At 32.4% G+C, this 115343-nt stretch carries 98 protein-coding genes, 1 tRNA gene and 1 pseudogene (1 of these 100 cut by a window edge); 65 read left to right on the top strand and 35 right to left on the bottom strand.

Features of this window, described 5'->3' with window-relative positions:
- Positions 1–22: 22 nt before the first annotated feature.
- From ACXGQW_RS11700 to ACXGQW_RS11690, 3 genes are all read right to left on the bottom strand, one after another.
- Positions 23–280, bottom strand: a complete 258-nt coding sequence (locus ACXGQW_RS11700) for a DUF6952 family protein (protein WP_457823002.1) — start codon at positions 278–280, stop codon at positions 23–25.
- On the bottom strand, positions 261–572 hold the full coding sequence (locus ACXGQW_RS11695) for a thioredoxin family protein (protein WP_457823001.1): 312 nt from the start codon (positions 570–572) through the stop codon (positions 261–263). Before ACXGQW_RS11695 ends, ACXGQW_RS11700 begins: the two co-directional genes overlap by 20 nt.
- A 119-nt stretch (positions 573–691) precedes the next feature.
- Complete coding sequence (locus ACXGQW_RS11690) at positions 692–1330, bottom strand: redoxin domain-containing protein (RefSeq protein ID WP_457823000.1); 639 nt, start codon at positions 1328–1330, stop codon at positions 692–694.
- 228 nt (positions 1331–1558) lie between these two features.
- On the opposite strand from ACXGQW_RS11690, the gene msrA reads away from it, so the two are divergent.
- The 3 genes from msrA (at position 1559) to ACXGQW_RS11675 (ending at position 4903) form a co-directional block, all read left to right on the top strand.
- Positions 1559–2146: a peptide-methionine (S)-S-oxide reductase MsrA gene (gene msrA, locus ACXGQW_RS11685; protein WP_457822999.1), complete on the top strand. Its 588-nt coding sequence runs from the start codon at positions 1559–1561 to the stop codon at positions 2144–2146.
- 297 nt (positions 2147–2443) lie between these two features.
- Positions 2444–4213, top strand: a complete 1770-nt coding sequence (locus ACXGQW_RS11680; RefSeq protein ID WP_457822998.1) for a TrkH family potassium uptake protein — start codon at positions 2444–2446, stop codon at positions 4211–4213.
- Positions 4214–4219: 6 nt separating this feature from the next.
- The gene (locus ACXGQW_RS11675) at positions 4220–4903 is read left to right on the top strand and encodes a potassium channel family protein (protein WP_457822997.1); all 684 of its coding nucleotides are present in this window, start codon (positions 4220–4222) and stop codon (positions 4901–4903) included.
- 144 nt (positions 4904–5047) lie between these two features.
- On the opposite strand, the gene ligA is transcribed toward ACXGQW_RS11675, so the two are convergent.
- On the bottom strand, positions 5048–7519 hold the full coding sequence (gene ligA / locus ACXGQW_RS11670; RefSeq protein ID WP_457822996.1) for an NAD-dependent DNA ligase LigA: 2472 nt from the start codon (positions 7517–7519) through the stop codon (positions 5048–5050).
- A 271-nt stretch (positions 7520–7790) separates the two neighbouring features.
- Between ligA and ACXGQW_RS11665 the strand changes: the two genes are divergently transcribed.
- The 5 genes from ACXGQW_RS11665 (at position 7791) to ACXGQW_RS11645 (ending at position 16568) form a co-directional block, all read left to right on the top strand.
- Complete coding sequence (locus ACXGQW_RS11665; protein ID WP_457822995.1) at positions 7791–8321, top strand: hypothetical protein; 531 nt, start codon at positions 7791–7793, stop codon at positions 8319–8321.
- A gap of 487 nt (positions 8322–8808) precedes the next feature.
- Positions 8809–10395 (top strand): peptide chain release factor 3, encoded by a 1587-nt coding sequence (locus tag ACXGQW_RS11660; protein ID WP_457822994.1) that lies wholly within the window; start codon positions 8809–8811, stop codon positions 10393–10395.
- 1596 nt (positions 10396–11991) lie between these two features.
- Positions 11992–12927: a peptidylprolyl isomerase gene (locus ACXGQW_RS11655; RefSeq protein ID WP_457824200.1), complete on the top strand. Its 936-nt coding sequence runs from the start codon at positions 11992–11994 to the stop codon at positions 12925–12927.
- 1542 nt (positions 12928–14469) lie between these two features.
- Entirely contained in the window at positions 14470–15243 is a 774-nt protein-coding gene (locus ACXGQW_RS11650) for an XRE family transcriptional regulator (RefSeq protein WP_457822993.1), read from the top strand.
- A complete protein-coding gene (locus tag ACXGQW_RS11645) occupies positions 15240–16568 on the top strand; it encodes an exonuclease domain-containing protein (RefSeq protein WP_457822992.1) in 1329 nt (442 codons plus the stop codon). The genes ACXGQW_RS11650 and ACXGQW_RS11645 overlap by 4 nt, the downstream gene beginning before the upstream one ends.
- Positions 16569–16607: 39 nt before the next feature.
- Here ACXGQW_RS11645 and ACXGQW_RS11640 read toward each other — a convergent pair whose 3' ends face one another.
- Together ACXGQW_RS11640 and ACXGQW_RS11635 are read right to left on the bottom strand one after the other, a co-directional pair.
- Positions 16608–20264: an AAA family ATPase gene (locus ACXGQW_RS11640; RefSeq protein WP_457822991.1), complete on the bottom strand. Its 3657-nt coding sequence runs from the start codon at positions 20262–20264 to the stop codon at positions 16608–16610.
- A gap of 18 nt (positions 20265–20282) precedes the next feature.
- Complete coding sequence (locus ACXGQW_RS11635; protein WP_457822990.1) at positions 20283–21488, bottom strand: exonuclease SbcCD subunit D C-terminal domain-containing protein; 1206 nt, start codon at positions 21486–21488, stop codon at positions 20283–20285.
- A gap of 250 nt (positions 21489–21738) precedes the next feature.
- Here ACXGQW_RS11635 and ACXGQW_RS11630 point away from each other — a divergent pair, with 250 nt between their 5' ends.
- From ACXGQW_RS11630 to ACXGQW_RS11615, 4 genes are all read left to right on the top strand, one after another.
- Positions 21739–22563, top strand: coding sequence for a GIN domain-containing protein (locus ACXGQW_RS11630; RefSeq protein ID WP_457822989.1), 825 nt, complete (start codon positions 21739–21741; stop codon positions 22561–22563).
- A gap of 1 nt (position 22564) precedes the next feature.
- On the top strand, positions 22565–22768 hold the full coding sequence (locus ACXGQW_RS11625; RefSeq protein WP_457822988.1) for a lipopolysaccharide assembly protein LapA domain-containing protein: 204 nt from the start codon (positions 22565–22567) through the stop codon (positions 22766–22768).
- Between the two features lie 36 nt (positions 22769–22804).
- A complete protein-coding gene (locus ACXGQW_RS11620) occupies positions 22805–23221 on the top strand; it encodes a hypothetical protein (RefSeq protein ID WP_457822987.1) in 417 nt (138 codons plus the stop codon).
- A gap of 157 nt (positions 23222–23378) precedes the next feature.
- On the top strand, positions 23379–24200 hold the full coding sequence (locus ACXGQW_RS11615) for a carcinine hydrolase/isopenicillin-N N-acyltransferase family protein (protein ID WP_457822986.1): 822 nt from the start codon (positions 23379–23381) through the stop codon (positions 24198–24200).
- Positions 24201–24339: 139 nt separating this feature from the next.
- Here ACXGQW_RS11615 and ACXGQW_RS11610 read toward each other — a convergent pair whose 3' ends face one another.
- The 4 genes from ACXGQW_RS11610 to ACXGQW_RS11595 all read right to left on the bottom strand — a co-directional run bounded on the left by ACXGQW_RS11610 (position 24340) and on the right by ACXGQW_RS11595 (position 29038).
- Positions 24340–24906, bottom strand: coding sequence for a biliverdin-producing heme oxygenase (locus ACXGQW_RS11610; protein ID WP_457822985.1), 567 nt, complete (start codon positions 24904–24906; stop codon positions 24340–24342).
- 4 nt (positions 24907–24910) lie between these two features.
- A complete protein-coding gene (locus ACXGQW_RS11605; protein WP_457822984.1) occupies positions 24911–25312 on the bottom strand; it encodes a response regulator in 402 nt (133 codons plus the stop codon).
- 11 nt (positions 25313–25323) lie between these two features.
- Positions 25324–27684: an ATP-binding protein gene (locus ACXGQW_RS11600; protein WP_457822983.1), complete on the bottom strand. Its 2361-nt coding sequence runs from the start codon at positions 27682–27684 to the stop codon at positions 25324–25326.
- A 202-nt stretch (positions 27685–27886) separates the two neighbouring features.
- Positions 27887–29038: a class I SAM-dependent methyltransferase gene (locus tag ACXGQW_RS11595; RefSeq protein ID WP_457822982.1), complete on the bottom strand. Its 1152-nt coding sequence runs from the start codon at positions 29036–29038 to the stop codon at positions 27887–27889.
- A 575-nt stretch (positions 29039–29613) separates the two neighbouring features.
- Here ACXGQW_RS11595 and ACXGQW_RS11590 point away from each other — a divergent pair.
- The 7 genes from ACXGQW_RS11590 to ACXGQW_RS11560 all read left to right on the top strand — a co-directional run bounded on the left by ACXGQW_RS11590 (position 29614) and on the right by ACXGQW_RS11560 (position 40700).
- Positions 29614–30864, top strand: coding sequence for an ammonium transporter (locus ACXGQW_RS11590; protein ID WP_457822981.1), 1251 nt, complete (start codon positions 29614–29616; stop codon positions 30862–30864).
- Positions 30865–30882: 18 nt separating this feature from the next.
- Positions 30883–31722 carry a hypothetical protein gene (locus tag ACXGQW_RS11585; protein WP_457822980.1) on the top strand — a complete coding sequence of 280 codons (840 nt, stop codon included), beginning with the start codon at positions 30883–30885 and terminating at the stop codon, positions 31720–31722.
- Between the two features lie 14 nt (positions 31723–31736).
- A complete protein-coding gene (locus ACXGQW_RS11580) occupies positions 31737–32657 on the top strand; it encodes a hypothetical protein (protein WP_457822979.1) in 921 nt (306 codons plus the stop codon).
- Between the two features lie 868 nt (positions 32658–33525).
- A complete protein-coding gene (locus ACXGQW_RS11575) occupies positions 33526–34491 on the top strand; it encodes a hypothetical protein (protein ID WP_457822978.1) in 966 nt (321 codons plus the stop codon).
- 355 nt (positions 34492–34846) lie between these two features.
- The gene (locus tag ACXGQW_RS11570) at positions 34847–36028 is read left to right on the top strand and encodes a heparan-alpha-glucosaminide N-acetyltransferase domain-containing protein (protein WP_457822977.1); all 1182 of its coding nucleotides are present in this window, start codon (positions 34847–34849) and stop codon (positions 36026–36028) included.
- Between the two features lie 97 nt (positions 36029–36125).
- Positions 36126–39797: a phosphoribosylformylglycinamidine synthase gene (purL, locus tag ACXGQW_RS11565; protein WP_457822976.1), complete on the top strand. Its 3672-nt coding sequence runs from the start codon at positions 36126–36128 to the stop codon at positions 39795–39797.
- Positions 39798–40013: 216 nt separating this feature from the next.
- Positions 40014–40700 (top strand): hypothetical protein, encoded by a 687-nt coding sequence (locus ACXGQW_RS11560; protein ID WP_457822975.1) that lies wholly within the window; start codon positions 40014–40016, stop codon positions 40698–40700.
- On the opposite strand, the gene arfB is transcribed toward ACXGQW_RS11560, so the two are convergent.
- Together arfB and ACXGQW_RS11550 are read right to left on the bottom strand one after the other, a co-directional pair.
- Positions 40701–41105 carry an alternative ribosome rescue aminoacyl-tRNA hydrolase ArfB gene (gene arfB, locus ACXGQW_RS11555; protein ID WP_457822974.1) on the bottom strand — a complete coding sequence of 135 codons (405 nt, stop codon included), beginning with the start codon at positions 41103–41105 and terminating at the stop codon, positions 40701–40703.
- Positions 41106–41125: 20 nt separating this feature from the next.
- Complete coding sequence (locus ACXGQW_RS11550; protein ID WP_457822973.1) at positions 41126–42898, bottom strand: ABC transporter ATP-binding protein; 1773 nt, start codon at positions 42896–42898, stop codon at positions 41126–41128.
- Positions 42899–42984: 86 nt separating this feature from the next.
- On the opposite strand from ACXGQW_RS11550, the gene ACXGQW_RS11545 reads away from it, so the two are divergent.
- The 4 genes from ACXGQW_RS11545 (at position 42985) to yiaA (ending at position 46403) form a co-directional block, all read left to right on the top strand.
- Positions 42985–44481 (top strand): phospholipase D-like domain-containing protein, encoded by a 1497-nt coding sequence (locus ACXGQW_RS11545; RefSeq protein WP_457822972.1) that lies wholly within the window; start codon positions 42985–42987, stop codon positions 44479–44481.
- A gap of 316 nt (positions 44482–44797) precedes the next feature.
- A complete protein-coding gene (locus ACXGQW_RS11540; RefSeq protein WP_457822971.1) occupies positions 44798–45313 on the top strand; it encodes a TetR/AcrR family transcriptional regulator in 516 nt (171 codons plus the stop codon).
- Positions 45314–45350: 37 nt separating this feature from the next.
- Positions 45351–46016, top strand: coding sequence for a TIGR02117 family protein (locus tag ACXGQW_RS11535; RefSeq protein ID WP_457822970.1), 666 nt, complete (start codon positions 45351–45353; stop codon positions 46014–46016).
- A gap of 3 nt (positions 46017–46019) precedes the next feature.
- The gene (gene yiaA / locus ACXGQW_RS11530; RefSeq protein ID WP_457822969.1) at positions 46020–46403 is read left to right on the top strand and encodes an inner membrane protein YiaA; all 384 of its coding nucleotides are present in this window, start codon (positions 46020–46022) and stop codon (positions 46401–46403) included.
- Between the two features lie 108 nt (positions 46404–46511).
- Here yiaA and ACXGQW_RS11525 read toward each other — a convergent pair whose 3' ends face one another.
- Both ACXGQW_RS11525 and ACXGQW_RS11520 read right to left on the bottom strand, forming a co-directional pair.
- Positions 46512–47453, bottom strand: coding sequence for an alpha-E domain-containing protein (locus ACXGQW_RS11525; RefSeq protein ID WP_457822968.1), 942 nt, complete (start codon positions 47451–47453; stop codon positions 46512–46514).
- A 6-nt stretch (positions 47454–47459) separates the two neighbouring features.
- Positions 47460–48926, bottom strand: coding sequence for a circularly permuted type 2 ATP-grasp protein (locus ACXGQW_RS11520; protein ID WP_457822967.1), 1467 nt, complete (start codon positions 48924–48926; stop codon positions 47460–47462).
- Between the two features lie 238 nt (positions 48927–49164).
- Between ACXGQW_RS11520 and ACXGQW_RS11515 the strand changes: the two genes are divergently transcribed.
- From ACXGQW_RS11515 to ACXGQW_RS11500, 4 genes are read left to right on the top strand one after another with little or no spacing between them, the layout of a single operon-like run.
- Entirely contained in the window at positions 49165–52509 is a 3345-nt protein-coding gene (locus tag ACXGQW_RS11515) for a transglutaminase family protein (protein ID WP_457822966.1), read from the top strand.
- A 7-nt stretch (positions 52510–52516) separates the two neighbouring features.
- Positions 52517–55072: a circularly permuted type 2 ATP-grasp protein gene (locus tag ACXGQW_RS11510; protein ID WP_457822965.1), complete on the top strand. Its 2556-nt coding sequence runs from the start codon at positions 52517–52519 to the stop codon at positions 55070–55072.
- A complete protein-coding gene (locus ACXGQW_RS11505) occupies positions 55072–56013 on the top strand; it encodes a transglutaminase family protein (protein ID WP_457822964.1) in 942 nt (313 codons plus the stop codon). Before ACXGQW_RS11510 ends, ACXGQW_RS11505 begins: the two co-directional genes overlap by 1 nt.
- Before the next feature lie 18 nt (positions 56014–56031).
- On the top strand, positions 56032–56796 hold the full coding sequence (locus ACXGQW_RS11500) for a TIGR02757 family protein (protein WP_457822963.1): 765 nt from the start codon (positions 56032–56034) through the stop codon (positions 56794–56796).
- Between the two features lie 78 nt (positions 56797–56874).
- Here ACXGQW_RS11500 and ACXGQW_RS11495 read toward each other — a convergent pair whose 3' ends face one another.
- Positions 56875–57918, bottom strand: coding sequence for a helix-turn-helix domain-containing protein (locus ACXGQW_RS11495; protein ID WP_457822962.1), 1044 nt, complete (start codon positions 57916–57918; stop codon positions 56875–56877).
- 66 nt (positions 57919–57984) lie between these two features.
- Positions 57985–59076: a DUF748 domain-containing protein gene (locus ACXGQW_RS11490; RefSeq protein WP_457822961.1), complete on the bottom strand. Its 1092-nt coding sequence runs from the start codon at positions 59074–59076 to the stop codon at positions 57985–57987.
- Between the two features lie 212 nt (positions 59077–59288).
- Between ACXGQW_RS11490 and ACXGQW_RS11485 the strand changes: the two genes are divergently transcribed.
- The 3 genes from ACXGQW_RS11485 to ACXGQW_RS11475 all read left to right on the top strand — a co-directional run bounded on the left by ACXGQW_RS11485 (position 59289) and on the right by ACXGQW_RS11475 (position 60599).
- Positions 59289–59450: a DUF1328 domain-containing protein gene (locus ACXGQW_RS11485; RefSeq protein WP_457822960.1), complete on the top strand. Its 162-nt coding sequence runs from the start codon at positions 59289–59291 to the stop codon at positions 59448–59450.
- Between the two features lie 11 nt (positions 59451–59461).
- Positions 59462–59656 carry a hypothetical protein gene (locus tag ACXGQW_RS11480; protein WP_457822959.1) on the top strand — a complete coding sequence of 65 codons (195 nt, stop codon included), beginning with the start codon at positions 59462–59464 and terminating at the stop codon, positions 59654–59656.
- Between the two features lie 67 nt (positions 59657–59723).
- Positions 59724–60599 (top strand): YihY/virulence factor BrkB family protein, encoded by an 876-nt coding sequence (locus tag ACXGQW_RS11475; protein ID WP_457822958.1) that lies wholly within the window; start codon positions 59724–59726, stop codon positions 60597–60599.
- A 144-nt stretch (positions 60600–60743) separates the two neighbouring features.
- Here ACXGQW_RS11475 and ACXGQW_RS11470 read toward each other — a convergent pair whose 3' ends face one another.
- The 6 genes from ACXGQW_RS11470 to ACXGQW_RS11445 all read right to left on the bottom strand — a co-directional run bounded on the left by ACXGQW_RS11470 (position 60744) and on the right by ACXGQW_RS11445 (position 66398).
- Positions 60744–62063: a TolC family protein gene (locus ACXGQW_RS11470; RefSeq protein WP_457822957.1), complete on the bottom strand. Its 1320-nt coding sequence runs from the start codon at positions 62061–62063 to the stop codon at positions 60744–60746.
- A 77-nt stretch (positions 62064–62140) separates the two neighbouring features.
- Positions 62141–63517: a serine hydrolase domain-containing protein gene (locus ACXGQW_RS11465; protein WP_457822956.1), complete on the bottom strand. Its 1377-nt coding sequence runs from the start codon at positions 63515–63517 to the stop codon at positions 62141–62143.
- Positions 63518–63702: 185 nt separating this feature from the next.
- On the bottom strand, positions 63703–64362 hold the full coding sequence (locus ACXGQW_RS11460) for a hypothetical protein (protein ID WP_457822955.1): 660 nt from the start codon (positions 64360–64362) through the stop codon (positions 63703–63705).
- Entirely contained in the window at positions 64346–64735 is a 390-nt protein-coding gene (locus ACXGQW_RS11455) for a GntR family transcriptional regulator (protein ID WP_457822954.1), read from the bottom strand. Before ACXGQW_RS11455 ends, ACXGQW_RS11460 begins: the two co-directional genes overlap by 17 nt.
- Entirely contained in the window at positions 64732–65550 is an 819-nt protein-coding gene (locus ACXGQW_RS11450) for a hypothetical protein (protein ID WP_457822953.1), read from the bottom strand. The genes ACXGQW_RS11455 and ACXGQW_RS11450 overlap by 4 nt, the downstream gene beginning before the upstream one ends.
- A complete protein-coding gene (locus tag ACXGQW_RS11445; RefSeq protein WP_457822952.1) occupies positions 65547–66398 on the bottom strand; it encodes an ABC transporter ATP-binding protein in 852 nt (283 codons plus the stop codon). The genes ACXGQW_RS11450 and ACXGQW_RS11445 overlap by 4 nt, the downstream gene beginning before the upstream one ends.
- 171 nt (positions 66399–66569) lie before the next feature.
- Here ACXGQW_RS11445 and ACXGQW_RS11440 point away from each other — a divergent pair, with 171 nt between their 5' ends.
- From ACXGQW_RS11440 to ACXGQW_RS11415, 6 genes are all read left to right on the top strand, one after another.
- Positions 66570–67640, top strand: a complete 1071-nt coding sequence (locus tag ACXGQW_RS11440; RefSeq protein ID WP_457822951.1) for an ABC transporter permease — start codon at positions 66570–66572, stop codon at positions 67638–67640.
- Positions 67641–67645: 5 nt separating this feature from the next.
- A complete protein-coding gene (locus ACXGQW_RS11435; protein ID WP_457822950.1) occupies positions 67646–68143 on the top strand; it encodes a TlpA family protein disulfide reductase in 498 nt (165 codons plus the stop codon).
- 6 nt (positions 68144–68149) lie between these two features.
- Positions 68150–68908, top strand: a complete 759-nt coding sequence (tpiA, locus tag ACXGQW_RS11430) for a triose-phosphate isomerase (protein ID WP_457822949.1) — start codon at positions 68150–68152, stop codon at positions 68906–68908.
- Between the two features lie 79 nt (positions 68909–68987).
- Positions 68988–69815: a 50S ribosomal protein L11 methyltransferase gene (gene prmA, locus ACXGQW_RS11425; RefSeq protein ID WP_457822948.1), complete on the top strand. Its 828-nt coding sequence runs from the start codon at positions 68988–68990 to the stop codon at positions 69813–69815.
- 20 nt (positions 69816–69835) lie between these two features.
- Entirely contained in the window at positions 69836–70111 is a 276-nt protein-coding gene (locus ACXGQW_RS11420) for an ATP-dependent Clp protease adaptor ClpS (protein WP_457822947.1), read from the top strand.
- A 1-nt stretch (position 70112) separates the two neighbouring features.
- Entirely contained in the window at positions 70113–70385 is a 273-nt protein-coding gene (locus tag ACXGQW_RS11415; protein ID WP_457822946.1) for a hypothetical protein, read from the top strand.
- A gap of 256 nt (positions 70386–70641) precedes the next feature.
- On the opposite strand, the gene ACXGQW_RS11410 is transcribed toward ACXGQW_RS11415, so the two are convergent.
- Positions 70642–70715 (bottom strand) — tRNA-Arg (locus ACXGQW_RS11410).
- A 222-nt stretch (positions 70716–70937) separates the two neighbouring features.
- Between ACXGQW_RS11410 and ACXGQW_RS11405 the strand changes: the two genes are divergently transcribed.
- Positions 70938–71882 carry a calcium/sodium antiporter gene (locus ACXGQW_RS11405; protein WP_457822945.1) on the top strand — a complete coding sequence of 315 codons (945 nt, stop codon included), beginning with the start codon at positions 70938–70940 and terminating at the stop codon, positions 71880–71882.
- Between the two features lie 216 nt (positions 71883–72098).
- Here ACXGQW_RS11405 and ACXGQW_RS11400 read toward each other — a convergent pair whose 3' ends face one another.
- Positions 72099–74612: an outer membrane beta-barrel protein gene (locus ACXGQW_RS11400; RefSeq protein WP_457822944.1), complete on the bottom strand. Its 2514-nt coding sequence runs from the start codon at positions 74610–74612 to the stop codon at positions 72099–72101.
- 231 nt (positions 74613–74843) lie between these two features.
- Here ACXGQW_RS11400 and ACXGQW_RS11395 point away from each other — a divergent pair, with 231 nt between their 5' ends.
- On the top strand, positions 74844–75257 hold the full coding sequence (locus ACXGQW_RS11395) for a group III truncated hemoglobin (protein WP_457822943.1): 414 nt from the start codon (positions 74844–74846) through the stop codon (positions 75255–75257).
- Between the two features lie 40 nt (positions 75258–75297).
- Here ACXGQW_RS11395 and ACXGQW_RS11390 read toward each other — a convergent pair whose 3' ends face one another.
- A complete protein-coding gene (locus ACXGQW_RS11390) occupies positions 75298–76845 on the bottom strand; it encodes an SDR family NAD(P)-dependent oxidoreductase (RefSeq protein ID WP_457822942.1) in 1548 nt (515 codons plus the stop codon).
- A 170-nt stretch (positions 76846–77015) separates the two neighbouring features.
- Here ACXGQW_RS11390 and ACXGQW_RS11385 point away from each other — a divergent pair, with 170 nt between their 5' ends.
- The 11 genes from ACXGQW_RS11385 to murB all read left to right on the top strand — a co-directional run bounded on the left by ACXGQW_RS11385 (position 77016) and on the right by murB (position 86740).
- Positions 77016–77942 carry an aldo/keto reductase gene (locus ACXGQW_RS11385; RefSeq protein WP_457822941.1) on the top strand — a complete coding sequence of 309 codons (927 nt, stop codon included), beginning with the start codon at positions 77016–77018 and terminating at the stop codon, positions 77940–77942.
- A gap of 59 nt (positions 77943–78001) precedes the next feature.
- On the top strand, positions 78002–79444 hold the full coding sequence (locus ACXGQW_RS11380; protein WP_457822940.1) for an FAD-dependent oxidoreductase: 1443 nt from the start codon (positions 78002–78004) through the stop codon (positions 79442–79444).
- Positions 79445–79550: 106 nt separating this feature from the next.
- A complete protein-coding gene (gene uvrB, locus ACXGQW_RS11375) occupies positions 79551–81536 on the top strand; it encodes an excinuclease ABC subunit UvrB (RefSeq protein WP_457822939.1) in 1986 nt (661 codons plus the stop codon).
- Positions 81537–81585: 49 nt separating this feature from the next.
- Positions 81586–82437, top strand: coding sequence for a DUF4412 domain-containing protein (locus tag ACXGQW_RS11370; protein ID WP_457822938.1), 852 nt, complete (start codon positions 81586–81588; stop codon positions 82435–82437).
- Positions 82438–82552: 115 nt separating this feature from the next.
- On the top strand, positions 82553–83143 hold the full coding sequence (locus ACXGQW_RS11365) for a DUF4494 domain-containing protein (protein ID WP_457822937.1): 591 nt from the start codon (positions 82553–82555) through the stop codon (positions 83141–83143).
- A gap of 4 nt (positions 83144–83147) precedes the next feature.
- Positions 83148–83519, top strand: coding sequence for a DUF423 domain-containing protein (locus ACXGQW_RS11360; RefSeq protein ID WP_457822936.1), 372 nt, complete (start codon positions 83148–83150; stop codon positions 83517–83519).
- Between the two features lie 4 nt (positions 83520–83523).
- Entirely contained in the window at positions 83524–83904 is a 381-nt protein-coding gene (locus tag ACXGQW_RS11355) for a hypothetical protein (RefSeq protein ID WP_457822935.1), read from the top strand.
- Positions 83905–84074: 170 nt separating this feature from the next.
- Positions 84075–84521, top strand: coding sequence for a hypothetical protein (locus tag ACXGQW_RS11350; RefSeq protein ID WP_457822934.1), 447 nt, complete (start codon positions 84075–84077; stop codon positions 84519–84521).
- 77 nt (positions 84522–84598) lie between these two features.
- A complete protein-coding gene (locus tag ACXGQW_RS11345; RefSeq protein WP_457822933.1) occupies positions 84599–84883 on the top strand; it encodes a DUF3817 domain-containing protein in 285 nt (94 codons plus the stop codon).
- Positions 84884–84894: 11 nt separating this feature from the next.
- Positions 84895–85659, top strand: a complete 765-nt coding sequence (locus ACXGQW_RS11340) for a carbohydrate-binding family 9-like protein (protein WP_457822932.1) — start codon at positions 84895–84897, stop codon at positions 85657–85659.
- 79 nt (positions 85660–85738) lie between these two features.
- A complete protein-coding gene (murB, locus tag ACXGQW_RS11335; protein WP_457822931.1) occupies positions 85739–86740 on the top strand; it encodes a UDP-N-acetylmuramate dehydrogenase in 1002 nt (333 codons plus the stop codon).
- Between the two features lies 1 nt (position 86741).
- On the opposite strand, the gene proB is transcribed toward murB, so the two are convergent.
- On the bottom strand, positions 86742–87521 hold the full coding sequence (proB, locus tag ACXGQW_RS11330; RefSeq protein WP_457822930.1) for a glutamate 5-kinase: 780 nt from the start codon (positions 87519–87521) through the stop codon (positions 86742–86744).
- A 305-nt stretch (positions 87522–87826) separates the two neighbouring features.
- Here proB and ACXGQW_RS11325 point away from each other — a divergent pair, with 305 nt between their 5' ends.
- The 4 genes from ACXGQW_RS11325 (at position 87827) to lipA (ending at position 90738) form a co-directional block, all read left to right on the top strand.
- Positions 87827–88012, top strand: coding sequence for a membrane or secreted protein (locus ACXGQW_RS11325; RefSeq protein ID WP_457822929.1), 186 nt, complete (start codon positions 87827–87829; stop codon positions 88010–88012).
- Between the two features lie 28 nt (positions 88013–88040).
- A complete protein-coding gene (locus ACXGQW_RS11320) occupies positions 88041–89156 on the top strand; it encodes a glycosyltransferase (protein ID WP_457822928.1) in 1116 nt (371 codons plus the stop codon).
- Positions 89153–89722: an RNA polymerase sigma factor gene (locus ACXGQW_RS11315; protein WP_457822927.1), complete on the top strand. Its 570-nt coding sequence runs from the start codon at positions 89153–89155 to the stop codon at positions 89720–89722. Before ACXGQW_RS11320 ends, ACXGQW_RS11315 begins: the two co-directional genes overlap by 4 nt.
- Positions 89723–89814: 92 nt before the next feature.
- Positions 89815–90738, top strand: a complete 924-nt coding sequence (lipA, locus tag ACXGQW_RS11310; protein WP_457822926.1) for a lipoyl synthase — start codon at positions 89815–89817, stop codon at positions 90736–90738.
- Positions 90739–90856: 118 nt separating this feature from the next.
- Here the strand turns inward: lipA and ACXGQW_RS11305 are convergent, their stop codons facing one another.
- Positions 90857–92092, bottom strand: coding sequence for an ABC transporter permease (locus tag ACXGQW_RS11305; protein ID WP_457822925.1), 1236 nt, complete (start codon positions 92090–92092; stop codon positions 90857–90859).
- Between ACXGQW_RS11305 and ACXGQW_RS11300 the strand changes: the two genes are divergently transcribed.
- A complete protein-coding gene (locus tag ACXGQW_RS11300; protein WP_457822924.1) occupies positions 92093–93283 on the top strand; it encodes an exo-beta-N-acetylmuramidase NamZ family protein in 1191 nt (396 codons plus the stop codon).
- On the opposite strand, the gene ACXGQW_RS11295 is transcribed toward ACXGQW_RS11300, so the two are convergent.
- Both ACXGQW_RS11295 and ACXGQW_RS11290 read right to left on the bottom strand, forming a co-directional pair.
- Positions 93280–93618, bottom strand: a complete 339-nt coding sequence (locus ACXGQW_RS11295) for a hypothetical protein (RefSeq protein WP_457822923.1) — start codon at positions 93616–93618, stop codon at positions 93280–93282. The two genes, ACXGQW_RS11300 and ACXGQW_RS11295, sit on opposite strands and share 4 nt — an antisense overlap.
- A 4-nt stretch (positions 93619–93622) precedes the next feature.
- Positions 93623–94159, bottom strand: coding sequence for a YkgJ family cysteine cluster protein (locus ACXGQW_RS11290; RefSeq protein ID WP_457822922.1), 537 nt, complete (start codon positions 94157–94159; stop codon positions 93623–93625).
- 269 nt (positions 94160–94428) lie between these two features.
- Here ACXGQW_RS11290 and ACXGQW_RS11285 point away from each other — a divergent pair, with 269 nt between their 5' ends.
- The 9 genes and pseudogenes from ACXGQW_RS11285 (at position 94429) to ACXGQW_RS11245 (ending at position 106071) form a co-directional block, all read left to right on the top strand.
- Positions 94429–96210, top strand: a complete 1782-nt coding sequence (locus ACXGQW_RS11285; protein WP_457822921.1) for a hypothetical protein — start codon at positions 94429–94431, stop codon at positions 96208–96210.
- A gap of 6 nt (positions 96211–96216) precedes the next feature.
- Positions 96217–97575: pseudogene (gene hemN, locus ACXGQW_RS11280) on the top strand (oxygen-independent coproporphyrinogen III oxidase).
- Positions 97576–98764: 1189 nt separating this feature from the next.
- The gene (locus tag ACXGQW_RS11275) at positions 98765–99025 is read left to right on the top strand and encodes a hypothetical protein (RefSeq protein ID WP_457822920.1); all 261 of its coding nucleotides are present in this window, start codon (positions 98765–98767) and stop codon (positions 99023–99025) included.
- A gap of 46 nt (positions 99026–99071) precedes the next feature.
- Positions 99072–99221 carry a hypothetical protein gene (locus ACXGQW_RS11270; protein WP_457822919.1) on the top strand — a complete coding sequence of 50 codons (150 nt, stop codon included), beginning with the start codon at positions 99072–99074 and terminating at the stop codon, positions 99219–99221.
- A 258-nt stretch (positions 99222–99479) separates the two neighbouring features.
- Positions 99480–101006 (top strand): ATP-binding protein, encoded by a 1527-nt coding sequence (locus tag ACXGQW_RS11265; RefSeq protein WP_457822918.1) that lies wholly within the window; start codon positions 99480–99482, stop codon positions 101004–101006.
- A 125-nt stretch (positions 101007–101131) separates the two neighbouring features.
- Entirely contained in the window at positions 101132–103342 is a 2211-nt protein-coding gene (locus tag ACXGQW_RS11260) for a peptidase domain-containing ABC transporter (RefSeq protein ID WP_457822917.1), read from the top strand.
- A 9-nt stretch (positions 103343–103351) separates the two neighbouring features.
- Positions 103352–104650, top strand: a complete 1299-nt coding sequence (locus ACXGQW_RS11255) for an HlyD family efflux transporter periplasmic adaptor subunit (RefSeq protein ID WP_457822916.1) — start codon at positions 103352–103354, stop codon at positions 104648–104650.
- Positions 104651–104702: 52 nt separating this feature from the next.
- A complete protein-coding gene (locus ACXGQW_RS11250; RefSeq protein WP_457822915.1) occupies positions 104703–105449 on the top strand; it encodes a LytR/AlgR family response regulator transcription factor in 747 nt (248 codons plus the stop codon).
- 175 nt (positions 105450–105624) lie between these two features.
- The gene (locus tag ACXGQW_RS11245) at positions 105625–106071 is read left to right on the top strand and encodes a hypothetical protein (protein WP_457822914.1); all 447 of its coding nucleotides are present in this window, start codon (positions 105625–105627) and stop codon (positions 106069–106071) included.
- Positions 106072–106155: 84 nt separating this feature from the next.
- Here the strand turns inward: ACXGQW_RS11245 and ACXGQW_RS11240 are convergent, their stop codons facing one another.
- Together ACXGQW_RS11240 and ACXGQW_RS11235 are read right to left on the bottom strand one after the other, a co-directional pair.
- On the bottom strand, positions 106156–107610 hold the full coding sequence (locus tag ACXGQW_RS11240) for a SusD/RagB family nutrient-binding outer membrane lipoprotein (RefSeq protein WP_457822913.1): 1455 nt from the start codon (positions 107608–107610) through the stop codon (positions 106156–106158).
- 15 nt (positions 107611–107625) lie between these two features.
- Positions 107626–110823 carry a SusC/RagA family TonB-linked outer membrane protein gene (locus ACXGQW_RS11235; protein ID WP_457822912.1) on the bottom strand — a complete coding sequence of 1066 codons (3198 nt, stop codon included), beginning with the start codon at positions 110821–110823 and terminating at the stop codon, positions 107626–107628.
- Between the two features lie 201 nt (positions 110824–111024).
- Here ACXGQW_RS11235 and ACXGQW_RS11230 point away from each other — a divergent pair, with 201 nt between their 5' ends.
- On the top strand, positions 111025–111438 hold the full coding sequence (locus tag ACXGQW_RS11230) for a DUF2452 domain-containing protein (protein ID WP_457822911.1): 414 nt from the start codon (positions 111025–111027) through the stop codon (positions 111436–111438).
- On the opposite strand, the gene ACXGQW_RS11225 is transcribed toward ACXGQW_RS11230, so the two are convergent.
- The 4 genes from ACXGQW_RS11225 to ACXGQW_RS11210 form a co-directional block, all read right to left on the bottom strand.
- On the bottom strand, positions 111422–111643 hold the full coding sequence (locus ACXGQW_RS11225) for a hypothetical protein (RefSeq protein ID WP_457822910.1): 222 nt from the start codon (positions 111641–111643) through the stop codon (positions 111422–111424). The genes ACXGQW_RS11230 and ACXGQW_RS11225 overlap by 17 nt on opposite strands.
- A gap of 62 nt (positions 111644–111705) precedes the next feature.
- Positions 111706–112491 (bottom strand): SHOCT domain-containing protein, encoded by a 786-nt coding sequence (locus ACXGQW_RS11220; RefSeq protein WP_457822909.1) that lies wholly within the window; start codon positions 112489–112491, stop codon positions 111706–111708.
- Positions 112492–112661: 170 nt separating this feature from the next.
- Positions 112662–114086 (bottom strand): heavy metal translocating P-type ATPase, encoded by a 1425-nt coding sequence (locus tag ACXGQW_RS11215; RefSeq protein WP_457822908.1) that lies wholly within the window; start codon positions 114084–114086, stop codon positions 112662–112664.
- 103 nt (positions 114087–114189) lie between these two features.
- Positions 114190–115017: a heavy metal translocating P-type ATPase metal-binding domain-containing protein gene (locus tag ACXGQW_RS11210; protein ID WP_457822907.1), complete on the bottom strand. Its 828-nt coding sequence runs from the start codon at positions 115015–115017 to the stop codon at positions 114190–114192.
- Between the two features lie 149 nt (positions 115018–115166).
- On the opposite strand from ACXGQW_RS11210, the gene ACXGQW_RS11205 reads away from it, so the two are divergent.
- Positions 115167–115343 carry the start of a Crp/Fnr family transcriptional regulator gene (locus tag ACXGQW_RS11205; RefSeq protein ID WP_457822906.1) on the top strand. Its footprint extends 510 nt past the window's final position, so only the first 177 of its 687 coding nucleotides appear in the window; it begins with the start codon at positions 115167–115169; the stop codon falls past the right edge of the window.

Below are 115343 nucleotides of genomic sequence, written 5' to 3'. Positions count from 1 at the left end.
ACTCCATTAGATTATCTATTTTTTACTGATCGATAGAACCTAAAACACGCTTCATAAAATTATTCAGTGCTTCCTTTTGAGGCACACCGTTTTTAATTTCTTTATCTACCTCAATGGCTCCGTATAAATTGGAAATAATCTCCCCAATTACATCCAGTTCTTCATCTTTTAATGAGCTAACTTCTGTTAGAGCTTCTAAAGTTTCTAGGGTTTCGTGTATATAGTCTACATCGTTCTCAGCAATAAACTGAGTCATGTGTTTAATTACTGGCAGCTTCATCAATAAAAGATTTTAAAACGTCTGTTTTATTTGTTTGTACTTGGTTTACCAATTCTCCATTTTTAAAGACAGCAAAAGTCGGTAAATTGTTTACGTTTGCTAATTTTCTAGATTCAGGATTTTTTTCTGCATCCACAACTAAAAATTCTGCTCCTTCTACTTCAGTAGAAAACTTTTTAAATTTCGGTTTCATAATTCTACAATTCCCACACCATCCTGCAGAAAATTGTACGAAAACAGTTTTATTATTACTTACTTCTTCTTGAAGTGTATCTGTAGTTAATTCTCTCATAATCAAATAGAATTTTATAGATTAAACTTTTAGATATTAGGTACTAAAAAACCGGATGATTGATTTCATCAACTTTAAACACCCGGTTATTTTATGTAAACTAGTTTTTAAACTAATAATTAGTTTTTAGCCAAATAAGCTGCTGTAGACTTAGCATCTGCATTCATAGCCTCTTTTCCTTCTTCCCAGTTTGCAGGACAAACTTCTCCATGAGATTGTACGTGTGCGTAAGCATCAATTAATCTCAAGAATTCGTTTACGTTACGTCCAACTGGCATGTGGTTAACACCCTCGTGGAATACTGTTCCTTCTTCGTCAATTAAGTAAGTAGCTCTATAAGTTACATCGTCACCTTCTTTAGAAAAAGATTGAGAATCTTCATCAAATATTTCTGTTGAATCTAAAATTCCTAGAGCAGAAGATAAGTTACGGTTGGTATCCGCTAATAAAGGATAAGTCACCCCTTCGATACCTCCGTTGTCTTTTGCAGTGTTTAACCATGCAAAGTGAACCTCAGCAGAATCTACAGATGCTCCAATTACAATGGTATTTCTTTTATCAAATTCAGGTAAAGCTGCTTGAAAAGCGTGTAATTCTGTAGGACACACAAATGTAAAGTCTTTAGGATACCAAAATAACAATACCTTTTTCTTGTTATTAATTGCCTCTTCTAATACGTTTACTTGGAAAGTATCTCCCATGTCGTTCATTGCATTTACTGCTACGTTTGGAAATTTTTTCCCTACTGCTGTTGCCATAATTTTTGTTTTATATTTTGATTAATTACTTTTAATTTTAACAACAAATTTATACTCATTATTGAATTTTTCAATAGATTTTCTATTTAATGTTTTTATTAGTGTATTGATTTTATTGATACAATTTGCGTTGCATCGTGAATCACTTAGAGATTGGATTGAATATTAGAGTTTTAGAACGCTGTAATCATTTATACTAATTTCGACTTAATGCTAAAACCTCATATTATGAAACTTTTATATACTTTAATCTTATCAATATCTTTTTTTTTATTCGCTCAGACTACTAAATTGCCTAATGATCCTAATTTAGAGGTTGCTTATTTTGCAAGTGGATGTTTTTGGTGTGTAGAAGCTATTTACGAGAGCGTTCCTGGGGTTTCAGAGGCTGTTTCTGGTTATGCGGGTAGTCCTTTGAAAAACCCTACCTATAGAACCATTAAAAATACGGGCCATGCAGAGACCGTGGCTGTGTATTACAATCCTAAAAAAATTACCTATAGCGATTTGGTCGACGTTTATTACGCGTCCCAAGACCCTACTACTTACGGACAACGACCTGATTTTGGTAAAAATTATAGATCTATCATATTCTATAGCAATCTCGAAGAACAAAAAATAGCTGAGGCAAAATTTGCTGCTATTGACAAAATTTACAATGGTAAAGCAGTTACAGCTATTCAGAAAATAGATCAGTTTTATCCTGCGGAAGACTATCATCAAGATTTTGAAAAAAATAATCCTAACAACTCTTACATACAAGCGGTTTCTATCCCTAGATTAAATAGATTTAAATCTATTTATTTTAAAAAGTAATTTGACACCAATCAACTTTTATAGCTTTATATTTTTCTACTTTTCGTGTGAGAAATAAGAAAAAATATGAGATGATTAAAATTAGATACAATTGCTTTTATTGATATAGGCTATATTATATACCTAAGAGAACCGATAGATGTCACACAAAGAGCAAAATTATCGATTGATTTTACCTCCGTAGCGCATCAAAGCATATTAAATACTCATTATTCTAGAAGCATTTAAATTCGAGATTAAAAATCTTTGTTATGAATGTGATAGCCCATATATCGCTAAACTATTTAACCTCCGTATTTGAAAAACAAGTTCCTAAATAAAATTAACGACACGTTATTATATAGAATCACTTTTCTATTAAGTATTGCAGGTGTCTTTATTTTGGTATTAGATTTGGGTTTTAACCAAACTTTAAGAACGCAGCAATGCATCAATCTTTTTTACTTTGCTATCTTAATTCTGGGAATTTTAACCACGTTACTCAGGTATTTGAAGCGAAGTAAAACGCTTTCTAAGCGTGTTATATTGTTTGATATTATTAGTATTACCACAATTCTTTTTGTGATATCTGTTCACTTTTTTACTGATAAATTTCAAAACGATTTCACTGCTTTTTACGATGATTTATGGATTAAACTCGCCACCATACTAACTTTTATCAGAGAATTTTCCGAAAAGAGACTTAACTATAAGAGAAGTGTTTTAAACCCAGCTCAGCTCTTTATCGTCAGTTTTTTGTTACTTATTGCTGTGGGAACTCTTTTGTTAATGCTGCCTAACGCTACCTCTACTTCCATTACTTTTATAGATGCTTTATTTACTGCTACGAGCGCTGTTTGCGTTACAGGACTGATTGTTGTAGATACTGGAAGTTTTTTTACAGAATTTGGACAAGTGATTATTCTTGTTCTTATTCAAATTGGGGGACTCGGGATGTTAACTTTTGCTAGTTACTTTAGTTATTTTTTTAAAGGAGGCTCTACTTACGAGAATCAATTGGTATTAAGCGACATGACCAACTCAAGAAAGATGAGTGAAGTTTACACAACCATTGTAAGAATTTTATCTACTACTTTTGTTATTGAATTACTGGGAGCCATTGCGATTTATACAAGTATAGATAGTATGCTGTTTAAATCGTTTATCGAAAAAATATACTTTTCAGTATTCCACTCCATATCTTCTTTTTGTAACGCAGGTTTTTCAACTCTCTCTAATAGTTTGCACCAAGAGGGCTATCAATACAATTATTCATTACATCTTATTATTCTTATTATTTATGTTTTAGGTGGGTTGGGATTTCCTATCGTAGCCAATATTGTTAAGTATCTTAAAATCAACTTTTTTAATGGCTTAATTCGCAATAAGAAAAGAATTTTATATAAACCTTGGATTTTAAATATAAATAGTAGAATTACATTAGTTACTACTACTGTTTTAATTGTACTAGGAACTTTTTTATTTTATGTATTTGAAAACGATAATGTACTAACTCAACAAAAAGATTTTTTTGGAAAGTTTATTACAGCCCTATTTGGTGCTACCACACCAAGAACAGCTGGTTTTAATACTATTGACATGAGTCTATTACAAACTCCCACTGTATTACTTGTTATTCTATTGATGTGGATTGGTGCCTCGCCAGCATCCACGGGAGGAGGGATAAAAACCAGTACATTTACCATTGCGATACTTAACTTTTTTAGTTTGGCGAGAGGAAAGAATAAAATTGAGATTTATAGACGAGAAATTGCAGAAATTTCAATTCACAGAGCTTTTGCCGTGATTACGCTTTCCTTAGTCGTTATCGGTACGGGTATCATCATCATTTCTTTTGCCCAACCAAACATTCCGTTGTTAAATATAGCCTTTGAATGTTTTTCGGCTTACAGCACGGTTGGTTTAAGTTTGGGAATTACAGATTCATTAAATAGCCTATCCAAACTTACTATTATTGTAATCATGTTTATTGGCCGAGTTAGTATGTTATCCTTGCTCATCGCTATTATAAAAAAATCAAGACACAAAAACTATCGTTATCCTGCAGAGGAGATTAGTATAAATTAAAATTATATGAAATATATTATTATCGGTTTAGGAAATTTTGGAGCTTCTCTTGCAGAAAAATTAACTGTGCAAGGCAATGAAGTGATTGGTATTGATATGGATATGTCCAAGGTGGATATGTTAAAGAAAAAAATTACGCATACCATCTGTATGGATGCTACAGACGAATACACGGTATCTGGACTGCCTTTAAAAGAAACTGACGTAGTCATTATTGCAATTGGAGAAGATCAGGGAGCTAACGTTATGGCTACAGCATTGTTCAAGAGCTTTAAAGTAAAACGCTTGATAAGTAAAGCCATTGATAAATTACATAAAAGAGTATTAGAAGCTATTGGGGTAGATGAAATTGTACTTCCAGAAGAAGAGTCTGCTGAACGCTGGGCAAAAAAACTTTGTTTGTCTGGTATTGTAGATTCCTTTGAACTAGATGATCATTACAGTATTGTAGAAATACAAATGCCAGAAAGATACGATGGCAAAACTGTTTTAGAAATTAAGATTAGACAAAAATATAATTTGATTGCCCTAACCACCATAAGCAAAAACGAAATTAACTCTAGTGTTGGAAAAACAAAAGAAGTTAGCAGGGTTCAGGGTATCATCAGCTCTAATGACATTTTGAGCAAAGACGATATTTTGGTTGTTTATGGAGCCAATAGAGATATTAGACGATTTTTAGGTAAATAGATTCGATAGCAATTTTAATTACTTTATTAACGATGTATTTATGCGATTGTTAGCTAAAAACTACAAGAGAACTTAGGCATGCGAGAGTTCACACATTTTTGTTTATCGATTATTTTTATCTAACAGCATCAAAGTAGTAACTCTCTAAATCATCGCTAAAAACTCATCTTCGGAGATAATCGAAAGTCCCAAATCAGTCGCTTTTTTAAGTTTGGCTGGTCCCATACTCTCTCCAGCCACTACGTAATTTGTTTTTTTAGAAATAGAGCTGCTTACTTTTCCTCCGTTATCTTCTATCAACTTTTTAAGCTCGTTTCTAGATACTTTGTGGAATACTCCAGAAATTACAAAAGCCTGTCCTTTTAAAGCATCCGACTGAGTTTTTAAAACCTCTTCTGACAAAGAAAACTGCAAGCCAACACTCTTCAGTTTGTTAATTATTTTAATATTCAGTTCAACTTCTCTAAAAGCTATGATACTTTCTGCAATCTTATCCCCAATTTCGTCAACAGCGATTAAAGTGTCAAAATCTGCAGCTAACAAAGCATCTATATTTTTAAAATGCTTAGCCAATTTTTTTGCGACTGTTTCTCCTACAAAACGAATTCCTAGAGCATACAACACTTTTTCAAAAGGTATCTGTTTGGAGGCTTCAATTCCTTTTATCATATTTCTAGCTCCCGTTTCTCGAATTCCAACCACTCTCCTATCAGAAATTTTGCTAATCGTTTCGTTAAACTTCTCGTACTTGGTTTCAAACGAATCATACTGCTTTAACTCATCAATGTATTTGATGGTTTTTGAGGCTATTAATAACTCACTAAAACTATTATCAAACAAACTCTCACCTATTTCTTTACCATTAAACTTTAATAGTAAGAAATCTTGCAAAGACACATATCCTTCCAAAGAACTAAAATCACTCAGCTTTTGTTTGGTGATAATCGCATATCTATGCCTAAAAATTCGGATAAATTTCTCGGTAACATCAGTATCTTTTCTATCTAAATCATAACTAATATTGATAATATCTTGTAAAAATGTGAGTTTTTCTGATAGTTTTTTTGCTAACCTTTTGGAGATATTAGCGTATCCCAATCCAAAAATGGCATTTTCTATGGTCACCTGTAGCTGATTCTGATAAACAATTCCAGAATCATCACTTTCATAGGCTTTTTCTACCCCTAGAACAGCATCGTAGGTTAAATCGTACAAATCTGCATAATTTTCTATCAACCCCACATCGCAAAGTAAATCCACCGTTTCCGATCCTAAACCTTCAATATCCATGGCTTTTCTGCTAATAAAATGCTGTATTTTACCAGAAACCTGGGGTTTGCAACCGTATTCGTTAGGACAATAGTGCTTTGCATCTCCTTCTTTTCTGACCAAAACCGTACTGCATTCGGGACAATGCGTAGCGTAAGTAGTTTCTTTAGAATCGACAGGCCTTTTTGACAAGTCTACTCCCACTATTTTAGGAATAATTTCTCCTCCTTTTTCAACAAAAACCTCATCATTCAACCTAATGTCATGCAAAGCTATTTGATCTGCATTGTGTAAAGAAGCTCTTTTTACCGTTGTTCCTGCCAATTGCACAGGCTCTAAATTAGCAACGGGCGTAATAGCTCCCGTACGGCCCACTTGGTAAGTAATTGTGTTTAATTTGGTAGATACCTGCGCTGCTTTAAATTTATAAGCCATAGCCCAGCGCGGAGATTTTGCCGTATACCCCAATTCTTCTTGTTGGCGAATATTATTGACTTTGATTACAATACCATCAGTTTCGTAAGGCAAATCGAAACGTGCTTTGTTCCAATAGTCTACAAAGGCTACCACCTCCTCTATAGACTTAGCTATTTTAAGCGTATCTGGAACTTTAAATCCAACTTCTTTTGCTTTTGATAACGCTGCTGCGTGGCTTTCAAATTCGTTGTTATAGGCTAATACTTGATATAACAAACAATCTAACGGTCGCTTGGCTACCTCTGTGCTGTCTTGCAATTTTAAACTTCCACTTGCCGTATTTCTAGGGTTTTTGTAAATCTCTTCTCCCAAAGCTTCCTTAGCCCGATTCATTTTATTAAACCCGTCTATTGGTAGAATAATCTCTCCACGAATTTCAAAATTGTCCACAAAATTACCCTGTAATTTTAAAGGTAGAGATTTAATTGTTTTAACGTTGGCAGTAACATCATCTCCTTGAATTCCATCTCCTCTTGTCACGGCTTTTACTAGTTCTCCATTTCTATAAGTCAAATTTATGGAAGCTCCATCGTATTTGAGCTCGCAGGTATAAGTAATTTCTCCTTCAATTATCTTAGCAATTCTAGTTTCCCAATCTTGTAAATCTTCTTTGCTATAAGAGTTATCTAGAGAATACATTCTACTCTTATGAACTACTGTTTCAAAATTCTTAGTAATAGCTCCTCCAACTTTTTGAGTAGGAGAATTGGCATCGAAATACTCGGGATGTTGTTCTTCTAAATCTTTCAATTGATTTAAAAGCATGTCAAACTCATAATCAGAAACGGATGCATTGTCTAATGCATAATATTCGTGATTTAGTTTGTGTAGTTGTGTTCTTAAAGTTTCTATTTTTTGATGGACTGTCATGAATTCTCTAAAAATAATTAGCAATGTAAATTTAATATTGTTTCTTAAGTTTTAGTTGTTTTAAGGAAACAATCATTGCAAATTTTAAAATTCTATTCGTTCAAACTCATTTATTTTTATATACATTTTACTATTTATTACTAATTAGGTAATTAATTTTTAAAAGTATAGTGGGTTTAAACTAAGATAAAGACACTATTTGTTTTCTAATTAAAAACACTTAGTTTAGCTACTGAGCGTAATTCTTTCATTTTATAATTACTCATACACTATGTCTAAAAAAGATTTTTTTATTATCATTATCAAGCTATTAGCACTTTACGCTCTTATTAATATGCTCTTTACTCATATCCCTACGAGCTTAAGTTATATTAATTTTACTTCGGCTAACTTTGTTGTGATCATGAGTAGTGTTGCTACTTTACTATTGATAATTTTACTTTTTTGGTACGTTTTAAGTAGAGCAAGCTGGATTGTTACCAAACTAAATTTAGCTAAAGGTTTTGATGATGATAGCATTGATTTTGGGGATTTAAGCAGTAAATCTATCATCAAAATCGCTATTATATTTATAGGTGGATGGTTGTTAATTAAAAATTTGCCAATTTTTATAAATCACAGTTATTTGTATTTTTTAGCATCTGCAACAAAAAAGGGAGTGATTCAAAGCAAAGCAATGAATATGTTTCCTTATGGTAGATATCCAGATTACTTTAACTGGAGTATCTCAATTATTAATTTAGTTGTTGGATATATTTTAATAACTAATTACAAAAGAATTGCTGATAAGTTCAGCAAGTAAAATGGTATAGTCTTCTATTTGCAGAGTGAAATAAAGTTTAGTTTGCTTTTAAAACAAGTAGTTCTCGACTAGGATTTGACACTGGGTATGAAAAAAATATTCACGCTAATGCTAGGTCATCGAGCTGAGTCGAGATGCAAAAACTATGATGAAAGGGATCTGTAATAAACAGCTCTTAATTCCACTCAAATACTTATAAACTGTAGCGCTTAAATATATCTGAAATTTCATTTTTATTGATGTTCCATTGCGTAAAGGATTGAAGTGGCATCCTTTTGTTTGAGGTAACTGAGCTTGTCGAAGTCCCGAAAACAAAAGATATAACGGAAAGCCTGACCCGTCAGGGGTATGCCCAAACAAAACTTATTGTCAGTTTTTTTCACCAATTCGATAATAAATAACTCTTTTAATGCGAATGATTAATTGCCCAATGTTGATTGGCAATTGCCTATTGAAAATGTATATTTGCAACCCTTAAAGAAACAGAATGGCATTTATAGACGAAATAAAGCGTAGAAGAACCTTTGGTATTATCTCTCACCCCGATGCAGGTAAAACTACTTTGACTGAGAAACTATTACTTTTTGGTGGTGCGATTAGTGAAGCTGGTGCGGTGAAAAATAACAAAGTAAAAAAAGGAGCTACTTCGGATTTTATGGAAATTGAACGTCAACGTGGAATTTCTGTAGCTACATCTGTATTGGCATTTAATTACAAGGAGCGTAAAATTAATATTTTAGATACTCCTGGTCATAAAGATTTTGCCGAGGATACGTTTAGAACCCTAACGGCTGTAGATAGTGTGATTGTGGTGATTGATGTTGCTAAAGGAGTTGAGCCACAAACTGAAAAACTGGTTGAAGTTTGTAGAATGCGTAAAATTCCTATGATTGTTTTTATTAACAAATTGGACCGTGAGGGTAAAGATGCTTTTGATTTGCTAGATGAAGTTGAGCAAAAGTTAGGACTTACCACTACTCCATTGTCTTTTCCTATTGGAATGGGATATGATTTTCAGGGGATTTACAATATTTGGGAAAAGAAAATTAATATTTTTTCTGCTGAAAATAAACAAACAGTAACGAGTGGTGTAGAATTTACAGACATTAGCGTCCCGGAATTGGACGAAATGATTGGTAACAAAGCTGCGGAAACTTTGCGCGAAGAGATTGAAATGGTTGAAGAGGTTTATCCAGAATTTAATCAAGAAGATTACATTAAGGGAGACTTGCAACCTGTATTCTTTGGTTCTGCCTTGAACAATTTTGGAGTGAAGGAGTTGTTAGATTGTTTTATAGAGATTGCTCCGGATCCTCAACCTAAACAAGCCGAAGAGAGATTGGTCAACTCTAAAGAAGATAAATTAACTGGATTTGTGTTTAAAATACACGCCAATATGGATCCCAAACACAGAGATCGTTTGGCTTTTGTAAAAATAGTATCGGGTACCTTTAAACGTAATGTTCCTTATTTGCACGTTCGCAACGGAAAGAAAATGAAATTTTCTAGCCCCAATGCCTTTTTTGCTGAAAAAAAGGAAATTGTTGACGAATCTTTTCCTGGAGATATTGTTGGTTTACATGATACGGGAAACTTTAAAATTGGAGATACGTTAACTGAAGGTGAAACGATTAACTTTAAAGGAATTCCGAGTTTTTCTCCTGAACATTTCCGCTACGTAAATAATGCAGATCCTTTAAAATCAAAACAATTATACAAAGGTTTGGATCAGTTGATGGACGAAGGGGTTGCGCAGTTGTTTACCTTAGAATTAAACGGACGTAGAGTTATTGGTACTGTAGGAGCACTGCAATACGAAGTAATTCAATATCGTTTAGAGCATGAATACGGTGCTAAGTGTAGTTATGAAAATTTAAACATGCACAAGGTTTGTTGGGTTGAACAAGGAGATAATAAACAAGAGTTCGAGGAATTTAAGCGCGTTAAGCAACGTTACTTGGCAAAGGATAAACAAGGACAATTGGTGTTTTTAGCAGATTCTGCTTTTACCATTCAAATGACTCAAGATAAGTATCCATCAGTTAAACTACACTTTACTAGTGAGTTTAAGTAAATTGATACGATGAAAAAATTCCTCTCTTGTTTTTTAATAGTGATTAGTTTTTTGACCTATGCTCAGAAGAATAAGAATGATGATTTTATCCAAACTACAAAACTCAAGAACCACGTAAGATTTAATTACATTCCTGTAGATATGTCTTCCATTGAAAATGTAGATGAAACGATGTATTTAGGAGGAATACATTATCAAATTCCAATTCATCAAAATTTTTACACTGGATTTCATAGTTATGCAGCTCTGTTTGGCGATCAAGGAGGGTTATTTACTATAGGGGTAGAATTAGGTTATACACAACGTTTATTTTCTGATTTTTTTGTGGATGCAAACTTTAATTTTGGTGGTGGTGGTGGCTACAGAAACCTGATTAATAAAGGAGCTTACATCAACCCAAACATCGGTTTTTCTTATCATTTTCCTAAGTTTAACATAGGGGTTCAGTACAGTCATTTTGATTTTTACACGGGAAGCGTTAAAAGTAACAGTATCTCTGCTTTTGCAGAAATTCCCGTTGATATGACCCTTGGAAAATATAATGATAAAAATAAACTGATTTATGCTGACAAAAATTGGAATACTCCGTTAAAACGAAGTGCTTTTGCTATTAAGCTAGATCAGTACTTTCCTATTGGAAAGTCTAGAAAAGATGCTATTAATAATAACGAGCCTCTTACCAATACATTATACTTAGTAGGTTTTGAGTATCAGAAATACTTATCCGACAAAAGCTACGTGTTTATTCATACAGATGCTATTTATAAAGGTTTAACTGCTGGTTTTATGGATATCTTTGGTGGTTTTGGTTACGAACCTTACCAAAACAAACATTTTAGCCTGTTCACAAAACTTGGGATTGGTGCTGCTGGAGGTAGAATTAGAGCCGAAGGAGGTGCAACTATCTATCCGTCATTAGGAATTGATTATCATATTACGGAGAATGCTTCTCTATTTTTACATGGTGGGTATACCAAAGCCTTAGATGGTTATTTTGAAGCTTATACTTTTGGAGGTGGAATCAAATTCAATACTTATTCTGGATACCGAAATATCAACAATATTAGTGAGAAAGTCGTAAAAGCCATAAAAACCAAAGGAATTAGATTGAGCCTGCAGCATCAGACTTATTTTAATTTGGGAAGAATGGTAAGAGAACCTTTAGATTTACACCTTCTCGCTTTACAATTTAATGTTGATATAAATAAATATATATACTTAACAGGTCAAGCAGCTTTTGCCTATGAGTCTACTTACAAAGGTAATGACCCAAAAAGTGAACTAGGTGCAGGAGGTTATGCTGATGGAATGGTTGGATTAGGATTCTATTCTCCTATATTTGTAAAGAAAAAAATACAGTTTTTTACTGAATTTTTGGTGGGTGCTGGAGGAGGTGCCGGGATTGATACAGGAGAAGGTATTATCGGAAAAGCAAAGCTCGGAGGGTATTATCATTTAAACGATAGATTTTCTATACTAGCCTCTGCTGGAAAAATACTGTCACCCTCTGGAAGTATCAACTCAAACAACGTAAACATCGGATTAAGTTTTAATTTTTCATCACTTAAATCCATTTTTAAAATAAATAAGAAAGACATGAACGACGGATTGTATGCAAAATTTAACACCTCTAAAGGTGAAATTTTAGTAAACTTAGAATTTGAAAAAACTCCTGGAACTGTAGGTAACTTTGTTGCTTTGGCAGAAGGAAACATGGAAAACTCTGCAAAACCGCAAGGAACTCCCTACTACGATGGATTAAAGTTTCACCGTGTAATTGCAGATTTTATGATTCAAGGGGGATGCCCTCAAGGTACTGGAACAGGAAATCCTGGTTATAGTTTTGACGACGAAATTGTTGCGGAACTTAAACACGATACTCCTGGTGTACTATCTATGGCAAACGCTGGACCTGGAACTAATGGTTCTCAGTTTTTTATTACTCACACGGCTACTCCTTGGTTAGATGGTAAACATACTGTTTTTGGAAAAGTAATTTCTGGACAAGATATTGTTGATGCTATTGAGCAGGAGGATGAAATTGAATCTTTAGAAATTGTACGCGTAGGAGAAGCAGCAGAAAAATTTAATGCGATAGAAGCTTTTAGAACTTTTGAAGGATCTAGAGAAGCTAGAATTAAAGAGGAGGCAGCAGCTAGAGAAGCAGAATTGGAGAAATTAGCGGCTGGTTTTCAAAAAACAGAAAGCGGTTTAAGATATCAAATTATCCAAAAAGGAAACACTGGTGTAAAAGCTACTAAAGGGCAGCAGGTATCCGTACACTACAAAGGTCAATTACCTGATGGAACTGTATTTGATTCTTCTTACAAGAGAAATGAACCTATTGAGTTTGCTATTGGTGTAGGACAAGTAATTTCTGGATGGGACGAAGGTATCCAATTATTAGAAGTTGGAGATAAGGCTCGTTTAGTCATTCCATCTGATTTGGCTTATGGATCTAGAGGTGCAGGAGGAGTAATTCCACCAGATGCTACATTGGTGTTTGATGTGGAGTTAGTAAAGGTTAAGTAATTAGTAAGAATCCGTGAATTAACGGTTTGAATACACACTCCTTAAGTTGGAGTGTTAATAAGAAGTAAAACCCCAATCTAATTATAGAGTGCCCCCAAAATGTTAGACGCAATTTGGGGGTATTTTTATGTCTAGAAAAGTAAAGTACACATTTGAATTTAAACAAGAATGTGTAAGATTGATTTCTAAAAATGTACACTCTATTGATAGTTTGAACTTAATGTTTTATAACAGACAGAAAAAAGTAATCTTTATTAGATTAAATCTGTATTTTATCGGGTATTGGAAGTGGTGCTAGTATTATTTATTCGCAAAGAAAATATGAATTTTAACGTTTGGAGGGGTTTAAAACGAACCAAAAGAAAAATCCATGAATTTAAAATTTCAAGCGTAATAAGAAGAAATCCAAATCTTTAACTAAAGAAATTACCTTTAGAAAACAAAACTTTGAAAACAGAATTCTATTGTAAAAAAAAGTTATATGCTTTGGCTCAAGCTAGAGAGAAAAAGCGATAGCCACCAATGAGTTAAGGAATAAGCACCATTTATTGTTAAATTATACAAATATGGTTTATTAAGTAGTTTTCGTCATCACTCACAAAAAATTGAAGAGCTTGAGAAATACGACTTCTGTGAAAACTTACTCATATTTAGTTACTCATGAAAAGTAAACAAAAACAGCCCTACCAAAAAAAACGTAGACTAGAGCAGTTTTTGAACTCAAATTATTCATCTTTGATCAAACTCGAAATAGTCATATTTATACTAACTTTACTGCTAAAAAGTATAATATTGCTAGATTGATTATTGAACTAAAAATATAGTACTATAAAATCGAACGAAAAAATTGAAGAACATATTCCTCTTTCCTTAAATGTTTAAAAACGCTACAAGAATCAAATTGTAATTGAAGCAAAGTACAATACCTACGAAAAAGCAACTCATTAATTGTGAGATCTAAAATTTTGTGCTTTTTATTGCTTTATTTTTAAAATTGATAATATAACTAATCAATACATCACTTTTAGTATACCAATCCGTTGTCTGTAACTAATTGAATTTGGGCAGTATGCATTTTGATTTAATCTTACATCAGATTTAATTATTTCACGACAAAGTATATCTTTTGCTCGAACGAATGATAAATGATTTAAATATCAAGTAGATAGTCAAGGATATTTTAGTAGTAATAAATTAGTAAATGAATGAATTGGATAGACTCGTAAGCAAAAAAAATAGATTGAATAAGTTCTAAACTCGAGAGCTCATAAAAAAGCGAATTTACCTATTTAACAAAAGGATATTTTGACTAAATATACATCTATGTTTAGTAACCAAATACAAGCTGAATAATTCTGCTGAAATAGGATTTGATGAAAATTCATCAACTTAGAGTCGGAGGATTTGGAATGACTCAATTAAACATAAATTTATTCTAATTAGTGGAAGCTAAAACTCCATACTCTGCCATTATAAAGCTCTAATTTCAAAACCCCATAATAAAGCTACAAATAATAGCAATAATTACCTATATTTGTAGCAATGGAAGTTTTATCAAAAAATATTAGTCACTTACGCAAGCAAAAAAAGCTATCGCAACAGTTGTTTGCAGAAAAAATGGAGGTGCCACGTTCGCGCATTTCCTCATACGAAGAAGGAAGATCTATTCCTAGCTTAGAATTCTTAATCAAATTATCTGACTATTTTAAAATCCCTGTTGATATCATCATACGAAATGATATCACCAAAGAGGACAAACTATCATTTATAGAATTGAGAAATAAACGAATCCTCTTTCCTATCACCATAGATACCGACGATGAAGATTTGATAGAAATTGTTCCTGCCAAAGCTCAAGCCGGCTATTTGTCTAGTTACGATGATCCTGAATATATAGAGCAACTGAAAAAAATTAAGCTCCCCTTTTTGCCTGTTGGTTTGCATAGAGCTTTTCCTATTCAAGGAGATTCCATGTTGCCCATGAAAGACGGTTCTTTTGTGGTAGGTAAAATGGTGGAAGATGTGAAAGATATTAAAACAGGGAGAACTTACGTGCTGGTAACCTTAAATCAAGGAATGGTGTACAAAAGAGTAGAAAATAACATCGACACAAATGAAACGTTAAAATTAATTTCTGATAATAAATTATATGATCCTTACGACATTCATATATCAGAAGTTATAGAACTTTGGGAGTTTGCCTGTGCAATTAACACACAAGAGTATAGCGAGAGTGAATTAAAATTAAGTAGTATTCTTGGCATGTTTAATGAACTAGGAATTGAGTTAGAAGAACTTAAAAAATTAATCGCATGATATATACCATCATTGATATTGAAACTACGGGTAAAAGCAATCGAATTACCGAAATTTCTATTTTTAAGTACGAGGATGGGAAAGTCATTGATGAGTTTACCTCTTTAGTTAATCCATTAACGCTCATCCCTCTGCACATAACCGCTTTAACGGGTATAGATGATGAAATGGTTGCAAATGCTCCTTTGTTTGAAGAAATTGCACAATCAATTCTAGACATTACCGAAAATGCTGTTTTTGTAGCACATAACGTTAATTTTGATTTTAATGTTATTCAAAAAGAATTTAAACGTATTGATTTAGATTTTAACAGAAAAAAACTATGTACTGTTCGATTATCTAGAAAAATAATTCCAGGACACAAATCCTATAGCTTAGGTAAACTTTGTAGAGAATTAGAGATAGATTTGGTAAACAGGCATCGTGCTCGTGGAGATGCAGAAGCTACTGTAAAATTATTTGAACTACTCTTAAACAAACCCCATGGAGAAAACACCATTTTAGATTTTTTAAAAGCCAACTCTAAGGAAGCTACTTTGCCTCCCCATCTTCCCAAAGAGGTGTTTAATGCGATTCCTCATAAAGCGGGAATTTACTTTTTTAAAAACAAAAAAAACGAGGTTATTTATGTAGGAAAGGCCAAGGATTTAAAGCAGAGAGTAATTAGCCACTTTTACGATAAAAAACAGAAAGAATTAGACCTATGTAGGGAGACAGCGCATATAGACTTTGAGTTATCTGGAGACGAATTAATTGCTTTGTTAATGGAAGACGATGCCATCAAAAAAAATTATCCAAAATACAACTACGCTTCCAAACGTTTTTTAAATCAATATGCCGTATTCAATTATACCGATAGAAAAGGAATCATTCACTTTGCCATTCAAAAACTAAAATTAACGCCCCATCCACTGATGGTTTTTAATAACATTCGCGAAGCTACTTCTTACTTAGAAAAACTTTGTATGCAATTTACATTGTGCCCTAAGTATTGCCACTTACAAGAAAATATCAAAGAATGTGATCACTACAAAATTAAGACCTGCGGAGGGATTTGTAAAGAGCAAGAATCCATTGCCATTTATAACATTCGAGTAAAGCAAGCAACAGAATATATAACACAGCAGAACACAACCAAAGTAATAAAGCAACGTGGAAGAACTTCCGAGGAAGCTGCTTTTGTCATGATTAAAAATGGAGTTTACAGAGGTTACGGATTTGTAGATTCTGATATTCAAATAAGTGATGAAAGTGTTTTAGACTTTTATTTGACTCCAAAAAAAGACAATTTAGATGTACAGAAAATACTAAGGAGATATATTTAATCTGCTAGTTTACTTTCGATGAACTCTATTATTTCTTCATTAGTTTACCATATTTAACAAACTAACACCCTGCCCTTTTTTGTGCAATTGTATTTGAGTTGGAATCCTTTCTTTCAAACTTTCCACATGAGATATCACACCAATCATTTTACCATCGGACTGAAAATTTTCTAGAGTAGACATCACTGTTTCTAGACTGTCACTATCTAAAGTTCCGAATCCTTCATCAATAAAAAGAGATTCTATTTTAACAGAATTACTCGCCAAATCCGATAAGCCTAAAGCTAAAGCCAAACTGATTAAAAAACGTTCTCCCCCACTACAAGTATCTACCGCTCTCATCTGCTCTGCTTGGTAGTAATCTAGCAATTTAAAACTTAACTCTTCCCCGTTTTTATATGTGGGATTTAATACCAAAGAATATCTCTTATTCAGCTTGTAAAGATGAATATTTGCCAAATCAATCAAATTTTTTAAAGTTAACCTTTGTACATAAATATTAAAGGCATCTTTGGATCCGCCTATTAATGTCAACAAACTTGTCCATTTGTTTAGCTGTTTTTCTTGTAACTTAATACTCTTAGCTACCTCCTTGTTGTTATCGATAAATCGTTGATGATATTCAAAATCTTTATCCAAAGCCCCTTTTAAAGAGGATAATTGCTGAATTTCATCAGTGATGAGTGCTAGTCTGCTTTCAACTTCTTCCCTACTATCGGTAGGCTTATTTTTAATATGAAGTTCTTTTAATTGTGTTTCATTTTTTAACCACAAAGCGTTCAAACTGCTTTCTTTGTCTTCTAACTCTTTTTTAAGTGTGGCTAATTCTTCTTTTGCCGAAGCTGACAAAATCGCTTTTTTTATTTCTTGTATATTGGCAAACGTGCAGTCTTTTAGTAATTGTTCAACCTCGTGTTCGTTCTTTTTTATAGATTCCTTTAATTTCAATACTCTTTCGCTCAACTCTTTGTATTGAGTTGTTAACGTCGTTACCATTTCTTTTTCTTGATCTAAAAATTTTTTTGCAGTTTCCAATTCCTTCTTTGCAGATGCTATTAAAGAATCTAATCTAGTCTTAGCGCTCTCTAAAGAATGATTTTTAGGTAAAATTCCGTTTCGTGTGTGTTGTTGTTCTTTAATCAAATCTTTTAAAACCAAAATTTCCTTTTCTCGGACTTTAATATCTACCATAAATTGATTGGCAGTTCTCTCAGTATGATTAATTTGCAACAACAAATTACTTTCTATTTGCTGTAACTCTTTTTCCTTGTGTTCAGTCGCGTGATAATCATTTATTTTTTTCTCTAATCCTTTAATCGTATCAATCAAGTCCTGTTGGGCAATCTTAAAATCAAACTGATGCAACTCATTGAATAGTTTTTTCTCAATCTCTGTTTTCTTTTTGTTAATGTCTTCTAATTGCAAAACTATCTCAGCAGCTCTTTTTTGATAATTCTTTGTTTCCGTGTTTAGTTTAGAAAGTTCGTTATGAATCAAGTGAATACTTGCTACCAACTGTGTTTGTTTTACTTCTAAGGTTTCTTTTTCTTTCTGCTTCTGTTGAATTTCGTGTATAGTGCGTTTAACCTCTTTTAATAAAGCATCTACCCGCTTTGATTCTTCGAGAACTTTATCTGTTTGACCTATACCAATCTCTACGTTTAAAGACTCTTTTTGCTGTAACACCTCTTTTACTTCCAGGGTCGTTTGCTTAATGTTTTCTCCTATCTGTTCTTGCTGAGTAATAATGGAAACCTGTTCTATTTTAAATTTTTCTAGCTGCGTGTTCAGTTCCTCAACCGAAGCTTTTCTTTGATTAAATTTTTCTTCTAAAACAGAAACTTCATCTGCTTGGTAATGATTCACGAAAGGATGATTGATAGAGCCACAAACAAAACATGGCTCGCCATCTTTTAATTTTTTTCTTTCCTCCTCATAACTTAAAATCACCTGTTGTTGTTTAAAAATAGTTTCAGCATCTTTCAATTGCTCGAGTGCCAAAACTTTACGCTTCTCAAAATCTATTAATTGATTATTTACGGTAAGTAATTGTTTTTCTAACACCTCCGACTGACTTGCGAACAATTTAAGACTTTTTTGGTGTTTTAAATAAAGTTCGGACAAACGGTACAACTGCAATAATTCCTGATGTTGAGCTTCTAAATGAGTTTGCTTTTTTAAACTTTTATCAAAATCATTTTTATCAAAGAAATCTTTTAATACAGCCAAAGACTCTTTTTTTTCTCGATGTTCTTTTTCTAAAGTTGCCAGCTTAGCCTCCAGGTTGTTTTTTTGAGGTTCTAAAATTTTGATATCCTCTAGTAACTTTTGATTTTCTTTAATCGAATTTTGTTGATTATCCGTTAAGCTTTCTAAATGAGTAATATGAGTATTCCAATAAATATACTTCCTTTCTATATTAGGTATTTGAGCATGCTCTTTTAATAACTTTTTTAACGGAGCTTGTTGCTTTTTGTTGCTCTCTAAATCGTTGTTATACTGCTTGCGTAAAACCAACAACTCTTGATGTTTATCTACAGACAACCGATGTTCTTTTAATGACTTTACTAACAGTTCATTATCTGATTTTATTTTGGATTCTAAAACGGCCAAATCTTCCAATTTTGGAGCCCATTCTTTAAACTTATCTTCTGCAACGGTAAAAGCAGTCATCTTTTCTTGATGTACTTTTTCAGCGTTAACTTTAATATTTTTACTCTTAACCAATTGATTTTCAACAGTACTTAGTTTTTTTTCAACATCTGTTAATTCTAAAGTATGCTTGTTCTCTAAAATTAAAAACTCTTTAAAAGGTTCTGCCAACCTATCATTCTCTAACGAGGCTAGCTTAGGTTGATGCTTTATTTTAAGTTGCTCTAACTCCTCTTTGGCTTTTAATAAATGTTGTTTCTCTGCGGTTGTTTTTTGCAAATCTACATACCATGTTTTAACATCTTTTAATTTTTTTTCATCAACCAACAAAGTTCTAATTTGCTCCGTAGCTTTGCTATATGCTTCCTTTTTAGTAGTAAGCTCCTCTTCTGATAGAATATTTTTGCGATCTATCGTGAGCTTTAAATCTTCTAAAGTTCTTTTCTCCGTAGCTTTTTTTTGTTGAATCGTCTCTCCTATCTTTTTGTAGATGTCCTCTCCCGTAATTTGCTCTAATAATTTCGCTTTTTCAGGTCCTTTAGCTGATAAAAAAGCTGCAAATTCTCCTTGAGCAAGCAGCACAGATCTTAGAAACTGTTCGTAATTTAAACTAGTTATTTTTTCTACCTCTAATTTAACTTCTCTCTTTTTTTCCGCTATAATTTTCTCTTGCGAAAGATTTTTAAGCCTAACCTCTTCTTTAGGAATGCTTCTCTTTTTTCCATTAGCTGTTGCCAAACTTATTCCCCAATAGGCTTCATAAATACAATCATTATTTTTAAAAATCACACTAGAAAAAGCATCTTTACAGCCATAACTTATCACACTATCTAAACCTTTGGATAATACGTGATTGAATCTAGGTACTTGATGATACAAGGCAATGGTAATGGCATCTAACAAAGTGGTTTTTCCTGCTCCCGTAGGACCCGTGATGGCAAACAGTCCCACATCCTTAAATAAATCGCTCTCAAAGTCAATAACAATAGGAGTTTGAGACTTTAAAGAGTTGATATTCTGAAGGGTGATTTTTAAAATTTTCATCTTTTAAATTTGATCAATTTAAGACTGTTCTTGTGCAATTAACAAAGCTTCATTAAAAGCATCTAACAACTCTTTGTTTTCTTCCAAACTAATATTTTCTTCCTCACATTTTTGTTTAAAAACCTCAATGGGTTTCAGTGTTTTTATTTGCTTTACATTTTCTAGTAATGCCTCTATACCTAGGTGTTCTCTTTTATTTTTTAAAGTAATCTTTAAAATTTTAAGAGATAAACTTTCTGCCGTTTGCTTAATTTCCGAAATATCTACTGCATTACTATCCTCATTTAAAATAACTTCTACCCAGGTTTCTAATTCTTTATCTTGTTGGATATTTTTTAGCTGACTGATACAATCTTCTGTATCTCCTTTGACTTGAATAATATCTCTAAATTGAGGTACCAAAATTTCAGAAATATTTCTGATTCTATTAGTCGAAATTTCAATTCCTGTCACCTTTTTATCATAACCAATTTCAGAAAAACTCAAAACTACAGGAGATCCGGAATATCTTATATGGTTTTTGTTTCCTACCTGTTGGGGTTTGTGTAAGTGTCCCAAGGCTACATAATCAAAAGTGTTAGGAAAATCGTTAGCTCCTATATGACCTAAATTTCCTACAGAAATATCTTTTTCGCTATCAGAAATACTTCCTCCAATGGCAAATAAATGCCCCATGGCTATTACAGGATTTACGTGCGTGTTTTGCTGTTCAATTTCATCAGCAATCGTATTATAATGGTTGATTAGAGCCGACTTGTATCGTTCATTAATATCATCAAAACGTTCTCCTGCTACAGCCTTTCTAACATCCTGATCTCTCAAATAAGGGACGGCAGCTATATAGATTTGCTCGTCTGAGGTTTCTATTTTAAAAACTTCTTCTTTTATGTTCTCCATGGCTTTACCAACCACCTTAATTGAAAGTGCACTTAACAAAGCTTTGGGAGCATTTAACGTTCCTGGAGAATCGTGATTTCCTCCAGTGATAATCACGTGCTTGCAACACGTTTTATGAATATCTATTAAAAAGTTATAATACATGCTTAGACTTTGATTTGAAGGCATACCTGTATCAAAAACGTCTCCAGAAATCAGCAACACCTCATAACTCTCCTCTACAATTAGCTGAGCCAACCAATTTAAAAAAAGTTGTTGTTCTTGATGTTGGGATTGCTCGTGTAACCGATGACCCAAATGCCAATCTGCAGTGTGTAAAACTTTCATAAATACGCTTAAAATTTCTAATTAGTAAATATACAAAGTGAAAGTAACATTTGACCTTATCAATAGTTTCATAATATTTTTTTATCCCTGTGAATTGGTTCGAGTAAACCCAAATTACTGCAAGTTTTTGGTTAGGGAAAAGATTTAAAAATAATAACTTTTGCTGAAAATATATCACGTTTTTAAAAACTTAACAAATAAATATACTATATTTAAAATTTTATAACTAAAAATAAACCAAAACACAATTATGAAAAAAATAACCGTATTATTATTATGCTTTTACAGTGTTCTTGCTTTATCTCAACAGAAACCAAAAATTAAGGGAGACAAGAATGTTATTACCGTAACAAAAGAAATAACTGGGGGTTTTAACGCTGTTGAGATTGACGATGCTTTAGAAATTGATATTAAGCAAGGCACTCAAAACCGTTATACACTAACAACTGATACTAATTTGCATGATATTATTAAATTTACCGTAAAAGACAGTATCCTAAAAGTTTACACTACTAATAAAATTACGAGTAGTAAAAAACTTGAAATTGGTTTGACTTGCATTGGTTTAGAACATATTACGATTAAAAATGATGCTAGTTTGAAAAGTGAAGGAAGTTTAGAGAGTAAAGTAATATACTTAAACGCTTATAATTCAAGTAAATTTGACCTTGACCTTAGATCTGAAGAAGTAATAATTACTTTGCAAAGAAATGCTGGAGGTACACTAAAAGTTCGTTCGAAAAACACCACTATTGTAATGAATGATAGAACGGACCTAAACGCAAATATCACAGCAGAGAAAACAACAGTTAGTTTAACTAAAACATCCCAACTTGAATTAGCTGGTGATAGTGATTTAGTCGCTTTTAATTTAAAAGATAGCGCAGAATTAGATGCTAGAAAAATGAAAGTTTCTTCTGCCGACTTATACACGTCTAATAGCACTGATGTATACATACATGCAAGTAAAAACTTAGAATTGTATGCTAAAGGTAAGAGCAATATTTACGTTTATGGAAACCCAAAAATTGAGATAAGAGGATTAACAGATAAATCAAAAATAATAAAAAAGTAAGATGAGGATTAAAACATTTATTGCTTTATTCTTTATTGCAATCATCGTAATATTTTCAATTCAAAACGCAGAAGTTACGGATGTCAAATTTTTGACTTTCAAGCTTTCAATGTCCAGAGTACTTGTTATTCTTGGAAGTTTTGTTGTGGGACTACTTGTTGGTATACTGAGTACTATTTCATCAAAGTTTACATCCCCAAAGTAAAACATGGCTAAGATAATTTCTGTAGAACTACAACATGTGCCGAAGGAAATAGTTGTTGGAGATAATAATACGGATGTTGTAGTTGTTACTAGCTTTAAGATGCATGACATAGATATAAATCTAAATATGGAGTATTGTCTTCATCTATTCATTTATGATGTGCGTGGAAAAATTGATCCATCTATTATAGTTTCTAATTGGGACGAAAGCTATAGTGTCTCAATTGAAACTGCTATGGATGCAAAAGACGATTACTTAGGAACTGCCTCTGTAATTTTTAAAGCTGATAGAAAAGAGATCACAATTAAAACTCCAATTGCTTTGAAATTGGGCTCATTAGGTAAAGGTACTACTTATTTTACCCGAAAATTGGATGTTTTTGCGATGGCAACTCCAGCGATAGGTCGTATTTCGAGAAGGTCAGGGCCATATGAAGCACAGGTAACCTACTAGTTCCATAATTCTACTATATCAAGTTTAGTACTTAACCCGTTTTTTGAGGGCTCATCAAATAAATTCATTTAATAAAAAAAGTATTCGGAGTCGAATACTTTTTTTATTAAATGAATAATATAAATATTAATGAATCTCAAACTGAAAGATAATCTTAATGAATAAATTACCACAATATATATTTTACTTGTTAGCTTTAATACTTTGCACACGCAGCAAGGCTTGTTCTATTATTTACTTTGTTGATGAAAAAACAGGGAAAATTTATGTGGCTAACAACGAAGATTATTGGCTAAACACCAAAGCGTACATTCAGTATAGTCCTCAAAAGAAAGATAAGATGGCAAGAGTATGGTACGGTTGGGATCATTTTGCTCAAGGTGGAATTAATCAGGCTGGATTATTTTTTGATGCTGCCGTTACCCCAACGCAAAAAATTCCCAAAGGCTATAACCCTCCTAACGGAAGAAACGTGGGTGACGAAATTCTAGCCAACTGTAAAACTACTGCCCAAGCTTTAAGTTTTCTAGAAAAAAATAAAATAGCTATTCCCAATGGACATATGATGTTTGGGGATAAAAATGGCAACGCAGTGGTAGTAGAATGGATAGACGGGGAGAGCGTTTTAAATTACATTAAAAACAATGTGTTAATCGCTACTAATTACCTATTATCCAAACCAGAAGAAGGCAACTTTCCGTGCTATAGATATCAATCTATTGAAGAAAGAATCGACAAACTAAAACAATTGGAGAATATCAGTTTTTTAGATTTTGGTAATACCATTGGGGGTGCCTCTGTAGCTCCGTCTTTTGATGTAAAAAGTGGAAAGTCATCGGGTACGCTTTACAGTAGTTTTATCAACATTAGTGATATGAAACTATTTGTAGTTCCAAAACTAGATAACAGTAAAGTAGTTAAATTAACTTTACGCAATTTGTTTATGGAGAAAAGAAAGAAAAGAATAAAATTGTACTAGCGCTAATCACATTAAAACAAGTTTTTTAAAATTTATCGCTCTATCAAAAACCTAATCTCAGAAGGCTTTTAATAGAGTTAAACTTAATTAGAGATAAAAAATATTGAATGTCAGATACGCATAAATCTAAAGTTTGATGCTATTCCATAAAAAACATAAAACACTTCTGTGCTCCTACAATAACGTCTTCTTGTTGCGTTTCTGATAATTCTAAAGCATCTAATCTGTTTTTATAATCCGCCCATTTAAGCTCTTTAATGGTATCTTGATTGTAGAAATGACTTGTGAATTGCCATTCAGATAGTTTATTGGCAATACTCTTGGCAATATAACGTCTTCCCAACGTAGAACCATTAATTACGTACAAAGCACCTAATGCTTGATAAGTAGATTCAAAATTAATATTGCTTTTTACCTGAGTAGTTGTCGGCAAAGCGTTCATACTCATCAAATCTTGTGACAACAAATCTGTATAAGGTTCAATGGGTAAAAATGATGCTAAAAGGGCATTTTGATTATAATGACTTAAAGCTAAATCTATTTTTTTGTGGGATTTGAATAAAGTAATCAGATGACTTTTGTATTGGTCTATGCCTAAGTCTTTACTCATTAGCGTATGGGCATTTAACTTAGTTTCTGCTTTAGCATGAAGATCTTTTGTAGCCTGCTTTAATCTTTCTGATAGGGCTCGTATTTCAGTATTCAATTTTTTATCTGTAAAGGTGTTCGGATGATAAATTTACTTGTTTTTGCTCACAAAACTCTTCTATTTGTTCCCACATTTGTTTAATATCTTGTGGTTTGCTAAAGTACATATCAAAACCAGCATTTAAACATTTGTCTCTCCAAACATCTCCAACATGTCCTGTGTAAGCTATATAGATTCCTTTTCGATGACAACTTTCGAGTTCTTCTAAAAATCTAAACCCATCAACTAAAGGGTCCGATAGCTTTAAATCTATTATAAAAATATCGTACTTTACATCAAAGGACTTGCTCAATGCACTAAACATATCCTGCTCTGTGTCTATGTATGCATACTTCTCTAGTGATTTTTTCATCACTAAACAACTAACAGCATTGTTTTCTAAATAAAGTACTTTCTTTTTCATAACCGCTAAAATTAGCTAACAGGCAATAAAACGTTAAAAACAGTTCCCTTGCCCAAAGAACTATCTATGTTTATGCTTCCTCCTAAATACTCTACATAAGATTTAACAATATACAAACCTAAACCACTACTCACATCTGTACCCGAAGTAACTTCATTAGACATGTAAAATGGCTCAAAAATTTTACCCTGCTCCTCTTTTTCAATTCCTATTCCATTGTCTTCTACGGTAATCTTAAGTAACTGTCTATCTGCTTCTTCAATAACTTTTACGTTAACTTCTACGTAAGTGTTTTCTCCGCTATACTTTAATCCGTTGTTGACTAAATTAGTAATAATTTGAGTTAAAAACACAACATCTGTAACAATTTCGGAATTTTTGTTATGTAAATTCCAATGAACTGTTTTACTTTGTTTTACAGCAAGTGCTTGTACATTGTCTAAGCAGTCATGTAATAGGTTATCTAATCTAACTTTAATCATTCTATCGCTACGCAGAGCCTCTGCATCAAATTCTAGCAATCTAGAGAAGGTGTCAATCACTCTTTTACAACTAACGTTGATCAAATTTGTTAAGCTTTTATTTTCTTCATCCAATCCTTCGGAATCTTGAATAATGCTAGACAAGCCCATAATAGCACTTATAGGTGTTCTAATTTCATGACTTAAATTACTCAACACAAGTTGTCTCAAGTCATTATAGCGCATGGCCTCATTTACTTTTACCTTTAACAGATCTAGTTGCTCCTGCTTCTTTTTGTTTTCCTCTGCCAATAAGTAGAAATCATATTTTAGCTTTCTGTATTCTTGATCTTTCGAGGTTTCTCCATTAATGTCCTCACTTTCTAGTTTGTGTCTTGTTAATATATTTTCTTGAATACTTCTAGAAAATTTAACAGCTACTTTTGTATCACTTTGAGTCCAAGGCAAACATTTACCTTGCACAGTTTCTTGCCAAATCTCAAAACTTGTACGTGGTGTCAACGGTCCTTCCTTGGCATCGTTAGGATTCCCTGCCCAGTGGTATATTGTTTTTTCTTCGCACCTATTAAGGAACAGATAAAGACTTTGCTCGCTAGTTGTAGGAATCTCAACAGTTATAACACCTGCTACTTTACTGTTTTCTGGTGCTTCTAAGGTATTTTTGTCAGAACTTATTAAATATTTAAGACCATTACTCTTAATACCTTTAGATTTTAACTTTTTAATCAAACTTAAAATTTGACCTCTCCCAATGGTTTCTTCATATCCATCAATCACATTATTCTCTGGATTGTATACATTGTAACCACTTAGTTTCAATAATTCTTTAGTCGCAGACCAATTTTTAAAAATAAGTTTGGTAACACTTTCTATCCCTAAATCTTCTTTAATATGATAATAAAGTTCTTTTTGTTTCGCCCATTGTTTTTTATTTTGATTTAATTCAATGGTTTTTAAACAAGTTGAAATGGTTCCACCAAAAAAGCTACTTAATACTTTGATATTGAAATTAACGGTTTTTTTGCTTTTATAATTGTGGCAAATTAGCATTCCCCATAGTTCACCTTCGTGGATAATACTAATTGCGAAGGTAGCCTTTACCCCCATATTCTTAAGATACTGAATATGCAATGGGCTTACTGTTCTATACACAGAATGACTCAAATCTACAGGCTTGTCAAAATCGACACCATGTAGTTTTACACCCAAATCATCAACATCTACTATAGAACGTTGCAAATTTGTTTTGTACAACTCCCTAGCTTGTTTGGGAATATCTGTAGCAGGGTATCTCAATCCTAAGAAAGATTCTATCCCTAAATTTTTCTCCTCGGCAAAAATTTCTCCGTCACCATTATCATCAAACTTATAATACATTACCTTGTCAAAACCCGTTACTTTTTTCAAGTAATTTACTGCGTTCACAGCAAGGTCTTTTTCGTTATCTATCTTTTCTGATAATTTTAAAAAACTTTCTAGTTCAGAAAAATGATCTTGAATGTGATTACTTTCGTTAACGTCTATTTCTTCTAATTCTACGTAAAAAGTTTGATGATTAGATTTCCCAAACCTCAATCTATTCAATTTTCCTTTAAAAAAAACTTGTTGACTCTGTAACTGATAATCAATTCCTGACTTTAAAAACTCTAAGGCTAATTTGGTTATATCTTTATTAAATAACTGAGTTAGAGTTATGTTTTTCTGTGGGCTTAGGGTAGAAATGTATGGCTCTAAGTTAGAGGAATAGTAAACCAATTCACAATTATGACTGAAACCTATAAGGGTACCGTGACTTTGAATTGAACCCAGCATATGAATAGGTTCGTTATCACAATTTTGTTCTGTTACAGGGTAATTTTCACTTAAATCTTTACTGATAATATAACTCACGATGATACTATTAATTGGATGACTAAAATAAACGTTTCATTGATGCTAAACATAAATAAATCACTAAAAATGTTTATGTTTCGTATGTTTAGCATAAATATGATAAAATCATTTATTTTGCTATTAAATAAAGCTTTTGTTGTTTATTTATAAAACTTCTACAATAGATAAATTCCTTACCACACCATACCAAAACTTTCCGTTAAACTTGATTTTCTAAATAATGATAATCAATCTGAAACTGGCTTTTTAGTTCTGCAATTTTTTTATTGATTTCTTTAGTATCTATTTTTTTATGGTTCTTGGATCCTACTAACATCACGTTTTTACGTGTATGCTCATTAGAAATAAATTCAAACACCTTGGTACTATATTGATATTTCTCTAATATTAAAGCTCTTATAGTATCAGTGACCATTTCGAACTGACGTTCTTTAAAAATACCATACTTTAATAAAGGACTTTCTTGTACCTTTCCTTTGACTTGCTGACGAACTTGTTTATGACAACAAGGAGCACAGATTACCAATCCTGCATTAGCTACAATCCCTTTTGCAATGGCATCATCTGTAGCTGTGTCGCAAGCGTGTAAAGCGATTAAAATGTCTATTTTTTTATTGTCGTATTCTTGAATGAGTTTGTTCTCAAATTTTAACTCTTCAAAACCACATTTTTTAGCAACGTTATTGCAGTAATCCACTAAACCATCTCTCAGCTCAATTCCCGTTACAGAAACTTCTTTATGCTTATCATTTTTCAAATAATCATACAGCGCAAAAGTCAAATACCCCTTTCCAGATCCCATATCTACAATTTGTATATGCTTAGGAAGTTTTACCTCTTTAATTAAGCTCTCTATAATTTCCAAATACTTATTAATTTGTCTGTACTTGTCGGCCATTTTAGGAATCACATTCCCTTCTTGATCTGTAACTCCTAAATGAAATAAATAATCTTTATTAGCCGCTCTTTTTTCTTTAGGTCTGTCATGATGCTCAGGTAACTTGTTGGTAAAACTTGGAGCTACTTTTTTTACTGTAAGCGCTTTCTTTTTAGAAACAAATACTTGAATATCATCTGGCAAGGTAAAAACTACGGCTGCTCTAAAAGTATGGAGTAATAGGTACTCCATTTCCTCGAATGCCTCGTCAAATGAGTAGTTTTTTACGACATCATTCGTTTTATTTCTGTAAGTAAATTGTAACTTTTGTTGACTTTGGATGTTGACCAACCTTGCATAAACATTACGCAAACCCTCATTTTTTCTTAGAGGTTTGCTAAAGGTCATTTTTACAAAAGTGTCTGCAATAATACTATTTTTTATTTCTTGTGATACAGCCTCAAATTCTTCCATATCGCAAAATTAGGTTTTATATGCGGAGGAAAAAAACTAATTAAGGACTTCAAAAGTTCATCAAATAATTCTTGAGCTACTTATCTTAAAAATTGACAGTAAAAAAATTGTCTAAAATTACTTTTTCTTATCATTTACTAACATATTTAAAATTGTTTTTATGCTAAAAATTATATGCAAAAAAACAGGTGAAAAACCACACACTAGACGATTTGAAGCCTTTTGTAACAGAATAAACACACCTTATACCTCAAAAAAAACGGTTAATTCCCTGCGTAAACTGACTTATACTACTGATAAATAAAACAATACGCACTATTGTTTATGGTTTATCTCAGTTTGTGCCAATATAACATTTTTACAAATCCAAATAAGAAACAAATCATTCGTTAATTACTTATCAACAGAAACCTTATTACACCTAAGTTAACGTAAAAATTGTGGGTTTTAATTGCAAAAAATGAATTTCTAATGATGACTGTTGTTTTGGGAAGAATTGAATCTGATTTGTTAAAACAAATACTTCACGATAGATTGGGCACCGTGAAACTATTAACTATCAAACCTAAATTTTTATGGATTTATCAAACACTTTAGACCTATTGTGGGTCATTGTATCTGGGATTCTTGTGTTCTTTATGCAGGCAGGATTCACTCTGCTAGAAGCAGGATTTACCAGAGCAAAAAACATGGCAAATATTGCCATGAAAAATATTGTAGACCTTTTTGTAGGGGCTATTGCCTTTTGGGCCGTTGGTTATTCTCTGATGTATGGAGATTCTATCAGTGGATTCGTTGGAAAAACTTCGTTTTTTTATATTGAACCCAATGATATGCACAATCTGTTTTTTCAAACAGTTTTTTGTGCAACCGCAACCACTATTATTTCTGGTGCTATTGCGGAAAGAGCTAAATTTTCAACTTATGTAATTTTTACTTTTGCCTTCACCACCTTTATCTACCCAATTGCAGGACATTGGATTTGGCAAACTGATGGTTGGCTAACGCAAATGGGGTTTATTGATTTTGCAGGGTCTACAGCCGTACATGTAATGGGTGGTTTTGCTGCTCTAGTCTATGCTGCTATTTTAGGAGCCAGAACAGGTAAGTACACCAACGGAAAAACTAATGTAATTCCTGGTCATAATAATCTATTCTCTGTATTAGGAGTATTTATATTATGGATGGGATGGTTTGGTTTTAACGCCGGATCTACACTGTCTATCACTGGAGAAAGCACCAGCTTAGTTCCCTTAATTATATTAAACACAAATTTAGCCGCTGCTATGGGTGGAATTTGTGCCTTATTTATCACTTGGATAAAATACAAAAAATCTGACATTGCCATGACTTTGAACGGAACGCTCGCCGGACTTGTGGGTGTTACAGCAGGTTGTGCAGCTGTTGAACCTGCTGGAGCAATGGCTATTGGAGCTATTAGTGGTATTGCGGTTGCCTTAGGATCTGAATTTGTCGAAAAGAAAATTAAAATTGATGATGCCGTATCTTCTTTTGCCGTTCACGGTTTATCTGGTGTTATAGGAACTATTCTGGTAGGTATTTTTGCTACCGAAAATGGTTTGCTGTATGGTGGTGGGTTTGAACAACTTAAAATACAATCCATCGGTTCTTTTACGGTGGCAGGTTGGTCCATCGTAGTTACTGCCATTATGGTGTACATTCTAAAATATACTGTCGGAATTAGGGTTTCTTTAAAACACGAAATTATTGGACTGGACAATTCTGAACACAACATTCATTATGTTGAAGAAAATACTGATAAAGTAGTCGAATCAAAAAAACCAATTATAGAGAATACACTTTAATACAAAAATAAATCAATCATGAAAAAAAACATTTTCCTCCCAATTTTTGTTTTTTTTATTTGTTTGTTAGGTACCGGATGTGGTGATCACGCAAAAAAAGACTCCACTCCGTCTATTTCAGAAAACTCGAATCGTACTGTTAATGACGACCAAACGAAGTATGCTGAAATCAATCCTAAGAAATTACTCAAACAAATAGAAGCTCACTATCAATTAGACGAATTTAGTATTGCCAAAGACAAGCTAAATTACCTTATTAGAAATGATTCAATTGCAAAAGACAGCTTGTCTTTTGTAATTGATAAATTGAAAGTAAAAATTGATTATAAACTCAAACAAATTCAGAGAACCAACGCAATTAAAGAAGAAATTGCTCGAAATAAGAGATTGTCGAACTCCTTGGAAAAAATGAGAATCGAAAAACAAGGAGACACTGATCTATATGTAGACTTAACAAGTCCTGAATTTGAAACTAAAGAGTGTTTTTATACTTATTTAAAGGTTAAAAATGAGGTACCTCAGTTATTTTTAAAAATTAGATATATTGATGTTGACCCTCTTAAAATTCAAGACTTTATTATCAATATTGACAAATTAGAACACACTTTTAACGGAGACATTCAGTCGAGTGTAACCAAGGGTAAAAAAGAATATTACATAGAACTTTTGGATAAAGAGATTACCTCTAAAGAGGATCTTGAAGCTATTCACGCTATTTCTAGTGCTAACGAAGTTATAGCCCTGTATGTAGGTGAACTTAATTACAGACAAAGAGAAATTAGCGAAGCACAAAAGTTGGCCATCAAAAATGTTTTAGATGCTTACGCTTATTTTAAGTTAAAAAGTAAAATAAATTAATTCCAATCAAAACCATGAAACCCATAATTATAAGACTTGTTGTTTTTTGTTCGTTATTGATTGCGTTTAACACCTACTCATTTAGTATCGGAGATATTTACGTTATTAAGCTAGGTGTGTTAAAATATCTAATCAAAAAAAAGGACCTTTCAGATGTATATGCTGTAAAAGAAACAAAAACGGTAACAGAACTGAAAAATACGGTTAAAGAAAAATCTACTGTTTATATAAACTTGCAAAAACAGGTAAACCTTTTAGAACAGGAAAAAATTAAATACGTTAGAAAATATGATTCTATATTAATAGTTAAGCAAGAATTTGATCAAATAAGTGAAAACATTTTATCTTTCTTAAAATCTTCTAAACCCGTAGCAGAAAAAAAAGGATTACTAAAAGAAGCCCAAGTAATAGCTACTAAATATGGAATTAAAGATTTAATTTATGCAGACAAAGAAATGGACCCTGCTAGAAAATCTAAATTTCTTGTACTTTCTCTAAATCCTATTGATCACAAATTTCACTTAAAAAAAGTGTTGAAAAATTTAAAGCAAGAAAAAGTTGTGAAAGAAATACCCAAGTACAATGACAAGAAACTAAACACACTTAAAACCAAATTGAGGAATACTGCAGCATATGAGTATAAAGAAGTTTATGGAGGAAAACTAACGAATCAAACGTTAACAGCTCAAGGAAAGGTAAAAGATCTTAATCTTGTTGCAGGTAAGTTTGAAGAACTTCGTGAAGCTTATTTAATTGTGGATAGTAAAAATCCAAAGCTACCTAAAAACAGTATAATATCAGAAGAAGAATTTGCTGTTGCAGACATTGACAAAGTAAAATTTTTAAAACTCTTATTAATCAAAAATGTTGAAAACGGAGCTATGTTGATGGTAGAAGAAAATCACTTACAAACCTACGGTTACAAGATAAATTAAACTTGAAAATTCCCTGTTTAGTCCTATCAAACAGGGAATCTCACAAAATCATAACAAAAATTACAGTTATTTATTTGATGCATTTGATAATTTCTCAGAAAATTAGCTGTATTAATAGTACTAGTCGAATTACATATATTGATTCTATAAGATCTATAGCCATCATTATGGCATTAGAGGCTCACTTTATTACTCAGAGTCTACAAACGCAATACAAGGACGACTCCAACATTATTTACACTGTTTGGAAATTTATGAGAAGCTTTACCGCTCCTGTTTTTTCTATTTATTTCTGGTTTGATTTTCACTTAACTATTGTTAAAAAATTAAGCCCATAGCAGTCCATTATCGGTACTGTTATTTTCATTGCTTTTTTGTAATGTGGGGTAAGGTTCGAAAAGCTTTGTCACCAACAGAAAAAATAGTTCTATTTCTCTAGAAAATTGAAAAAGATGACAACTAAATAATTACTTATTGTAAAAGACAGTTTAATCGGTAAAATTCTTTCTTATTGCTTTGAATACATCGAATCTACGTTGATCTAACAGATCAATTTTCGCTTGGTAGAAAATGATTTTATACAAACATTTAGTACTACTGATTGAGTATCTATTCAAGTTCTGAAAAATGAATTTACTGTTCTTAATAACTTAGATAATATTATATATGAACTTTCGTCGATATGTAAATCTTTTTCAAACTTCGTTCTTCTCATCTTAAATTACAATCACAATTATTCCATTAGAAAGGGAATGATATCGATGTAAAGTTCTTTGCCTAATTGTTTTCATCATCTTAATTAGGGACAACAATACTAAGCATCAAACATTTGCAAATTTGTCCTATATTCGTAAAAAACAAAACATCCATGAAAACCGTATTTCTTTATTTGCTTATTCTTACCTCTTCCCTATCAATCTCTGCCCAATACCAAATATCATCTAAATCTGTTGTTGGTAAAAAAACTACAATAACAACAAAATACGATAGAGGATTCGTGGTTAAAAGCGATGGAAGCCGTCTTGATGGTTTGATAAAGCTTAAAATTGTGAACAATGATACTGTTGAAGTACGATATAAGAATGATGCTAAAAAGAAATTTAAATTTAAAAGAGCACAACTTAAAAATTTTGGACTGAAAAGCTTAATATCAGACAACAAAACATCCAGAACAGCTGAAAAAAACTTTAACAGTGGATATATTATAAATAATAATAACGAAAAAAAAGAAGGGAAAGTAGCGCTTAGGTTTGTCTTAAATCCTGGTGAGGCCATTGGTAGAAAATGGTTTGTATATAAAGTATTGTTTGATAAGGGGAATGGCGAGTATGATACTTACGTAGCTAAAGATCTGAAGGCAGTAGGTCAAAACGTAGAAGGGACACAAAATACGTACGTAAAGTATAAAGATGGCTTTACAAAACAAATTCAAAAAGGGGAATTAGAATTATTTAGGAATCCGTACTCCAACTCAGAAAACAAATTAGCCAATAGTTTGATAAAAGACGTTCAACAAGATTTGGCAGAAGAAGTCGCAAAACAAACTGTTAAAAGTGCTATAAAAAATGGTAAAGGAACTTTATCTGATGCTGTAAATAATTATAACGCTGTAAATTCTGCTGATATATCTATTAAGCGTAAAGAATACCTAGTACGAAAAAAAGGAACAGATACGTTTGAGGTATTGTCTAAAAAAAATTACAAAGATTGGTCACAAAAAATATTTGAAAATTGTAATGCTTTTTCAGAGCTAGAAAAGAAAGGTCAAAAAAAATTAACTAAATGGGACAATTTAGTAGAGGGTATCTCTTTCTACAATAACCAATGTAAATAAACTTTTTATGTCTTAATTCTGTCAATCATGTTATTACTGTCGTTAGAAATGATAAGAAAACGTTCAAAGAGAGTCATTCTAAAATAAGTTGACCATTATAAAGAACCAATGGAAACCTGTGAAGCTATCTTCACAGGTTTTTGCCATATAATATTTTTAAGAGTTCTTGCTAAAGGTGTAAAAATCGGTCAAACTTATGTTAAGTTATTTTGAAATGGAGCAAAGTCTGAAAGTGAATATAAATAGTTTTACTTGCTAATAGTTAATCTTAACAGGTAATTTCACAAAATCATAACAAAAATTACAGCTATTTATTTGATGCATTTGTTAATTTCGCAGAAAATTAACTGTGTTAATGAGTACTAATCGTATTACTTATATTGATTCTATAAGATCTATAGCCATCATTATGGTGTTAGAGGGTCATTTCATTACTCAAAGTCTACAAATCCAGTATAGAGACGACTCTAATATTGTATACGATGTTTGGAAATTTTCAAGAAGTCTTACTGCTCCTATTTTTCTATTTATTTCTGGTTTAATTTTTACTTACTTATTGTTAAAAAATCAAGCTAGCGGTTTTAATAACTCTAGAATGATAAAAGGAGTTAAAAGAGCCACAAAACTTATTCTGATTGGTTATGCTTTACAACTAAATCTTTATACCTATTTTGTGTTAGACAGACCTTTATTTTCTGATCTGTTTAAGATATTCCACATATTGCAATGTATTGGTAGTTGTATTCTAATTATTGTGTTTTTATATGTAATGAAAACACTTCTAAAAAAAATCTCTTTAGGCATCTACACACTTTTATTGGGTCTGTTCTTTTTTTGTTTGTGTCCAACCATTGAATTTTTAAATTATGACAATGTTCCTCAATTCATAGAAAATATTTTAACTGTTAGCAAGAACCCCAATTACAAGCCTTCAGTTTTCCCTTTGTTTCCGTGGGCTGGCTATGTGATGTTTGGTGCTACTTTAGGAAGTATTTTCCATAAATATCCCAAACTAGCACATTCATATCTCTTACCTATATCATTATTTAGTTGTGGATTTATTTTGAATAAATACTACTACCAAATTTTAGGTTTATTTTTTGATGCTGTCAACTCAAATAGTATAGTAGATTTTAGTGAAGTATACCATTTAGCCAGACTTGGTCAAGTATTTATGGTATTGGGAGGTTACCTCATTTTGTATTTTAACAAAAGTATTTTTGCAAAATTCTTTAGGTTTGTGCCTTGGGACAATTCTTTGTTTGTTAAAATTGGTCAAAATACACTCAGTATTTTTACGCTACACGTTATTATCTTGTATCAAGGTTTTTTTGGATGGAAAATCAACGAACTTACCAGTAAAAAATTAAGCCCATGGCAGTCCATTATTGGTGCTGTTGTATTTATTGCTTTTTTTGTGTTGTGGGTTAAGTATTTAGAAGATATCAAACAGATTCCAACAACAATGATAAAAAAGCTAAAAAGTATGATTTTTTCAAGAAAAACAATCTCCTTTGCTTTAAAAAAAATGAAGTAAAACCGATGCGAATAATTCCTTATCACAAAAGGTAGTTTAATCGGTGAAATTCTTAAATTTGCGCTTTTAAGTTAAATTTGAACAAACTTCATTAATAATGATATTATTCTTTCAAAAAAACACGACTGTTTTTGCAGTACTAACATCAGCTCAAAACGCTGAAAACATTCAAAAATTAGAATGGTTGTTTGGAAACGCAAAACAAGTTACAACTGAAACTTTAAACGGTTATTTTATTGGACCTCGTAGAGAAATGATTACTCCTTGGAGTACCAATGCTGTAGAAATCACTCAAAACATGAGTATTTCTGGTATAGAAAGAATAGAAGAATTTACAAAAGTAAAATCAAAGGAAGCTTCCATTGATCCGATGTTACAAAAAATGTACGAAGGATTAAATCAAGAATCTTACACCATCAACGTAGAACCACAACCTATTTTAGAGATAGAAGATATTAGAGCTTTTGATGCTCAGGAAGGTTTGTCTCTAAGCGATGATGAAATTGCTTACTTAGAAGATATGGCTAAGCGCATTGGTCGTAAGTTAACAGATTCTGAAGTATTTGGTTTTTCTCAAATTAATTCAGAACACTGTCGTCACAAAATATTTAACGGAACGTTTGTTATAGATGGTGAAGAAAAAGAATCATCATTATTTAAAATGATTCGTAAAACCTCTAACGAAAATCCTAACGGAATTGTATCTGCTTATAAAGATAATGTTGCTTTTGTAAAAGGACCTAAAGCCACGCAATTTGCTCCTAAAACTGCAGACAAGCCAGATTTTTATGAAACTAAAGAATATGAATCTGTAATTTCTTTAAAAGCAGAAACACATAACTTCCCTACCACTGTAGAACCATTCAACGGAGCTGCAACAGGATCTGGAGGAGAAATTAGAGACCGTTTAGCAGGTGGTAAAGGTTCTTTACCGTTAGCTGGAACTGCCGTTTATATGACCTCGTACTCAAGATTAGAAGAAAACAGACCTTGGGAAAATTTAGAAGAAAGAAAGTGGTTATACCAAACACCTATGGACATCTTAATTAAGGCATCTAACGGTGCTTCTGATTTTGGAAACAAATTTGGTCAACCCTTAATTTCTGGTTCTTTATTAACTTTTGAGCACGAAGAAGCTAATAAAAATGCTGATGATTTAAGGACTTTAGGGTTTGATAAAGTAATTATGCAAGCTGGTGGTGTAGGTTACGGTAAAGCTGAGCAAGCTTTAAAGGCAGAACCTGAAGCAGGTGATAAAATTGTCATATTAGGTGGAGATAACTACCGTATTGGTATGGGAGGTGCTGCTGTATCTTCTGCAGATACGGGTGCTATGGAATCTGGTATTGAATTAAATGCGGTTCAACGTTCTAACCCAGAAATGCAAAAACGTGCTGCCAATGCCATCCGTGGTATGGTAGAAAGTGAAATCAACCCCATTGTATCAATTCACGATCACGGAGCCGGTGGACACTTAAACTGTTTATCAGAATTGGTAGAAGAAACTGGAGGTTTAATTGATACTGATAAACTACCCGTAGGAGATCCTACATTATCTGCTAAAGAGTTAATTGGTAATGAATCTCAGGAAAGAATGGGACTAGTTATTAACGAAAAAGATATTGAATATTTAAACAGAGTTGCAGAGCGAGAACGTTCTCCAATGCATACTGTAGGAACTGTAACTAACGATAATCGTTTTACTTTTAAATCTGCCACTACAGGAAAAGCTCCTATGGATTTAGATTTAAATGATATGTTTGGTTCTTCTCCAAAAACAGTCTTAAATGACACTACGATTGCTAGAAAATACGATGACGTTACTTATAGTAATGATGAAATTCAAGCAAACTTAAAAACTGTTTTACAACTAGAGGCAGTTGCTTGTAAAGATTGGTTAACAAATAAAGTAGACCGTTGTGTGGGTGGAAAAGTTGCCAAACAGCAATGTGCAGGTCCTTTACAATTACCGTTAAATGACGTAGCTGTAATGGCTTTGGACTACAATGGTAAAGAAGGAATTGCTACTTCTATAGGTCACGCACCTGTATCTGCTATTATCGATGAAGCTGCGGGTTCTCGTAACGCTATTGCAGAGTGTTTAACCAACTTGGTTTGGGCTCCGTTACAAGATAAACTAACCTCTGTTTCTTTATCTGCCAACTGGATGTGGCCTTGTAAGAACGAAGGAGAAGATGCTCGTTTGTACAATGCTGTAAAAGCTGTTTCAGATTTTGCTATCGACTTAGGAATCAACATTCCTACAGGAAAGGATTCATTATCCATGAAACAAAAATATCCTAACAAAGATGTAATTGCTCCTGGTACGGTAATTATTTCTGGTGTAGGTCATTGTAACGATATTAACAAAGTAGTAGAACCTGTTTTTTCTAAAAAAGAAGGAAATGCTATTTATTATATAGATTTTTCTTCTGATGCATTTAAACTGGGAGGATCTTCTTTTGCGCAAGCTGTGAATAAAATTGGAGCTGAAACTCCAGATATTAAAGATGCTGCTACCTTTAAAACAGCATTCAACACAGTTCAATCCTTAGTAGCTAAAGGATTGTTAACTGCAGGTCACGATATTTCTGCAGGAGGTATGATTACTACTATTTTAGAAATGTGTTTTGCTGATGTTAATTTAGGTGCAAACATTAATATTTCTGCTTTAGGAGAAGCAGATACAACCAAAGCTATTTTTGCAGAAAATGCAGGGGTTATTGTACAAACCGTAAATCCTTCAGAAGTTGAAGCTATTTTAACAGCAGCTGGATTAAAGTTCGCAAACATTGGATTTACAGTTGAGAGTGACACAGTCACATTAACTAACGGTAGCCATATAGAAAAATTCGCTGTAGCCGCGCTACGTGATACTTGGTACAAAACTTCGTACTTATTAGACAAAAAACAATCTGGAGATGCAAAAGCTACAGAAAGATTTGACAACTATAAAAAACAATCATTAGACTTTACCTTCCCTTCTAACTTTACAGGTAAATTACCTAAAATAGAAGCTGGTAAAAAGCCTGTTGCTGCAGTATTACGTGAAAAAGGATCTAACTCTGAACGTGAAATGGCAAACGCATTATACTTAGCTGGTTTTGATGTAAAAGATGTGCACATGACCGATTTAATTACAGGTCGTGAAACTTTAGAGGACGTAAACTTTTTAGCCGCTGTTGGAGGATTCTCTAACTCAGACGTTTTAGGTTCTGCTAAGGGATGGGCTGGTGCTTTTTTATACAATCCAAAAGCGAAAGCTGCTTTAGATAATTTTTACGCTCGTAAAGACACTTTATCTCTAGGAATTTGTAATGGGTGTCAGCTGTTCATAGAATTAGGATTGATCAACCCAGATCACGCTGAAAAGCCGATAATGGAACACAACGATTCTCATAAACACGAATCTGGATTTACTTCTGTTAGCATTCAAGAAAACAACTCTGTCATGCTAAGTAGTTTATCTGGTAGTACTTTAGGAGTTTGGATTTCTCATGGAGAAGGTAAGTTTAACCTACCCTACTCAGAAGATCAGTACAATTTGGTTGCTAAGTATGGATATCAAGGTTATCCTGCCAATCCAAACGGATCTAGCTATAATACAGCTATGATGAGTTCTGAAGATGGTCGTCACTTAGTCATGATGCCACACATAGAACGTTCAATCTTTCAATGGAACTGGGCAAACTATCCTACCGACAGAAATGATGAAGTTTCTCCATGGTTAGAAGCCTTTGTAAATGCTAAAGAATGGTTGAGTAAGTAAGGAAATCTACCTTATAACTTCACACGATAAAAATTACTAAAAGAGTCCAATATTATATTGGACTCTTTTTTTAAACCCCCTTAAATATATAATTATCAATTATTTAAATTTTAAAATTTTATAGTTGTATAATAAGTCATGTTCATTTTTTTTGGCTGTTAGTATAATATTAACTAACTTGAAAGGAGTTCTTTTTACCTTTTAAACCCCATCAAAATGAAAAAAGCCGTATTTGCCATTCCACTACTTTTTATAATTTTTGGATTTTCTCTAATGAATAATAAAACCAAGGAGGATAAATTTTGGAATTGGTTTTCTAAAAATCATAAAAAAATATACTTAGGAATTGAAAATGATGATGAAAAAGAAAAAATTTACGATGCCATTTCAAGCAAACTCAAAAGGATAGAACCAGATTTAACCTTTGAACTCAGTCCCAAACTTAACGATAATACAAGAGAGCTAACAATTTCTGCCGAAGGAGATATCAAACATTTTTCTACCGTAAGAAATTTGGTTAAAAAAGCTCCTAAATTAAAAAATTGGAAGTTCAATGCTCTCAAACAAAGAGCAAACAACAAACGTTTTAAAGCTGAATACGATAAATTTAAACGCGAATACGGTGATATTTACTTTAGATATAAAGATGGTAAGTATGGGGAAATAGGCTTAGAATTAAATATCCGAAATTACAATGGTAAGGTGGCCACCCAAGAAGCAACTTTTCACTTAATTGATATTCTTATCAGCGAATACGATCACACACATGCTATAGAATGGGTAGATTGGGTAGTTTTAAAAGAACAAGAAGTAGAATATTTAGAACCTTTCATAAATTTAAGAAGAGTGATTGATGCTAAAAAGTTGAAGAAAAAACCAAAACACCACAACTTTGTATTGTAATTAATCTAGACCAGGTTTGTTCCTCAATTTCTTTTTTAAAGAATTTTGCTGCTTGCTCTTCAATCTTTTTTCTAAAACTGATCTAGAGGGTTTTGTTTTACGTCTAATTTTAGAAACTTTTAAAGCCTCTTTTAAAACCTCTAAAAAGCGTTTAATTACCAATTCCTTATTTCTAAATTGACTCCTGCTTTTATCGCATTGTAAAGACAAAATAACCTCTTTATTTATTTTATTACTCAAGTTAACTTTTACTCTTTGCTTTTCTGCCTCAGTTAAGCCTTTAGAGTCTTGAATATTAAAATAGAGTTCTACTTTTGTAGCCACTTTATTTACATGTTGTCCTCCTGCACCACTACTGCGCACGGCTTTGAATTGCAATTCTTGAATAATTTGTTCTGTGTTCAAAACGATTGTATAAGAGTTCTTTAAATTTTTCCTTGATAGGTGTATAAATCGTAATAACGACCTTGAGCGGCTATTAACTCCTCATGGTTACCTTTTTCTGCGATTTTACCTTGTTCTATCACCAAAATCTGATCAGCTTTTCTGATGGTACTCAGCCTATGGGCAATTACAATAGTAGTTCTATCCTTAGTTAACTGATCTAAACTTTTTTGAATAAGCACCTCACTTTCTGTATCTAGATTAGAAGTAGCTTCGTCTAAAATAATAATTTTAGGATTGGCTAAAATAGCTCTAGCAATGGCAATACGCTGTCTTTGTCCTCCAGATAATTTTACACCTCTCTCCCCTATCAAAGTGTTTAAACCTAGCTCAAATCTATCAGTAAACTCGTTTACGTAAGCTGCCTGTACTGCTTTTTCAAGTTCATCGGTAGTAGCATTGGGACGTGGAAACATAATATTTTCCTTAATAGTCCCTTCAAATAAAAATTCGTCTTGTAAAACAACTCCCAAATGTTTTCTAAAACTGTTCAATTTAACTTTAGACAAATCTTGGTTATCAATGGTAATTACACCAGAGTTTGGATTTAGAAAAGTTGCAGACAATCCAGCAATAGTTGATTTTCCAGATCCCGAACTTCCCACCAAAGCCACTACAGAACCAGATATTGCATTAAAACTTATGTTATGTAAAACTTCTTTATTGTCTTCGTATGCAAAAGAAACGTTATCAAAATTTAAATCTCCTTTAAACTCTTTTATTTCTATAGTCCTGTCTGGATCCTCGTCTTCTGCACGCATATTCATCAACTCTTCTGTTCTATCCAAACCAGCCAAAGCTTCTGTTAGTTGACTTCCTATATTGCTCATTTGAACAATGGGAGCTATCATAAATCCTAATAACAATGTAAACGATAAAAAATCTCCAATAGTTAAATCTCCTGTCATTATTTTATATCCACCTATTCCCATAATTCCTGTGGATGCAATACCTAATAAAAAAGTAGAACTACTAGTCATTAAAGCTGTAGCCGTTAAACTTTTTTTAATATTTTGAAACAATAAGTTTACTCCTTTCTCAAACACCAAACTTTCTTGCCTCTCTGCATTAAAAGCTTTAATTACCCTAACCCCAGCTAAAGTTTCTGTTAACCTACCAGTGACTTCAGCTTTAATTTTTGCTCTTTTTCTAAAAATAGGTCTTATGTATCCAAAGGCTTTCAAAGCAATAATTCCAAAGATACTTATCGGAATTAACACAAAAAGTGTCATCGTCCAGCTAATCTTAATTAAAAGAATTAAAGAAATAATCGCCGTAATGGTTCCACCCACTAACTGAACCAGTCCAGTACCTATTAAATTCCTAACTCCCTCTACATCACTCATAATTCTAGAAACTAAAGCTCCAGACTTTTGGTTGTCAAAAAAATTGATAGGTAGAGATAAAACTTTTTTCTGTACCTGTGCTCTTAATTCTGATATTAAATACTGGGCTTGTATACTTAGTATTTTTGTCAGTAAAAATGAAGTTACAGCTTGTACTAAAATGGCAGCACCAACGAGAATCAATAAATTGTATAACTCTTCAAAATCTTTATTAGGTATCACATCATCCAGCAATACTTTTGTTTTCCACGGTAAAATTAAACTAGCCAAACGACTTAACACTATTAAAATCAACCCTATAAAAACCAAATTTCTTCTTGGCCAAATAATACTTTTAAAAGCAGACAGCATGGTTACTTTACTTTTAGTTTTACCTTGCTCTTTCTGTTGATGTTGATATGATTTCATTTACTATCGTTTGAGAAAACAAATATACTTTCTCGCTTACCGATTACATAAACATCTCCATTTATTTTATTATTTATATTTACCATATGATAAAACACTATTTAATTCTTTTATGTTTTTTTGCTCTTGCTGCTTGTAAACAAAATAAAGTCACAAAAACTTATTGTGCTGACGAGCCTGTAATAAAGTACAAAGGATTAAACCGCGAGTTGAATACCGTTTTAACCAAAATGAAAGACAGCACAGGGATTAGAGTTTTAGAAACAGGTACTCAAGCTATGTTGACTAGAGCTTGGTTATGTAATCAAGCAGAAAAAAGCATTGATATTCAATATTTTATTTTTGCTGCAGACAATTTAGGGCTGATTGCCTGTGATTATTTGGTAAGAGCTGCCGATAGAGGGGTGCAAGTATATATATTGGTAGATGATATTGTGGTAGATGCTGAATTGTCTGATTTAGAATCTTTGGCCAGCCATCAAAATATCCATATCAAAATATACAATCCTGGGGTTAACCTGGGCAAAAATTTGTTTCAAAAGCTGTATAAGTTTAGCACAGATTATAGGAGTGCTAATCAAAGGATGCATAACAAAACTTTTATTGTAGATGATAAAATTGCAATCACCGGAGGTAGAAACATTGCCGATGAGTATTTTGATTATGACCACCAATATAATTTTAGAGATAGGGATTTGTTATTGATAGGCAAAGATGTTCGACAGATAAAAAAGTCTTTTCATACGTTTTGGAATTATGAACTTAGTATTCCTGTTCAAAAACTAAAAAACCATACCCTTTCCAACAAATATGACTTTACCAAACTACACGAATATACTTGTAACACAGAAAATTTTTGGCCGCAAGTAAAAAAGTCATTAAACGAATATTCGTTGTTTGAGGCTCCCCGCCCAATTACGTGGTTAAAATCTATTCAATTTGTATCAGATGCTCCTGGTAAAAACGATGGAAGTCGAGGACTATATGGAGGTGGAATCACTACCGATAGTCTAGTTGCTTTGGTTAAAAAAGCTAAGAAATCTATTTACATACAAACTCCCTATTTAATTACCACGGCTATGAGTAGGCAGTTATTAAAAAATGTTGTGGACAAAGGAGTAAACATCAAAATACTAACTAATGGAATGGCATCTACAGATGCTCTAGAGGCTTTTAGTGCTTATCAAACAGATCGATATAAAGTACTAGAGACAGGTGTAGAAATATATGAGTACAAACCCAATGCAAACATTCAAAAAAAATTGATGACAGGCGAGTTACATAAAAACCAAGAACATCAACCTACTTTTGGTTTGCATGCTAAAACGATGATTATTGATGATGAAATTACTGTAGTGGGTAGTTTTAATTTTGATCCTAGAAGTGCTAATCTTAACACAGAATGCATCACTATACTGAGGTCTACGATCTTAACGGAGGAAGTATTAAAAGCTATTAAAACTGATTTTTTACCTGAAAATTCATGGAAAATAACTCCTGATTTTAATCCTGATCACTTGGTAAACAAAACCAAACAATTAAAAGTATGGACAAGAAAAATAATTCCTAAAAATATTCTCTAAGACTGTTTTTGCTGAATTATTTGTTGAGTATTTGTACAAGGAAATTATATAGGCTAAAAAAACAAAGTAGCTTTCTGTATTGACAAGATTTATTGTTGAACACTTGTAAATACGCTATCAATTTGAATATTATATGTTATTCATCAAAAAAAAATAACATTTTTGTGTAGTATACGATTAAGACCAAGCCACTGGCTGATTTTGGATAAACTAATATATTTCTAACGCAACGTCAACCTCAAAATTAAAAAAAGTGAGTGATTACTTTTTTTATCTAAAAACATTTTTATCTTTGTAAGTGATTACTCACAAAAATATGACTGAGAAAAAAGAAAAAATATTAGAATCTGCATTGCATCTGTTTGCTAAAGAAGGGTACACAGCTACATCTACAAGTAAAATTGCTAAAGATGCAGGGGTATCCGAAGGGTTGATTTTTAGACACTTTGGTAACAAGTCTAAGCTGCTGGTAGAATTAATGAATGAAGCTCAGCAAACTATTAACAAATTGTTTTCTCCAATTTTTAGTGAAAAAAGTCCAAAAAAAGTCTTGTTAAAAACATTAAATCTCCCGTTAAGTATAGAGGAAAAATATTACGACTATTGGAAACTACAATATATGTTGAGATGGGAACCAGAATATACTAACAATAGTAAATTTGTACCTATCCTAAATAAATTTGAAGAAGCATTTAAAGAATTAAACTACTCAAACCCTAAGCAAGAAGCTATTTTATTTAACCAAATACTCAATAGTATTGCTATTGATATTCTTCTGAACAGATTTGAAAAGGATTATATCGAATTTTTGAAAAATAAATATAAACTATAAAAAAATTTAACCACAATATAAGTGATTACTCACTATCATGAAAATACTACTGAAAAAAATATTATTAGCATTTGTTATCTTATTGGGAACATACTTTATCTCTGTTTTTTTAATCCCTTATATAACCATAAGAGCAGAAACAATACAAGCAGCTAAAGAAATCAATATCTATATCAAATCAAACGGAGTTCATACTGATGTAATAGTTCCCATTAAAAATCAGTATTATAACTGGTATCAAAAATTTTCACAAAAGGATACTAAAAAAGAAAGCTCAAAAATGAAATATGTTGCGATTGGCTGGGGAGATAAGGGTTTTTATTTGGACACTCCTACTTGGGCTGATTTGACCCTTAAAACAGCATTGAGAGCTAGTCTAGGTTTGAGTACCACAGCGTTACACACCACTTATTATGATAAAATTGTGGAAGATGAAAATTGCGTTCAAATTAAAATAAGCGCTCAGCAATATAAGAATCTGTGTGATTATATATGTGAAAGTGCCAAACAAGAGAATTCAAAATTCGTAAATATTAAAACACAAGCAAATTATGGTTTACACGATGCTTTTTACGAAGCTAAGGGCACCTATCATTTGTTTAAAACGTGCAATACTTGGACCAATACTGCACTAAAAATATCTGGACAAAAAGCATGTTTATGGACGGTAACAGATCATCAAATATTAATTAAAAATAAATAAATTATGGAAACACAAAAAACATCATCAGCATTTGTAGCAGCATCTTGGGTTGCTATGGGAACAGGGTTAATTGGCTATTTAATTGGATTGGTAAGGTCTGACATGGAATTAAATGAAAAGGGATATTATTTCACCATTATTATGTTTGGATTATTTGCTGTAATTTCTCTACAGAAAGCTGTAAGAGATAGACTAGAACAATTACCTGTAACAGAAATATACTACGCAATTTGTTGGTTTGGCTCTATACTGTCCATTGTACTACTAATTGTTGGCCTGTGGAACGCAAACTTGTTGCCTAGCGAAAAAGGGTTTTATGCTTTTGCATTTCTTTTAAGCTTGTTTGGAGCAATTACGGTTCAAAAAAATATTAGAGACAATCAATAAATTTTATAAACCACTTTATAAAAATGTAAAATTCATATTTAAGTATCACAAAAAAAGCACCTATATACAAAGTATAGGTGCTTTTTGATATTTTTAGAAACTTTTTAATTAGTATCCAAAGAATTGCTTTTCTACTCTTAGACTAATCGCTGCTATTTTTTCTATAATCTGTTCTATGGAATCAGAAAACTTACCCTCTATTTCATTGATAGATAAATAACTATACTCACATCTTGTTTTATTGATTAAAAAAGAAGTACTTTCAATAGTTTCTTCTCCTTTTAACAATTTGATGGATTTAGCAATGTTGTTTAAACAGCTAATAATAGATCTAGGACACTGAGGATTCAAAATTAAAAACTCTAACGTTTCCGCGCTTTTAGGAGTTTTTTTATAGTGCCTTTTCATCATATCAAACGCTTGAACACACTTTAACAAAGTAATCCATTCGTAACTGGTATTAAAATTGTCATGCAAACCAGATAATGAGGATTTGGCATCTATATATTTTGTATTGATGATTCTTATCACTTGGGAAGCTCTCTCTAGGTTAATTCCCAAAGAAATAACTGCGTACGTTTCATCGTGTATTAAAGTTTCTTGAATTTTACCTCTTAAAGCCACAATTTCTTTGGTTACGTAAGAAGTAAATTCGTCCAGACCATTAACAATAAATAATTCTTTAGAATAATTTGTAATATAGTGGTGTAGTTGATTGATGGACTCGAACAACTCAATTGAAATCATATCTCTTGAGCTACTTGCATTTTCTCTAGCGCATTTAAAACAAGATAAAATTGAATAATCGTTATCGGGATTTAAGGCTACATCAAATAAAACATCTTTTTCAATTAACACCTCGTCCTTGTCAATAATTTCATCATTTACCATGAATAAAATTGACTTTAGGGCAAACTGCATGGACTGAGACAACTCATTTGGAGCATCTAAGGAAGAAAAGTAATTTACATTTAAAAAACGGGCTATATGTTCTGTTCTTTCAAGGTATCTTCCCATCCAGAATAAATTATTGGCTACTCTTGCTAACATCTTTTCTTATTTTTTTAAAACCCAAGTATCTTTTGAACCTCCTCCCTGAGAAGAGTTCACAATTAAATTTCCTTTTTTGAGTGCAACCCTAGTCAAACCTCCTTTTAGCACAAATTCTTTATCTTGTCCCAATAATGTAAAAGTTCTTAAATCAACATGTCTTGGCTCAAAAGCTTCTTCATCATCTATATAAGTTGCATGTGTTGATAGAGACATAATAGGTTGAGCAATGTATTTTCTCGGATTTTGTTTGATTACCGCTTTTACTTTTTCTATTTCTTCTTTGGTTAATTTGCTACCAATAGAAATTCCATATCCACCAGATTCATCTACTGGTTTTACTACCAGAGAAGAAATATTATTTAAAACATACTCTAGTTCCTTTGGATGGCTACAGTGGTATGTATGCACGTTATTTAAAATAGGATCTTCTCCTAAATAATATTTAATAATCTTTGGCATATAGGTATATACTGCCTTGTCATCTGCCACTCCAGTTCCTGGAGCGTTAACTAAACATACATTTCCTTTTTTGTAAGCTCTAAACAAACCTTTAACACCTAAAACGCTGTCTTTGTTAAAAGTTAATGGATCTATAAAAGCATCATCTATTCTTCTGTAAACAACATCTACTTTCTTTAAACCGTAAATGGTTTTCATGTAAACAAAGTCATTTTCTACTATTAAATCTCTTCCTTCTACCAATTCAATTCCCATCGCTTTGGCTAAATAGGAATGTTCGTAATAGGCAGAATTGTAAATACCTGGTGTAATCACTACACAAGTAGGACTGTCTACTCCAGTAGGTTTAACGGATTCCATAATCATTAACAAATTCTCCGCGTAATTATCTACTGAATAAGCTGGGTAATGATTAAAAGCCCCGTATAAGTTTCTTTTTAATGCAGCTCTGTTACTAATCACATAACTCACTCCAGAGGGACATCTTATATTATCTTCTAACACATAATATTCTCCATCGGCATGCTTAATTAAATCCGTACCAGAAATATGATTATAAACACCTCCTGGAGGTTTTAGACCCTTCATTTGAGATAAATAATTCTCAGAAGATGCTATTAAATCCAACGGAACAACTCCATCTTTAATAATGTGTTGCTGATGATAGATATCCTCTAAAAACAAATTAAGTGCTTTACTTCTCTGTAAAGCACCTGTTTCTAAATGATTCCATTCTTTTGCAGATATAATTCTAGGAAAAAGATCAAAAGGAAATACTTTCTCTTTGATATCTTTTTCGCCATAAACTTGAAATGTAATTCCCTGATTTAAAAAAGACGATTTTGCCTTGTCATTTAATTCGTTAAAGTCATCTATTTTATATTCTTTAAACAAATTGAACAACGTTTCGTAAATGGTTCTCACTTGTTTATCCTTTGTGAAAATTTCGTCGTAAAATTTAGAATCTAAACTGTAAGAAGAAAAAATAGGCAGCTTTTTATAATCAGTCATCTAGTAATGTGTTATTTGCAAATAAACCAATTGTAAATTAAACATTAGTCTATTAAACCGTCAAAAATAACTGTTTTTAAGCAGTTGTTACAAATAAAACCTAAACAAAAAGCAATTATTTATTCCTGTCAATAAATAAATATTAAAATTTAAATTACTGTTATTTAGCAGGTATCTTTTTGATATTAACAACTGTAAATTCCTTAATTTCCCACATTATTATTTTAGAATAAGACACATGGCTTTAAAAGTAGTTATTTCCCATAAAACAACATACAAGTACGATAGATCTGTTGCGTTATCGCCACATATATTTAGATTACGACCTGCTCCACATAGTAGAACTCCAATAGAGTCTTACTCTCTTAAAATTGAACCTGAAAATCATTTTTTTAATTGGCAGCAAGATCCTTTTGGAAATTACCAAGCAAGGGTAGTATTTCCAGACAAAACCAAAGAGCTTTCTATTTCAGTAGAAATCATTGCAGACTTAAAGACAATCAATCCATTTGATTTTTTTGTAGATGATAGTGCAGAAGAGTATCCTTTTCTATACAATGAAAATACAAAAAAGGAACTTTTACCCTATTTAGAAATCAATGATCATAGTGACGAAATTAAATCTTTTGTTCAAAGTTTAGACTTCACTCCCAGAAAAACTATTTACTTTTTAATTGAATTAAATCAAAAAGTTTACGAATTATTGAATTACAATATTCGTATGGAACCTGGTGTACAAACTCCTGAAGAAACCCTAACTTGTAAAACAGGGTCTTGTAGAGACTATGCTTGGTTATTGGTTCAAGCTGCTAGACATTTAGGTTTTGGAGCTAGATTTGTTTCTGGTTATATTGTTCAGCTTAAATCAGATGAAAAATCATTAGATGGTCCTTCTGGTCCTGAAGACGATTTTACGGATTTACACGCTTGGGTAGAGATATATTTACCTGGTGCAGGATGGATTGGTTTTGATGCCACCTCTGGATTATTAGCTGGTGAAGGGCACATTCCTTTAGCTTGTACCCCACATTATGAAAGTGCTGCTGCGGTTACAGGTGGAATTTTATCTAGTGAAGAAATTAAAACCGAATTTGAATTTGAAAATAGTGTAACACGTATTCTAGAATCTCCTAGAGTTACCAAACCTTATACAGAAGATCAGTGGAAAGCCATTGAAAAATTAGGTCATAAAGTTGAGAAAGATCTACAAAAGGGAGATGTTAGACTGACCATGGGTGGTGAACCTACTTTTGTGTCTATTGACGACATGGAAGCTCCAGAATGGAATACGGATGCAGATGGACCTCACAAAAGAAAGTTGGCAGACACACTTACCAAACGACTACTCAACAAGGTCGCTAAAGGAGGTATGTTACACCATGCACAAGGAAAATGGTATCCTGGAGAGCCTCTACCTAGATGGGAAATACAACTATATTGGAGAAAAGATGGTAAAACCATTTGGCACAATCAAGAGTTACTTTCTTGTTTTGCTCCCAACCCAATAGTTCCAGAAAATAGTGATCTTTTGTTCCTTCAAACTTTAAGTAAATATTTAAATGTAACTAACGAACATATTGTGCCTACTTACGAAGATGCGTTTTACATGCTTTGGGAAGAAGGAAACATACCGATGGATATTGACATTAATAAGGACAATAGTGAAGATTTGGTAAGACAGAAACTTGCTGAAATTTTAAAACAAGGAACCAACAAAGCTGTTGGGCATGTATTACCTATCAATAAATCTAAAGACAAATGGTTTACTAGTGAGTGGCAATTTAGACGTAAAAATTTATTTTTAACGCCAGGTACTTCTCCTATTGGTTTAAGATTGCCTTTAAGTTCTCTAATAGCCAAACCTGAATATGGAGTTTTTCCTGTTTACGAACCCGACCTGTTCAAAAAAAGAAAAGCATTACCTAGTTTTAAAAGACAGGTAAATGTTCGTTACAAAGACTATTGCATCAATGGTTTGGATACTGATAAACCTAAATATTTTGTGAGAACTGCTATCTGTTCAGAAATAAGAGATGGAAAACTATACTTATTTTTACCTCCTTTAGATTCTGCAGATGCTTTTTTAGATTTGATTGCTTCCATTGAAGCTACTGCTAAAGAATTGCAAATTCCTGTTATTCTAGAAGGTTATAATCCTCCTCACGATAATAGAGTAGAATCTATGAAAATTACTCCTGATCCAGGGGTGATAGAAGTAAACGTACATCCAATGAATAATTGGACAGAGTTGGTAGAAAATACACTGAGTCTGTACGATGAAGCTAAAAAATCTAGATTGGGAACAGAAAAGTTTATGCTAGATGGTAAGCACACCGGTACAGGTGGAGGAAATCACGTAACCTTAGGAGGTACAACTCCTGCTGATAGTCCTTTGTTAAGAAAACCTAGTTTACTAAGAAGTTTACTTACTTTTTGGCAACATCACCCAGGGCTTTCTTACTTATTTTCTGGAGCCTTTGTAGGTGCTACTAGTCAAGCTCCTAGGATTGATGAAGCCAGAATGGAAAATCTGTATGAGCTAGAAATTGCTTTTAGTCAAATCCCTAAAAATGGTGAAGTTCCTTTTTGGCTTACCGACAGATTGTTTAGACACTTGTTAACTGATTTAACAGGAAATACGCACAGAGCTGAATTTTGTATTGATAAATTATATTCTCCTGACTCCTCTTCTGGAAGGTTGGGAATTTTAGAATTGAGAGGTTTTGATATGCCTCCGCATCCTAAAATGAGTTTGGTTCAAATGTTACTGGTAAGGGCACTTGTGGCTTGGTTCTGGAAAAAACCTTATGAGCACGACTTAGTAAGGTGGGGTACTGAATTACACGATAAATTTTTAATAGAACATTTTGTTAGAGAAGATATTAAAGATGTTGTAAAACAATTGAACAAAGCAGGTTATAAGTTTCAAGAAGATTGGTTTGATCCGTTCTTTGAATTCAGATTCCCTTTGCACGGTATGGTAGACATCAATAGTATTCACTTAGAATTGAGAGCGGGTATAGAACCGTGGAATGTTTTAGGGGAAGAAATGACAGGAGGAGGAACGGCTAGGTATGTAGATTCTTCTTTAGAGCGTTTACAGATAAAAGTAACCAACTTTACGGCAGAACGATATGTTTTAACTTGTAATGGCGTTAAAGTTCAGTTGCGACCTACACCAATTAAGGGCGAATATGTTGCAGGAGTTCGATACAAAGCTTGGGATCCGCATTCTGCGCTTCATCCTACTATAGGGGTAGATACTCCCCTAGCCTTTGATATTGTAGATACTTGGAATAAAAAATCTATAGGAGGTTGTAAATACTTTGTAGCACATCCTGGAGGTAGATCGTATGAAACTTTCCCTGTAAATAGTTTTGAAGCAGAATCTAGAAGAATTAATCGTTTTTGGAACATCGGAGAGACACAAACTGATGTAGATAATATTGAAGAAATCACCGAAAGAGACACCACACCTCCTAAGGTTACAGTTGAGCAGCAGGGAAGTAAAAGAAAATTTAGATTTAAAACCATTCCTGTTGATTCAGAATTCCCAAATACCTTAGATTTGCGTAAAAAATAGATAACGAATGAGTATTGATTCTAACCAACTTTTTAAAGATTATATTGATGATTTAAAGGGTTATGATGAGATTGTAGAATCTGATCAAAAAATCAATAAAAATTGGGAAACACTATTTAACAACATCAATAACATTGGCCAAGAAGAACTTCACGAATTACAAAGTGAAATCAATTGGTTGATGGTAGAAAATGGTGTTACTTATAATGTATATAACGATCCTGATGGTTTGCACAGACCTTGGGAACTGAACGCTATTCCGTTTATTATTCACGAGGAGGAGTGGAATACTATTGAAAAGGGAATCCAACAAAGAGCCCATTTATTAGATCTTATTTTAAAAGATATCTACGGAGAGAGAAAATTAATTAAAGATAAAATTATCCCTCCCGAGGTCTTTTACGAGCATCGTGGTTTTTTAAGGCAATGTGACCAAATTGATTACGTCACTCCAAAAAACTTGATGATTTATTCTGCGGAAATATCTAGAGGACCCGATGGAAGAATGTGGGTGGTAAACGACCGAACACAAGCACCCTCTGGAATGGGATATGCATTAGAGAATAGATTTACGACAAGTAGGGTTGCTTCTGATTTGTTTGATGATATTAATGTTAAACAACCTTCTGCCTTTTTTAATGAGTTTAATCAAATGCTTATTGATTCGGCTCCTGACGGTGTAAAGAATCCAAATATTGTTATACTAACACCTGGACCTCATAACGAAACTTATTTTGAGCACGCTTATCTTTCTACTTTATTGGGTTACCCTTTAGTAAAAGGAAATGATTTAATTGTAAGAAATGGCTGTGTTTGGATAAAATCTTTAAAAGGATTAAAAAAGGTAGATGTCATTTTACGACGTGTAGATGATGTTTTTGTTGATCCGCTTGAATTAAGAGAAGATTCCTATTTGGGAGTTGCAGGTTTGCTAGAAGTGGTTAGAAACCAAACAGTAACTGTAATTAATCCAGTAGGTAGTGGTGTGATAGAAAATTCTGGTTTGGTACCCTTTATGAATGCCATTGCCAACTACTTTTTAAACGAAGATTTATTGCTTCCGCAAATAGCCTCTTGGTGGTGTGGACAAGAAAAAGAAAGAGACTTTGTTTTAAAAAACATCAGCAAGTTTGTAGTCAAAAGAATTGATAAATCTAATAGAGAAAGTATTTATTTCTGTGAGTTTTTAAATAGCAAAGAAATAGAAGCTCTTAAAAAAGAGATTCTTCAAAATCCTTATAGATTTGTTGCGCAAGAAAAAATTTCGTTTTCATCAGCTCCTAGCTATATTGGTAAAAAAATGGAACCCCGAAAAGTGGTTTGTAGAACATTTTCTGTAGCAAATAAAGAAGGTTACTCGGTAATGCCTGGAGGTCTGGTGAGAGTAGCCTCTGAAAGAAAAGAGTTGAGAGTTTCTAATCAAAGAGGAGGAATTAGTAAAGATTTTTGGATTATAAGTGATAACAAACAAGACAATATTCAACAATATACTTGGAGCAAATCTCATAAGTTAGAGGTTTCTGACATGAATGATTTGCCCAGTAATACTGCTGAAAACTTATTTTGGTCAGGGAGATATTTAGGTAGAGCGCTTACCACTGCTCGTTTTATTCGTACCGTGTTAAACAACATGAATAACGAAAAATACAATACTCGAAAATCCGAATCCGAAATTTTGATTTATCTATACAAGACAGTTACCAACATTACTTCTACTTTTCCTGGTTTTGTGGGTAAAGGAAGTGAAAAGACTATCAAAGATCCTTTGACAGAATTGCAATCTCTTATCCTAGACAAAAGCAGAGTAGGTAGTTTGGCACAAACGCTTCAAAGTTTTAACAATTCTTACTATACTCTAAGAAATTTATGGTCTAAAGATATGTGGCGAGTCTTTGATAGTATTAAAAAATTATGGAATAGTATTGACCCTGATAAAAAACACTCTATCAATACACTCATACGATTATTAGATAGAACCATTACCAGATTGGTGGCCTTTATGGGGCTGATAGAAGAAAGCATTATGGTAAAGCAAGGATTATTGCTTTATTTTATTGGTTTGCAAACAGAGCAAGTGACTATGAATATTGCTAAATTCAGATCTTTGATTGTATTTAACTACGAAGAGCAGTTAAATTACGAAATTTTAGAATCTTTGTTAAATAGTCACGAAAGTTTGAATATTTACAGGTATAGCTATCAATCTTATTTAAGTATTGAGAACGTGGTAGATTTAATTATTTTGGATGATGATTACGCAAAGTCACTGCATTATCAATTGTATAGAATTAAAAAAGATATTGCAAAGCTTCCCGTTCCAGAAACAACGGAAGGATACGACAAATGTCAAGAAAAAATAAAAATAGCCTGTCAAATTATCTCTTCTTTAAATAGAGAAACACTAATTGCAACCAACGAACAAGGAACCATTAGGGAAAACATGGAACAAACACTTTCTGATTTAAGTGAATTATTACACGAAACTTCTTTAGCTATTTCTAATACTTATTTTGACCATACTTATCAACAGACACAAATGGTTAAACGAAACATTGAATCTTAATGCTATACAGAGTTATACATAACACCACTTATAATTATGAAGAAGGAGTTACCTTTTGTCATAACATTGCTATTCTAAAACCTAAAAATATTTTAGGACAGGTCCTAGAAGATTATCAGTTAACTATCAATCCTGAGCCAGCAGAATTCTCTGAGAAGAAAGATTTTTTTGGAAATACTATTACTCGATTTTCTATTCAAGAACATCATAAAAAGTTAGAGGTTATTGCCACTAGCAAGGTGAATAGAGATGTGAACCAATGCCTAGATATTTATGCAGATGAGATAGCCAAGAACATTACTTTAACAGAATGCTTATCACTCTTGAAAGGGGTTGATAATGAAATATTAGATGCTAGACAATATCAACTAGAATCTGTACTCATCAACAACATCAGCTCAGAAATTAAAGAGTACGCACTCGTTTCTTTTAAACCTGATCGATCGGTATTTGAGGCTTGTTTTGAGTTAATGCAACGAATTTTTAAAGAGTTTGAATTTAACCCTAATGCAACCAATGTAGCTACCCCCATTAGCGATGTAATCAAATTAAAAAAAGGGGTTTGCCAAGATTTTGCCCAAATTGCCATTGCTTGCCTAAGGTCAGTTAATTTGCCTGCTCGTTATATTAGTGGTTATATAGAAACTTTGCCTCCCCCCGGAAAAGAAAAACTAATAGGAACAGATGCATCTCATGCATGGTTCTCTGTTTATATTCCTAATTTTGGGTGGGTTGATTTTGACCCTACGAATAACCAGATCCCAAAAAACCAACACATTGTTGTCGCTTGGGGTAGAGATTATTACGATGTAGCTCCTTTAAAAGGGGTTTTATACAGTAGTGGTTTAAGTACCTTAAAAGTGTCCGTAGATATTAGACCTGTAGATGGCTACCCTCCTATTGATGACGTTAAAAACCAACAACAGCAACAACAGCAATAATTGTAGTCTTACTTTTTTATGGATTTATTGGAATTAAAACAATTTTTAGACAGCAAAGTTCATCAGTATAACAATAAAGATTTTATTGACTCTGACCCAGTACAAATCCCTCATTTGTTCTCAAAAAAAGAAGATATTGAAATTGCTGGATTTCTTGCTGCTACCATTTCTTGGGGCAAAAGACCTATGATTATTAAAAATTGTTTAAAAATGATGGAAGCCATGGGAAATACACCTTATGACTTTGTGATGAATCATTCTCAAACAGATTTAGAAAAACTACAAGATTTTAAGCATCGCACTTTTAATGGGATTGATTTTGAATATTTTATCAAATCTTTGAAAAACATTTACGAAAATCATCAAGGACTAGAGCATGTTTTTTGCAGTAATGTTCAAAATAATTCTATGCAACCTGCCATACACGAATTTAAAAAAGTGTTTTTTGAGATTCAGCACCCATCAAGAACAACAAAACATGTATCGGACCCCAAAAAAGGTTCGTCTGCCAAACGAATTAATATGTTTTTAAGGTGGATGGTTAGACAGGATCAGTTTGGGGTAGATTTGGGTATATGGAATAGTATTTCGCCCTCGTTCCTCTCTTGTCCTTTAGATGTACACACTGGTAACGTAGGAAGAAAATTAGGATTTATTACACGTAAACAAAATGATGCGAAAGCCTTGGCTGAGTTGGATACTCATTTGAGAAAACTGGACGCTAAGGACCCCGTTAAATACGACTTTGCGCTATTCGGTTTGGGTGTTTTTGAACAATTTTAGCATAAAAAACCCCTGAAAGCACTTATCTTTCAAGGGTTTAAACTAAACTTAAACTAAACTATAAATATAAAATGCTACTTATGCAGCCTCTATTTCTACTACTCTTTTTTTATGTTTGATTTTCAAGTATTGACTTGGAGAAATATTAAATCTCTTTTTAAATATTTTGGAAAAATAGCTTCTACTACTAAAACCTACGGTATACACCACTTGAGATACGTTGCAGTCATTATTATCCATTAAATCCTTAGCTTTTTCCAATCTGCTATATCTAATGTATTCTGTTACTGTTTTGTTATATAACAGCTTAAATCCTTCTTGTAACTTAGCCTGTGTAATACCCAACTCATCAGATATTGAATCTAACGTATAATGAAAATCTGGATTTTTCTTGATTTTATTAGCGTAATTTTTAATCGCACATATTTCTCTTTTAATCAAAGACGTTTCCACAGCTTTTCCATTTACTTGCTTGTTATGTATCAATATATGATTGAATAAAACATCATATACTTTACTTTCTAACATCATAACACCTAAAATTCCTTTTTTATTAATTTTGTAAATGGTGTTTATTTTATCTGCAAAGCTCAAATTGTAAGTACCATAAAACGCAAACTCTTTACTTCGCTTTGTATCATAAAAAACGCTATGTAGTTCTTTATTAACTGACTCTAGAGAGTACTCTGTACTGTTTAAAAACTTTTCTCTTTCTATTTGAATCACATTCAACTTAACGTGGCTTCCTTTTTTAAAAACCATTTTTACTTGACCTCCTTTTTTACCTGAAGATATTAAGTTTTGGTATTGTTCTATTGTATTTTTTTGTTTGCTTTTGGCAAAGTAGTGTTGATAGCTACCTTTTACACAATATGTAAATTCAATAGGATTGTAATTTGAAGTGTCGTTGGTTAGCTTAACATCATTATAAAAAACAATATCATAGTCCAACAAGGTTAAACCTCTATTAAAATCCGAAAACTTTATGTCTCCTTTCGCAAAATCATTATTTACTGATAATTTGTGTTCTCTTTTATTTTGCAACAAATCTCCACCGATACAATTTTGTAACTGTTTTAAATACTCTGAGGCATTTTTGGCATTTGTATTTATATTGGTCATAGCTGTGTTGTTTAATTGTTTTTACATCAGCTAAATTACAGTATAACTATCTTTGAAATATTGAGCCTAATCAATTTTGGATTTGTTGGTTGTCAACAGTTCATCAAACTCCACAGAATCATCTACTTGATTTTTAAAAGCTTGAATCCACGCATTTTTAAAGATATTTCCTACAGTTTTCCAGATATCGGGTCCAACGCTGTTAAGGTCACCTTCTAATGGAATTTTAGTTGCTACGGTATCTTTCTTTTGATTTTTGATAGCAAACTTAAAAAATGAGACTACAGACTCCCATAATACGTCTAAAAAGGAATCTTCACTATTAATGAGTTGCGTATCCTTTAACAAAGGTTTTACGTAACCCTTTAAATAGCCTTTTGCAATAGCTACTTCGCTAAATACATTCAAGCTCCCTTTTTCAAAGTCAATTTTTGCATAGTGACGTGTTAAATCATTTAACGCAGTCATATCTACATCCTCTAAGGATAAACTCAAATCTAAATCCGGAATCTGTTTCACCAAATCTAACTTTCCATCAATGGCCAAATTCCCGCCACCAATTGCTTTGGCTGTAAAGTTCATTGTAGAAGGTAATTCTCCTTCCTTGCTATATACATTTCTCAAATTGGTTACTTCTCCGCTTAAGTCTGTTAATTTTAGGTCAATATCTGGATTAGCACTTAGCTGCATGAACGAAAATGTCCCCTGATCTATTTTCAGTCGGTTGATATCTAGAGGTACTATTTTAGTTAAGGCTTCCGTCCAATCGTTCACTTCAGTAGAATCTTTTTTGGGAGTTTTTTGATCTTCTAGTACATAGTTTATTTTGGGTTGATACATTTCTATTTCACTTACTATGCTCCCTTTGAATAGCGCTTTCCATTGAACAGAAATGTCGGTTTGTTTAAAATCTAAAAAAGGAATTTCGCTATCAGCTTTTACTATTTTTAAATTTAAGTCATTAATTACATAAGCTCCCCTGTAGAGATCTATTTCAATATCCTTTACACTACCTGTGTGGCCTGGAATGTCATTTTTTAATGTTTTGTTTAAATAATCTTTAACTATATAAGGTAATGCTATTCTGATTCCGATGAGTATCACGACTACTATAGATAGCCCTATTATTATAGACTTACGACTTTTCGATTTTTTCATGTGTATAAATTTGAATAGTCTAAATCTAATCAGAATGCCTTATACCTATGTATGTAATCCACTTAAATATGAACTCAAATCAAAAAAACGATAAGAGTTAACTCTTATTCCATTTGAGTTCATTTGATACGTTCTATCAAGTTAACTTTGAAGTATTGAAAGTGTAGAATTATAAATAGTTCTATAATTTATTAACTCTAAAACAAAAAATTATGTTAAGATGGACAATTAGTTTCCTTGTGATTGCTTTAATTGCGGGAGTATTAGGATTTACAGGAGTTGCAGCTGGAGCTGCTAGTATCGCAAAAATATTATTTATATTATTTATTGTATTATTTGTGATATCATTATTAATGGGAAGAAAAACAGTATAAATTAGAAAACTATGAAAAACACATTACATTTGATTGCTGCTATATTTTTTGTTGGTTTTATAGCAACTAGCTGTAAAGAAAAAACCACTAAAGAAACGGTAAAGGTTATAGAAACTGAAAAAGCTTCGCCAAGCACAGAGGACAAGGGCAACTACTTAAAAGTTGACCAAGACGGAAAAGTTGAGATGAAAATCGAAACTGAATAATTTTATATCACAAAAGAGAATAGCTCGTTGAATCGTTATTCTCTTTTTTATTTTAACCCTACAATTGATGAAGTCGAATTTAAAGAAAGTACAGAAAACGCTTACAGAAACCTATCAAAATTGGATTGGTAATGATCCTTTTCAAATGAGTGCTGCGGTTAGTTATTATGCTTTATTTTCGTTTCCTGCTTTACTTATCATTATTATTCACTCTATTGGTTTTTTTTACAGTAGACAAGAGGTTGAATCAAAAATTATTACTGAAATTTCTGACGTAATGGGTAGTGACACTGCCAGCTTAGTAAGAAATATACTGAGTAATTCATACGATTTAGAACAATCTAAAATAGCGCTTTATGTGGGTGTTGCCACTCTTATATATGGTGCAACGGGATTGTTTATAGCATTACAAAAAGCATTAAATAAAATTTGGGGAATTCCTGAAGATTCAAAGCAAGGCTTTTTTAAAATTGTAAAAAACAGGCTGTTTTCACTTGGGCTAATTTTAATTATTGGTTTTTTGTTACTCACCTCTCTTGTACTTACTTCTGTAATTAATGCGTTAACTAGTTGGATTAGCACATTCTTCCCATATGTGGTTGTAATGGTTTTTCAAATTATAAATTTTGTGGTTCCGCTAATATTAATTACCGTTTTATTTGCTCTTATTTTTAAGATTTTACCAGAAGCCGTTATTAGATGGAAAGATGTGTGGTTAGGTGCTTTTGTAACAAGTTTACTTTTTAGTATTGGTGAAATTGCTCTTGGAATTTACTTTGGAAAGACAAATCCAGAATCTACTTTTGGAGCAGCGGGTTCTGTAATTTTAATACTACTATGGGTTTCTTATTCTAGCTTAATTCTATTTTTTGGGGCAGAATTTACCAAAGTTTATGCTTCTAATTACGGTAAGGGAATTTTAAACAGAAAAAAGTATCGCTAGTATAATTTAATTTACTGCTTTCTCTTTTTTAAATATTTATAAATCTACTCATTTAAGTAAGTACTAGATTCTCTGAAAATCTAATCTACTCAATGCCTTCCATTCTTTAGCATCAAAAAATAGCTACAAAACGTTATTTACCTATTACTTGAAACCTCCTATATACAATTCCAACAATTTCACGCTAAACAATAAGTCATATTTAGCTCTTGCCAATTCTGTCTGACTATTTTGATAAGCTACCTTTGTTTGCGTAAATTCATAAGTATTAATAACTCCCACATCAAACTTAATTTGTTGATATTCAAAAGCTTGTTTTTGAGCCAAAACGGTTTGCTGATTTGCTTGATAGGTTTTATAACTTCCTTGAGCATTTAAGTAGACTTGACTAATATCTTGAATCAATTTTTGTCTAGTTTGAGCCAGTTGATTTTTGCTTTTGAGTACATTTATTTTACTTCTTGCAACTTCATTTTTCACCCTATTTCCATTAAAGATTGGAATAATAATATCAATACCAACAGAAACACCCCTGTTATTCTCCAATTGATCTGTAAAACTATTTTGTGAGGTATTAATTTCGCTAGTGTTCAAATTTACAAAGCCAGAAACTGCTGGCAAGTAATCTCCTTTAGCCACTTCAACAGCCTTGTTACTGATCTCTACATTTTTCTCAAACAATTTAATTTCATTTCTGTTAAACAGTGCTTGTTTCACAATACTATCCACTGACTTTTTCAACATCTCTATTTCATAAATATCAATGTATTCCGTTGTAATTACCAAATTTTCTTTAAAATCTAAATTCAACAATCTTTTTAAACCCAGTTTTGCTATTGAATAACTGTTCTCTGCCTCAACTATATTTTGAACATCACTCGCAGCATTGGCTTTTAACTGCAACAAATCGCCTTTAGGCAAACTCCCTGCATTTACCAATTCCTCAGAGCGTTTTAATTGCTCTAGAGTTAAATTATACTGTTCTTTTAATATGTTTATATTTTCTTTTTGTAATAGGACTTGTAAATAGCTATTAGCAATATTTAAACTTATATCATCTTTAATTTTATCTAATTTATATTGTGCAGCTAGTTCTCTTAACTTTGATTGTTGTAAAGTGTGGTAATTCTTTAGTCCATTATAAATAGGAATATTAGATGATAAATTAAAAATTGAAATTCTATTCCTTTGATTTACAACGTTACCTGTAATAGGGTTTTCGCTCAATCCACTATTCCATGTATTTCTAACACCCCCATTTAAATTAGGTAGAAATGTACCTTTGGCATTACTCGTATTAATTTTCGATTCTTCTACGTTTAACTCTTGCTCTTTTACTTCCAAGTTGTTAGAAAAAGCATACTGAACACAATCTTTTAAACTCCATTTTTTTGTTTGAGATGTACCATTGCTCACAAACCCCGTCAAGAAGAAAATCACTAAAAACAAAGTTCTCTTTTTCATGCTGTTTTTTATTTTAAGAAAGGAAGACTGAAGATTAGTCATTTTACTAATGATGTAAAAGTTTTATTGACATCAATTTATCTTTTCAATCGCTTTTTTTTCTTCTTCTTTTTTCTTTTAGTAGAAGATTCTTGCACAGGCTTCTCTTTTTTAAATTCAAACCTACTAGAACCCTGTTGGAATAAAATGGTTTCTTCTTTCAGTAAAAACTTCATTTGAATTTTAGCCTCATCAAACTTAAACATATCATTAGCGTAAGCATCCAGTTTAAACCTTGCTTGCCCTGTGGCTTGTGCATACAATTGGTTATTTTGTGTTGTGATTGCAATTTTAAGAGGAAATGTTTCGTTGGCATAAACTCCCAAATATCGTTCTGGGTTCTCCACGCGTGCTAGCAATCCTTTTTTTGTGCTCTTTACAATGGGTTTTTCTGTAGCAGCTCTGTATAAATTGAGCATAATCGGATTATCTGACGTGCTGATATAATTAAACAGAGTACATAATACTATGTTTTCTTCAGGAAGAATTAATAAATTGGATTTGAATCCATCTATTAAACCGTTATGGCCGTAAGCCACAGAATTGCCAAACGGAATGCTAAACATCCCTAAGCCATATCCTTTTTTGGCAGGCTTCATCAACGTTAAACTTTCTTTGCTAATTAACTCTCCATTAAATAAAGCAATCATAAAATTTGTTAAATCACTGGTATTAGATACCAAAGAACCTGCACCTCTAGATACTGATGGGCGAGTCTCAGGCTGCTTTAACCAATTGTCTATATATTTAAAGGAGTGAGCTTCGTTATTCTCTAAATCTATATCCTTTCCGTAAAATGTGTTTTTAAGACTTAATGGACTTGTAATTTTATTCTTCAAAATAGCACTATAAGACTTTCGATAAACTTCTTCTAAAATAAAGGATAACAGAATATAATTTGCATTGCAGTACCGATACTTTTGACTTAGAGTTACTTCTTTTCCATTTTCAATAATAATGTCAAGTAAGTTTTTTTTAGTTTGCTCTTTATATAATAATGATTTGTCTATTGGCTTTTTAGCAAAATCTACCAACCCAGAAGTATGGTTTAGCAAACTTTTTAAGGTAATTTGATTAGAATGCGGAACCTCTGGATAATACTTTGATAAATAATCATCCAAAGACAATAAACCCTCTTCTTGAGCTTTTAAAATTAAGGTGGCCGTAAAGGTCTTAGAAATTGAACCGATTCTAAACTTGGTATCTTTATTTAACTCTTGTCTGTTGGCAGGATCTGCAAAACCAATGGGCATATTGTAAACCATTTCTCTGTCTTTATAAATAGAAAAATTACCCATTAGCTTATGCTTATCTTCTAAGTCGTATAAGTAAGTATTTAATTCAGGATACTTTAATTTTTGACTGTGTAGTAGATTTATTCCCAATAAAATTAGTAGTCCAATTTTTTTGATCATTTTGGTGGTAGTTGGTGTTATTGATAGTGGAGTCTCAGAATCCTAAAAATAACATTTTTTCTATGCAAAACTGAAAACTTATTTTGATTTATTTAAAAGATGACTTAAACAAATTCCTTCTTCTTGGTAACAGACTATATATATAATTTTGTAAACTCAAATTCATAGTTAATATTTTAGTAACCTTAATCTTTGTGATATGAAAAAATACGGCCTTGCTCAGAGGTTTTTTGTTTAAGCAAATCCACCTTTAACTCCCTTAAATCAGCTACTCCATTTCCAAAAGCATTGATATCTAAAAATGGTAACGTCAACTCTTTACTATTAACATTTGCTTTTGAGTAATTTCCCACTGATACAAATAAAGAATCTACATCTTTTGTATTAATTTTTAAATCTGCCGAGTAATTAGCCTCTATTTTTAAAAAATTTCTATCACGAGCAAAAATTTTAGCGTCGGCATTTTTAATAGATACATATTCCAACTTATTATTATTAATTTGTATTCTGTGGCCAGTATACTTCTTTAAGTTGTGTTCTCTTAACTCTTGATTGTATGAAATGTACAATGTATCATTTTTAATATACTTCTTAAAATTATTCTGCTCAGAATGTTTATAAAGAGTTTTTGATATATTTGATTTTGTTCTAACAGCGACTCTAGCAACATTCATTCCGTCTAAAACTAGATATTTGTAATGAGTTAAATCACTAATCATTTTATCTTCTCTATCACCGTTGATACTGTAGTTTTTATATTTTTTATAGATAAAGTATTTATCTATTGTAATTCCTGCAATTACAAATAATAAGCAAATTGATAAAATTTTATAACTCGTTTTCATGCTTTTTTTGATTTAAATATTGTTGATATCCTTTTTGTAAGTCCTCCAAATGAACGTTCAGCAAATCCATATTTTTAAAGACTTGCGGTAGTACCTCTTCTATAAATTCCTGCTTTCTTAATTGGATTACTTTTTCGTACGCGTTTTGATGAGTGAAATATCCCAAACCTCTTTTGGTATATATAATTTGGTGTTGCTGCAACCACTCGTAGGAGCGTTGTACCGTGTTAGGATTTACTTCTAACTCTACAGCTATTTGCCTTATACTTGAAATTTTAGTGTTATTTTCAAACACTTTAGTAAGTATCTTATCACAAACACTGTCCGCTATTTGTAGGTAAATTGCCTTGTTGTTATTAAACTCTAGACTCATACTTCTTTTTCTTTTAGTTTAAAATAAAAAGCCACTAACAGCATCAATAAAATAGGAAGTAGATAATAAATAAGTATAGTATCTAGCTTTAAGTCATTAGATAATCTTGTTAAGTAATTTTCACTTTGATAGGTTTTTAACCAAACTTTTTGAAAAGGAAGAGAAAAGAACATATTGGGCTTGGTGTTACTACCGAAAAATAAAAAGTTTAAACACGATGGAAAAACAAACACAAAAAGTGTAAAAAGAAAGCCAAACAAACGAATTTTCCATTTATTTTTAACATCCATATATACCAAAGACTCTAGGAGAAAGGAAATGTAAATAATAGTTGGTGTAAAAATTGTTTCGGCACTAAAGACATTAAAAGGTTCTGGTACTCTATTTCTCCAAGGGACTTCTTGATTCCAAAATTCTTGCATGCCATAAGTTGGTAATAGATTTGTTACGTAAATAAAATCTACCAATTTAAATATAATAGTACAGGCCACTAGATTCAGAAAAATAAAAAAAATAAAACTCAAAAACTTTTCAAAAACTGATGCGGGAATCAGTAGATAATGTGACCATCTATTCTTTAGTTTAAAAGTATTGGTAAACGATTTAAGAAATACCATCGTATTAAGAAGGGTAAAGATGAGAAATAATAAATATCTAGATTGATAATATTTAGAATTATGTTCTATGAATACAAAAATGATACAAAATAAAACTAAGGTTGTAAATCCTAAAAAGGCTACGTAAGAACTTCCTTTTTCTTTTATGTAAAAAAGGTTTAAGGTTTTAAATCTGGAAAAATTGAATATTGGATTCATGATAAGGAAAGTTTAGGATTTGAAAATAGATCTTTAAAGTCATTAGGATAATCTAATACCGAATTGATAAGTAATTCTAGCTGAACTAAAGTATCTGCATCCTCTATATTTTCTTCTAAAACTAAATAGCCTCCTGCGCTTGCGCTATAACCTAAGCATTTTTTAGTAGGTTTATTTGGAGAAAAAGTACATTTTATTTTTCTTGAGATTTCGTGAAATGAACTATTGAGTATAAATTCAGTATGATCTAAGACTAGCAAATGATCCAAAATGTTTTCTAAATCTTTTGCTTGATGCGTGGTTATAAAAATAGTTTTTTCATCAGTTATCGCAGAAGCAATCATTTTTTTAAATTGATTTTTAGAAGGAACATCTAATCCGTTGGTAGGTTCGTCTAGTATTAAAAACTTAGTGTTGCAAGCCAACGCAAAAGATATCATCATCTTTTTTTGCTGACCAAAAGAAAGTTTGTGTGGTTCGTCGTCAAAAGATACTTCAAACCGAGACAAGTAATCTTCAAAATCATCTTGTAAAAAATTAGGATAATAGGATGAAAATAATGCTACGAAATGTTTGATTGAAAGTTTTGGTAGTTCAAATTCTTCAGGCAGATAATATATAGAACTTAGAAACTCTGGTGTTCGCTCCTTGGGAACAAATTTGTTGATTTGAACTTGTCCCTCTTTAGGGAAAACCAAACCAACCATAGCTTTTACAAAAGTTGTTTTCCCAGATCCATTTTTTCCAAACAAGCCATATACCTTGCCTGATTCCAAATTTAGATTGATGTTTTTCAATAAATCTTTTTTTGGGTGATAGTAAAAATTAAAATTTTGAAATTGTATCATATTTTTTAGTGTATTAGTTATCTAGTACACTACAAATATATATTATTTTGTTTTTAAATTCCAAAGGATTTATCAAATATTTTAAAAGCTTAATTCAATAAAGGCTTTGATATCAAAAAATTATATTAGAAACAATAGTATATTTGTTAACCTAACGCAATACAACTAACATTGATTTCATTTTTAATTAAAAACATATTAAAAGGGTTTGTGAGTTTGTTTGGAGTAGCCACACTTTTGTTTTTCTTATTTAATTTACTGGGAGACCCCTCGAGGATGTTATTAGATCAGAGAGAAGATCAAGAACAACTAGAGAATATTAAAATCAAATATGGCTTAAACCAACCTATCCATATTCAGTACATCAACTATATTAACGACTTATCCCCTATTTCTTTTCACAGTACAGATAGCGACAATTATAATTTTTTAGCAAAGAACAAGTCAAGATTAACTTGGTTAAAAACGACTAATTTTACGGGAGTTATTAAATATCCAAACCTTAGAAATTCTTTTCAAAAAAATGGTAAAGAGGTTAGCAAGGTGCTTTTAGAAACACTACCTAATACATTACTGCTTGCTGTATTTGCTATTGCAATAGCACTTGTATTAGGTCTGTTGTTGGGAATTATATCTGCTTTACAAGTAAATACGTTTTTAGACAAATGTATCATGGTCATTAGCACGTTAGGAATGAGTCTACCTTCTTTTTTCTCTGCCATTATTTTTGCATGGTTGTTTGGCTTTGTGTTACACCAGTACACCGGTTTGGGAATGACAGGAAATATTATTGAAGTTGACGATTTTGGAGAAGGAACCAAAATTGTTTGGAAAAATGCCATTTTGCCGAGTATAGTTCTGGGAATTAGACCTCTGGCTGTTATTGTCCAGCTTACAAGGAATTCTTTATTGGATGTGTTGAATAAAGATTATATAAGAACGGCAAAATCTAAAGGCTTATCAACCTACCATATCATTAAAAAGCACGCTTTAAAAAATGCGATGAATCCTGTAATTACAACTTTATCTGGTTGGTTTGCATCCTTGTTGGCAGGAGCTGTTTTTGTCGAATATATTTTTAATTGGAATGGCTTGGGAAAAGAAATTGTAAATGCGCTAAATTCTTCCGACTTACCTATCATATCAGGGAGCATACTAACCATTGCAGCTTTTTTTATCATCTTAAATATTTTGGTAGACATATCGTATAGCATACTTGATCCTAGTATAGAACTTAAATAATCATCATGAAAAAAATATTTTTTATCGCTTTGTCATCTATATTACTTAGTTGCAAACCGCCAAACAATACTCAATTCAAGGCAAAAGCATTAACATCACCTGTTAGTACTTTAAATGATGTAACGCTAACTTTTAATGACGTTATAGAGAAAAATAAAGGAAAGTTAACGCTTATAGATGTTTGGGCTAGTTGGTGTGGAGACTGTATTACGGGACTACCAACACTAAAAAATATACAGCAAAATTACCCCGATGTGAATTACGTATTTATCTCTTTAGATCGAAATAAGAGAGCCTGGAAAAATGGTATCAAACGTTTTAGTATAAAAGGAGAACATTATTATGTAGATGGAGGATGGAAAAGTATATTTGCTAAGAAAATTGACTTAGACTGGATTCCTAGATATATAATGATAGACCCTACAGGAAAAGTTGTTGTTTACAGAGCCATTAAAGCGAATGACTCTGATATCATCAAAATTTTAGAAAATCAAAATAATTAGAAAATAATGAGAAGTAAAATTGTAGCAGGTAACTGGAAAATGAACAAAAACGTTGCAGAATCAAAAGCATTAGCAACAGAATTAGTAAACGAATTAAGTGGTGTAACTTTAGATAACACAAGAGTTATTGTAGCACCTACATTTGTAAACTTAACTAATGTATTAGCTGTAACAGAAGGTTCTGCTGTTGAGGTTGCTGCTCAAAACATGCACCAAGAAGCTAGCGGAGCTTACACTGGAGAAATTTCTGCAGATATGTTAACTAGCGCAGGAATTAAGTCTGTCATCTTAGGTCACTCAGAAAGACGTGAGTACTTTGGTGAAAACGAAGCTTTATTAGCTAAAAAAACTGATGCTGCTTTGGCAAATGGTTTAGAGGTAATTTACTGTTTTGGTGAAGTTAAAGAAGAAAGAGAATCTAACTCTCAAGAAAAAGTTGTTGCGCAACAAATTTCTGAAGCTTTATTTCATTTAGATGCTGCTGCGTGGTCTAATATTGTATTAGCATATGAGCCAGTATGGGCTATTGGAACGGGATTAACTGCTTCTGCAGATCAAGCTCAAGAAATGCACGCATTTATCCGTGGTTTTGTTGCTGATAAATATGGAGCTGAAGTTGCTGAAAACGTATCTATCTTATACGGAGGATCTTGTAAACCAGCCAATGCTGAGGAAATTTTCTCTAAAAAAGATGTTGATGGAGGATTAATTGGTGGAGCTGCTTTAGCTGCTGCTGATTTTGCTGCGATTATCAAAGCCATCTAAGAATCATTTAAAATATTTACTAAAATAGCTAAAGGCATATGCTTTTAGCTATTTTTGTTTACCCAACACCATCATTCAAATGAACTACACTGGCTACACTTTTACCATTACACCCGCACAACCTGCCACGGATATTTTAATTGCTGAACTAGGTGAATTAGGTTTTGAGAGTTTTGAAGAAACAGCAACTGGTTTAGAAGCTTATATACAAACAAAGGATTGGAACAAAAGTATTCTAGAAGATGTTTTTGTGTTAAAGTCTAAAGAGTTTGATATCTCTTACAATTATACCGAAATAGAACAGGTAAATTGGAACGCTGAATGGGAGAACAATTTTGAACCTATACAAGTAGATGGTAAAGTAAGTGTGATTGCTCCATTCCACGAAAAAACTGGGTTGGATTATGAAATTGTAATTGAACCTAAGATGAGTTTTGGAACCGGTCACCACGAAACTACTCATTTAATGATTAAACACCTTTTGGAATTAAACCTTAAAGATAAAAGTGTTTTGGACATGGGTACGGGTACAGGAATCTTAGCCATTTTTGCTGAAATGAAGGGAGCCAAATCTGTAGATGCTATTGATATTGATGAATGGTGTTTTATCAATACTCAAGAAAATATAGAAAAAAACAACTGTAAAAGTATTACACCTTACGAGGGTGATGCTTCTTTACTTGTCAACCAAAAATACGATGTGATTATAGCCAACATCAATAGAAACATATTGATAAACGATCTACATCTGTATAATAACTGCCTCAACAATCAGGGAAAATTGCTGTTAAGTGGTTTCTACACAGAAGACATTCCTGTTATAGAAAAACACACCAAAGAACTGGGATTGAGTACCGTAAAAACTTACACTAAAAATAATTGGGTGGGTTTACAATTAGATAAATAATTATTATTTTTGCATTGATTATGAGTACGATAGAAAAAACTTCCGAAAGCATAGAAGTCCTTGAAAAATTAATTAAGGACTATGAAATTATTATTTACAACGACGATGTTAACACTTTTGACTTTGTGATTGATGCTTTAATTGACGTTTGCGATCACGAGCCTATACAAGCAGAACAATGCACTATGTTAATACACTATAAAGGAAAATGTGCTGTTAAAACAGGTAGTTATGAGGATTTAAAACCTAGATGTTCCAAATTATTAGAACTAGGTCTTTCCGCAGAAATACAATAACATGGAGCAATTTTTAGACTACTACAACTTCTCCGTTTTTAGCAAAGATCAATCTAATTTTTTTGATACTATTTCTTATTCTTGGATTAAAGAAGATTTATACCTCATTATCGAACAAAAAGGTAATAGCTACTATGTTCACTTTACAAGTTATCCTAACAAGAATGACATTGGACTAACAAAACCTACTGGTTTAAATACGCTTATAAAAGATTTTAAGCTAGACAACAACAGCCATAGAAAAGTAATACAACAATATTTAGATTATAATTAAAGTTAGAGCTTACACAACGTATTACAGACCTTTGGTGGTGAGTTGGTTGTCAACTACTTTTTAGAGATTCTTTCCTAATATCAAATTAAAATATAGATAGGGGGAACTACTAAATCACTTGTACTATTGTTTTATTTTTTCTTGAGCTGATTTTGTGCCGATTTCAGTATAAAATCATTAACATTCTGTACAAATAGCAACTCAAATAAAACATTAGGAAACAAAAAACCCACAGATATACTGTGGGTTTGTGTAGTGACTCCGGGAGGATTCAAACCTCCAACCTCTTGAGCCGTAATCAAGTGCACTATTCAGTTATGCTACGGAGCCTATTGCGGATGCAAATATAGAGCATTACTACAATTGCACAAAACTTTTTTCTACTTTTTTAGAAAGAATTTTGACGTGTAAAACAGTTACACAATCAGAAATTTCTAAGTTTCGCTTGCAGACTTCATTTTCAATTCTTTATAAAAATTAGATAGATTAAAATCTATATAATGTCTTTTTTCAGTAGTATGATTAAGAGTATATTTGCAAGAAAACGTAAAAATGAACATACTATATATTGTTTTAGGATTGGTCTTTCTTGTTTTAGGTGGAGATTGGCTGCTTAAAGGATCTATCAATTTATCTCTAAGACTCAACATTTCTAGAATTGTAATAGGTATGACTGTTGTTTCTTTTGCTACCTCAGCCCCAGAACTTATTGTAAGTATCAAGTCCGCATTAAATGGATTCTCCGACCTCTCTTTGGGTAATGTAATTGGTTCTAACATTGCCAACATCGCTTTGGTTTTAGGAGTTACTGTTTGTCTAGGTAAAATAGATGTTAGCAAATCTTTTTACACTACCGATTGGCCTATGATGGTCATCGCCTCGATACTTCTTTATGTTTTTATAGGTTTTGATTTTGTATTAAGTAGGCTTGAAGGAGCCGTTATGTTTGGTTTATTGATTCTATTTCTTACCTATCTTTTGCGCTTACAAAAAAACAAACAAGCTTCTAATGAAGTTTTGGAGATTGAGGAAGAACAAACTTCTATGACTAAAACCATCTTAATTTTAGTGGTTGGTGCTGTAGGCTTGTGGGGAGGATCAGAATTGTTAGTTAAAGGAGCTGTTGGATTTGCCAAAGAATTAGGAATTAGCGAACGTATCATAGGAGTTACCATCGTTTCAATTGGTACGAGCATACCAGAGTTAGCTGCCTCTATCATTGCGGTTATCAAAAAGGAGAAAGCCATTTCTATGGGGAACTTAATTGGCTCTAATATCTTTAATATTTTAGCTGTACTAGGAATTACCTCTATCATCACTCCTATTCCCGTAAAAGATCTTCACATTATTAGTAGTGATATTTATTGGATGCTAGCCATCGCTATTTTAATATTTCCGCTGTGCTTCATTTCACCCAAACTTCAGTTTGGTAAAAAAGAAGGATTCGTCCTCTTAGCAACCTACGGTTTGTTTATTTATATGACCGTATTTAATTAGAATACTAGTATTTCAAAACTCATATCGAATTTCGCATCGTCGTAATTAAAGTGAATTCAATAGATTTATGGGAGATTTAAAATTATCATTCCGAGTAATTTTTAATAGAGAATAGTATCGGAAAAATTCAATTTTGCAACAAAAATATAATTTGCACTAATATTCTTAGACCGAGCTCGCACTAAATAGGCTTTTTATCATCGTCTTTTTTATATCTTAAAACTCTCTTTTTCCAAACTCGCTTTCTACAAATTTTGATTTGTTTTTAAGTTTGTTAAAAGTGTAAGTTAAGTTTAAAGTAACCATATCCACTTCGTAAATATAATTAGTAGTGGTAAAAAATTCATTAGGTCTAGACGTGGTAATTCTTTGTTCATTGGTTTTTAAAAGTCCCATGTCAATATTTTGCCATTGCAAAGTTGCCGTTAATTGATCGTTGTAAAATGACTTTTTGAAGGATAAATTTGGAGAGTAAAATCTAGAATCCTCTCCCAAAGCTGTGTTTCTGTCAGATAGATAATTAAATGTAAACTGTAAAGAGGCATTTTTCCAAAAATTATAAGTTGAATTTACATTTAAAGAATAAACAAAAGCATCTGTATCAATTGGATAAGTTCTTCTTATTCCATCTCTATGATTAAAACTAAACACTCCATCAATAGCGTAATTATAAATATTAGCACCCACAAAATTAGTCCAGTTTTTAGAAGCTTTCACCGTAGCTCCTACTTCTAAACCTATAGCATTACTTTTACCTACATTAGAATACACTCTATTTAAAATAGAATCGTTTACAACAAAATTCCCTGGGTTATCTGCATCTTCTTCATAAACCAGAGTATTAACTCTATTGATTACATTTTTAGTATGTCTGTAATAAGCCGTTGCGTAAAAAGAATTCCCTTTAGGCAAATTCTTTGTAACACCCAATTCTAGTACATCTATAAATTCAGGTCTTAATTGATTATCTCCTTGTTCAAACACCTCCGAATGTTCTCTTTCAGCAAAACTATTCATTTTAAAAGTTGTTGTTCTCTGTACTCTTTTGCTATAAGCTGCTTTAAGATTTGTTTTGTCATTCAATCTATATTGAACGGATGCCGACGGAAATAATTTCACAAAATCATACTTATAGATACTATCTCTTGTAAACGTGTCTAATCGTTCTTTGTATTCTCTATCCATAGACTCAACACGCACTCCTGCAGCGTAGTCCCATTTATTTTTACTTCCTGACAACTGCAAATAAGCAGCGTGAATTTCTCTATTCAACTCTATGTTACTAGAAAACTCTGGAACATTGATAAAATTAGTGTTAGGAGGAGTTCTACGATTGTATTCAAATTCTCCTTGATGATTTAGATTTCTGTATTGATAACCAGCCTCAAATACTCCTATGGAAGTAGGTTTAAACGTATAATCTAAATTGTATCTTATCCCCTCTAATGGATTGTCGTTTGTATTTCGTTCTTGCTGATAAATAATTTTATAAGCAGGAGTATCTACATTATCATTTTCAGTAGGACCTCCTAAAAAAGTATATTCGTATAAAAACGAAGTGGACAATTTAGATTCGTTTTTAAATTTATGAGTGTAATCTATGCTTCCCAAGGCAAAATCACCCTTTCTAGTTCTTAGGTTATGATTATAATAGTTAAATCCTGATTTCGGTATCAATACTCCGTTAGCATCTAACTTAGAATTCGTGTAAAAAATATCTGCTAGTCTATCTTTTTTTCTTTTTCCTGCAAACAGCCCTACAGAAAATTCGTCTTGGTCATTTGGAGTATAATCTACCGAAAATCTTGCATTGTAACTTACATCATCAAAACTACGCTCTCCAAAAGAGGGTAAACGATTTGTTATGTTTTGCTCATCAATAATTTCTACATTACCATCCCTCAAACCTGTTTTATCATTACGCTGAAAACTAGCTCCAATAGAATAATTCCACTTGTCTGTTCTTGTGTTATAGGTAGCATCAATACCATATCTCTGCGCAGGTTCTTTCGTGTTATAATCTTCTATGGACGGAAAACCTCCCCTAACGCTTACTTGCGCATAGTCTCCATTGGCAGCTCCTCTTTTGGTGATGATGTTTAAAATTCCCGCAGTTCCTTCGGGGTCGTACTTGGCAGATGGTGCAGTAATCAATTCCACTTTTTGTACAGCGTTGGCTGGTAATTGTCCCAAAATTGTCGTTGCATCTCCTTGCGTTGGTTTTCCGTTGATTAGAACCGCAAAACTATTACTTCCTCTTACATTGATATCTCCTTGACCATTCACGGTAACAGAAGGCAAATTTTTAATAATATCTGTAGCCGTACCTCCTTTACTTACTTGATATTTTTTAGCATCAAAAACTTGTCTATCTATTTTATGTATGACAGACTTAGTCGTTCCTCGTAATTCGACAGCCTCTAACTGGTTACTTGCTACTGATAAAGAAATAATTCCCAAATCTTTGAACTCGCTTTTTTTATCAATGCTGATATTTTCTATTCTTTTGGTTTCATATCCAATAAAAGTTGCCTCTACATAATATGTTCCTGCATTTACTTTGTCTATTACAAATTTCCCGTCTCTGCTGGTAATTACACCTGTAATTAATTTATTGGAATCGCTACTGTAAAGTGCAACGGTAGCATACTCAAGAGCCTCACTGCTCTCTGCATCTTTAACTTTACCGGTAATTTGAGCAAAAATGATGTTGGATATTAAAAACATCATTAAAAACATTTTTTTGTTGAGTGTAAATCTTTGGTGCTCCAATTTGTTATTTTTAAAAATTGATGAATGGCAAAAATAGTTTGATAAGTATAAAAAACTATATTTTGATTGGTAAACTTATAGGATAAATATTATTGTGCAAAATTTAGACATGATCATCTCCGATTGGTTTAATGCAAACAACTGATATTTTTCATCTATTATCTTCTTTTTTGATTGTACTTTTAGGGTATGAAGAATGATATTCAAAACCGAGCAGATATTTATAAGTTGGTTTGTGCCTTTTATGATAAAATAAGAGCAGACGAAATACTCGGACCCATTTTTAATCATATGATTCCTAGCAACGAATGGCCTATTCATCTAGACAAATTAACCGATTTTTGGGAAACTAACTTATTTGGAATTCCAAAATTTAAAGGAAGTCCTACTCAAAAGCACATACAAACAGATGCTGAGTTTAATCATAACATACAACAAACTCATTTTAATCAGTGGCTAAAACTTTGGGAGGAAACAATTAATGATTTATATCAAGGGGATTTGGCTACCCGAGCTCTGATGGCTGCTCACAATATTGCACAAATACAAAACATGGTGATGAGGAGAAACAAACCCAAGGACAAAAAGAAATTTAACGAATAACAAAAAAAAGGAGCAAATTGCTCCTTTTTTTGTGATCTATTTACCAATCAATCGGTCTGTAATCTTTTAAAAATTTACCGCACCAGTGTTTGCCTGTATTAATTCCGTCAAATAGCGGATCAATCACTCTAGCTGCTCCATCAACAATATCCAACGGGGGTTGAAAATCGTGAACCTCTTGTTTTTTCTTAGACAATTCTGCGGGATCTTCATCAGTTACCCAACCCGTATCTACCGCATTCATAAAAATTCCATGTTTTGCAAAAGTAGAAGCAGAAGTATGTGTTAACATATTTAATGCTGCTTTGGCCATATTCGTGTGAGGATGTCTATCTTCTTTTTTAAATCGGTAAAATTTACCTTCCATTGCAGAAACGTTAATAATGTGCTTTTTACCTGTATTTTCCTTTTTCATCAATTCAGCTAGCCTATTAATCAATACAAAAGGAGCTACGGAGTTAACCAATTGGACTTCCACCATTTCAGTAGTTTCAATCTCTCCTATTTTTAATCGCCAACTATTGGTTTTTCGCAAATCCACTTGCTGCAAATCTGCATCCAACTCTCCTTCAGGAAAAACTTCGCTAGTGGTTAGGGAATTGTCAAAACTATATGGAATTTGTGATAATTTGGCAGAAGCTCTTAATCCAACTCCTGGCTGTTCTCCATGCCAAGTCACTGGAGCATTCTTATTGGTTTCTACAACAGCCCCGCTCAACTGATTGAGTTCCTCTAAACATCCGTAATGATCTGTTAACAATTCTTGTGCATTTACAGGTAATGACGCTAGCGGCTTTTCTTCGTTCTCCATCAAATGCGTATAAAAACCTGCTGGTCTTCTTACCGTTTGAGCTGCGTTGTTTATTAAAATATCTAATCGATCGTATTTCTGCTCAACGTAATTGCAAAAAATTTCTACACTAGGTATGTGTCTTAAATCTAAACCGTGAATTTTTAAACGATGTCCCCATTCTTGAAAGTCGGGTTCTTTAGCAAAACGGATTGCAGAATCTGCAGGAAAACGTGTTGTAGCAATTACCGTAGCTCCAGAGCGCAACATCATGAGCGTAATATGGTATCCTATTTTTAATCTAGACCCCGTCATAATGGCTACTTGACCAGTCAAATCTGCTTCCTGAAATCTTTTAGCATAATTAAAATCTCCACATTCGGTACACATACTATCATAAAAATGATGCAGTTTGGTATACAATGTTTTACATACATAACAGTTTCTTGGGGATTCCAATTCTGGAATATCATCTTGTTGAACCTCTGTAAATGTTAGCATTTTGGGAGCTTCAAAAACAGCAGACTCACGAGCAGAACGAATTCCAGTTTCTTTTCTCGCATGCTTCTCTCTTTCTCGTTTTTTTCTCAAGGCCGCTTTGTTCGCATCTTTCCTCCTTTTATCTTGTTCCTTTTTACTAGGTCTGCTTAACAAACCCGCAACTTTCATCAACGCGATTCTCTCCGTTTCGGGCAAGTCGTATAGCTGATTGGTATCTTGTAATAAAGATTCCAAGGTTTGTATACACTTTTTTACTTCTGCTGTATCTACAGATTTATCTTTTGGAATTTCTGACATAATCGTATAAAAATCGACTACAAAGATAGCTTAAATACAATGATTAGTTAACTAGATTTACGAACAATCAAATGATAAACGTTTTGAAGTTTATTAAAAGTGCATGAATTAATTCTTAATAAATAATTATTAATTATATATTGCCGTACAACTAACAATTATTTTTTTTGATGACCAAAATTGGACTTGGTTTAGCAGCACTTGGTAGACCCGAATACATAAATATTAGAAAAGAAAAAAATGTAGATAAAAGTGAACTTGCTTTTAGAAATAACGCACTAGATATTTTAAACACAGCTTACAAATTAGGAATTAGGTATTTTGATACTGCACCATCTTACGGAAAAGGAGAAGAATTTTTAAAGGAATGGCAAAATATCAATACTTACTGCGATACTGAACTAGCCACCAAGTGGGGTTATACTTATGTTGCTAATTGGGAATTAGGTTATGATGGTGCTCACGAAATTAAAGAGCATAGTATTAACAAACTCATAGAACAGTGGGAAGTTTCTAAAACCCTGCTGCCCAATCTAAAAGTGTATCAAATACACTCTGCCACCCTAGAGAGCGGTGTGCTAGAAAATCAAAAAATATTAAAAAAATTGCACGATATTAAAGAGGAAACGGGAATTTCTATTGGGATTACCACGAGTGGACCTCATCAAAATACAGTGTTAAAAGAAGCTGCTCAAATTAAAATTGACCATCAGCCGCTTTTTGATGTTTTTCAGGTCACCTACAATATTTTTGAACAAAGCACCTATCATACTTTAATGGACTTGTCTAAAGCTGGTCATAAAATTGTAATTAAAGAAGGAGTTGCCAATGGAAGAATTTTTGATTACACTCCGCCAATATTAGCTCAAATAGCCCAAAAGTATCATGTAGATATTGATGCCGTTGCTCTGCGTTTTATTATAGATACACTTCATCCTTATATACTTTTAAGCGGTGCCTTTACCAAGGAACAGTTAGCAAGTAACCGAAAATGTTTGGATATAAAACTGAATGATGAAGATTTGAAACAATTACAATCTCTTGTTGAAAATTCTACAACTTACTGGGGGAAAAGAAAACAATTAAAATGGGAATAAAAGTATCTACAAATAAAATAAATTCTTAAAATCCTTTTTACTTTTTTGAGATTAAAACAATGAATCTAGAGAAAATCAATCATTACAAGAGTCATTATACGCTTTGTCCTAAATGCAAAGGGCATGGAAAAAAAAGTAGAGGGTTGAGTAAAAAAGCCAAGATTAACTATCAAAAACAAATTGAGGCTTTCTTAAAAAATAACGGAACAGGTAAAGAACCTACTCCGCCAAAAGCTCATTTATACCCGTGTATTTATTGTTCTGGATCTGGATTGATTTTTCATCAAGAAACACAAAACATTCCTGTAAATAACCACTTACCACACATTGCTATTATTGGAGGTGGTATTGGTGGGTTTGCCTTAGCTATTGCATGCACTCACAGAGGAATTCCTTTTACACTTTACGAAAAAGACAAAACTTTTGATGCCAGATCTCAAGGTTACGGACTTACCTTACAACAGGCTAGCAAAGCCATACAATCGCTTGGACTATTTAGTTTAGAAGAAGGAGTAATTTCTAGCAGGCACGTTGTACATAATACCCACGGAGAAATTGTAGGAGAATGGGGAAATAGAAAATGGATCAAAGAAAATCATCAAAAATCGCCCAAAAGAACAAACATACATATTGCTCGCCAATCGTTGCGTTTAAAGCTATTGGAACAAGTAAATACCAACAGTAATATCAAATGGGGGCATCAACTAGTTGATATTGATACTTCTTTAAGAGATAAAGTCCATTTAAAATTCAATAACGGAGAGACTATAGTTGAGCAACAAGCTGATATTCTTGTGGGAGCTGATGGCATTAGAAGTACTGTTAGAAAATTAATTGTAGATGATGCTAAAACTCCATTAAATTATTTAGGCTGTATTGTTATTTTAGGCATCTGTCCGTTAGCTGCTATTGATGTACAGGATTCAGATTTGCTAGATTCTCAAACCGTATTTCAAACCGCAAATGGTAAGGAACGGATTTATGTGATGCCTTACACAAACGATTCCGTAATGTGGCAGTTAAGCTTTCCTATGCAAGAAGAAGATGCTAAAAAACTGAGCAAGCAAGGAGGTGAGTATCTTAAGAAAAAAGCTTGTGAAGTAGCGAATTGGCACGCTCCTATTCCTCAAATTTTGTTGGCTACAGAGGCATCGCTGGTTACAGGGTATCCTGTATATGATAGAGCACTCTTAAATGCTACACAGTTGGCAGAAAATCATTTCGCTACTTTGATTGGAGATGCAGCTCACCCCATGAGTCCATTTAAAGGTCAAGGAGCCAATCAGGCTATTCTAGATGCTTTATCTTTAGCCAGAACCGTTTATAAACAATGTGATACCCATGCCGAATGGCAGCAAGAAGGGATAAAAAAGAGTGTTTTAAATATTTTTGAAACAGAAATGTTGCAACGCAGTGCTATTAAGGTAGAAGACTCAGCGAAGGCAGCTCAATTTTTACATTCTAAAAACGTATTGTTTAAAGGAGATAAGCCTAGAAAGTAACTAATTGTTTAGCTGCTATTTTAAACAATATCACCAAAGGCTCTCTAAATAACTTCAATTCTAAAATTTAACATCCATATAAAATACTATTGAGTAAATTTGTATTATGGATTTTAAAGTAGTTTCTAAATACAGCCCCACAGGAGATCAGCCAACCGCTATTAAAGAGTTGGTTGCAGGGGTACAAAACAAAGATAAATACCAAACGCTCTTAGGAGTTACAGGATCTGGTAAAACTTTTACGGTGGCTAACGTGGTTGAGCAAGTAAATAAACCTACGCTTGTTTTAGCTCACAATAAAACGTTGGCAGCTCAGTTGTATTCAGAGTTCAAAAACTTCTTTCCCAACAATGCCGTCGAATATTTTGTATCATATTACGACTATTACCAACCTGAAGCGTTTGTTCCCTCTACGGGGGTTTATATAGAAAAAGATTTATCCATTAATGAGGAAATAGAACGTTTGCGTTTGAGCACTACCTCTTCCCTACTCTCTGGTAGAAAAGATGTTTTGGTAGTAGCTTCCGTTTCTTGCTTATATGGTATGGGAAATCCTGCCGAGTTTAAAAATAACGTGGTTACTATACAAGTAGACCAAACCATTAGTAGAACCAAATTCTTGCATCAACTCGTTCAAGCCTTATATTCTAGAACAGAAGAACAGATGAAGAGTGGAAATTTTAAGGTGAAAGGAGATACGGTTACCATTTTTCCGTCTTATGGAGAATATGCTTTCAGGGTTCATTTTTTTGGAGATGAAATAGAAGAAATTGAATCTTATGATTTAGAAAACAAACAAGTCATAGAGCGTTTTGATGAATTAGATATTTATCCAGCTAATTTGTTTGTGACCTCTCCAGATGTTTTACAAGATGCTATTCATCAAATTCAAGATGATTTGATGAAACAGTACGACTATTTTAGTGAAATTGGAAAGGTTTTAGAAGCCAAAAGATTAAAAGAACGCACCGAATTTGATTTGGAAATGATCCGTGAATTGGGCTATTGTAGTGGTATTGAAAATTACTCTAGATATTTAGATGGAAGATTACCTGGAACTAGGCCTTTCTGCTTATTAGATTACTTCCCTAGAGATTTTTTAATGGTGATAGATGAGAGTCATGTAACCATCCCACAAACTAGTGCCATGTACGGCGGAGATAGATCTAGAAAAGAAAATTTGGTGGATTACGGGTTTAGGTTACCTGCTGCCATGGACAATCGTCCTTTAAAATTTGAGGAGTTTGAAGCTATTCAAAATCAGGTAATTTATGTTACTGCAACTCCTGCGGATTATGAATTAGAAAAAACTGGAGGAGTTGTTGTGGAGCAAGTTATTAGACCTACAGGCTTATTAGATCCAATTATTGAAGTTCGCCCGAGTAAAAATCAAATTGATGATTTGATTGAAGAAATTCACAAAAGAATAGAAGTTGATGAACGTGTTTTGGTTACCACCTTAACCAAACGTATGGCAGAAGAATTGTCTAAATATTTAACACGTATTCAAATTCGTTGTCGCTACATCCATTCTGATGTTGATACTTTGGAGCGTGTAGAAATTATGCAAGACCTTCGTAAAGGACTTTTTGATGTATTGATTGGGGTTAACCTGCTTCGTGAAGGTTTAGATTTACCAGAAGTTTCCTTAGTAGCCATCATAGATGCAGATAAAGAAGGGTATTTGCGTTCCCACAGATCCATTACACAAACTGTAGGTAGAGCAGCAAGAAACGTGAATGGTATGGCTATTATGTACGGAGATAAAATTACCAAAAGTATGCAACTTACCATTGATGAGACAGCGAGGAGGAGAGAAAAGCAAATTGCATATAACAAAGCAAATGGAATTACACCAACTCAGATAAAAAAAGACCTTGGAAACAACTTAACTGATAATTCTGGTACCAACTACGAGGAAATTCAACAAAACTTAGCTGCAGAAGAAGACATTGACTACTTATCTAAATCAGCTATTGAAAATAGAATCAAGGAGAAACAAAGAGCTATGGAAAAATCTGCTAAGGAATTAGACTTTATAGCTGCTGCGAAATATAGAGATGAAATAAAGGTGTTAAAAACAAAACTCTAATTATTAGATTCACAATAAGTTAGTATATTTATTCCGCTAATCCAAAACTATGAAAACTAAACTACTTACATTCCTACTCGTTTCGATAACCATTAACACCCATGCCCAATTTTTTAAAAAGTTAAAATCTAAAATAACAGAAAAAATAGACCAGACTGTAGACGGCAATATCGATCAGGTTTTTAAAAAGAAAACAAAAAACACCACCTCTACTCCCGCTACGAAACCAGAATCAGACAATAATATATCTACGGATGATGTGGATCAAAACCAAGATGATGGTATTGATGATGATGACGAATATAACTACAGCAATGCTTTAGAGGGTTATACAGAAAGTCATCACAGTGTTACTAAAACTTATATTTTTGATACGCAAACTATTATGATGTACGAAGACAATCAGGGAAATCAATCTACCTTTTCTATACTTCAAAACGTTAAAGATTCTTATTATGGTATTACCGTGCCCAACGGAGAGAGAGAAACAGTCATGATACAAGATGGTGATACTAGCGTGAACCTACTAAATACTGGAGAAAGAAAAATACAAATCCCCAGCCAGGTAAGCCTACCAGAAGGGAATACCTTTTCTAATACTTATCATGATCTAAAAAAGTTTAAGCAGTTTAAAAAAACAGGGAAAACTAAAAAAATATTGAAATACAATGCCTATCAATATACCGTTCAGGATCAAAAAGGATTTTATGAATTTTGGACTACTAAGGATATCAAACTTAAAAACTTTTATACCAGTAAAAATTCATTCTTAGAAGGCTATTTATTAGAAGTAAACTATAAATCCAATCAAGGAGAAAATTTTACGTCTAGGGTAATAGAAATCAAACCTATTGACATAAGTTATAACGCAGCAGAATACAAAAACTTTTTAGACCGGTAATAATTAAGCTGTAAAGTATATGCTAACCAAGCCTATTTTTATTGTTTAATAGATTAAAAAATATGGTTTAATTTATATTTGTTTCTTTATTTTTGGAACGCTAAAAAATAATATTATGTGGTACGAAGTAAAAGTTAAATACAGTAAAATAGACGATAACGAAAAGATTAAAACCTTTAATCAGCCTTATTTATTTGATGCTTTGACCTTTACAGAAGCTGAGGCTCGTGCTACAGAAGAAATGGGTAAATATTTATCCGAAGGATTTAAAATTACCAATATCAAAGTTGCCAATTTCTCGGAAATCTTCCCTAGTGAACACGGAGATAGATGGTTTAAGTGTAAAGTTTCTTTGGTAACTTTAGACGAAGACAAAGGTTTAGAAAGAAGAACCAATACTTACGTTTTAGTACAAGCTTTAGATGTTAAAGATGCTTATGAATACTTATTGGAACAGTTTGCAGACTCAGTTTCAGATTTTTCTATTCCAAGTATTCAAGAAAGTCCAATTATTGATATCTTTCCGTTTTTTGATGGTGATGAAGAACAACCATCAGCAATCCATGCTACTAGTGAAAATAGCTATACTGAAAATTCTTTTTCGGAAGACGATACTGAAGAAGAACTCACCGCTCCTATTCATGACGAAATGATTGACGAAGACGAGGAGGTTGATGAGAATAAAGAAGAAATAATAGAAGATTAAACCAATGCAACAATTCGCTACAATTTCTGGGGGTATTTTGGGGTTTATTTCCATTATATTGGGTACATTTGGTAGTCATCTACTTAAAAAGAAGTGGTCTAGCGAAATTCTTAGTAGTTTTGAAATTGGCGTAAAGTACCAAATTTACCACGCACTCTTCCTAATTTTAATGGGTAACCTTTTGCCCAACAATACATGGGCAACATTAGCGATTTTAACTTGTATCATGGGAGTTTTCCTTTTCTCTGGTAGTATTTACGGAATTTGTATTTTAAAAAGTCGTCATCTTTCTGTTAAAGTTTTGGGGCCTATTACTCCTTTGGGAGGATTATTGTTACTTTTATCTTGGCTGTTTTTTACAGTAGCTATGATATAATACAATGGAAAAAACCGAAAGTAGAAAGTATAGACTCTTTAAACAATTTATAAACAGAAACCGATTGATGGTTTCTGAAGCTTTGGATTTATTTTTTAGAGGACTAAAAAACGAAGCTATTGATACCAAGAAAACCAGAATTATCATTCAGGCCTACCTCCTCTCAGGTAAAATATCTAAAGAAGAAGAAAAGTTTTTGAAATCTTACACTCTAGACCTTTTGAAAGTAGCTGGTATTGGAATTCCCTTTGTTTTTATACCTGGTGCTAGCATCATTATTCCATTTGTACTCAAAGCTGCCGAAAGAAGAAACATAGATTTAATGCCAAGCAATTTTAAAAGTAAAATTAGGGAAGTTAATACTACAAATAAGCACATTGAATAAAATTAATCTTACAATTTAGAACTATATTTTAAATTTTTGCATGATTCAAATCAACAAACTGCTAAATTGAGAATTTCAGAGTTAATTCAAATAGCACCAATTATTTCATTCATTTCTATGTGGGTATCTTTTTGTGTAATTTAAAGTTATAATTACAAATACCACACAACATGACTACAAACAAAATTATTTTTAAAAACGCACTAATCATTTATTTATCTATCGTTGGTTTTTACTTTTTCACCAAACTAGTTGGTTTGAGCCATATGATAGAATTAAGATTCCTTAACATTGTTTTTGTTATTTTAGGGATGAATATGGCCATTAAAAGCAACCTGCGCTACAAAGAAGAAAACAATTATTTAAGCAACTTATACATTGGTTTCACTACGGGTGTAATGGCTAGTTTTGCAGTAATACTATCTATGATTTTTTACGTGAAATTTATAGACAGTTCTTTGCTCGATATGATAAGACAAATCTCTTTTTGGGGGAATCACTTAGACTTATCTAAAGTAGTATTTTCCATGATTATAGAAAGTTCAGCAGCCTGCGCTGTTAGTACTTTAACACTTATGCAGTATTGGAAAAAACAGGAAGTGAATTCTTACTCATAAAATTAAAACAAAAAACTCAGTCAAATTTGACTGAGTTTTTTGTTTATATAGTATTTTTATTTGCAAATACTCATCAAATGATTACTCTTAAAAATTTCAAAATTATAGCCCTGTTAGAAGGGATTTCTTATTTACTACTCTTAGGTGTGGGAACTCCATTAAAACACTTTACTGGAAATGATATCATTGTAAAATCGCTAGGAATGCCACACGGTATTTTGTTTGTTACCTACGTAATTTTTGCATTTCTACTCAAAGATGAACAAAAGTGGACCACCAAGGAATTTTTGATTATTCTTGTATGCTCAATTTTACCATTCGGCACTTTTTATGTTGATAGAAAATATCTTCAAACTAAATAGTTTTAAAATCTATGAAATTTAACATCATTCTCTTTGCATTACTTGCAACTATTACCGTCACTAACGGACAAACAAAAAAATTAGATATATCAGAAAGGCCTTTGTATAAAAACCACAAAGCGAATAGTGCTATTCTTGTAGATGGAAAATTAGACGACACCGCGTGGGGTGAAGCCGAGGTAAGAACATTTGAATACTTCTACTTAACTCAAAATAAAAAAGAAGAACAAAAGACTACTTTTAGAATGCTCTGGGATGATCAGAATATATACCTATTTTACGAATCTGATGATAAATACGTCAACGCTGCAGAAACCAAAAGAGACGGTGCTCCTTATCTAGATGATTGTGCTGAAGTGTTTTTTATACCTGCTCCTCAAGTTGAGAACATTCATTATTGTTTTGAAGTAAACGTTAACGAAGCAAAAAACGATTTGGTATGGGTAAATAATTTTGAAAGAAATAACAATGCAGTCATCAAACAATATAACCCTGAATTTAAAGTAGCTGTAAAAATAAATGGAACCCTTAACAACAATACTGATGTTGACAAAGGGTGGTCTATGGAAATGGCCATACCGCACGATGCTTTTAAAGGGGCTACCAATCTGCATCCTATTCAACTTGGAAATAAATGGGCTTTTATTGCCCTGAGACAGTTTAGAGATGTTGACGAAATTGGTAGAAGAGCTATGACTACGCTGTTTCCTGTTTATCATATTGAAAAAGATGTTCATCAACCAGAAATGTTTGGTCTGATGGAATTTGTAGAATAACCCATAAAGAGGTTTAATTTGCAAAAAGCTAAAGTTTAAAAACTTTGGCTTTTTTGGTTTAAAATCTCATCTTTACAACATGCAATATTTAAAAAATTACTCCCTTAAAGAACACAATACTTTTGGTGTTGATGTACTAGCCAAAGAGTTTATTTCTGTAAAAACCATTACCGAACTCAAAACTTTATTACAACAAAAAACAGAGGTTTTTGTGCTTGGAGGTGGTAGCAATATGTTGCTAACTAAGGATATTGACAAAACTGTTGCTCACATCAACATTACGGGAGTTATTGTAAACAACGAATCTAAAGACTACGTGGAGGTGACTGCAATGGCAGGAGAAAACTGGCACGAATTTGTTTTGTGGTGTATTGATCAGAATTATGGAGGAATAGAAAATCTATCTTTAATTCCTGGTAATGTAGGTACATGTCCCATACAAAATATTGGTGCTTATGGTGTTGAAGTTAAGGACACAATTCTTTTTGTAGAAGTAATAAATACACAAACCTTAGAAATAGAAAAAATTTACAATAAAAATTGTGGATTTGGATACCGTACCTCTATATTTAAAACAACACACAAAGGAGAATACATTATTTTGAGCGTAACTTTTAAATTAACGACTCAAAACCACCATATTAATATTTCTTACGGAGCTATTAAAAACGAACTACAAAACCAAACAAACCCTAGCTTAAAAGAAATTAGTAATGCTATTATCAACATCAGGAACAGCAAGCTCCCAAATCCTAAAGAAATTGGAAATGGAGGTAGTTTTTTTAAAAACCCTATTGTTGATATTAACTTATTTCATCAATTAAAAAGTAAATACGCTAACATTCCTTCCTACCCTGTCTCCGATACACAAATTAAAGTACCTGCAGGTTGGTTAATTGAAAAGGCTGGTTTTAAGGGAAAATCTTATGGAAATGCTGGAGTTCATCATCAACAAGCTTTGGTACTTGTAAACTATGGTGATGCTACAGGTAATGAAATTTATGCTGTCGCCAAAAAAATTCAAGAAAAAGTTAAGAAAAATTTTAATATTGTTTTGGAAATAGAGGTTAATGTCTTTTAAATTAACCCACGTCTTTTGAAATAAGTGTTCCTACGTATTTGTCTTCAATAATATCTAAAATAATATTCTCGGTTTTACCGTTAGCAATGTAGGTGGGAATATTTTTTCTAGCAGATTTTTGAGCCACGTCAATTTTAGACTTCATTCCACCTCTACCTTCACCTTCTCCTTTCTGATTTTCTTGAATGTATTTGTCTATATTTTCGGTAGAAGATACTTCCTCTATCAATTCTGACTTTTCATCACTAGGATTTCCTGTATACACACCATCTATATCAGTAAGAATAATTAATTTGTCTGCCTCTACTAGTTCTGCTACCAAACTGGCCATCTCATCGTTGTCTGTAAACATCGTTGATGTTAAAGATACCGTGTCATCTTCATTGGCGATTGGAATCACACCTTCTTCCAACAAACCTTTGTAACAATTAATCATATTATCTCTATGTACTCCTGGCTGAAAATCTCTTTTAGTGGGCAGTACCTGAGCACAATTGATTCCAAAATCATGAAAAATATTGTAATACAATCTCATCATTCTTGGTTGACCAATAGATGAGTATACTTGTCTTCTTATAGATTTGTCTTTTATTTTAGAAGAGCCTAAAACTTCTTTCCCTGCAATGGCAGATCCAGAAGACACCAGAATGGTCATAATATTACGTTCATATAAATTGGCTATTTGAGAAACCAAATTTTGAAGCACAGGTCTTACAATTTTATTGTTTTTGTTCTTCATTACATTGGTACCTACTTTTACCACAATTAACTGATCGTACATATTTTTTATTAAAAATTGATTAATGACATGACAAAAGTATGAAACAATAAAGCTTATTAATGAATAGAATTGAATTATCTTCTATAAATTCCCAAATCTATTTGCAAATACCTCTACATAATTTGGCTTTAACTTAACTAAATGCTATTACTCTTAAATAAAGAGCTATAGTTTTCTATTCATCATTAAGTTTCAAAAAAGACTTTTATTTGATGATGAGTTATAATTATCCTTACTTATATAAAATAACAATTATAAAAACACAAACTATTCTTAAAATTGTATCTTTGAGAAAATTATTTCATATGAAACTTTTTTTAATTTCATTAGGTTTGTTGGCATTGGCTTTTGCGGGAATTGCTATTAAAATTTGGGGTAAAAAAAACGGCGAGTTTTCTGGAACTTGTGCAAGTCAAAACAGTAATTTTAATAAATCTGGAGAGCCTTGCGGTTTTTGTGGTAAAATGCCCGAAGATTGCGAGAACAAATAGTCTTTTATAGCCAACATACATCCTTTATATGTACATTACATTGTTAGCAATATGTATTACCATTATTGTAATACACAGTTGTTTTTATGTTTTTATTTTTAACTTTTTCAACTTTAGTAAATCTAAAAAAACAGAGCATATTAACGTTCCTGTTTCTGTGATAGTTTGCGCTAAAAATGAAGCTGACAACCTAGAGAAATTAATTCCTAAGCTCGTTGTACAAAATTACGACCATTTTGAAATTATACTTATCAACGATAGATCTAGCGACCGAACTTTAGACGTTTTTGAAGCTTATGCAGATAAATATTCTTTTATTAAAATTGTTAATGTTACCCCCTCAGAGCATTTTCATGGAAATAAAAAGTATGCATTAACCTTGGGTATCAAAGCTGCTAAGAATGATTGTTTGTTGTTTACCGATGCAGATTGTATTCCTAATAGCAAAGAATGGATTCAATTGATGGTGAATCAATTTAGTTCTAAAAATTCGATTGTACTAGGGTATGGACCTTATCAAACAATACGTAATAGTTTTTTAAATAAACTGATTAGGTTTGAAACCTTAATCACAGCACTGCAATATTTTTCATTTGCAAAAATTGGTACTCCATATATGGGGGTGGGACGAAATTTAATGTATAGCAAAGCACTTTTTATTGAAAACAAAGGTTTTAATGAACACATCAATATTATGTCTGGTGACGATGATTTGTTGATCAACAAAATTGCCCATAAAAAAAACACAGCTATTTGTTTTGATAGTGATACTTTTATGGTTTCTGAACCTAAAACAACTCTAAAACAACTGATTACCCAGAAAAGAAGACATATAAGCACTGCAAAATATTACAAGAAAAGACACAAAACTCTTTTAGGTTTATATGCCTTGAACAGACTATTATTCTGGATTGTTTTTCCAATTTCGTTTTGCTTTATTAACCATAGGTCTCACCTTATAATGATGATTAGCTTAGTTGCTTTTAAATTTTTTAGTGAATATATTGTGGTAGGAGTTGCTGCAAAAAAATTAAAAGAAAAAGGAATTGTTGCTATTATTCCAATACTCGACTTATTTTTACTGATTTTTCAACTATACCTATACGTCTCTAATACAATATCTAAACCTAGGCAGTGGTCATGACAACAGAAAACATTTTGCAAGCCCATATCAAAGCTGCCAAAAATGGAGATCAAACGGCTTACAATTATCTTCTTAATTTGTATTGGAATGATGTTCACACATTTGTTCAGTCCAAAATTAACAACGATGATATTGATGCAGAAGATATCACCATCATCACTTTTTCTAAAGCGTTTGATAAAATAGATTTGTTTGACGAAACCTATAACTTTAAAACTTGGCTATTTACTATCGGTAAAAATTTGTTGATTGACGAACTGAGAAAATTAAAGAAATTAACAGTTTCTTTAGAAGAGGATAACAAGGGAATTCACAAACTATTTGATGAAAACCCTACTCCCGAGGATAAGATTATTATTGAACAAAATCTATCTGAATTAAAATACAACATCAAAAAGCTAAAACCTAAGTACCAAAAAGTAATTAACTTGAGATATTTTCAGGATATGTCTTATTTAGAAATAGCTGCGGAATTAAATGAACCCATCAATAATGTAAAGGTTAAGCTACTCAGAGCAAAAAAACTTTTGGCTGAAATCATCACAAATTATAATCAAAATAATTAATTGTGTTTGATTAAGTATCGGCTCATTTTATCTTGTTGAGTTTAACAGCTATCAACTCTGTTTTGTATCTTTACGCTATAAATTTAGCAACTATGAGTACGGAAGCCACAGCATTCAAATCTGTATTACCTAATAAAGAAATTACGACCACCAATCCAGGAACTATTCCTGTGGGTAACAAAAAACCAGATTGGCTGCGCGTAAAATTACCTGTAGGTAAAAAATATACGGAACTAAGAGGTTTGGTAGACAAATACAAATTAAACACTATTTGTGCGAGTGGTAGTTGTCCTAATATGGGAGAATGTTGGGGAGATGGAACCGCAACTTTTATGATATTGGGAAATATTTGTACACGTTCTTGCGGTTTTTGCGGTGTTAAAACGGGAAAGCCAGAAACTGTAGAATGGGACGAACCCGAAAAAGTAGCTCGTTCTATTAAAATTATGAAAATTGAACATGCTGTACTCACTTCTGTAGATAGAGATGATTTAAAAGATGGAGGGTCTATTATATGGGCTGAAACCATTGCTGCCGTGCGTAGGGCAAACCCAAATACTACCATGGAAACTTTAATTCCCGATTTTCAAGGAAATACTACGCAGATTGACCGACTGATTAAAGCGGCTCCAGAGGTGATTTCTCATAATTTAGAAACCGTTAGACGTTTGACAAGAGAGGTTCGTATACAAGCACAATACGACAGAAGTCTTGAAGTTTTAAGATACTTAAAGGAAAAGGGACAACGAAGAACCAAGTCAGGAATTATGCTTGGCTTGGGAGAAAAGAAAGAAGAAGTTTTTGAGAGTTTGAGAGATCTTGCTAACGTAAATGTTGATGTGGTTACTTTGGGTCAGTACTTACAGCCAAGTAAAAAGCATTTACCTGTAAAAGAGTTTATTACTCCAGAATTATTTAAAGAATATGAAGTATACGCGAAATCTTTAGGATTTAAGCACGTGGAAAGCTCTGCTTTAGTTAGATCTTCTTATCACGCAAAAAAACACGTAAATTAATTTTTTGGCATGGTACTTGTAAACTATATAATATATTTAGAAAATATTTTTTTCAAAATTTAGTTTAGTTTAAGTTAGTTTAGGAAAACCTTCAATAAAATTTATTGAAGGTTTTTTTTTATGAGAACTTAACAGATTTTGCCGGGCTTATTTTTGTAATGATAACCGAGGGAATCAACATCATGAATACACATAACAATAGTGTACCTACATTTAATAGAACCACCTGTGAAACGGAAATATGAACTGGAGCAACATGTACGTAGTAGTTTTTGGGATTTAAGGTAATCAACTCAAATTGGTACTGTAAAAATAAAGCCAACAAACCTATTGCGTTTCCTACAAGTAAACCTCTACCGATAATATAGGATGCGTTGTATAAAAAAACTTTTCTTACAGACCAACTACTCGCCCCCATCGTTTTTAAGACTCCTATTAGTTGCGTTTTTTCTAGAATTAAAACCAACAAAGCGGTAATCATATTAATCCCTGCAACCACAATCATAATTACAATAATAATAGCTATGTTTCCATCAAAAAGTTTTAACCATTCAAATATTTGAGGGAATTGCTCAAATAAGTTTTTAGAATCCAAAGTAGCATCAATAGATTGGTATATTTCAGCAGATTTGTTTTCTATTTCCTCAAAATTTTCAACATAAACCTCAAAACCACCTACTTTATCTTCTTTCCATTTATTTAGCTTTTGTACCTGTCTAATATCTCCAATAATTAAATTTTTATCGAACTCGTCAAATCCAGTATCGTATATTCCTGCAATTTTAAAAATCCTCCTTTTAGGCAAATTATTGTTAGTTTCTTTAACAAAAAAAGTATCAAAGTCATCACCTAACATCAACCTCATTCTATCGGATATCTGCTTTGATATGATAACTTCATTTGAAACTTTGCTACCAAATGTAGGCAAATTGCCTTCTAACAAATATTCTTTAAAAAAAGACCAATCATAATCCTTCCCTACTCCTTTGAGTATAATACCTTCAAAATCTGTTTCTGTTCTAATCACTCCAGGTCTTGTCGCAAATACCTGAACGTGTTTAATTCCTGAAACCTGTTTAAAGTCCGGATAAAAATTTTGAGAAATCGAAATAGGAGATTGTGTAGTTTTTGAGTGATTGTTATCAAAATTACTAATGACTATGTGTCCATTGAACCCCGCAACTTTCTCTCTAATTTTTTTTTGTAACCCTACTCCAGTTGCTATAGAAATCAGCATCATTACCATTCCTAACGCAATTGCTGCAATGGCAATTTTTATTATTGGCGATGAAACACTATTTTTATATTCAGTGGACTTTGTTAGTCTATTCGCTATAAATAATTCAAACTTCAAATGGGTATCTCCTTTAAATTGGTTTTCAAAAATACAGTTTTAATTCTTGTATTATTATTCTTTACCTTATTATCCTCTTGTAAGGCTCAAAATAAAAACATAGTTGTCGCTGCCAATCAAACGCAAAATTACTTGCCTTTATTAAAGAATAAAAGAGTTGCGATTGTAGCTAATCAGACTTCGGTCATTTTTAAATCGGATAGTAGTTACACGCATTTGGTAGATTCTTTAATCCACTTAAAAATTGATATTCAAAAAGTTTTTTCTCCTGAACACGGTTTTAGAGGCAAAGCAGATGCTGCGGAACATGTGGCCAACGGTATTGATAAAAAAACAAATCTTCCCATTATATCCTTGTATGGAAACCACAAAAAACCTAAAACTTCTGATTTAAAAAACTTAGACGTGGTAGTTTTTGATATCCAAGATGTAGGGGTTCGATTTTATACTTACATCTCTACTTTACATTACGTGATGGAAGCTTGTGCAGAAAACAATATTCCATTAATTGTTTTTGATAGACCCAACCCTAATGCGCATTATGTAGATGGTCCTATATTAAACCCTAACTACAGTTCTTTTGTGGGTAAACATCCTATACCTCTTGTATATGGTATGACCATTGGTGAGTATGCAAAAATGATTAACGGTGAGAAGTGGTTAAAGGAAAAGGTACATTGTGATTTAACCGTGATTAAATTAAAAAACTATCATCACCAATTGTCTTATCATTTGCCTATCAGACCTTCCCCTAATTTGCCTAATGACAAAGCTATCAACCTATACCCTAGTTTAGGTTTCTTCGAAGGAACTCCCATAAACGCTGGTAGAGGAACTGAACATCAATTTCAACAGTACGGAAGCTCATTGTTCCCAAAATCTGATTTTAGCTACGTACCCAAATCTAATTTTGGTAGTAAATATCCTAAAGATCAAAACAAAAAATGTTACGGGGTAAATTTGAGAGAAACTCCAAAACTCAACACTGTACAAATTAAGTGGTTGATTGATGCTTACCAAAAGTACCCTAAAAAAGAATCATTTTTTGGAAAGACATTTACCATTCATGCTGGAGATATTACTTTAGAAAAACAAATAAAGAGCGGTCTTAGCGCTAAGGAAATTCAATTAAGTTGGAAAAAAGATATTGAAATTTTTTTAAAAATACGATCAAAGTATTTGTGCTACTAATCCAAGCTTATCTTTAATCCCTTAACGGTTATTTTCAAATGTTTTACCTTGGTTACAAAAGAATTTTTAATATGTAACTGTACTTTCCTTATCGCAGGAAACTCATTTAGTACTTTTACAACTTTGTTCATAATGTAAGTATCTTCTATTTCAAAAAAACGATAAGACCCTACGTTTTTTTCTATCAACGCTTTGTCTAATCCTTTCACAAAAGTAAAGGATAATATCAAAAATTCATCTTCAATATTAGCTTCGAAATTTTTGGCAAAAAACTCTTTTTCAGAAATTTCATCAGCATAGCAAAACCCATAAAACTTAGAAGACCTTATCAGCATTTGTTTATTTTCCTTTTTTAAATCTCTCGTTCTTTGGATTTCCGATCATAGGAATTTCTTTTTTTAATGCTTCCACTATATTGAAAGCTGCAGGGCAAATTTCAGAATTTTTCATAGTCAAATCTGTCAATTGAATAAACTTTTTTCTGTTGGTATGAGGATATTCGGAACAAGCCTTAGGACGTGCATCATAAATCATACACATATTATCGCTTTCATCTAAAAAAGTACAAGGTGCAGATTTTAGCACGTAGCAGTCATCTTCATCACGTTCCAAGTAAGTGTCCATAAATTTCTGTTCTTTCATCCTTAAGAACTTTGCAGCTTTTTCTATATCCTTAGGAAAAAACATCGGACTTGTAGTTTTACAACAATTGGCACAAGTTAAACAATTCGTTTTCTGAAATTCTTTATCGTGAAGTTCCTGTACTGTGTAATCTAAATTTTTGGGAGTTCGTTTTTTTAACCTTTTAAAGTAAGAAATATTTTCTTTTTTTAAGTCGTGAACTTTTTTGGGCAACCCTTCAATTATTTCCTGCATTGTTTTACTCATATAGCAAAAATAAAGAAACTAAACTCAACCCATCGTTTTTATCCTACAATAATTAAAAGATGGTTTTTGCTGAAATTTGAGTCTATAAAGTATCCATCTCTAGACAAATTCCAAGTTTTTTTTGAACAAAAAATTGATGTTAGTTACAAGCTACCTATCTCTTTTTTCTATTAGTTACAATCACCATGTGACAATTATCATTTTTCTAAGCCTGTATAGAAAATACATTTGTTTTAGAATATTCGATTATTATATATATGGAAAAACATTCTTTTCACATCCCTGTTATGGGAATTGGCTACACAGCAGATAGCCCTCTCAAAGTTGCTGTATACGGAATAGATTCTGTAATATCACTTGTAGATGATATTTTGCTCGAAAAACTCCGAAAATATCACAGCCTAAAAAACGATATATCGTACATGGAAATTACCAGTAACGTTTTTGATTATAGAGCTCTGAGAATTACTAAGTACCTAGATACCATTCATCATTTAATTCAAGATAAAATAACCAAACTTAAAAATACAAACACCTTAAAGTGCCATAGAGTTAAAGATTTTATTAAGCATCTCCCAGACACATCTGAGCTTAAATTGAGGTTGAATAACAGCAACGATATTGAAGAAATTAGAGGTTTAATTAGACAGAATCTGAAACCTGGAAGTATTGATGTTAACATTATGACCAAGGTTGATAAAGTAAATTTTGGAAACGATGGTGTTTTACCTATTGAATATAATGATGCTCATGCAGCTCTTAGAGGTTTTGCCAATTCTAAAATTAGCTCTTCGGTTGTATTTTCTGCTGGGTTGAATCCTAAACTTTATAATTATTTGGAATCTTTTGATGATTTTTATCCTGATAAGGATGGAATTTTTAAGAAGAAAATTATTTTAAAAGTTAGCGATTATAGATCTGCGATTGTCCAAGGGAAATATCTTGCAAAAAAGGGTTTATGGGTTTCTGAATATAGAATTGAATCAGACTTAAATTGTGGAGGACACGCTTTTGCCACCAACGGTTATTTGATAGGACCTGTTTTAGAGGAGTTCAAACAAAACAAAGAACACCTTTACCATACTACTTATGAGTTGTATAGCAATGCGCTACTTAAAAAACTCAAAAACAACACGCTATTACCTGAGTTAAAAATTACTGCTCAAGGAGGTGTAGGAACTTATAAAGAACATCAATTTTTATTAGAGCACTACCAATTAAACTCAGTAGGCTGGGGATCTCCTTTTTTACTTGTTCCTGAAGTGACTTCTGTTGACCAAAACACTTTAAATCAATTAGCCGATACCAACGAAAAAGATCTCTATCTGAGTGATATTTCGCCATTAGGAGTAAGATTTAACAACTTAAAAGGAAACACTAAAGATTTAAAAAAAGCTGAAAACATTCACAAAAACAGACCTGGTAGTGCTTGTCCTAAAAAGCATGTGGCCTTGAACACCGAGTTTAAAAAAGAAGGTTTGTGTACGGCCTCTATAGAATACCAATATTTAAAAATCAATCAAATCAACGGAGATATTAAATTAAATGCAAATCAAAAAAAGGCACAAATAAATAAGATTACTGAAAAGTCTTGTATTTGTGTAGGGTTGGGTACTTCTGCACTTTTGAAATACGATATTGAAACTAAAAAAGAAGGAGATGGTGTTTCTGTATGTCCTGGTCCCAACCTGGCATATTTCAATAAAAAGATAAGTTTATCTCGTATGACAGACCACATCTATGGAAAAACTAATATTATCAGTGTCAAAAATAGACCTAATATGTTTCTTAAGGAACTGAGTATGTATCTTGATTATTTTGTAGAGCAAATCAAAGGTATTAATAACGATAGTACTCCTCAGCAAACAAAAGTTTTGATTAGTTTTTCCAATAATCTTCTAAAAGGAATTAAATACTATCAAAATTTGTTCAGAGATCAATGGTTCAAATTAGTTGAAAATCATTCAGATGTGCTAAACGAATTGTCTAACAAATACCTACAGGTAATAAGATTACAAACTCAATTGCAACAAAAATAAGCTGTTATGGATATAGATTTAATTAAAAAATACAATGTTCCTGGTCCTAGGTACACCAGCTATCCCACGGTTCCTTATTGGAATACAAATGACTTTAGACTTCAAACATGGAAAAGTAAACTTTTGGAAACTTATACTAGAACCAATACTACTAATGGAGTTAGCATATATATACATCTCCCCTTTTGCGAAAGTATGTGTACGTTTTGTGGTTGCAACAAACGTATCACTAAAAGACATGAGGTGGAAACTCCTTATATCAATGCAGTGATTAAGGAATGGTCGCTCTATTTAAATTTGTTCGATGAAAAACCTGTTATTAAAGAGCTACACATAGGGGGTGGTACACCCACTTTTTTTGATGCTGATAATTTGAGGTACTTACTGACCTGCATTATCAGTACCTCTAAGTTAGCAGACGACTACGATTTTAGTTTTGAAGGTCATCCTAATAACACCACCAGAGAACATTTACAAACTTTGTATGACTTAGGCTTTAGACGTGTCTCTTTTGGCGTACAAGATTATAATAATGTCATTCAAAAGGCGATACATAGAATTCAACCTTTTGAAAAAGTAAAAAGTGTAACAAAACTAGCTAGAGAAATAGGTTACACTTCTGTGGGACATGATATTATTTACGGTTTACCTTTTCAAACAATCAATCATATCTCTCACACCATAGAGAAAACCAAAGAATTGTTGCCTGATAGAATTTCATTTTATAGCTATGCGCACGTACCTTGGTTAAAAGGGAACGGTCAGAGGGGATATTCCGAAGAAAACTTACCCAATGCAAAAGATAAGTTACTAATGTAAGAAACAGGAAAACAATTACTACTAGAATTTGGATATTCTAATATAGGAATGGATCATTTTGCATTAAAGATAGACTCGTTGTACAAAGCTCTGAAAAATCACACATTACATAGAAATTTTATGGGCTATACCCACACCAAAACCAAAGTTATGGTAGGCTTGGGAGTCTCTTCCATAGGTGATAGTTGGAACGGGTTTTATCAGAATGTAAAAAACATAGAAGAGTATCAAGAATTGGTGAAAAATCAAATATTTCCTATTGCTAAAGGTCATATTCTATCTGATGAGGATTTGATCATTAGACAACATATTTTAAATCTCATATGTCACTATCAAACAAAATGGGATACTGATAATCATTGTGGAAAAACTTTGGAAAAAGCACCTTTAAAAATGTATCCATTGGTTAAAGACGGGCTTGTTACCATCTCCAACTCTCATATAAAAGTCACATCAAAAGGAAAACCTTTTGTTAGAAATATCTGTATGGCGATAGATCAATACTTATCCCCATGTAATCAAGTACGATTTTCTAAAACGGTTTAATATTTCAAATATTCAATTTTGTTTAAACTCCAAAGGTTTGGAGTTTAAACAATCCTCCATTAATTAAAAAAAGCTTTTTTTCTCAAGTGACCAATAATTGATTGGTCTAAAACTGTTGGACTTAATTTCAACAAATTGCCTATCGTTTGTAAAAAGATACTGATAAACTCCAAAAGCAAAGCAACTACCAAATTCTGCATAGTAAAGAAAATAGAATTGACTTACTTTATAAACCATCTTCGACTTAGCGTTCTTAATAAAACTTAAGTAGAGCGCTTAGAAAACTATCCAATTTGATATGTGGGTCCTTGTACTATTCGTCTTTACCCCTTTTATGCCTAATTTATAATTTTCACAATATTAGGTTAGAAAAAAGGACTTTTTTAATCCTAAAAAAAGCCTCCTCATTCATTTTTTTCAATCTCAGTACTCTTTGTCGTTTAGTTTTGTCCGTAACAAACAGTAATTGTTATAGTCCCTTATTTATTTTACCCCTAATATTTAGAGCAGCCACTTTAAACTTTTAAAATGAGTTTTAAGTGGCTATACTATTTTACGTAGAAAACTATTATAAAACCTAAATCTACCATCATTATTCTTTATTCCATAAAAAACCCGTTTTAAGGATGAAAAAGGCTCCTTAGCAACTTTTTGAAATTTTAAAAACCATTTGCAGTGTACTTTTAGAGTAGGAAAAGAAAAAAGAGAAGCAGATATCTCTATAAAAAACGAAACGTATAAGTTCTTTAGTTTTTTTAGTTTGTAATGAATTTTAAATCTTTTTGAATTTCATGTTACTTAGACCTTTATTCCATAAAGGAATTTGTTCTAAAATGATTTTACTGTTAAATGCTATGAAAAGGAAAATTTAACTGCAAAAATTGCTATGAAAAAGAAAAAACACTATTAATTGCTGTGAAAGAGAATTAGTAACTGTGTTTAAAAAAAATTGCTATGAAAAAGTTTAATTATTGGTAAATAAATTTCATAAAATTGCTATGAAAAATATATTTAACCAACCAATAGCTACACTTTTGATAAAGTTTGTTTAGTTGTTTGTACAGTCTTTTTACATCTCATGTTTAAGTGACCGATTGTCAAATATATAAAGAGAGATTAGTTTCATTACTAATTTCTCTTTTAACAAACTAGTCTAAAAAAATTATATCATTATAAAATTTTAATGAATATGATTCCAAAGTTTGCTGAAAAATGGACACAACCAGAATCGTTATCGATCAACGATTACAAAATTCTGAATGAAGCTTTAGAAATATATAAAAGTATTACCTATAAGCCCATTTCCGTATCTAAGGAATTGGCGGGGGCTTGTTATCATTTTAAATGTAAAGCTTTTATTCCGCCATCAGAAGTGAGTTGGATAGCCATTGTTGAGGTATACATACCTTTAAAAGGAAGTCCATATATTACTGGAATCACCAGAACTTAGAAAAAATATTGTTTACTAACCCCATATAAACCAAAATATTTTTGCTATGAAAAAAACTAACTTAACAAACAAAAGCTTTAACAGCTTAAAAAAGGAACTTTTCCAGAAAGTACTAAACAATCAACAATTAGAAAAAATTATTGGAGGTCCTGATGATAGAGGAACAAGGCCTAGCCCAAGCTATCCACACACCTAATAAAATAAAAAGCTTTATGGTATTTGTATCATAAAGCTTTTTTTAAATACATTTATAGTATCAACCCAATTCATATAAATGTTCTATAAAAAATTAGTTTTTTTTATTTTATTTGTCTTTTCCTTTAAAGTTTTTTGCGCATCTAAAGTAGACTCCATTATCCATAAAAAAAGGGAGCAATATATCCATTTATATAATTTCAAAGAAGCATCCGATTTTTTTTTAAACAAGCAATGGGATTCCACTTTAGTACATTCAATGAAACAATTGAATTTAAAAAAGAATTCAAAAGACATCCTTAACTTTTGTCATTATTATAGAGGGAGTTCTTTCTTACAAAAAAGAATTATCAAAGAAGCTAAAAGAGAATTTTTACTAGTTCATGATACTTTTGAACTAATGGATTACTTATATTTTTCATTAGGTTTGTGTGAGTTAGAATTAAACAACACAAAAAAAGCTATAGAGTATTTTAAAGAATCTGAAAGAATACAGCTTGAGAACAATACTAATATAGTAGGAACTCAAAATAATATCGGTATTGCATATTTGAGACTAAAAAATTACAAACAAGCTGAGATTTACTATCTGAAGAACTTAGAAATCCTCCAATTCTCAGCCAAAAAACAATCAATTGCCAGAGCTTTTGGCAACATTGCTTCTTTATATTATGAACAATACATGGATGACAAAGCCATTATCTACTTTAACAAGGCATACGAACTAGCAAAAGAAACAGATGATTATGGTCTGAAACAAAGTATTGCTAGAAACTTAGCTGTAGTAGAAGAGAACAGAAAAAACTTTGAAAAATCTTTAGCCTACAGAAAAGAACATGAGCAATGGAAAGATTCTCTAAACGATCAAAATAAAATTTGGCAGGTTGCAAAACTAGAAAAAGAATTTGCTGTAAAACAAAAACAGAAAGAGGTGAAAATTTTACAAGCAGAAAATGAAGTGAAAGAGGCCCAGAAAAGAGGATTTATTTATTCTTCTTTAATACTATTCCTTTTGCTCATTGCTTCGGTATACTTTTTCTACGAAAAAGTTAAGACCAACAGAATTATAACTGCGCAAAAAGAAAATCTTAACGAATTAAACGCCACCAAAGACCGTTTATTTTCTATTGTTAGTCACGATTTAAGATCTTCTGTAAACGCATTAAAAAGTAGTAATAGTAAACTTGTTAGTAATCTGCAAAATAACAACTTAAATGAGTTGGATGTTTTATTACACAATAATACTGCTATTGTTAATGGAGCTTATAGTTTGCTAGATAATTTATTGCATTGGGCTTTGTTACAAACCAAACAATCTTATTTTGATATACAGACATTACGCTTATTCGTAATTACGGAGCAAATAGCCTACAATTACACAGCTATCATGGTTGATAAAGGTATTGATTTTGAATTTGGTGTATTGAAAAAAGACAAAGTGTTAGCAGATCAAGAATCACTTAAAATAGTGTTGCGAAATTTAATTGATAACGCCATAAAGTTTACAAACCCTGGTGGCATAATTAAAATATATACACAACAAAATCAACCCAACTACTGTGATTTGGTTGTCGAAGATTCTGGGCAAGGAATGGATGAAAAAACACGTTTAGAATTAATGGTAGACGATGGTAATTTATCTAAAACCAAAAACGAAGAATTATCTGGAACAGGATTGGGACTACAATTGTGCAAGTCTATGATTAAAAAGAACAAGGGTAAATTTTCAATAGAGAGCGAATTAGGTAAAGGAACTAAAATGATCGTTTCTTTAATAAAAGCTTAATCCCCTATTTATTCAGCACCACGATGTACTTAACCTGTTATTTTTTATAACATCTAATTGGTTTAATTGAGTAATATAACATATTTTTAGAGTATGTATTATTCCTTTACATAGATTAGAACTGCATGAAGAAAAATTACCCCCACTATCATCAATATGATTTTATGGATTGCGGGCCTACCTCCTTAAAAATGATATGTAAATATCATGGCAAAAGCGTAGATTTAGCTTACCTCAGAGAGATTTCCTACATCAATGGTGAAGGAACTACTATGGCTGGTATTGTAGATGCTGCTGAAAAAATTGGTTTCTCCACGCTAGGACTTACTGCTAATTTTGATATACTCGCCAACGAGCTCCCACTTCCCTGCATTGTGCATTGGAGAGAAAGACATTATGCGGTTGTATATGAAATAAAAAAGAACAAAGTTATTGTTGGAGATCCTGCCAACTATGATTTGATTACTTACACAAAAGAAGAGTTTTTGGAAGGATGGGGTGTAAAAAGAGAAAACTCTGAAGATGAAGGAGTTGTCCTTTTATTGGAACCTACTCCTGAACTGATAAACGATAAAGAAGATACACAAAAAGACCATCTTTTTAAATTTATATACAGTTACTTAAAACCTCATAAAAGATATGTTTATCATATTCTAGTAGGATTATTCTTTGGAACTATTATTCAGTTTACCTTTCCTTTTTTAACGCAACAAATTGTTGATACAGGTATTAACAAACTCAATTTAAATTTTGTTTACTTAGTTTTAATTGCACAAATCATACTTTTTAGTTCCGAACTAGGGCTTACCGTTTATCGTAATTGGATTGTTTTGCATATTACTAGCAGGATGAATCTGAGGATGCTTTCCGATTTTATGATCAAGCTCATGAAATTGCCCATAAAATATTTTGATAGTAGAGCCAAAGGAGATATTTTGCAAAGGATAGAAGACAATAACGAAATCCATCAATTTCTGTCAACAACTACCTTAAACGTCCTATTTTCTGCTGTAACACTTTTTGTCTTTTGTTTAATTCTAGCTTATTTTGATATCACACTTTTATTAGTCTTTACTATTGGATCTATCTTTTATGTAAGTTGGATTAGGTTGTTTATGAAAAAAAGATCTGAAATGAACTTTAGGCATTTTGATCAAAAAAGTAAAAATAAAAATACCACCATTGAGTTAATTAGTGGAATGCAAGAAATTAAACTGAATGGATCTGAGCAAAGACGTAGATGGGACTGGGAATCTTTGCAAGCCAGAATGTTTAAACTCGATATGAGAAGCATGGCCATAGATCAAAGTCAAAATGAGGGAGGTCGTTTTATAGATCAAATTAAAAACGTTACTATTACCTTTATCGCTGCTAAGGCTGTTATTAACGGAACAATGACTTTAGGTACTATGCTTTCCGTACAATATATTATTGGCCAAATGAATGTACCCATCCATAATTTTCTAGGTTTTATTAGAGACTATCAAGATGCTCGACTAAGTTTGCTAAGACTCAATGAAATTCATCAAAAAAAGAATGAAGAACCTTTAGAAAATTCTTATATCAACGAACTCTCTTCTGATAAATCTTTATCATTAAAAAATTTGAGTTATAGATATGGCAGTTCGGCTTCTAAAATGGTATTAAATAATGTTAATATTCATATTCCAGAAGGAAAAACAACAGCTTTAGTTGGAGCTAGTGGTAGCGGAAAAACTACCCTTTTAAAATTACTATTACAGTACGATACACCTACCGAGGGTGAAATTCTAGTGGGTAATTATAATCTAAACCAAATGGGAAACCATTTTTGGAGATCGAATTGTGGGGTTGTTATGCAGGACGGTCATATTTTTTCTGATACCATCGCTCGTAACGTGAGTGAATCTGACATTGAAGGAAAAACGAATAGAAAAAACTTAATGCTGGCAGCCCACACCGCCAACATACACGAGTTTGTTGAAGAGTTACCTAATGGATATAGTACTAAAATAGGAAGTAATGGTATTGGTTTAAGTGGAGGGCAGAAGCAGAGGATATTAATTGCAAGGGCTGTCTACAAAAATCCAGAGTACATCTTTTTTGATGAAGCAACTTCGGCCTTAGATGCCAATAACGAGGTAACTATTATGAAAAATTTAGATAACTTTTTTAAGGGTAAAAACAACAAAACAGTGGTAGTCGTTGCTCACCGACTTAGTACTGTTAAAAATGCAGACCAAATTATAGTGTTGGATAGGGGTAAAGTTGTAGAGCAGGGAAATCACAAAGAATTGGTGGCCTTAGAAGGGCACTACTACACATTGGTGAAAAATCAATTAGAATTGGGTTCATAAATTAAAAAAATGCCAAATAATCAGGAAAAAAAATATTATTACAGTGAGTCCGTAAGGGATTATTTATCTTTGATTCCTAGCAAGGCCTACACTTACTCCCATGTAATGATTTGTGCTATAGTGTTAGCTCTTATTGCTATTACATTTGTAGTACAATATCCTGCTGTAGTGGTTGCCGACTGCCATATAGTTAGCAAAACGCATCCCAAACCCTTGATTACTAAAATCGATGGTAGAATTGCTCAAATCAACATCAAAGACGGAGATGCCGTCCAAAAAAATGACGTATTGGCTTATATTGAAAGTACGGCCAAACACAGCGAAGTGCTTTTTTTGGAAAAAGAGCTTAGAAATATCAATCAGGTTCTAAATTCAACTAAAGACTATAGCTACTTAAAAAGTAATTTGTTATCTCCTTTTAGGGAGTTGGGGGAAATTCAGTCACAATATCAAAACTTTCAGAAAACCTATATAGAAACGGTTTCACTCTTTTCAAATGGTTATTATCAAAAGCAATTAGATATACTCAATAAAGAAATTGTACAACTAAATAATATTGTTAGTAGCCTAAAGCAACAGCTAATTTTATTGAACAGAAATACGGAACTACAGAGTGAAAAATTTGTTATAGATAAAAAAATATACGACAAGGAGATTATCTCTAAATACAAAATTTTAGAAATAGAAAGTGAGTTTTTAAACAATCAATTGCCTTTGAAAAACATTGAGGCTGTCTTAGCGACAAATTTGCTTGAAATTCAGGAAAAACAAAGAGAAATTCTCGCTTTGCAAAAATTGAACATTGACCAGAAAGAACTTTTTAAACAATCGTTAAATGTACTTTTAAGCGCAATTGCTAATTGGAAAAGTATCTATATGCTACTGGCTCCTGTTGATGGTACCGTTATTTTTACCGACATACTACAAAATCACCAAAAAATTACCAAAAACACAGAGCTTATGTATGTTTTAGGCTTAGAAGAAAATTATGTTGGTACCTTGCAGATACCTCAAAACAACTTTGGAAAAGTAAAAATCAATCAAAAAGTGTACGTAAAATTTAAAGGATATCCCTTTCAAGAGTATGGAGCCGTGAAAGCTAAGGTTCACTCCATAGCCAAAATCGCTAAATCTCAAAACGGCATGTTTACCGCCACTGTTGAACTCTCTAATCAAAATACGACGACCAATCATTCTGTCTTAAATTTTAGAAATGGAATGCAAGCTCGTGCAGAAATTATAACTGAAGATATGAGATTGATAGAACAGATTTTTTACACATTGAGAGAAATATTAGATATAAAATAAGCATAACCCTTTGTTCGCAAAGTCGAACTCAAACGCATAAAATTTTAGATAAATGGATAACATAAGAGTATTGGTAATAGAAGATACGAAAACTGAGAGTGATAGATTGATAAAAACGTTAGAAGAAAATAATTTTACCGTGGTGGCTTTAGCTACCAATCTTCAAGATGCCTTAAAACTTTTTTATAAAGAAAAAATAGATATTGTGATTGCTGATATTTTTCTGGATGGTAATCCTGACGGAATTATATTTGCTGAAACGATTAATATTGTTCCTAATTCATCTAAACCTGTAGTGTTTTTAACTTCATCTACAGATAAAAAAATATTCGAGAGAGCTAAGCTTACGCAACCTTTTAGTTATTTGATAAAACCTTTCAACGAACTAGAAATATTATATTCTATAGAAACTGCGGTAGAAAAGTTTTATAAACAAGATGATGTATTTTTCAATGAAGAAGAGGATACTGTCATCGGTAAAGAATATCTATTTATAAAAAAGGGGAAGTCTTTAAAGAAGGTATTGATTTCCGAAATTATTTATGTAGAAGTCGAGGAAAAATACTGTAACATCATTACAAAAAAAGAAAAGTTTGTGATTCTGATCTCGTTAAAAAAGATTTTAGAATTTTTAGGAAATGATCGTTTCAGCAGAACCCATAGAAACTTTATTGTGAATACTGAAAAAATAATGGAAATTGTTCCTGCCGACAATCTAATATTACTAGAAGGGGGTTACAAAGCTACCTTAAGCGACAACTACAAAGACATTACTAAAAAAGTGAGAACGTTAAGGTAGGTTCTACATTATTGTTAAGTAAATACCCACAAGACAACTTTTAATTCTAAATATATACTACCTCATTACATTATTTTAAATAACAGCTCTACCTAAACTATATCTTTAATTGAAAATTAAAACTAATATTAAAGTATTTTACTCAAAAAATTCACTAACCCAAAATATTTTTGCTATGATTACAATCCCCTACTTTCAATTATCGGTATTAAGTTTATGTGATACTGTTGAACATGATGAAGATGTTTTAGTTTGTAGAATTACAAACATTAACGGAAAGAAGCAAGAACAAGCTTCATTCCCATTCAACGAAAATGTAGAAATTTCTACTCCTGAATATCCTGAAGGATCAATTTATTCTATACCTACTTGGTATGTATCCAACGATAAAGATTTAAAAGATGCTAGTTACGAATTAGAAATATACTCTACTAAAACTAAAGATTTCCCTGTATATAACTTAACTCTCAAAGCATCTGAATTAGTAAACGATTTCAGCAGTAAAACTGAGATTTGCCAAAACGGCTCTTATGTTCTTTATGCTGAGAGCAAAGTGCATTCTGAAGGTGTTAGTTTAACACTAACCGCAAAAATAGCACAACCCCAACTACAAGCAGTATAATCTGTTTAGCTTTCAAACAAAAAACTCTTTATATGTACGATATAAAGAGTTTTTTTTTGGACTATGCTTATAAACCAATAAACCTTATTTATTCCACCAACTTTTTAGTAGCAAGTTATCTTTTTGAGAAAGATTCTTGTTGGTGGAAATTTCTATATCTGGATACCACATAGTTTGAGGAATTGTACTTTCATCTGATAAACTAGACAAGTCTGAAACTTTCAAATTACCAATCGTATAATTAGGGGGTTCTCCTTTTTTTATTACTTCTGGATATCCTGTTCGAAGCTGTTCAAAGTAAGCTTCTATGTTGTTTACGTAAGCCAACGAAGCCCACTTTTGAATCATAACTTGCCTTATATTATTTTCTATAATAGGATCGTTTGAGTAAGTATACGCTCCTTGTATTAAAACATTGGCATCGGATACAGAAAGACCATAGTTTGTAAATGACGCTCTAATCCCATTGTCATAACTCTGTTTAGCATTTAAACCATTATTAAATCTTAATTGAGCCTCGGCTTTTAAAAAATTACTTTCTGCAACCGTGAAAAAGAATACTGGATGAATTGCACTAAAATTTAGCACCGCCAATTCTCCCCCTGAGCTGGATCTGTGAGCTCCTTGATCTAAACCTATAAACTCTGTGTTGCCATTTACCAATCGATACACTTTTGATATTCGGGGATCGTTGTTGTTTTTATAAAACATCAGTAAAGAATTACTAGCACAATGGTTAACCCCATTTAATTCGCCTAGTTGTACATCTGCAAATGGATTACGTTTATTGGTGATATCCTCGTAAACATCAAACTTAATATCCCGACTGACAAAATTATCCTCAGACAAAAGTTTCATAACCTCAGTAGAATTAGCCTGTGGTGTTGAAGATATTCTAATCAATAGTTTTAATTTTAAAGTGTTGGCAAATCTTAACCACTCGTTCATATCCCCCTTTAATATAATATCTTGATTTTTATTACTTAACTCATTGGGATTTTTTTCATAAGTCTCCATAGCTTCATCTACCGACAAAAGCAAGTCTTTGTATATATTCTCTTGACTTACAACTTTCAAATTTAAATCTGATAATCCTTTTAGTTTTTTGGCATAAGGTATATCTCCATGCAAATCTGTTAGCAACTGAAAGATATAAACCCTTAACAACATCGCTATGGTAAAGGTAGCGCTGTCATTTTCTTTCTTAGACTCATCAATTACGTGGTCTAAATCCTTTATTCCACCTACATAAGCTTCTAGCCAAAACCTATTCGTAAAATTTTGTGGTACGTTATAAGATTCAATCTCCAGATACTGTGTACCTCCTGGTGCTTGTGTGTGGTATTGGGCCATAAAACCACCGTAGTTCGTTAAAAATCCTCCCATTAAAGTTGCTATGGAAGATTGTGCTGCAGTTAATACCGAAGATTTATCTACCTCCCTAGGAAGATTTGGATTTTCATTAATATCCAGATCGTTGGTACAAGATCCTAAAGTCAAAAGGGATAATATGTATGTAAGTTTCTTTAATAGTTTCATAAATGTAAACTTTAATTAAAGGCTAGCTTTTAAACTAAAACTGATGCTTTTAGTATTAGGGGTTAAAGAAAATTCTCCAAACTGTCCTCGTAAATCAGTTCCAAAACTGGATGATTCAGGATCAATAAATTTGTTTTCACTAGGAGTCCATAACTTCAAGTTCCTCCCAATAATTGACATCGTTAGTTCTTTGATTTTTATAGCTTTAGAAATCAAAATATCTTTTAATTTATATTTTAACACAACCTCCCTTAATTTAACAAAAGACTTGTCTATTACTTCATTTCTATTTTGGGAATCGGAATCATACAAAAAAAATAAATTGCCACTAGAAACTGAAGTATTGTTATCTGTGTAAGTAATATTCCCATCAGCACCTATGACTTCTTGAACCGAATTAGGTACCAAAAAGGGTTCTCTATTATCTTCAGTTGTTACGATAGAATTTCCAGTAAATCGAGTAATGTGAGCTGTTCTAGTGTACATTAAACCTCCCTGCTTAGTATCTAAAGTAAAACTAAATGATAGGTTTTTATATGCAAAAGTATTGGTTAAGCCCATGGTGTAGTCGTACTGGGTATTTCCAAAAACTTCCTTTTCCGCAGCAACTTTGGGAATTCCAAATCTATCTACAATAATGGCACCATCTGGAGACCTTTTAGGTACATTTCCTTCAATCAGCCCTATTTTTTCACCCTCTTTTATAATTAAATTAGTAGTTCCTGTTCCAGTAAGAATTACCTTATCTAGTCTACCATCCAACTCTTCTAAAACACTATTAGACACCGTGTAGTTAGCAGCAGTGCTCCAGCTAAAACCATGATAATTACGTAACCAATTAACATTTAAAGACACTTCAAGTCCCTCATTACTTATGGTTCCGACATTAGCTATTTGATGACTAAAACCTGTGGTTGGTGCTAGAGGCAATGGTAAAATTTGATCCTTGGTTAGTGCATAATAATACGTAAAATCTAATCCTAATCTGTTATTCAAAAACCATAGTTCTGTTCCCAACTCCAACTCCTGTCGTCTCTCGGCTTTCAAATTTAAATTCTCTGCTCGGTCGCTTAGCTCATAACTCGATATTCCATTCAATGGGAAATTTAATCTCCTAAATCCTTGGTTATCTACAGAAGTGGGTAAAAACTCTGAGAACACATTATAAGGATTGGTACTTAAACCTGTTTCTCCATAACCTATTCTTAATTTACCGTAATTAAGTATGTTCTGTGTATTTTTAAAAGTTTCCGTAAAAATCCACGACGAATTGATTCCCCCATACAGAACAGATCTATTTTTTTTGGGTAGTGTAGAATTCCAATCGTTTCTAAGGTTAGCTGTTATAAATAACCGATTATTATAACTTATCGTTGTACTCGCAAACAAACCATACAATAATCTTTCGCTCAAACCATCTCTCAAATCGTTGTTGGCAGCTAAACTTCTTCCTAAGATTGAATTTCTCCCTATCTCGGGAGTATTTACAGAATTATTTAACGAATAATATCCAAAAATATCTTGTGTAGTTACAGATGCACTACTTACATCGTTTTTAACTTCGTTTACATTTAAACCTATGGTGGTAGTTGTCGATATTTTTTTTGTGTGATTTTTCTCTAAGTTGATGGTAAAGTCGTGGTTGTTTTGGCGTACCATAATATTGGCTTCTGCATAAAAACCATCATCGTTTACCCTTGAGAAGTTTGGACTTCCTTCAGTAGGTTTTACTCTGGCCGAAAAACTAGTTACGTTCTGGCTATTGTGATCCAAACCAAAGTGATATTTGAAAGTAATCAGGTCGTTTAATTTATAGTCTAAAAATAAAGCCCCGTAAAATCTATTTTCTTTTAACGTTGCTCCTCTGTACTTTAATGCAAAATATGGATTTATTGCAAAGGGAGTAAAATAGTTACTTACCGTATTATAAGGATTGTCAAGGTCCGACAAACTATTAACATCAATGTCTACTGGAATTTGTATTACACTATTAATTACGGAAAAACGCTCCCCTCCAGGCACTGATTTTCCATCTATCTTTACATAATTAATATTTCCTCCAAAATTTATTTTGCCAACCTGCGTACTAAACGCTCCACTTATAGTATTTCGATCGTGAGTGTCGTAATTTCCTGGGTTGATACCATCTGAGTTGACGTTTGAAAAAGATAATTTACCATAGCTCGTATCATTACCACCATATAGAGATATGCTTTGTGCAACGTCAATACCAGTTTCATAAAATTCTTTTATCTGATTTTTTTGAGCAGAAAATCTTTTGGATTGCTGTACTCCATCAACAGTATTTCCCCATTTTAAATCTTGATTATTTAAACTTTCACCCCAAGATACATTTTCTGACAACGAAGGCTGACCAAAGAAACCTTGACCGAACGTATTTTGATATTTAGGTGCTTTTAAAATATTGGAAAATGAAACTGTAGAGCTAACATCTACAGACAACTTATTTTTTTCTCCTTTTTTAGTGGTGATATTGATGAGTCCATTCGCTGCTCTTGATCCATATACTGCAGTTTCTGATGCTCCCTTGACTACCGTTAAAGTTTCTATATCCTCTACATTAATACCATCAATTCCTCTACCAAAGTTAAATGAATCTGTAAAATCTCCACTAAAAACAGAATAATTGTTTAGAGGTACTCCATCAACAACTATTAATGGCTGATTAGAACTACTCAAAGAATTGATACCTCTTAACAGAATACCAGAAGAGGATCCTGGTGAAGAAGAAGCGCTAGTAATATTTGCCCCTGGAACTTTACCTTTTAAGGAATTTGATAAATTAGAAGCTGCTGGGTGATTAAGATTTTCGCTATTAATAGTAAATGTCGAAGTTCCTAAAGATTTTTTTTCTCTTTTTATACCAAAACCAATAACAACAACCTCCTCTAAAGTACTAACTTCTTTTTCCAAAACAATAGTAAGATAGTTGCTATCTCTCACCTCTAGTTCCTTAGTTTTATAACCTAAAAACCTAAACGACAGAACGCTACCTTTTTCTGCTGTTAAACGAAACTTTCCTTTGTCATTAGTAACCGTTTTTTGGCTGCTTTTTTCATTTAAAATGGTCGTGTACGGTAGTATTTCTCCTTCATTATTTTTTACTTCTCCGCGTATGTTGAGCGTTTCTTGAGAAAAAGACAATGTGTTAATTAGCAATATTAAAATCAATAAATGTAGCTTGCCTTGCATTTGATATATTTATTTTTATAAAAATAAGTTATTTTTATAGATTTATAACCACATTGCTATATTTCATTGCATTTTTCTCAAACATATAGATTCAAATCTAAAGGCTTCTTATTTTTTTTGATTCTTAATACGTGTTTAAAATTATTATAGTTTTCAATTCTATTACTTAACTACTTAAATTCGTACAAAAACTGAATAGATATGTCTCAAAAAAAAAGACCTGACCATATAGTTTATGATGAGACTTCTGGAAAATATGATGCTTCATTAAAAGCTTACGGAACCAACGTGGGTGCTCCTGCAATTAAGTCTACAGACACTGTTGCATGGAAAAATAGAAGCATCAGCAAAGTGAATCATAAGGTAGAAGCTAAATTTTTAGAACTCAAGGCTGAGTATGAAAAAATGATGCGTGAATTTGAATACAATCAACAAATATTTAATGCTAAATTTAGCTTTGAACCTGTAGTTGGAGAAGTTTATCATCTATACAAAAGAGAAAATGATGAAACTTTTCTGTCCATGATAGCTCCCAACCAATGCAAGTTTAACCATCTAGGTAGTTTTTACTTGAACGCAGATCAGATTTGGGAAAAAATTAATGACACCCCATAGGAATCAAATGCACTCTTAAACTTAAGTTGGAAGGCGATACAAAAGCAACTCCTAAACCCAAACCTCTTAGTATAAATAAACCCCCAACAATTATCAATACAAAAGGAATTGCTATTTTAAAAAAAGTTCTGAATTTTGGAGTACATAAAATTCTAGCTCCCATCAAAACCATCATTAATGGGATGGTTCCTAAACCAAAAAACAATATATGTAAAAACTTAACTACATATAAAATCTCTTATACGATGGATTTTACGTTGAATCAAACTATAATCTACTCAATAGAGTAGATTTTGTAGTTTCGAACTCCTCTACAGTAATAATTCCTTTATTTTTTAAATCAGCAATTTTTTCTAATTTTAAAAATATATCTCTTTCTACTATTTCATCAGCTCCCGTGGTTAATTCTTGAGCTACTTCTGTAAACTGATGATTGATTTCATTTGTATGTTGTATAGAATGAGGAACTACCGGTGTTGCTTTTTCCTCGCCAGACACAATTGGTAAAGTGCCTAAATCTACTGTACCATATTGACTGGTAAATGTAACGGAATAATTACCTCCTTGCTGCTGACCTGTACCTCCAATTTGATGATCTAAAGTGTTGAATACGGTTACTTTTCCGTTTTCTTGAATTGCCAAACGTGCAATATTAGAAAAAATAGCATAGCTAGTATTATTTTGGCTCCCTGTAGAATTAGGAAACCCTAAGTCTCCCCACCAATTACCAACATTGGCTCCTTGATTATTATTACTACTTTGAGGTATAGGCTTATACTCTATCAACCCTTGACTCATCATATTAGATAACTCGTTACACAATGAATCTACCGTATTCTTAAGTTGGTAATTAAACATATCTCCAACCATAGTCATACCTCCCTGCATCCATTGACCACCTCCACCTAGTTCTGGAACATAAAACTGTGCCATAGTACCATTACTTAGCATCAAAGCATGTGTTAAATCTGTAACAGCATTTACGCTAATACCATAACGGTTTGCTATGTTGTCCATATTTTGAAAACTAGCATCTGTGAATATTGCATTCATATTTTGTTCCTTGTTAATTAGGTTGATGGCAAAGATAGTCATTAGTTAATGCTCACTCCTCATTTATCTCATCTGTTTTACAATTAAAAAAGCTGTATTCCAAGCTTTTAAATCTTAACACGTTAACCTTTTTTTGATTAGTCAATATCAAAATAAGAGCATTCAGTTAATTATTTGATTCTTTTTCCTAAAATATTGGTTGCAAGGGTTACAAATGCAACAATAGTGATTGAACTTAAAGGCATTAAAACAGCTGCTATTAATGGCGTTAACTTTCCTAGAATTGCAAAATACAGCCCCACAATGTTATAAAGTATTGATAAAACAAAACTAAGTTTGACCACGAGTAAACTTTTACCACATAGATTAATAAATTTTGGTAAATCAACTAATTGCGTAGCATCAATAATAGCATCGCTCGCTGGAGAAAAAACATTTACATCTTCCGCGACTGCTATTCCCACTTGTGCTTGTAATAATGCTCCTGCATCATTTAAACCATCTCCTACCACTAACACACTTTGTCCGTTTTTCTGACTTGCTTTAATACGGTTTAACTTATCGTGAGGTGATTGATTAAAATAGAAATTTGTTTTGGGAGTTAATTTATTTTTTAAAAAAGAAAAAGCCGCATCGTTATCTCCTGATAAAATATGAACCTGATACTCCCTAGACAGATTATTTAACATCTCTAAAATATTCGTTCTGTACTGATTTCCAAATTTAAAATACCCCTTTACCCTATTGTTTATGGAAACATATACCCTGCTCTCTGTTTCTGTACCAATTAGTTGCTTATCAACAAATAGGGCAGATCCTATTTTATAATTTTGTTGATTATAAACCGCTTGTAAACCTTTTCCTTCTAGCTCCTTAAAATTAGATAAGCTAACTACATTGGCTTTCAGTTTTTTAAACAGTGTCCTACTCAACGGATGATTTGAATTTCTTACCAACGACTTAATGACCGACAAATCTGTGCTACTCATTTCTTCTCCACAGTAACTATAATCTTGATTGTTTCTACTTGTTAATGTTCCTGTTTTATCAAAAAACATAATTTTGATAGCTGCCAAATTTTCTATAACAGAAGTATTTTTTAAATAAAAACCTTTTTTTCCTAAAATTCTCAAAACATTCCCCAAAGCAAATGGAGCAGATAAGGCCAAAGCACATGGGCATGCTACAATAAGTATAGACGAAACTACATTAACTATTTGGGAGCGGTCTACAAAAAACCAATACAAGGAAGAAATAAATGTAACCAATAACAATCCCCACGTAAAATATCTACTCACGTTATCTATTATATGGGTTAACATCGATGTAGATGGATAAGAGTTTTGACTCCACAGTTTTGTTAAATAACTCTGGTCTACAGTTTTTGTTACCTGTAGGGTAATGGTAGTCCCCTGTTGTTTTCCTCCAGCAAAAACCTTGTCTCCAGATTGTTTACTTACTAAATGGGCTTCTCCTGTTACAAAACTATAATCTAATAAAGGTTTTCCTTTTAATACAATGCCATCTGTTGGAATAATTTCTTCGTTTCTAATCAATAGAATATCATTTTCTTGAACTTCGTTTACAGGTACCACTCTTTCTTCTCCATTTTTAGAGTAGTAACAGCAATGGGGAAATAAGATTTGAAATCTCTTTCAAAAGACAAAAAATCATACGTTTTTTTCTGAAAAAAACGACCTAACAACAAAAAAAAATCAAACCTGCTAAACTATCAAAATAACCTTGACCTGTTTGTGTAAAATATTCGTAAGCGCTTCTTACAAACAAAACCGCAATACCCATGCTAATAGGAACATCAATATTCAGAATCCTTTTTTTTAACCCCTTATAAGCAGAAATTAAATATTCGTTCCCAGCAAAAAAAACGACGGGTAAAGAAAACATAAACATCAAAAAAGCGAAAAAAGGCTGGTATTTTGTAAGCCAAATATCTAGCTTACCAAAATAATCTGAAAAAGACAAAAACATGGTGTTTCCAAAGGCAAAACCAGCTACAGCTAATTTATAGGTACTCGTTCTATTCGTTTGTTGTTTCTTTTCTCCGTCCTCCAAGCTTATATAAGGTTCGTAACCAATAGAAGCTAACAAAGTTACTAAGGCTTTTAAATTGGTATTGACACCATAAGTGATTTGAACCGTTTTTTTAGAAAAATGAACCCTAGAGTTCATCACATCTTCATTTAATTTTTGTAAATTTTCCAATACCCAAACACAAGAACTACAATGAATTTTTGGAATGTACAAAGTAACGACCTCAATACCATCTTCTTTAAAATCCAACAGTTTTCCTACAACAGTTGGGTTTTCCAAAAAATTATATTTTCCAGCAAAAAGTTCAGGATTAGAACCTGGTGTGGTGTCTAAATGGTAATATTCCGAAAGTTGATGATTACTAAAAATTTGATATACCGTTTTACATCCGTTACAACAAAACTTTTTTTCATCATACAAAACCAAACTATCTGTAGCTTCGTCACCACAATGGTAACAAGTTGCATTGTTCATATTTATCTCTTAAAGGGGAGATTAAAATTATAATGCGTTGAGCATTGTAAAAATAATATATGTCACCTCTGTCCTTTTAAACAAAACTGACTACAATTTTAGGTGATGTTTAGTACATTTGTATAGACTAAACTTTAATTTTTTTTGTTGTGAGTAGATGTGAACATTGTTTAATTAAACAATTTAATAACTTAAATGCTTTAAGTAAAGAGGAGTTAACCAAAATTTCTGACTCTAAAGATGTTCATCTATTCAAAAAAGGAGAGGTTATTTTTAACGAAGGTAAGTTTGCCTCTGGTGTTTACTGTATTAAAGATGGAGTTTGC

The sequence above is a fragment of the Wenyingzhuangia sp. IMCC45533 genome (assembly GCF_054111225.1).
Note: the sequence above shows the minus strand (reverse complement) of the source record. Positions and strands in the feature narration are given on the sequence as shown.

Coding starts and splice junctions, on each gene's coding strand:
- ACXGQW_RS11390 (WP_457822942.1), bottom strand. CDS start 76,845: ATGTCAGAAATTCCAAAAGATAAATCTGTAGATACAGCAGAAGTAAAA.
- ACXGQW_RS11220 (WP_457822909.1), bottom strand. CDS start 112,491: ATGAATGCAATATTCACAGATGCTAGTTTTCAAAATATGGACAACATA.
- ACXGQW_RS11590 (WP_457822981.1), top strand. CDS start 29,614: ATGGATTTATCAAACACTTTAGACCTATTGTGGGTCATTGTATCTGGG.
- proB (WP_457822930.1), bottom strand. CDS start 87,521: ATGTACGATCAGTTAATTGTGGTAAAAGTAGGTACCAATGTAATGAAG.
- murB (WP_457822931.1), top strand. CDS start 85,739: ATGCAATATTTAAAAAATTACTCCCTTAAAGAACACAATACTTTTGGT.
- ACXGQW_RS11360 (WP_457822936.1), top strand. CDS start 83,148: ATGCAACAATTCGCTACAATTTCTGGGGGTATTTTGGGGTTTATTTCC.
- ACXGQW_RS11395 (WP_457822943.1), top strand. CDS start 74,844: ATGAAGAATGATATTCAAAACCGAGCAGATATTTATAAGTTGGTTTGT.
- ACXGQW_RS11550 (WP_457822973.1), bottom strand. CDS start 42,898: ATGAAATCATATCAACATCAACAGAAAGAGCAAGGTAAAACTAAAAGT.
- ACXGQW_RS11230 (WP_457822911.1), top strand. CDS start 111,025: ATGTCTCAAAAAAAAAGACCTGACCATATAGTTTATGATGAGACTTCT.
- ACXGQW_RS11650 (WP_457822993.1), top strand. CDS start 14,470: ATGGAAGTTTTATCAAAAAATATTAGTCACTTACGCAAGCAAAAAAAG.
- uvrB (WP_457822939.1), top strand. CDS start 79,551: ATGGATTTTAAAGTAGTTTCTAAATACAGCCCCACAGGAGATCAGCCA.
- ACXGQW_RS11260 (WP_457822917.1), top strand. CDS start 101,132: ATGAAGAAAAATTACCCCCACTATCATCAATATGATTTTATGGATTGC.
- ACXGQW_RS11340 (WP_457822932.1), top strand. CDS start 84,895: ATGAAATTTAACATCATTCTCTTTGCATTACTTGCAACTATTACCGTC.
- ACXGQW_RS11635 (WP_457822990.1), bottom strand. CDS start 21,488: ATGAAAGTTTTACACACTGCAGATTGGCATTTGGGTCATCGGTTACAC.
- ACXGQW_RS11535 (WP_457822970.1), top strand. CDS start 45,351: ATGAAAATACTACTGAAAAAAATATTATTAGCATTTGTTATCTTATTG.
- ACXGQW_RS11575 (WP_457822978.1), top strand. CDS start 33,526: ATGAAAACCGTATTTCTTTATTTGCTTATTCTTACCTCTTCCCTATCA.
- ACXGQW_RS11460 (WP_457822955.1), bottom strand. CDS start 64,362: ATGAAAACGAGTTATAAAATTTTATCAATTTGCTTATTATTTGTAATT.
- ACXGQW_RS11345 (WP_457822933.1), top strand. CDS start 84,599: ATGATTACTCTTAAAAATTTCAAAATTATAGCCCTGTTAGAAGGGATT.
- ACXGQW_RS11250 (WP_457822915.1), top strand. CDS start 104,703: ATGGATAACATAAGAGTATTGGTAATAGAAGATACGAAAACTGAGAGT.
- ACXGQW_RS11405 (WP_457822945.1), top strand. CDS start 70,938: ATGAACATACTATATATTGTTTTAGGATTGGTCTTTCTTGTTTTAGGT.
- ACXGQW_RS11630 (WP_457822989.1), top strand. CDS start 21,739: ATGAAAAAAATAACCGTATTATTATTATGCTTTTACAGTGTTCTTGCT.
- ACXGQW_RS11285 (WP_457822921.1), top strand. CDS start 94,429: ATGGAAAAACATTCTTTTCACATCCCTGTTATGGGAATTGGCTACACA.
- ACXGQW_RS11505 (WP_457822964.1), top strand. CDS start 55,072: ATGCTATACAGAGTTATACATAACACCACTTATAATTATGAAGAAGGA.
- ACXGQW_RS11660 (WP_457822994.1), top strand. CDS start 8,809: ATGGCATTTATAGACGAAATAAAGCGTAGAAGAACCTTTGGTATTATC.
- ACXGQW_RS11380 (WP_457822940.1), top strand. CDS start 78,002: ATGAATCTAGAGAAAATCAATCATTACAAGAGTCATTATACGCTTTGT.
- ACXGQW_RS11595 (WP_457822982.1), bottom strand. CDS start 29,038: ATGGAAGAATTTGAGGCTGTATCACAAGAAATAAAAAATAGTATTATT.
- ACXGQW_RS11495 (WP_457822962.1), bottom strand. CDS start 57,918: ATGACCAATATAAATACAAATGCCAAAAATGCCTCAGAGTATTTAAAA.
- yiaA (WP_457822969.1), top strand. CDS start 46,020: ATGGAAACACAAAAAACATCATCAGCATTTGTAGCAGCATCTTGGGTT.
- ACXGQW_RS11270 (WP_457822919.1), top strand. CDS start 99,072: ATGAAAAAAACTAACTTAACAAACAAAAGCTTTAACAGCTTAAAAAAG.
- ACXGQW_RS11605 (WP_457822984.1), bottom strand. CDS start 25,312: ATGAAAAAGAAAGTACTTTATTTAGAAAACAATGCTGTTAGTTGTTTA.
- ACXGQW_RS11265 (WP_457822918.1), top strand. CDS start 99,480: ATGAAACAATTGAATTTAAAAAAGAATTCAAAAGACATCCTTAACTTT.
- ACXGQW_RS11655 (WP_457824200.1), top strand. CDS start 11,992: ATGAACGACGGATTGTATGCAAAATTTAACACCTCTAAAGGTGAAATT.
- ACXGQW_RS11690 (WP_457823000.1), bottom strand. CDS start 1,330: ATGGCAACAGCAGTAGGGAAAAAATTTCCAAACGTAGCAGTAAATGCA.
- ACXGQW_RS11245 (WP_457822914.1), top strand. CDS start 105,625: ATGATTACAATCCCCTACTTTCAATTATCGGTATTAAGTTTATGTGAT.
- ACXGQW_RS11645 (WP_457822992.1), top strand. CDS start 15,240: ATGATATATACCATCATTGATATTGAAACTACGGGTAAAAGCAATCGA.
- ACXGQW_RS11695 (WP_457823001.1), bottom strand. CDS start 572: ATGAGAGAATTAACTACAGATACACTTCAAGAAGAAGTAAGTAATAAT.
- ACXGQW_RS11465 (WP_457822956.1), bottom strand. CDS start 63,517: ATGATCAAAAAAATTGGACTACTAATTTTATTGGGAATAAATCTACTA.
- purL (WP_457822976.1), top strand. CDS start 36,126: ATGATATTATTCTTTCAAAAAAACACGACTGTTTTTGCAGTACTAACA.
- ACXGQW_RS11510 (WP_457822965.1), top strand. CDS start 52,517: ATGAGTATTGATTCTAACCAACTTTTTAAAGATTATATTGATGATTTA.
- ACXGQW_RS11675 (WP_457822997.1), top strand. CDS start 4,220: ATGAAATATATTATTATCGGTTTAGGAAATTTTGGAGCTTCTCTTGCA.
- ACXGQW_RS11275 (WP_457822920.1), top strand. CDS start 98,765: ATGATTCCAAAGTTTGCTGAAAAATGGACACAACCAGAATCGTTATCG.
- ACXGQW_RS11615 (WP_457822986.1), top strand. CDS start 23,379: ATGAATAAATTACCACAATATATATTTTACTTGTTAGCTTTAATACTT.
- ACXGQW_RS11580 (WP_457822979.1), top strand. CDS start 31,737: ATGAAACCCATAATTATAAGACTTGTTGTTTTTTGTTCGTTATTGATT.
- ACXGQW_RS11240 (WP_457822913.1), bottom strand. CDS start 107,610: ATGAAACTATTAAAGAAACTTACATACATATTATCCCTTTTGACTTTA.
- ACXGQW_RS11525 (WP_457822968.1), bottom strand. CDS start 47,453: ATGTTAGCAAGAGTAGCCAATAATTTATTCTGGATGGGAAGATACCTT.
- ACXGQW_RS11455 (WP_457822954.1), bottom strand. CDS start 64,735: ATGAGTCTAGAGTTTAATAACAACAAGGCAATTTACCTACAAATAGCG.
- ACXGQW_RS11235 (WP_457822912.1), bottom strand. CDS start 110,823: ATGCAAGGCAAGCTACATTTATTGATTTTAATATTGCTAATTAACACA.
- ACXGQW_RS11540 (WP_457822971.1), top strand. CDS start 44,798: ATGACTGAGAAAAAAGAAAAAATATTAGAATCTGCATTGCATCTGTTT.
- ACXGQW_RS11450 (WP_457822953.1), bottom strand. CDS start 65,550: ATGAATCCAATATTCAATTTTTCCAGATTTAAAACCTTAAACCTTTTT.
- ACXGQW_RS11315 (WP_457822927.1), top strand. CDS start 89,153: ATGACAACAGAAAACATTTTGCAAGCCCATATCAAAGCTGCCAAAAAT.
- ACXGQW_RS11490 (WP_457822961.1), bottom strand. CDS start 59,076: ATGAAAAAATCGAAAAGTCGTAAGTCTATAATAATAGGGCTATCTATA.
- ACXGQW_RS11300 (WP_457822924.1), top strand. CDS start 92,093: ATGGGTATCTCCTTTAAATTGGTTTTCAAAAATACAGTTTTAATTCTT.
- ACXGQW_RS11295 (WP_457822923.1), bottom strand. CDS start 93,618: ATGCTGATAAGGTCTTCTAAGTTTTATGGGTTTTGCTATGCTGATGAA.
- ACXGQW_RS11560 (WP_457822975.1), top strand. CDS start 40,014: ATGAAAAAAGCCGTATTTGCCATTCCACTACTTTTTATAATTTTTGGA.
- ACXGQW_RS11400 (WP_457822944.1), bottom strand. CDS start 74,612: ATGATGTTTTTAATATCCAACATCATTTTTGCTCAAATTACCGGTAAA.
- ACXGQW_RS11485 (WP_457822960.1), top strand. CDS start 59,289: ATGTTAAGATGGACAATTAGTTTCCTTGTGATTGCTTTAATTGCGGGA.
- ACXGQW_RS11415 (WP_457822946.1), top strand. CDS start 70,113: ATGGAGCAATTTTTAGACTACTACAACTTCTCCGTTTTTAGCAAAGAT.
- ACXGQW_RS11475 (WP_457822958.1), top strand. CDS start 59,724: ATGAAGTCGAATTTAAAGAAAGTACAGAAAACGCTTACAGAAACCTAT.
- ACXGQW_RS11515 (WP_457822966.1), top strand. CDS start 49,165: ATGGCTTTAAAAGTAGTTATTTCCCATAAAACAACATACAAGTACGAT.
- ACXGQW_RS11545 (WP_457822972.1), top strand. CDS start 42,985: ATGATAAAACACTATTTAATTCTTTTATGTTTTTTTGCTCTTGCTGCT.
- ACXGQW_RS11420 (WP_457822947.1), top strand. CDS start 69,836: ATGAGTACGATAGAAAAAACTTCCGAAAGCATAGAAGTCCTTGAAAAA.
- msrA (WP_457822999.1), top strand. CDS start 1,559: ATGAAACTTTTATATACTTTAATCTTATCAATATCTTTTTTTTTATTC.
- ACXGQW_RS11570 (WP_457822977.1), top strand. CDS start 34,847: ATGAGTACTAATCGTATTACTTATATTGATTCTATAAGATCTATAGCC.
- ACXGQW_RS11480 (WP_457822959.1), top strand. CDS start 59,462: ATGAAAAACACATTACATTTGATTGCTGCTATATTTTTTGTTGGTTTT.
- ACXGQW_RS11370 (WP_457822938.1), top strand. CDS start 81,586: ATGAAAACTAAACTACTTACATTCCTACTCGTTTCGATAACCATTAAC.
- ACXGQW_RS11435 (WP_457822950.1), top strand. CDS start 67,646: ATGAAAAAAATATTTTTTATCGCTTTGTCATCTATATTACTTAGTTGC.
- ACXGQW_RS11290 (WP_457822922.1), bottom strand. CDS start 94,159: ATGCAGGAAATAATTGAAGGGTTGCCCAAAAAAGTTCACGACTTAAAA.
- ACXGQW_RS11445 (WP_457822952.1), bottom strand. CDS start 66,398: ATGATACAATTTCAAAATTTTAATTTTTACTATCACCCAAAAAAAGAT.
- lipA (WP_457822926.1), top strand. CDS start 89,815: ATGAGTACGGAAGCCACAGCATTCAAATCTGTATTACCTAATAAAGAA.
- ACXGQW_RS11625 (WP_457822988.1), top strand. CDS start 22,565: ATGAGGATTAAAACATTTATTGCTTTATTCTTTATTGCAATCATCGTA.
- ACXGQW_RS11700 (WP_457823002.1), bottom strand. CDS start 280: ATGAAGCTGCCAGTAATTAAACACATGACTCAGTTTATTGCTGAGAAC.
- ACXGQW_RS11500 (WP_457822963.1), top strand. CDS start 56,032: ATGGATTTATTGGAATTAAAACAATTTTTAGACAGCAAAGTTCATCAG.
- ACXGQW_RS11365 (WP_457822937.1), top strand. CDS start 82,553: ATGTGGTACGAAGTAAAAGTTAAATACAGTAAAATAGACGATAACGAA.
- prmA (WP_457822948.1), top strand. CDS start 68,988: ATGAACTACACTGGCTACACTTTTACCATTACACCCGCACAACCTGCC.
- ACXGQW_RS11470 (WP_457822957.1), bottom strand. CDS start 62,063: ATGAAAAAGAGAACTTTGTTTTTAGTGATTTTCTTCTTGACGGGGTTT.
- ACXGQW_RS11210 (WP_457822907.1), bottom strand. CDS start 115,017: ATGAACAATGCAACTTGTTACCATTGTGGTGACGAAGCTACAGATAGT.
- ACXGQW_RS11665 (WP_457822995.1), top strand. CDS start 7,791: ATGTCTAAAAAAGATTTTTTTATTATCATTATCAAGCTATTAGCACTT.
- ligA (WP_457822996.1), bottom strand. CDS start 7,519: ATGACAGTCCATCAAAAAATAGAAACTTTAAGAACACAACTACACAAA.
- ACXGQW_RS11320 (WP_457822928.1), top strand. CDS start 88,041: ATGTACATTACATTGTTAGCAATATGTATTACCATTATTGTAATACAC.
- ACXGQW_RS11640 (WP_457822991.1), bottom strand. CDS start 20,264: ATGAAAATTTTAAAAATCACCCTTCAGAATATCAACTCTTTAAAGTCT.
- ACXGQW_RS11255 (WP_457822916.1), top strand. CDS start 103,352: ATGCCAAATAATCAGGAAAAAAAATATTATTACAGTGAGTCCGTAAGG.
- ACXGQW_RS11585 (WP_457822980.1), top strand. CDS start 30,883: ATGAAAAAAAACATTTTCCTCCCAATTTTTGTTTTTTTTATTTGTTTG.
- tpiA (WP_457822949.1), top strand. CDS start 68,150: ATGAGAAGTAAAATTGTAGCAGGTAACTGGAAAATGAACAAAAACGTT.
- ACXGQW_RS11325 (WP_457822929.1), top strand. CDS start 87,827: ATGAAACTTTTTTTAATTTCATTAGGTTTGTTGGCATTGGCTTTTGCG.
- ACXGQW_RS11385 (WP_457822941.1), top strand. CDS start 77,016: ATGACCAAAATTGGACTTGGTTTAGCAGCACTTGGTAGACCCGAATAC.
- ACXGQW_RS11520 (WP_457822967.1), bottom strand. CDS start 48,926: ATGACTGATTATAAAAAGCTGCCTATTTTTTCTTCTTACAGTTTAGAT.
- ACXGQW_RS11350 (WP_457822934.1), top strand. CDS start 84,075: ATGACTACAAACAAAATTATTTTTAAAAACGCACTAATCATTTATTTA.
- ACXGQW_RS11355 (WP_457822935.1), top strand. CDS start 83,524: ATGGAAAAAACCGAAAGTAGAAAGTATAGACTCTTTAAACAATTTATA.